The following is a 115,343-nucleotide window of genomic DNA, read 5'->3' as shown; positions in this document are numbered from 1 at the left end:
AACCCAATGTTTTTAATTGTTCTCTGAAAATATCTATATTTTTTAAAGTAAATTCAGTTGGATCATTTCCAGTTTTAAGAGCATATTGTTCAGCGGGCAAACCAAAAGCATCATAACCAATTGGGTGCAATACATCGTAACCTTGTAGCCTTCTCATTCTTGAAAACACATCAGTTGCTGTATAGCCCTTTGGATGACCAACGTGAAGTCCTGCTCCACTAGGATATGGGAACATATCTAATATGTAAGCCTTTTTGTCACTTTTATCAGTAGTTTTAAAAGTATGATTTTCCTCTCAATACTTTTGTCATTTTTTTTCAACTTTTTTATGTGAGTATTCCATAATAATTACCTTCCTTAAATTTAGTCTTACTTGATTATAAACACTTAAATAAATCTAAACAATAATTTTAAATAATTTTATTAAGAAAAAATAAAAAAATCTCTATGAGATTTTTTTATAATCATTCTTTAAATCTTCTAATATATGCCATTTTCACACATTGTGCTAATGTTATGTAGCAAAGTACAAATCCTATAGCCACAGGCATAAATACTAGTGGTGGTTGCTCCATTTGTACTAATTGATTTATTGGAGTATATGGAACAATTATTGCCATTGCACAAACAAACACTGTAGCTATGTTAACTTGAATAGAAGCGTTTGAATGAATAAATGGTAATTTTTCAGTTCTATACATTTGCATAACTGCAGTTTGTGTCATTAACCCAACCACAAACCATGAAGCGTTAAATGTTGCTACTGAATGTTCTGGAAGAGTATCTTTATTTACACCCATACCAAATGGAACACCAACTTGTGACTTGAATGCAAATAATAAAACTAAGAATGTTGATATGTCAAATATTGAACTGACTGGTCCATTAATAATTGTAAACCATATGATATTCTTGGTTCGCAACGGTCTAGGACTCTCTGTGAACTTAGCATCTACTTTGTCAAAAATAAATGCAAACATAACTATGTCGTAAAGTAAATTTTGTAACAACAAGTGAATTGGTTGCATTGGTTCCACTGTTGTTAAGAACAATGCTACCAAAACACTTAAAACATTACCAAAGTTTGATGCTATTGTAACTTTAATATATTTCAAAATATTTGCTAAACTAGCTCTACCTTCGTGAACAGCTGTTTCGATTACCATCAATGAGTCGTTAACTAATATAATGTCTGCTGCATCCTGAGCTATGTTTGATGCATCTATGAATGAAATAGCGACATCAGACTCTCTCAAAACGGGTGCATCATTAATACCATCCCCCATAAATCCAACTATATGTTCTTGGTCTTTTAAAGCTTTTATAATAATTGATTTATGTATTGGACTTAACTTAACAAAAACATTTGCATCAATTACAGCTCTTGCTAATTGAGTTTCACTCATTTCCTCAATTTCTTTTCCTGTATAAAGTTTTGTTATTTTAAAGTCAACTTTTTTACAAATAGCTCTTGTTATAACTTCATTGTCACCTGTAAGAACTTTTGTTTCAATACCTCTGCTTTTTAATGATTTAATTATTTGTTTTGATGTGACTTTTGGTTCATCAAAGAAAGTTGCAAACCCTAAGAATACTAAATCTTCTTCAATATCTTCATCTTCTAGGTGGTTATGAGCTATTCCAACAACTCTGTAACCTTCAGTATTCATTTCTTTGGTTTTACTTTTAATTTTTTCAATATAATCTTTTGTTAAATTTTCAATTTTACCGTTGATAAGAACTCTATTACAAATTGCAAGTACTTCTTCAACTGCACCTTTTGTAAAAATCTCTTTTTCATCATTTTTAGTAAGAATTACTGATAGGATTTTTCTTTTGAAGTCAAAAGGCACTTCTCATTCTTTTGTATATTCTTCTACATTTGGTTTTGCTAATTTATCAGTTATTAAAACTGCTTGATCGATTGGATTTTGAAATCCTGATTGGAAATAACTATTTAAGTATAAAGCGTGATTAACAAATTCGCTTTTACTTCCTGTCAAATCTAATACTTTATCTAAAACTATTTCACCACTTGTTATTGTTCCAGTTTTATCTGTACAAAGAATATCAATGGCACCCATATTTTGAACAGCATTAAGATTTTTAACTAGAACTTCTTGTTTTTTAATTTTTGCATAACCTCTTGATAAATTAGCAGTAATTATAATTGGTAACATTTCGGGAGTTAATCCTACGGCAACTGAGATTGAGAATAATGCCGCATTTAATCATTTTTCGTTATCTTCTAATGGTCTTAATCCAAAAACCAAAAATACTATTGGAGTAACTGATAACATAAATGCTATTAAAAGAAATGTAACTTTTTTAATCCCTTTATCAAATGATGACTTCGGTCTTTTTTGGGTAACTTTGTCATTAATAGTTGAAAAATAAGTGTATTTTGCAGTAGATAAAACAACTCCTAAAGCTGATCCAGAAACTACATTAGTACCTGTAAAACAAATATTTTCAAATTCCAAGTATTCTTTATTACTATTTGTTTCTTTTTTTTGAACAGGAAAAGATTCTCCTGTAAGAGATGATTGATTTAAATATAAATTGTTAGATCATACGATTCTTATGTCGGCAGGTATTAAATCGCCATTTGATAGGTAGACTAAATCACCAGGAACTAAATCTTCTGAATCTATTGATTTTGCTTCTTTAATTAATTTTATTGAGTTAGCATTATCAATATTTTTTATATCATAATCTGTATCTCTGATTGCATGAGTTGTTTTTTTATTATCAAATGTCATTTTTCTAATAACAAAAAACGACCTCAACTCTTGTAAAAATGTTATTGAACCACTTAATAAAATCATTATTAAAACGATTAATGCACCAGCTAAGTCAAAAGTATCTTTTTCCTCAGCAATAGCCCCAATATAGTTATAAAAACTATAAACATCTATTATTATAAGAATCAAATTAAAAGGACTGAAAAAACATTTAAAAAAAACTAATGGAAAATTAAATCTTTTGGGATCTAGTTTGTTTGCTCCACATTTTTCTAATTGTCTTTCAACTTCAGCTTCTTTCAAACCAAATTGTTGAATTTCAAAGTCTTTAAGAATTTCTTCTTGATCTAGCTTTGAGTATTTTTGTAAATTATTTTTTATTGTATTATTTTTTGCATCTTTCGATACTCTTTTAGCCATTTTCATAATATCCCTTTCTACAAGAGAACTATTAAATAACGCATAAAGAAGCGTTAATAAGAGCACTCGTTTCATTTTTTATATATTTCATTCCATAAAAACTGTAACTGGAAGGAAGACTCATATTACCACCTCTTTCTAAACCTATCTAATTATACACTATGTACTATAAAAAAAAGTAGTTTATTTAACTACTTTTTCCTCAGTTGATTTTTCTTCTTGTTTTTTCTTTTTCTCTTTTAATTTTAACTTTTCATTTGGTATGTCTTTATGTTTGAACTCTGACTCGTCAATAATACTTCTAAGTCATTTTTTTCTAAAGTAAAATGTTAAAGCTGGTATCAATTTAACAACCTCAAACATACATACAATTAAATGTACATAGATTATTTCCAAATTTACAAATCCATTGGGATTTATAAATGTATTTTCATAAATTAAGACTGCTAAAGTTGGTAGTTGGAATGTCCAGTTGAATGCTGAATCCATCAAGAATGCTCCAGTAACATTTCCCCCTGCCCTTAGTATAGAGTAAACACAAGAGTTCATTAGTATAACTGGATATGTCATTGTATAAATAAACACCATTCATTCCCCAATTTTTTTACCTTCTGGGGTTGTATTTGGAAAAATTGCTTTTGGCACAACAAAGGATAATCCAGAAAAAATTATCACAAAACAACAAGCTATCATAAAACTAAGTCTCATCAAATGCTTACCATTGTATTCTGCCTTTTCAAAATTTTTAGCTCCAAGCTCATTGCCAACTAAGGTGGATATTCCGGCATTTAGTCCATGATACATTGGAGAGAAGAATGCCATAAGCATCGTCTCGAACATAGCGTTCGCGGACAAAGAGTCAACTGAATACATAGCTCTCATTTTAACTTGAAGAACTTGACCGAAAGCAAATAAAGTTTCATTTAAAAGTATTGGTAAACTTTTTTTCAATGCCATTTTTAAAAGTTTTTTCTTTATTCTAAAGTGTTTGAATGAAGGTATGAATTCAAATTTTTTAATGCAAAGTAACCCAACAATAAAAACTGTTTGTAAACAACGAGAGAACATTGTTCCATAACCTACTCCTTGTATACCAAAACCTGTAAATCCAGGTATAAAAGTTGGTGCTGTTAAGAAAAGATTAGTTGTACAGTTTGCAACCAATGCTATAGAAGCCATGAAAAATGAGTAAAATGGTCTTCTTGTTTCTCTAAGGGCTGTTACTGATACTTGATTGATTGTTAGTAAAGGATAAGTTATAGAAACAATTCTATAATATTTTTCCCCTTGCTCTGTTGCTAAAACTGCAACTTTATTTTGAATGTAGTTGTAAACTTCTTGAACTTGTTCTTTTGAAGATGCGCTGTCCAGTTTATAGTTTGGTGTTTGAGATGCCAGTTGATAATTTGGATGAGTTGTAAATTCAATAAAATTATGGCAAATTCCTTTTATTCCAAAAATTGCAAAAACTGCTGTTATAGCAAATGTCAAATACATTTTTAAGGCTGTGATTTGTTTCAGCTTTTGATATTCTCCTGCTCCAAAATATTGAGCTGAAAAAATTCCTGAACCATAACAAAATCCAGATGCCATAGCGAACATAATCACATACATTTGGTTACTTGAACTAACAGCATTTACACCTATTTGTCCGGGAGAATATATAATACCAGAGCCTGCATAACCAAATAGTTCATGAAGTCCTAGTCCTTCTAACTTGTCAGAAGTGATTGATTCAACTCAACCACTACCTAAAATGTAATCATTAAGTTCTTTATATCCATCAATTTGGTGTGGGTATAAATTATTAACAAAAATATTATCAACTAAATCAGTTGAAGCCATAATGACTTCTTGTAATACTGATCACAAAATTAAAGTAAGAGCAATCTTATATCATTGACCTGTTGCAAAAAAACGCTTTTTAACTTTATTACCTTTTTTGATATTTGTTGTTTCAAACTCTTGGCTATCAGGTTTTTTAACTTCAGTCATTTTGATTACTCCTTTCAAAAAATTATAATAAAAAGGCACTTAAATAAAAGTGCCTTGCTTTTCAAAAAAATGGTCGGAACAAGTGGACTTGAACCACCGACCTCACCCTTATCAGGGGTGCGCTCTAACCAGCTGAGCTATGCTCCGAAAACAATAAGATTATAAGGCATCGGTCTTTATTTTGCAACTATATTTTTGGAATTTTTGAATATAGTTACTTACATTTTGTTTAAATAAAAAATGTGTACTTAGTTATTTTATATGAAAAAAAATTTTTATTACAATAATTATTTTATTTTTTAAATAAAATAATTAATTGGTTGATAAGAATCGGTATATATAATAAAATTTATCTAGAAATGAGGCATAGTATGGATGTTAAACTAAAAAAAACGCGACGAGAGAAAAAAGAAATTAAGAGAGATCTTAATTATCATCTAAGCAATGCTATAAAAAATAGACCAATAATGAGCTTTTTATTGTTTTTTGGTACATTTCTAATGGCATTATGCTTAATTTTAAATATAAAAGTTATTGAGTTCATTACTCAATTATTAATAACAAAAGGAACTGTTGACACTCTTGCAAATACTGATGATTTGCAAGATTTCTTAAACCAATATTCAGCAGCTCACCCAAATGATATATTTTGGAAACAGTTTAGTGAGCAATGACAGTATGTTGGTGCAGAATTAAATAAACCTGAGTTTATGCAAGAGTTTATACACAGATTTATGTATAGCAATGTAGAATATCAAATGCATAATGGAGTATATAGTTTAACAGTAAATGTATGAGGACATAGTTTTGGACTTTTTGATTTAGTATACATAATAGTTTTAAATATTGTACTTGTAATAATTTTATCCTATGCAGTTTTTATAATAGGAGGTTATATTTCTCAAAGTTATGAGACATTAATCAAAAAAAATCTTATTAACAAACTAATAGATCAAGATTTACATTATTTTAGAGAAAATAAAACTGGTGAAATAGTTGGTACTTTAGTAAAAGAATCAAATATACTTGCTAAACACATTAAAGAAGCGCCAATAGTTTATAGTTTATCTATGTCAACATTTGTGCTTTCATCGGTAATGATGTTCTTTGTGGATTGAAAATTATCAATGTGAGTTTTTGGTCTTCTAGTTGGCTGTTTAGCTGTTATAGGAGTTTTTATAATAATAACTACTAAGGCTACAAAAAAAATAGATATATTAAATCAAAAATTTGACAACCAAGTAAATGAAAAAATATACAGCGTTAGACTTATAAAAGCTACAGGTAACTTTGATGAAGAGAAAGAAAGTTTTGAAAAAGGAGCAAAAGTTGTAGATTTAAAAAACAAAATTAAGTTCTTTTTCTCAGAACTTCCAGCAGCCCTTCTTGTGGGTGGTGTTGGTACATTCTCAATAGCATCAATTATATTTGGTGTAATACTTTACCATGACAATACAAATAAACTTGTAAGTATTATGACATCATTTACAAGCGGAGTTATTGTAATGGCTGTTCCTATTCTACAATTAAGACAAGTAATTGCTGAAGGACCAGAATCAATTGCAGCAGCGATAAATATCTCAAAAATTTTGAAATCAGAAATTTATATAAATAAACATGAATTAAATAAATTTGAAGGTAATGTCAATAATATTAAATTTAATAAAGTTACATTCTCTTATCCAGGTGATGACAAAATTATTTTGAACAACTTAGAGATAAATCTTGAAAAAGGTAAAAAGTATGCTTTTGTTGGTCCTACAGGATGTGGTAAATCAACAATTGCTAAATTATTATTGAGATTTTATGACCCAAGTGTAGGAGAAATTCTTATAAATGATAAAACAGATTTAAAATCTTTAAATTTAAAATCATGATTAGATAAAGTGGGTTATGTAGATCAAGAACCACAAATTTTAAGTGGTACTATCTATGAAAACATTTGTTATAGTCTTGGTGAAAGAAGTATTGAAGAAGTACAAGAAGCTGCAAAAAAAGCTAAGTTACATGATTTGATAATGAGTTGACCTAATCAATACGATACTATGTTATTTGAAAGAGGAGCGCAATTGTCAGGTGGTCAAAAACAACGTTTGGTTATTGCTAGACTTATTTTAAAAAATCCTGAAGTATTAGTTTTGGATGAAGCAACAAGTGCTTTGGATAATATAGTTGAAAAAGAAATTCAAGAGGAACTTGAAAAATTAATGTTTGGAAGGACAACTGTTTCAATTGCTCATAGATTAAGAACAATAAAAAACTTTGATAAAATATTCGTTTTTGAACAAGGTGAAGGGATTGTTCAATCAGGAACATATGAAGAGTTGATAAAAGTTGATGGCTTATTTAAAGAATTATATAAATCTAATCTTAGTGAAAAATAAAAAATCTGCAAAGCAGATTTTTTTTAATAAAATTTTATATAAAAAAAATACCCTTGGGTATTTGCAGTTTTCATGGAATGGTGGTTTTGGACGGAATTGAACCGCCGACACGTTGAGCTTCAGTCAACTGCTCTACCAACTGAGCTACAAAACCGTAAATAATGGCGACCCCAACGGGACTCGAACCCGTGATCTCCTCCGTGACAGGGAGGCGCGATAACCAACTTCGCTATGGGGCCATAATGGTTGCGGGGGCAGGACTTGAACCTACGACCTTCGGGTTATGAGCCCGACGAGCTACCAACTGCTCCACCCCGCGATAAATGGCGGAAGATGAGGGATTCGAACCCCCGCTCGGGTTTCCCCGACTCTCGGTTTTCAAGACCGATCCCTTCAGCCGGACTTGGGTAATCTTCCGTAATTTTTCGTAATTATGTCCCTCATAATTCGCGCATTAATTGGAGTCAAATTATGGTGGACCTTATTGGACTCGAACCAATGACCATCCGGTTATGAGCCGGATGCTCTAACCAACTGAGCTAAAGGTCCAGTAAAATTAATATATGGTAGCGGGGAAGAGACTTGAACTCTTGACCTCCCGGGTATGAGCCGAGCGCTCTAACCAGCTGAGCTACCCCGCCATATATGGTGGACCCGAACGGGATCGAACCGTCGACCCCCTGCGTGCAAGGCAGGTGCTCTCCCAGCTGAGCTACGGGCCCATATATGATAAAATATAAAATTTTATAAATGGTCGGGAAGACAGGATTCGAACCTGCGACCCTTCGGTCCCAAACCGAATGCTCTACCAAGCTGAGCCACTTCCCGATATACATAATGAATATTACAAATCTATGTATATTATAATATTCAATTTTCTATAATGGCGCGCCTTAAGGGACTCGAACCCCTAACCTTTTGATCCGTAGTCAAACGATCTATCCAATTGATCTAAAGGCGCATATTAAGCAAACAAAATAATTATAATATACTTTTGTGTTTTTGTGTCAATTAATTTAAATTTGACATTTATTATTATAACAATAAATTTAAAAAATGTTAGTTTTTTTATAAACTTTTAATTTTTTTTGCAGGAACTCCTGCATATATTGAATTAGAATCAGCATCTTTTGTTAAAACTGCACCTGCAGCAATTATTGTATTTTCACCAACAGTAACTCCAGGTACAATTGTTACTCCCGAACCAATTCAAGCATTGTTTTCAATAATAACTTTTTTGGGATAAATGAAGTTTCTTTTGTCTTTTTCCAAACCGTGGTTCAAAGTAGCTATATTAACATTCATTCCAATAAGTACATTATCTCCTATACATATGCCACCTCGATCTTGAAAATTGCAGTTTTTATTAATGAAAACATTTTTACCTATCTTTATATTTTTTCCAAAATCTGTGTAAAACGGAAGAAAGCATCTAAATGAGTTATCAATCTTTGAACTTGTAAGCTCAGAAAATAATTCAACTACTTTATTAGTATCTAAAACTTTTAAATTGTTTATTTTATTAAGTATCTCATGAGCCTCACAAGCCAATTTATTCATCCAATAAGCTACTTCTTCATTTTTCATGTCAATAATATCATAATTGCTTCTTGTATATTCTATAAACTCTTCTCTAGTCATTAAACCACCCAAAATACATTTTAACATAAAAAAAAGGCTATATGCCTTATATGAGTCTAATTTGGAGGTACCAGTCGGAGTCGAACCGACGATCAGGGAGTTGCAGTCCCATGCCTTAGCCTCTTGGCTATGGTACCATTACAAATAGTATTATATCAAAAAAAAGCAATAATAGAAAAAATAAAAAAACTAGGTTAACTAGTTTTTGGTTGCTATTATGTTATTAAATTTATCCACAAGGTAATTATCTCATGTTGTATCTAAATCAAATGGATCTCCATCATCAGTTGGTTTATATCAGTCGGCTAAAACACCTTCATATGGTGCATTTTCTACAATATAATTCAATGGAACAGTTGCTCCAGTTTCTTCAGCTATTTTTTCTTGAGAATCTCTTGTGTAAATGAAGTTGATAAACTTGTATGTTAAATCTAAGTTTCTATTGTCAGCACTTATTACTAAATTATCACTTCAAATATTTGTTTTTTGATTAATTGATTCAAAACCTTCATATTCTGCTGGTGCTCCTGGAACCATTGTAATTGATTCTAGATCTGGGTCCCCACCTTCAATTTTGTTTGTTACTCTCATTTCATTTGCTGATTCTTCAGCTTCAGAGTTTTCATCATTTCCTGAAGGATTATCTGAGTTTTCGCCTTCTCCTTCTTCTCCTTCGCTTTCATAATCTCCTGAATGAGCATAAATAGCATCACCATTATACATTACTGCAATATCAAAATCACCGCTATGTACTTTATCAGTTAATTGATCACCATATAAACCAACGTTTCTGTGTGCCAATAAACTTTTTACTTCTTGCTCTGCTATATCAATTTGCTGTTGTTTTGAAAGGTTATGGTTTGATTCTGATGGTTTAATAGCTTGAACTTGTCCAAATAGTTTTTCAAAAGCAAACATAAACTCATTTTTAGGATCTTCATTTAGAGTTAATCTAAATCCTTTATCTGCAGCTTCTCATAAAATGTTTCATGATAATTTACTTGAATCTGTTTCTTTAGTTTCTTTGTTATATATTCCTTTTGATTCTAACAAATCAACCATATCTGGATTATTCATGTTAAACACCATTCTAACATCCCCTCATAATCAAGGAATTCCATAATTTAAAATAACTTCACTAGTTTGATCTAACTGTGTTTTATTTAAAATATTTACAAGAGTGTCATTAATTTTGTCATAAGTTTCAGTTGGTTCAAAATCAGGGTTATTATCTTTATTTTCACAAGCTTGTCCATGTCCTGGATAGTTAGGTGTTTGTAAAGATGTGACTTTACATCAATCTATTTTTGCTAATTTATTTTCTTGTGCTAATTTTTTTACCATGTAATCACTTGGAACCATAATATCATAGCTAAAGGTATAACTTTTGTTGTATAAACTTTCATTTGAATCATATTGTTGATAGTTTATTTTAACGCCATTTTCTTTTTCAAAATCAGTTATTAAAGTTGGGTCAATGTAGCTACCTCAGTTACCGATAACTAAATCATAAATGTTATTTTTTATATATGCTGTAGTTAGTGCTCCAAAAGAACCTACTAATAAAATACCCATTGTAAGTCTTTTTCAACTTTTTTGAATTCATGGTTTTCTTTTTGCAACATATCCTTCAGCTGTAATGTCTGGAAAGTATTTTGCTTTTTTAGTGCTTATCTCTCCATTTAGTTTGTTTAATTTATCTTCTGCTTTTGATATTTTTGCATAGTATGATTGTTCAATCATACTATTTTTTTCGCTTCTTAATGCATTTAATCTATCTAATTCTGATTGATAATTTGCAGCGTTTTTATCTAATGCTGCAATTTGTTTATCAATGTTTGCTGCAAAAGCGATTTTTCTAAACACTTTATGTTTTTGATTTAATCATTGTTCGTGTTTTTTATCAATGTTTGAAATAATTGAACTATTCATATTTGCAAGTTTTGCAATAGCCTCACGAAGTTTTGCTTTATTAACCCCTTCGTTTAACTCTTTTTGTTTTTTAGTAAGATTTGCAATTTTGTTATTATATCATTCTACATCTTTATTGTCTTTTGAAAGTTTTGCAAGATCTGATTTTAACTCAGCAATTTCTTCTCCGATTTCAAGAGCTTTTTGTTTGTCCAACTCATCTCTTTCTTTAATTCAATCGATTTCTTTTTGATATTTTGTAATTTTGTGTTCTAATTTGATGCTAATTGCCTCTAATTTATAAACTTTTTTGTTATTACCTAATTTAGCAATTTTTTGCTCAATTTGTTTTTTCTTTTCTTTCAACTTGGTAACAATTGTTTTGTATCTAGTCTCAGATTTTATTTCGTCATTTAAACGTGCAATTTTTCATTCTAGTTTACTAATTTTTGCATTTAAGTTTTTACTATTTAATGCTTTTAATTGTAAACCATAAATTTTAAGTTTGAATCATTCCACAAAATTTCAACTAAATCTTAGTACATTTTGTTTTTCGATACATTTATTTCAATATGCAATTCTATTTTTTAGGTGATTAATTTGTTTGATTTTGTAATCACCTTTTTTAATTAACTCCTTAGTTTGTTTAGTTTTTTGGTCAATTATTTGAATTGTATTTCAAATTAATACAATTATTACGATTGCTACAACAACTAAAACCCCAAAAACATTAATGTAAGGTTGCATTCTTTTTGCTGTATAAATGAATGATGAAACGTTAGTTTGTTCTCCTCCAGTAAAGTAAGAAATAATAAAGTCATCAAAACTCATAGCAAAACAAATTGCAGCAGCTGTAATAATTGCTGGAGTCAAAATGGGTAGAACTATTTTTCATATTGTTTTTGTATTTGTTGCACCCAAGTCTCTTGAAGCGTCTAAATAGTTTTTATCTATTCTTGCCATAAATGGTAAAACAGTGATTATTACATATGGTACGTTAAATGAAACGTGTGCTGCTATAAGTGAGAAAATTCCAAACTTAATTCCAGCAAATACAAAGAACAACATTAATCCAACCGCTGTAATAACATCAGCATTTACAAGTGGGATATTTGCTATTCTAACTCAGCTCTTTGCAGGTTTTGTTTTGATTCTTGTTAAACCAATAACTGCAAGAACTCCAATCACAATAGATATCAATGTTGATACTATCGCGACAAACAATGATACAACTATTGATTTTATAAATGGTGAGTTTTCTAGAAATGTTTTATATCAATCTAGACTAAATGATTCTCATTTACTTACTGTATTGCCTGAGTTAAACGAAAACATTATCATTACAGCAATTGGAATGTAAATGAATAAAAGTATTAATGCAAAGTAACTAGATTTTAGGAACTTTTTCATTTTCTAGACCCCCTTACTTCAAATTTGTTTGATATTAATTTCATTATTCCCATAATAAAGAATAATAATATAGCCAGTACCACAGCAATAGTTGCACCAAAACCAAAATCTGTTCCTTTAAAGAAATAGTTTTCAATAATTGATGTTATTAAGCTTATTTTTCCATCACCCATATATCTAACGATTAGAAGTGATGTTGCAGCTTGAATTATCACCAAAGTAAAGCCGGCAAAAACTCCTGGAAGTGATTGTCTAAAAATTGTGTGTCAAAATGCTTTTGACTTACTTGCTTTTAAATCAAGGGCTGCTATGTAATAGCTTGGATCTTGATTTTCAATTGCATTATAAATTGGTGAAATTGCAAATGGTAAAAACATATATACCATTCCTAGAACTATTGCACCTGGTGTTCCTAAAAATGATGAGGCCACCACTGACAATAAACTATTTAAACCAATAATTTTTAGAATCATGCTTATTCAAATTGGTAGTGTAATCAATACTCAAATATTTTTTGCAAGCATTTTATTTTTTAGCTGAGCCATTATAAAAGCTATTGGGTATGCAAATACAACACATATTAAACTTGCAACAAATGCATACAATAACGAAAGACCCAATACAGCCATAATATTTTGTGAGTTAAAAAACTTTACAAAATTTTCAAAGTTAGCTTTAAATTTCATACTATTACCAGATGGATCAATTATTGAAAAAATAATTATACCCAATAACGGAAGCACAACTAAAAATATCATCACTATAAAAAATGGTAATAATATAGGTCATATTTTTCCCTTCAAAGCTTTAACAACTTTGAAGTTTGCTATTCTTTCTTTTAAAGGTGGTTTTTGATAAACAAATTCTGACTCACCTATAGCTTCAATATTTTCAATCTCTTCAAGTTCTGTCTCTACATCCACGTTGTCTTTGTTTTCAATGATATCTTCAACTAGATTTTCATCTTGAATTATTAAATCTTTGTTTTCTGAATTATTCATCAATTTCTTTTCACATTACATGGATGTCGTTAGGTCCTCATTTGATTGAAACTTTTTTATCAAAATCATGATACTCTGTAGTATGAACTTTGTAAATTCTATTATTATCACATTTTACTGTTATTTCATAGTGAACACCTTTAAAGATTATGTCATCAACTATTCCATCAAAATAGCCTTTTCCAGGTTCTAAAATTTTGATATCCTCAGGTCTTATGACAACATCAATGTTAGATTCATTTTCTCCATAACCTTTATCAACACAGTCAAATTCTAAACCATCAAATTTTACTTTTTGATCTTTAATCATTACTGCATCCTCAATTATATTTGATGTTCCAACAAAGTTGGCAACTCATCTATTTTCAGGCTCATTATAAATTGCTTCTGGTGTCCCAATTTGTTGTATATTTCCATCGTTCATAACAACAATTCTGTCACTCAATGTTAAAGCTTCTTCTTGATCATGAGTTACTAAAATAAAAGTAATTCCAATCTCTTCTTGTAAAGCTTTCAATTCATCTTGCATGTTTTTTCTTAGTTTTACATCAAGAGCTGACATTGGTTCATCTAAAAGTAGAATTTTGGGTTTCAAAATAAGTGCTCTAGCTATAGCAACACGCTGTTTTTGTCCACCACTTAACTCATGGATTCTTTTAGTTTCATGTCCTTCTAATGAAAACTTTTTGATGTATTTCATAACTTCTTGTTCAATTAAGTCTTCTTTCATTTTTTTGATACGAAGACCATATGCAATATTATCATAAACATCATAATGCGGAAATAATGCATAGTTTTGAAAAATTGTATTAATCGGTCTCTTGTTACTTGGAACAGGAGTTAAGTCTCTATCTTCAAATAATAAAGTACCTAAGTCTTGTTTTTCACGTCCTCCAATTATGTTTAAAGTTGTTGTTTTACCACAACCTGAAGGTCCTAATAAAGTAATAAATTCTCCTTCGTGCACGTTAAAACTAACACCTTTTAAAACAACTTTTCCATCATAACTTTTAGTTAAGTTACGAATCTCAAGTATATTTTTATCAATTTTCATTGGTGTATTTCTCCTCTAATAGACATATATTAAATTGTTATCGCGTAATCTTAATCATTACGCATTCAGGAGGAGTTGTTCAGTCTCTAAAATCTTTTCAAATCATTCAATTCTAGTAATAACAACATCAAGTCATTCTTCAATGATATATTGTGAAATATTTATAACTTCTGTTAATCTCATTGTTGTATTACCTCCGAATAATTTGTTCTTAATCTATTATAGAGTATTTTTTAAATTTAATAAATAAAAAATAAAAAAATGCTTATTCAGCATTTTCAAGTTCTTCTAAATATTCATAAATTTTTTTTGCTACACCAGATTTTTTATGATGTCCTGTAATATGATCTGCAATGTCTTTAATGTCTTTTGAAGCATTCTTCATAGCAACGCCATGACCAGCTCAAGAAATTACTTTTTTATCATTATCACCATCACCAAAATACATTATTTCCTCTTGTTGAATATTTTCTAGTTTTGCCAAGTCTTGTAAAGCATATAATTTGTCAACACCATTAGGATTAACTTCTAAATTAGCTGTATTTCCTGAAACATAACTTCAAGAAAATATTTCATAATTTCTTTTTTCTAGTTGTTTTTTTATTTTATCAACTTGTTTTTTCTTACCATAAATTATTATCTTATAAGCTTTTTGATCCATCTTATCTTTTTCATAAATTCTAATAGTTCTATGACTTATTTTTTTCATAAATCAAATAAACAGACCTTTATCTCTTATAATATATGCAATATCGGGGTCATAAGAATAAGAAAAGCAGTTTGCACCATTTTCTAAAACAGCATTATAAATATAAATTACATCCTCAATCGGAAATAAAGTTTCTTGTATTAATTGTGGTTTTTTGTTTTCATCATACTTATAGATAGCTGCCCCATTCATTGTTATTACATATTCTTGAGAATCTGCAACTCCAATTTCATGTGCTATTTCATCAACTCTATTCAAAGCTCTACCTGAAGCTATACAAATTTTTATACCTTTTTTTCTAGCTTCATTAATTGCTTTAATATTTTCAGATGAAACCTTTTTTTTCTTACCTAATAAAGTACCATCGATATCTAGTGTTATTAATTTAATCATATTGTTTTATTTTGCAAATTTTACTAAATCATCTTTACCTAGAGACCCAACGTGTCTATTAACTTCTTCTCCAGATTTAAATTTTAGTACAGTAGGAATTGATTGAATTCCATACTCATCTGCTGCCTCTCTCAATTGGTCAATATCAACTTTAATAAAGTTAGCATCTTTTTCGCTTTCTGCTACTTGATCAAATAGTGGTGCAAACATTTTACAAGGACCACATCATTCTGCAAAGAAATCCACAACTGTGTTTTCTTTTCCGATTTCTGCTTTAAATTCTTCGATTGTTGTAACTACTTTTGCCATAATTTTATCTCCTCTTATAGTATATTTTCATTTATAAATTTAGACACTCCATCTTCATCATTTGATAAAGTGTTATATTTTGCAAGTTCTTTTAGTTTATCAATAGCATTTCCCATAGCAACAGGGTATTGAGCAACCTTAAACATGGGAACGTCATTAAAACTATCACCAAAACAAAATGTTGAAGTATTAGTTTCATTTCATCCAAAGTGTTTTAAAATAAACTGAATTGCTTCTCCTTTATCAATTCCTTTAGGAGAAAGATCAAATACTCTACTTGTATATTGTGCAATACTTAATTCATTATCTACAAACTCAAATTCTTTATAAAATTCAAGTTTTTCTTTTTCTGAAGCATTGTTGTCTAATATTATTGTTAAGTGACTTATTTTGTTTCTTATATCTTCAAAAGAAGTTATAACTACATATTCCACTTGCATAACATCACTTCAATGACGAGAGTTTTCTCCATCACCATATACATATGTTGCTTCATTTGAGAAGTAATGTACTTTATACTTTCCTATTTTACCATAAGTTTTATCAAAAACTTTTTTCAACATTTCATTACCAATATATTCTTCTCTTAAATATTTATTTGTTGAAAAATTATAAATATGTGTTCCATTATTCGCAACCGCTATTCCTCCGGTTGTATCTAAACCAAGTTTTTTTGCTTGTCTAAAAATACCATCATAAGTACTTCTGGCTGTAATGGTAATAAGCTGATGACCATTTTCATGTAGTGCTTTTGCAGTGTTTATTAAGTTATCGCTAAATTCATTATTTGATTTAAGTGCTGTTCCATCTAAATCACTAAATACAATTACTTTTTCTTTTAAATCTTTTTTCATTTTTTCACCTGGCCTTATTATACTAAAATAGATATTTATAATTTTAACTAAATATATTTTTTATTGTAAAAAAAATCTTAGAAAATTTCTAAGATTCAATCTTCATAAATGGTCCGGGATAAGGGACTTGAACCCCCACGTGTTACCACGCCAGATCCTAAGTCTGGTGCGTCTGCCAATTCCGCCAATCCCGGATAATGGTGTCCCGTATAAGACTCGAACTTATGACCCACTGGTTAAAAGCCAGTTGCTCTACCGACTGAGCTAACGAGACAATGTAAACAAAATTATAATAACATAAAATTTTTAAACTTTATAAATCTTTTAAATAAATTGCTATAAAAAAACAATCCCAAATGTGAGATCGTTTATATTCACAACTGGTGCTGATGATAGGACTTGAACCTACAACCTACTGATTACAAGTCAGTTGCTCTGCCAATTGAGCCACATCAGCAAAATAAATGGTGGAGTGCGACGGGCTCGAACCGCCGACCGCCTGCTTGTAAGGCAGGAGCTCTCCCAACTGAGCTAGCACTCCACAATAAATAATATGGTAGCCTGTACGGGGATCGAACCCGTGTATGCACGGATGAAAACCGTGTGTGTTCACCGCTTCACCAACAGGCCATAAAAATGGCGGCTTTTGCAGGACTCGAACCTGCGACCAACCGGTTAACAGCCGGTTGCTCTACCAACTGAGCTAAAAAGCCATATAAAAACTACTTAATCATAATAGCATACATTATTAATTAAAATCAATATATTTTTCAAAAATCTTGAAACGAATAATATAGCCAAAATTAATAATACTATATTTTTTATATATTTTGCATTTTTTTTTATTTTTTTCAATAAAAAAAACTAGCTAAACTAGTTTTTTCAAAAAATTATTGTGTAATGTTTATTTTAACTGTTTTTTGAACACTACCGTATGTTAATGTTATGTCTGTTGAACCAACAGCTTTAGCTTTGAAAGTAACTGTTCATCTTTTAGAGTAATCTGCATCGTAATCTGCAATTAAACTAGTTTTATCTATATATTTTTCTCCATCTGTAGTTATAGATGGTACAAGTTTGGTATTTGCAGAAGGATAATAAATTTGTATATCCGCTATATCTGTACCATCCTCATCTTGTTTGCTTAATTTAACATCTACACTTTCAGGTACTTCTCTAATTTCTGGTGTTAAAGTTGGTTTACTACCTTGAACTGTCAAAGATATTGCATCATTTGCTGCAAATGCTTTTCCATCTCCAGCAGCTTTTGCAAGTTGAGGGGCAAATGTATTTAGTCACATTGAATCGTGTGCATATAAGTTTTCTGACCCTGGTATAGAAACAATTTGGTAATTTTGATCTCCGTCTACAGTCAATTTAGTGAATTTTATAAAATCTTCTTCTGAAACTTTAGATTTAAAATCATCTTCAAATGATGAATATAATTCTTTTTTTGCTATTTCAAAGTTATTTGTTGAATCAGATAATGATTCTCCTTTGACCTTAAAATCTTCTTTACTTTTATGAGCAGACTGTAAAGTTACTCTATCATCCAATCCAACTGTATAATTAAAAGTAAGTTTTTTTCCTAAAAATACACCGCCTAATTGAGGCATTTCATTAATAGTATAAGTTGTATTTGTCAGCTGTGACTCAACCATCATTGCTTGCAATCCTGAAATTGCAATTACTTGTGCTAATGGTTCGATTACTGGATTTGCCCCACCAATTTGCTCAAATATAACTGAAGCCAGTCCCATTTTATTACTTGAATCAGCAAGTAAATCATTATATTTTTCATAAACAACTTTTGGTAATTTTAATACACCCACATTTTTATTTTTAAAAATTTGATCTGGATCTAATTTTGAATTTAGTGTGAAAGTTTTGGTTCCCAATGCCTTTTTTGAATCATCTTTTGCAGTAATTGTTGCAACCCCAGCTGCGCCCTTTTCTCCTTGTGAGTCAATTTTAATTGTCACGTCATTTGTGGTTAAATTTTGTCCATTTAATTGATCAAATGCATATAAAACAGATTCTTCAGTTATTACAAAGCCGTCTTCTCCGGGCGCTTTATCACGGTTATAAACTCCGTTAACTCTATTTCCTACAATTAAGTGATCAACTTGTGTTTTTGATAAGTCAAAAATTGTTTCGGTATTAGTATCGTTTGTTTTATCTTCGGCTTTTTTGTTACATGCAACAGCAACTGATCCAGCACTTGCAACCAATCCAGTAGCTGCTAATAAACTTAATAATTTTTTCATATAATTTTCTCCTCTTTTTCTTTATTTATTTTTATTATTAATAATACAAATAAGTTAGAGGTGGAGTTGTCGCCTTCTTATTATTATTCAATAAAATTGAAAAATAAACATTTATTTTTAAAGAAAACAACATTCTTTCTTTTCTTATGAAATTCTTTGTTGAGTTTTCAAATTTTATATTTATATGCTTAAATTTTGTTTCTAGTTCACTTACAGTTAAAAATCGTTTACAATTTTCTAATTCATGAAAGATTAAAGATTCCCCTATTTTTTCAAGTTCTTTTCTATAAAGAGATGTAAATACTATATAAGAAATAAATAATATTAAAAAACTTACTAAAACTAAAATACTTACTAAAAATAAAGTTATCATAAAGTTTAAATTGAAGTCTATAGTCTTAATATTTAAATAAACAAATAATTTATATGCAAGTATTGGTAAACAACTAACAAATAAAATACTTAGCTGTTTGATTGACTCTCATTTAAATAACCATTTTACAGAACTAAGAGTGTTTCTATTGGTTCCAATTTTATCTATTACTCTAAAAAATTCAGTCAAAATTGAAATCGAAAGAATCATTAGGAAAAACACTAATAAAATTGTGTTTGCCTTATCAAACATAGAATCAAAAAAACTATTTTCGAAGAAAAAACTCTGTATATTAATTATCAAATATAATACAGATAATGATATATAAAGTTTTTTAACTTTTATCAAATAGTTCATTTTATCTTACCAAAATTACTCTTGAGTTCCTTTCAAATAACGATACTTGAATGTTACTGGGTCTTTTTGGTCCATAATGTAGGAAACTTTATCCATAACATCTGGATCATTACTTGGTGCTGACTTATCAAAGGGTTTAAAAGAAATATCGATTTTAAAGTCTTTACCCTTTACACTCCCTTTGTCTTCGTCTTGTTTTGGTTCAAAATTCGATGAATTAATGTCATTTACAAGTATTCATCAACAATCCACTGCTGATGCAAAATTTTGTATTATAAAAACCATCAAAATTGAATAAATATTTTGGGAATTTACAACTCCTAAATTTAGCGACATACTAGAGCTGCTTGATTTATTGTCTTTGTAAAGCTCATCTAAACTAATTCCTCTTTTTTTAAGTGAATCATAATTAAATGGCACAACGATATATGTAACATTTATTTGTCCATAAAAGTTTTTAGGCTTGGCTTGTTCGCTAAAGTTAGGGGTTTGATCATTTATTTTGATTATTGAGTGATTATCATCATTTTCAACGTATTTGTTAATGTCAATTAGCTGATCTGCTATTTGATCTAGCATATTTATCATTCCCAAGTTTGCTTGCATTAAACCAATCAAAATAGTTCTTGGTCTTCTATCATGAATAGTACCAATCGATAGTGAAGTAAACAAATCAGCTAAGTGTAGTGAGTTTCTAATTGTAATTGTTGCAGTTATTTCATCTTCAGAGTTATTTTTGTTTGTTATTGTTCAATAATAAACTCCATTTCTGAATAAATCATCATTTAAACTAATAGGTAATTTATTTTTATTAACTTGATAATCAATTTGACTTAAATCAAAACCACTTTTAGTTAATAAATCATTTATTTGATTATAAAAATCAATATTATATGTGATTTTTTGAATATTTATAGAATCTACCTTAACTTTTTCAAAACCTTTTTTTTGAATAGGTAGTATTGGAGCTGGTCTTTCAATTTCATCGATGCTATTTTCTTGTTTATTGCATGATATTGATGATAACGGAGATATCAACAGTGAAATACTAGCCATGATTGTCATTAATTTTTTCATAACTAACCTCCTTGCACCGCAATTAGCATACTTACTTTTTTAAGTGCATTTCAACTAATAATAACACTTAAAAAATAAAGTAGTAGAGTACCTAGTACTCCAACAGCTAAATACCAAATATAGAAATTAAAAGGCAATAAAATGTTTGCAATACTTACACCCATTACGCCTGATAGTGTAAATCATCCAACAGCAAATCCTAATAAGGCTCCAAATATTGCAACAGGAATATACATACCAACAAATACACCAAAAATGTATTTTTCGCTATATCCCAATATTTTCATAACAGCAATAATTTTTTGATTTTTAAATATTATTGAGTTAATTGTTAGAAGTATGGCAACGCCAGAAATTAATAGAACTATTCCCAATAATATGTATATTATAGCATTTAATGTTTTATTAATTCTGTCCAATATATCGATGGCGCTATCATATTGTCAAGCATTTTCAATTCCTGACTGTGCTAAAGCAGCATATGATACAGATCTATTTCCTGATATTGTTCCACCTTTTAAGCCAAATACAGAGTAGTCACCATATCTTTGAATTGTTGTAATTCCCTTAGTTAAGTCTGTAAATGATTTGTCTGTTGATATTTTATAATTGAAAACTGGGTATTCATTTTCAAACAATTTTAAGTATTCGTTATTTTCTTCTTTTTCTTTTGTTCATTCAACAAAATCTTTATAGTTGCTTTCATAATTATCTGATTTGTTATCGTATGATTGTAGTTTCTGAATAAACTCACTAACAGACTCATTTCTCTGTCCAACTGGATTTAATCATTCTTTTATAAATACACTAAATAAAATTGGCTTAATTTTGTCATAATTACTAATTATGTTAGCTTGATCATTATTTATCCATGCTTTTGACTCACCGTATTGTTCTGCTATGCCAACAATATGATATGTATTTTTAATACTTTTATTAGCTATTTTAACATTTCCTTGTTGAACCAACTTAGACATATTTGTTGGTGAAACTGAGTTATCACTATTTAAATCTATTTTTGAATAGTATGGTAAATTAGCTTCTTTATCATTAGCGCTTTCATCCTCACCGACATATTTAAGTTCTTTATTAGTCCATCCTTTTAGATCGGAATTTAATAGCGAATTTTTATATATATTTTTTGAACTTGTGTTTTTTGTTTCTTTATCTTCGGCACTTATGGTTGTTGTATCTCAACTATTAACATCTAATTCTTTGTCATTTATAGATAAATAATCAATTATATTCTCTATATCTATGTTTTGTCCTATACCTAAACCAAGCTTTTTAGCTAACGTTTGATTGATTACTATTGAATTATCATCATTTAATTCACTTATTAAATCATTATTTTTTTTGTCATATAATTTTTGATAACTTCCATTTTCCACTCCATATATATTAAAACTTTCACCATTAAATATTGATTTTATATATGTTCCTATAAAATCAGTGTTTTTATTAAATGGAGTCAAACCAAATAAAACATTAAATTGACCATTATCTTTGTTGAATTCTTTATTTATATTTTCTCTAACTGTTGTTGGGGCACTTGTATACACTCCTTGCAGAAATGCTTGTTGTAAGTTATCTCCAAAAAATGCAACTATTCAGTTGTATATTTGTCCACAAAGTTGAACTTCATCACTTAATCAACGATAATCTTTTTCAATATATTGATATAGACTTTTTTCTAAGTCTTCATCATCGGATATTCTTCCATCATCATCTAGTCTAATCAACATAGATGTGTTTGCAAAATTCATAAACTCTGCATTGCTTATTAAGTTATTATTCTTCCCACCATTTCGATCGATTATATTGTAGGTTGCAATTTTTTCAAAATAGCCATCTCTTCTAATATTCAATCCAATTGTGTTTCTGTATTTTAAATAAAATAATCTTAAATTTTCTAAATCGTTGACATTTTCTTTTGATTTAACATTATCAAATAAAACATCCATAAATGATTGCTTACTTAATAATCAATCTTTACGTACATATTTAAATAAATCTGGCCACAAACTATTTGTTAAAGATGCAAGTAAATTTTTGTTGTTACTTCCAGATAATTCTAATTCTTTTCTTTTTAAATAATCTAAGTTGATATTTTTATAAGTTGTGTCATTTAATTCACCCAAATCATTTGAAGGTGTAAATAGACTTCCGCTTATTTGATTTTTAGCATACATATCTACTAGCTGATCAACTGACATTTCATCAACGTTTGTATTTCCAACTGATGGATTATATGTCTTATAGAAAGAAGTTGGAGAATTGTATAGCGGTGAATAATATTCTAATTTATTATCATATTCATCACCGTTAAACATATATGTTTTATTATCTTTCATAACCTTTGGTATTATAGTTCCCACTGTTATCATTGTTGAACCTGCAAATAAAGCAGCAGCAACCGCAATTATTTTCATTATTGAACCAGAAAAAATTGCACCAGAAAATCTTTGATTAAATTTCTTTTTGTTTCTAACAACGGCTTTTTTAACAATTAAATTAAATTTATTAGTTGAGTTTCTACTTTCAAAATTAATCATTTCTAATGGCTTGAATTTATTAAACATTGTTCAGTAAGTTATTAAAGTTATTAATTCTAATATTAAAAATATACCAAAAATAGCAAAAACAAATGTTTCTCAGTTAATAATAAAGGCTGTTATTTGAACAGAGAAAAACTTCAAAAATATATTTACTATAATTTGCTGAATTGGTATACCTGCTGCGTAACCTAAAACCCCACCAGTTAAAGCAATTATAAGCGGGTATAAACTGCTTGAAATAATTAATTGTGATTTTTTATACCCAAGTGAAATAAGAACACCCATTTGAGAAAACGATTTTTCAATTTGTGATTTTAATTGTGCAACCAAAATAATTACTCCAATAAGTAAAATTACTGCCATTAATGAGTATAAAACTACATTGAATAAAGTTATCACTGTATGATACATTGTTTCTCTAGAACTCATCAAATAATTTTTGTCATTAATTTGTGTAACTAATTTTTTATCTGGATTTATGTTGTTTTGATAAAATGATTTTAAACCTACTTTTTGTCCTTCATCAAAATTAGAAATATAATTATTTAAAATGTTAACACTTGATGAGATATCATTAGATTTCGCAAATTTACCAACAAAGTATACTTCTTTGTCGTTGCTTGACATAACTCTTAATTTTTCTTCGTTTGAAGTTCAATTGTCTCTATACCATATTTTTAAATCACTATAATCTGTTAAACCAAAGTTATTTTTGGGAAAAAGAGTTTCATAATATCCAGTGTTTATACCAAAATTTAAAGGATTTACATATACTAAACTTTCATTTTTAATATTTGGCAATACTTTTGTACCATCAACAATTGGTGCAACATAGTCCGCTGATGATCCAAATCCAACAACTTGGAATCAATTTTGAGTGTTGTAATCAGAATTTTCAAATCAAGTATTAATATCTTGTTTGGCATAAGGTGTTAAATCCACTTTTTCTATTTCACTATCTTTTACCAAAACACTAGTACCGTAGTTATCATCTTCTAACCTAATAATGTCATTTATTTTAATGTTATTTTCATTAGCAAATCTTTTATCAATATATGCTCATCTAGTTGATAAATTGTTTGTTGCTAAAGTATATTGTTTTCATGTATCAATACTCATACCTTCCTCAACAACTAATCTATCAACTTGTTGGTCTGGATTTAAAGTTATTGTTTTAAAAGTTTTGCCTGATGATAAGGAAAAAGTTCTAGCCTCTACTCTATCGAAATAAAATTCATTTTCAGTGTTTTTAAGCTTATTTTCTAGATAAGAAAAATATAAATTGTCTCTAATTTCAGAAACACTAACATCCTTGAATGGATCATCATTACTTTCAGAATTAAAATTTGAGTTAGATAAATCACCAACAAAGTCATGAAGATTACTATTTTTTTCAGATATAAAGTCTTTGTAAGATCCATTAATTCTTGTTGTTGCTGTATAACACATTGTAAAAATTAATGACGTTACAAATATCAATATAATCACAGTCACAAACTGAATCTTGTTTTTAAAAATATTTGCTATAGAATTTTTAAAAAATGGTTTTTGTTTTCTCATACTTTTAAGGTTTTATAAAATTATAAAACTTTCCTCCCATATAATCTAAATTTAATATACAAAAAAATATAATAATTAAAATTTATATTTGTTAATTATTAAAAATGTATTATATAGAGTTTGGTGGTGTTGTGGCCTTTTTGTTATTATTCAACAATATAGAAAAATAAGATTTAATTTTTAAAATATATTGATTATTTTTACCAAAAATATTTATTGAGTAAGATTTTGTTTGTTCAAAGTCAAGACCATCTTTAATTTGAATTAAACTTTTTCTATTGATAAACCTTTTTTCTATATCAAAATTACTTAAAAAGATAGCTAAATTATGTTCTCTAAATTCCTTAACATTTGCTTTTAAAAATGAAATATAAACTATAATCATAACCAATGAAGTTAGAGTTAATATAAGAGCAAGTGAAGTAAATCCAATAAAGACAAATAGAATACTAAAGTCACCTTGAAATAGAGCAATATTTAACACAAATGTCACTGATTTAAAAATAACAAATGGTATTAAAAGTGAGGTAAAATTATATATGTCTTTTATATTTTCTCTTTTTACCAGTCATTTGAATGAAATAATTTCATTTATATTTAAGTTTATTTTTTCAATGAACTTAGAAAATTCCACAATTAAAAATATTAAGATTGAAATTATTAAAAAGATTAAAATAAATATTTGTATTTTATCAATAAATTGACCTATCTCTGTAAAAAAAGCACCAAAAAATTGAACATTTACCAAAAAGTAAAGTGCTGTAATTAAATAAAAACTTTTTTTAAGCTTATTGAATATCATAATTACGCCCCTTTAATATATGTATCATTATAAAGATAACAGAGACAAAATCAAGTTAATTAATAATATGAATATAAAAAAACAGCCTTAGCTGTTTAATTAATTTTTTTAGAGTTATTTTGACTTTTACACATGATATAGGTAATCAATCTATATGAAGATCAAATGCAAATAGGTACAAGTGCAACAAACAAAATATAAATCAACAACAAACAAATATCTAGATCAACTGTTTTAAAATCAAAAAACTCATTCAATGCATCAAAAGGTAACATTGTTAAAATTGTTAATAATATGGCGACAAACATAAGAATCAATAGTCATTTATTTGGTTTGTATTTATCAACAATTGTAACTTTATGTGCATTAATTATTGGTAAAAAACGATTATTAAACAAAATTGCGTAAAAAATTGGTGAAAACATTATGACAATATAAACACCACCCTTAGCATAGTCGTGAATTAGTTTTGTATCTTGTCCATTTAAATAAATATGAGTTATTCAATAGCTTAAAACAGCAAACAATGTATTAAAAAAAGTTGTTAAACATATTTGAATTATTATACCTTTAAGCAAACTCTCTTTTTTATGAGTGGGAGGAGGGTTTAACATAACCCCACTTCTCTCTCTTTGCATACCAATTGGAATTGCAACAATTGTTTCCACAACAAATATGTGAAACAATACGTTAACTGAGTTTAAGGCTGTTGTTTGGTAAATCCCTAATATCAATAAAATTGTTAACACTTGACTTATATTTGCTGCAACCAAGAAAGAAATTGAGTATTTTATTTTTTCATAAACGTTTCTTCCTGAATTTATCCCAGAAATGATTGATTTAAAGTTATCATCACTTAAAATAACATCACTCACTTCTTTTGAAACTTCAGTTCCAGTTATACCCATAGCAATTCCAACATCTGCCTTTACTAGACTTGGAGAATCATTTACACCATCTCCTGTCATTGCAACAATATTACTGTCTGCTTGCAATATATCAACTATCATTGCTTTATGCTCTGGATTTACTCTGGCAAAAACGTTTGTGGTTTTAAGTTTTATTCTTAGTTCTTCTTCACTTAAAGTAGATATATCTTGTCCAGTTATCACATCTTGGTGTTCTTCATCTGCAATACCTAATCTTGAAGCGATTTCAAAAGCAGTTACTTTGTGATCACCTGTAATCATAATTACTCTAACACCTGCATCATGTGCTTCTTTTACAGAGTGAGCAACCTCTTCACGAGGAGGATCAATAATTGCGACCAAACCAATAAAAACGAGTTTATTTTCAAATTCATCATCTAGGTCTTTTAAGTCTTTTTTGGCAAGACCAAGAGTTCTCATACCTTTTTTTGCAAAAATCATAAGTTGAGATTTGATATTTTCAATATCTTTGTCTTCGATTGGTCTAACCTTGTCTCCTTCTAAAATATGTTTACAATTTGGAAGTAAATAATCCATCGCCCCTTTTGTATAAGCAACTATGTTACCATCAACTTCACATACTGTTGACATTATTTTTCTTTTAGAATCGAATGGAATTTCATCAAGTCTTTTGTTTGTTTTTCTCAAGTTTAAATAATTTATTTTATTCGCAATCAAATACTCTATAAGAGCTAGTTCTGTAGCACTTCCGACTTTTTCTTTTTTTCTACCTATAAAAGCGTCATTACAAAGGGCCATACAATTAATCAAGTCATTTTGATTTGTAATATCATACTCTTTCAAATCTTGCTCTTGACCATGAACATAAAGACCATCAACAAACATTTTGTTTTGCGTAAGTGTGCCTGTTTTATCTGAACAAATAACATTAACATTACCTAGTGATTCAATTGATTTTGGTTTTTTTATCAAGACATGTTTTTTAGCCATTTTTTTAGTAGCTACCATTAAACAAATTTTTACAATTATTGTAAGTGATTCTGGAATAACACTAATTGCAGAAGATACTGCAAGTAACATTTGTTTGTAAATACTTTTCATATCCTCTGGAAAATCAGCCCTATTTTTTAATGAAAATGCAACTCCAAAAATTAAAATACCTAATATAACTGAAACAATACCAATAAAAAATGTTAACTTTGTTACTTTTTTTTCTAAGGGTGTTTTAACTCTTTTTGATTCACTTATATTTGAAGCTATTTTCCCTATTTCAGATTCTTTACCTGTATTAAAGACAACCCCAACCATTTTGCCCTCAACAACAAGTGTTGACATAAATGCAATATTTTTTTGATCTCCCAAGACAATCTCTGCTTCTTTTATAATATCGTCTACTTTTTCAACAGCCTCATTTTCCCCTGTCAAAGCAGACTCATCTACTTTTAAAAGTTGGTTATCAATAATTCTAGAGTCAGCTGGCACTGAATCTCCTGATTTTGAAAAAATGATATCTCCCGGAACTAATTCCTCAATATCGATAGTTGTTTTTTTACCATCTCTTAAAACTAAGGCCTTTTGCTGCTTTTCACTTAAAGAAATCTTTTGATTTTCAGACTTTCATTCTTGAACAGTTGCAATAAATGAGTTAGTTAATATTATTACAACAACAATAACAAGCCCTGCTTTATCTGCTGGTTGAAAATCATTTGATACTAAACCAATAATTAATGATGTAATACCAGCTATTGCCATCATTATTGATAAAGGGTCTAAAAAACTTTTTAAGAATATCAAAAAAATATTTGGTTTTTTAGGCTTTGGAAGTATGTTCTTACCAAACTCTTCCAACCTTTTTTGAGCTTCTTTGGTTGATAAACCAGTATTTTGATTGGTTTTTAATATTTTTAAAATACGTTCATTTGACAATGTGTGTCATTTTTTTTCGTATTTCAAAAGAACTTCGGAGAGTGGTATCTCCTTATTGTTTAAATTTTCTTCCATACCTTCACCTTTTCTAATACTGTGTATACTCAATAGATATTACAACTTTAAAAAAGTGTGTCAACTCTTATGTAAATAAAAGATATAAAAAAACCTTTTATTTAAAAGGTTTTTTTATATATATTTATATTGAAAATTTTTTTACAAAATAAAATAATTTTATCCAATAGTAACTTCTTCTTCCAGATATGTGTAATTCTGTCTATTTTTAGGTTTAACAAATGCTAATAAAGTATTTGAAATACCCAATTGCCCAATAAACATTGTTAATACAAGCATTATTTTACTTATAACTCCCATTGCTAAAATCTCAGAGTTATTAAAAGGCTGGAATCCAACAGTACCAAATGCACTACATACATAGACAATTAACTGAATTATCGTGTATTCAGTATTATCAACTTGCGCTTCTCTATCATATAACATCTTGTTTGAGTCTAAATAGACAACAAATATACTTGTTATAACTATAAAAAATGATAAAAATACAACAGCAAAGCTTCTTTTGACATTTTCGTCTGGAATTTTCTTTTTGAATGCTTCTACTGAATGTTTATTTAAAATAATTGAATATATCTCTAAGAAACAAATTGCAAATGTTGTTGTTCTAATTCCTCCTGCAGTAGAAGATGGAGCTGCTCCAATAAACATTCATATAGCCATAATAAATTTAGAACCTGCCGTGAAATTATTGACATCAACAGTGGAATAACCTGCATTCCTACAGGAAGTTACGTTAAAAATGATGTCAAAGACTCACGCTTCTGTTGGCTGTTTTATTCCGTTTGGATACATTATGTCGCTATTTTCAACTGTTAACATTTCTGAAAGAACAACTAAAATTGGTCCTAAAATTAATAAAATTAAATATACAACAAAGTTTAGTTTTGTAAATAATGAGAATCTAACTTTTTTCCCTAACTTTCTTGCTTGAATTTTTCTTTTAATATCATGATAAGTGGGATATCCAAGACCACCAATAATTCATTGAAGCATAAAAATTACTTGTAAAAAATATCCTCTATTTTGTACTTGATTATATGGTTGAAGTGATGAGTTTGAAAGTATATCAAATCCAGCATTATTAACAGCACTCACTGAGTGAAAGATAGATGCTCACAATGATTTTGAAAAATCTTGATATGGATTTGTTATATCAAAACTTTTACCAGCATAATTGTATTCAGCCATTGGTGTAAAATAGAAACCAAAAAATAATATAACACTACCAAAAATTTCAATTCCAATTAAAAAAACAAAACCATCCCTAATCATTTCAACAGCATTATTGACTGTTCCTGTTCCTCTTTCGGTTTTGGCTACATATTGATCATTTATTGATATTTTTCTATTCAATAAACCCAATATTACGATTTTAATAGTAAGTAAACCAATTCCACCAATTTTAATCATTATTAAAATTAAAATTTGTCCAATAAAACTATACTGAGAATTGGTTTGTAAAATTGTAATTCCTGTATCAGATATTGCACTTGATGCCGTAAACATACCAGTAATGAAGTTTCATTCTGATTCTTTATCAATTACAACCCCTGGAATAGAAAGTAAAAATCCCCCAATTACAATTGCAGTTAAATATCCTATAATGATCTTTCCACTAATTTTTGACAGAGGTCATCAAGATTTTAATTTTTGAAAAGTTGTTTTTTTAGAAACTTCCCTTTCAATTTTTTTTGTTTTTCTTATCAGTCTTCTATCTTTTTTTAGCTTTTTTTTATCCTGTTGTTCATTTAGAGGTTTCATTCTTTACTCTCCCATATAAAACTATTAATTATTATACAATATTTAAGAATTATGAAATAACTATCTTTTAAAGTTAGAATTTATTTACATTATTTTCTGAGTAATACCCTTGTTAAATATGCATTTTTTTGGTACTATTAGTATTGATATAATAATAAATATTTCACATGTGGATTTAGTAAATGGGTGGTGATTTGTGTGGAAGAAGGTATTATCGAATTTAATAATTATATCAAAAAGTTTAGAACGACTGTAGTAGGTCCGCTAAATTTTTCATTTGAAAAAGGTAAAACAGTAGCTCTTTTAGGTGCAAGTGGAAGTGGTAAATCTGTTGTTATTAAATCTATTATCGGGGCTATAACTAGATATAAAGGACAAATTAAAGTTTGTGGATTTTCTAAAAAAAAATGAAATTCATATAAAGCAAATAAATTCATAAGTTTTTATACACAAATGGAGTTTTCTTTATGTGATATGACTCTTATGACATACTTAAAAAATATGTGTATAGTTCTTGGTGTTAGAAAAAAAGATATTAAAGAAAAGATAAATTATTGATTAGATTTTTTCGATCTTAAAAAAGATGCAAACAAAAAAGTAAAAAACTTTTCTTGGGGTATGCAAAATAGATTGAGTTTGATCATTTGTGGTATAAAAGATGCAGAAGTTGTTATTTTAGATGAGCCTGGAGCAAACTTAGATTCAGGTTGAAGAAATAAAATGAGAAATTTACTTATAAAATATAAAGAGATGGGGAAAACTATTTTAATTACATCTCACAACATTGATGAAATTAATGATTTAATTGATTATTATGTTATTTTAGAAGATGGCACACAAGTATTTGCCGGATCAAAATTAGATTTAAATATGTACACAAAATATAAGATTTATTTTTATGAGGATTTTGACTATGAACCATTTCAAGAGTTTTTAAGAAGTAAAAATATTAAAGTTTTTGAATATGATAAACTTGAAAAGTCAATTGTGTTTGCTACAAACACAACAAAAGAAATTAACTGAATTTTTCTATATCTTATTAAAGTTTCTACACCTATTCAGAACTTAGTGAAATTACCTGTTAATATGGACTCTATTTACAAAGCTTTGAAAGATAAAGAAAAAAAAGAAAATTCTAAAATAGTAGAAAACGCTTCTACTGAAGAAGCTCAAAAATAAAAGTTATTTAAAAATTTAAAATAAAAATCTCCATAGGAATTTTGTATGGAGATTTTTTTATGTTTTCTATGAGCTTGAAATTAATTAGAAAAATTTATGTGACAAAAACTATTGAATTAGTGTTTACATGTTTATTTTTTTTAATTTATATTTGTTTAAATACCCTTATTCTTAATAGTCCCAAAAGAGGTTCATATGACCTATCTTGGTAATTATTTTTTCTTTATATATAAATACTTATTACATTATTACTGAACAAGTTTTTTAAACTTATTTTGTATACACAATTTACATTTAGGACTATTATATTTTTTCAGCAGTTAGCAACTTCATTAAATTTATAGATCTTTTGTAATTTGTAAATTTGCTTTTCCTAGAGCATTTTTTATAACTTGCGTCTATATTTATATTAAATTTAAACTATTTGCAATGCAGTTACCATATGATATATTAAAGTTTTTTATGAACCAACTATATTACTTTGAAATTTTTGTTTTATAATTACTTTTAAGTTATTTTATCCATATATTTATAAATATTTTGTATTATTAAACTATGATTAAAGAGTTTTTTAAAATAAAATTTATCATTTAAGAACTCACTCTTGTTTAATCTAGCTATTTGCTTTTTATGTTTTGGGTGTAATGGTCATTAAGTTATTCTATAATACAGTATTCATAGTTTATGACTTTTCAAAATCAGCATTTATTAAAAATTTGTTATCTTTTAATTTAGTTTCTATATAAAAAAACACCTCTTAATAAAATTTTAACAATAAAAGTTTTTTTACTATCCATTTTATTTTAGGTGTTAAATTGATAACTATTTTTTGTCTTCGACTTCTTTGCCACTTGCCAATTTTTTTATAAATTTAGATATTTCAGCCTCTGACAAGAACATTTCGCCTGTATTACCTGTTGAATCAGATTTTCGAGATGTTTTGTTTGTTAAAAACTCAACATCTTGCTCAATTGATTTGTCCATACTTTTTTCAATATATTCATCGTCATCGTATGTTGACTTACCACTTGAATAACGTGCTGTTTCTTTACTTCTAGATCTTTTGCCAGAATCATCATCTTCATAATAGTTAAATAGTGCGCTTTTTGGTTCTGAGTTTTTATTATTTTTTTCATTATTAAATCTTTTTACACTATCTCTATCATTTGTTCTTGATTCTTCTTTATTTTCAAATCTTTTTTCATTATATTCCAAACGTTGAGTTCTTTCAATTCTATCCCGATCATTTCTGTCACGATCATTTCTGTCATATCTAGAGTTGCGATCTTCGTGGTCGTTTCATTCGTTTCATTCGTTTCGACTATATCTTTCGTTTCTATCATCACGATAACGTTGTTGATCATAACCATAACCAGAATTATCATAGTAGTCATTTTTATCTTTACCATAATAATTTTGATTTCTATCCATTGGTTGGTAAGGTCCTTGATTATATCGTGGATTGTCAAAATCATCTCTATAATTATTGTTGTATCTTTGACCTCTATTGTTTTCTCTTGAGTAATAATTACCATTGGATTCATTTCTAGACATGTAGTCAACATCATTAGAATCATCAAAGCCACCGAACTGATTGAACCCTCTGTTCATATCTGTTCTTCTAAATGGTTGGTTAAAGTTGTCCATTCCTCATTCGTTACCATATCCCAATAGTTTTGTGCTATTGTCATATAAACCACCATATCTCGAAGACATTCGTGGACCTGGACCAGAGGGATTTATCATATTAACTCCTCCAAAAGAAGCTATCAATCTATCTACATATGCATCAAATGCTGCTTGAGGTTTTCCACTATTTTCAAACAGAGCTCTTTGTGCATTTAGCATATCACTTAATTTTATAGCCTGTGCAAAAGTATTAAAAAGTGCAATCATACGCATATTTGGATCTACAACATAAAAATCCCTTTTTATTACTAACACATAATACATAAATAGTCCCCCTTAAATAATTGATAATATTCAAAAAGTGTATAAAAAACTTATTAATACACACTTTTAATTCTACTTTTTAATTCATAATTTTTATTGATAATTTTCTGTTTAATTTTAATTTAACCAAACCTTTTTTTAACAGAAAAAATAGTTATATATACAACATATACTAACACTATGATTATACCATATTTTAGTCACTAGTGCTTAGATTAATGTACCCTATATATTTTCAAATATATTATACTCTTAAATTTTTTCTTATAAAGGTAAATCTTTTTTTGTAAACACAAAGTAAGCACCTACAAATAAACCAATACCAGCAAGAGCCATAAATAAATACTGACCTAAAAAAGTTGAAAGTTTGCTTGCATCTAAAGAACTATAATCAAATAATGTGTTGATTGATAAGTATTTCATTCAATCTAATGATGCGTCTGCTTTAGCAGCAATTGTCAATACTCATGAAATTATAACAATTGCTCCAACCAAAACAAGTGCATATGACATTCTGTTAAAATAACAACTAGAAATAAATCCGATTGCACTTATCACAAATAATAATAAGAATAAACCAATAAATTTAGTTGTAAGATTTGATATGTCCACAAATTGTTGAATGTTCAAACCATATATTAAAGCTAATGTAATAATTAAGTCTAAAAACACTGCTAATCCAATGTAACTAATAAAAGTGAACATTTTTGTAAGTATGACACTTTTTCTTGTTAGGTTCGTTGTTAAAAAGTTCACCATAGTTCCCTTTTCCACCTCACCAGCAACAATACTTCCTGAATTTATTATTATAAATATAACTGGTAGTAAGAAACCTAGATTTCCAAAAAACATCATATCTAGAATACTTGAAAATTGTTTTTTAATTGCTGCTTCTGATTTCATTATGTTATTTGGCAGAACTTCAAAGGTTCCTTTTGAATACATTGTAAATATCAATATGCTTAACATTGCTATTGGTAATATTGTTAAACAAGTTCATAAAATTGCCATTTTTTTGTAACTTCTATTTATGAATTCAACACTCGCCTTAACATGTGAAGTTTTTTCTGGCTCTTCATTGTACTTTTCAATATTATCTTTAACAACAGTTGATATCTCATTTTCATAATACTTCATAAAGTATTGTTCCAAATCTAAAGGGTGTTCTTTTAAAAATTCAGCTTGATTCTTTGAAACATACTCTAAAAATTGGTTAATATTTTCGTTTTTAATAAAAACTAATGCTGACCTATGGCTTAATTGTTCTGCTTTTCATAAATTTGATTTTAATAAATCTTCTTTTATTTTTTCTTTAAACTTAACTTCATAAGTTTTTTCTTCATTGTATCTAATTTTAGAAATGTCAATGGTGGAAACTATTTGTCCTTTTTTTATTATTGATACTATATCACATGTTTTTTCTATTTCTGAAAATATGTGACTAGACATTATAATCGCTTTACCTTCTTCTTTTGATTGTTTCACTAAAGCCACAAACTTTTGTTGCATCAATGGATCTAATCCAGTGGTTGGTTCGTCTAAAATTATTATGTCTGGATTGTGCATTCAAGCAATGACAAGCGCTAACTTTTGTTTCATCCCTTTAGACATTTTTTTAATTCTTAAATTAGGATCAAATTCTCAGTAATAAATATATTTTTTTACATCTTCTCAATTTGACATTCCTCTTAACTTAAAAACCATTTTCAATAAATTTATACCTGTCATATTTTCAGGAAATGCTATCTCTCCTGGTACATAACCTATTATTTTTTGTGTTTGATTTTTATCTTTTCAAGAATCATAAGAAACTATGTCTTCAATTGATTTTTCTTTTAAGTTCTTAATTGTAGAATTACCTTTATCTGGTTTAATAAAACCCATCAATGATCTAATTGTTGTTGATTTTCCCGCACCATTTGGACCTAAATAACCAAATACTGTACCTGGTTTTACTATAAAATTAATATCTTCAATACCATATCCTGATTTAAATTTTTTCACTAATCCTTTTACTTCAATACTGTTTTGTAATACATCCTTTTTTAATACTTCTATATTGTTTGTTTTATTAATTTCTTGTTTGTTTTCCATTTCTTTTCTTCCTCTCTTTTATATAAATTAAAAAATTACATAAAAGAGTAGCTTAAATAATCTCCAAATATAAATTTGTCTTTTTTTATTATTTGAGTTTTTTTGAAATTAGAAATAGTAAAATTAAATTCAGTTCTTTTTTTTATAAGAATCAAAAATATTTTGATATTTTGAACTAATTTTAAAAAATAAGATATAAACTTAAAGTTTAAAATAGAAATTATAAATTTTATTATTTTTTTAGAATATTCTGTAACAGAGTTTTGCAATACGTTAAATTCATAACTTACTACATAAGCAAATATTGAAAGAACTAAACCTAGTATCAATCCGGCATTTCAAACTAAATACTTACTTCATGACTCTAATGATGTGTCGCAAAGCATATTTATTGTCTCAATATCCAATGTTTTAATTGAGTAGAATGTATTTATAAACGTAGCAAATAATATAACCAACTTTTCTTTAATATTAATTTTAGTTTCACTGGTTCTCATAAACTGTTGATTAATTGCTTTTTTAGACAATCAATAAATACCCAACAATAAAACATATCTAATTAAAAACAAGAAAAAATGAGTATCTAAAAATATGTTGTGAATAATGACTGATACATCAAAGATTATTTGTAAAGCTAAATGAGAAAAAAACACAAGAAAAAACACCAATATTAAACTAGCGATATTTTTTATCGATCTTTTTTTAACCTCTTTTTTTAATAACATATTTATCCTTCTTAAACTTACTTTACTTTATCACATTTATTTAAAAAATCAACATTCATCAAAATACAATATTTTCTGATAAAAAATCTTATTGATGTATAATATTTTAGACTAGAAAAGAGAGAAAAACAAGTATGGCAAAAAAGAAAAGTTTTGCAATAATAGGTTCCAATTTTTTTGGTTTGTCTGTTGCTCAAACTTTAGATGAAAAAAAGCAACATATTAAAATGTTTGATATCAATGAAGAAAAATTGAACCTTTATGTATCAGAATTTGACTCTGTTGAGGTTGTGGTATTAGATTCAACCAATAAAAGTGCTTTAGAAAGAAATGGGATATCACAGTTTGATTGTGTAATTGTTAGTTTAGGTTCTAATATGGAATCTTCAATATTAACTGTTTTAAACTTAATTGACTTAGGTGTTGAAAACATCATTGTTAACGCGAGGGATAGAAGGCACAAAAGAATATTATTAGCACTTGGAATATCTGAGGATAAAGTTATTATACCCGATGTATTGGCTGGTAAATTAATAGCTACTAAAACTTTGTTTGACATTGATGGGGATGTACAATCAACCGATGGTGAGTACAGCTTTACTAATATTGTTGTTAAAGAGGAACAAGTTATTGATAAAACTATAAGTGAGTCAGGACTTACAACCAACAAAGATTTCAACATTGTTCAAATTAAAAGAAATGGAAAAATTGTTATCCCAGATGAATATACAGCTTTAAAAGAAGATGATGTTTTGGTTGTGTTTGCAAAAAACAACATGATAAATGATCTAATATTAAAAATTAGAGGAGAATTAGAAGAAGAGTAGTTTAATCACTCTTCTTTTTTATTGGAACAAAAAAAATAGATGCAAGCATCTATTTTAATTACTTATTATTTATGTGTCGGGAATAAAATAATTAGTTTAAAATTATTAGGTAAAACCTTTTTACAAGTGTGATATCTCTATCACAAAAAAATTATAACACATATATGCTAATATGCATTTTTTTTTACAAAAAATGCATATTTTTATTTAATTATTTCTTTGATTATTTTATTTAATAATTCTATTGCTTTATCTGGGTTTACATTTCCACCAGTTTCTTTCATCAATTGGCCCATAAGAGTTTTTTCTACTCTTTCAGGTCGATTTGCATATTGCTCACGAATTAACAAAACATTGCTTTCAACAATAGGTTTTAAATATGACAAGATTTCATCTTCATTATTTATTAATTTTAAACCATGTTCTTCTACAATAATTTCAACATCAAGTCCTTTTTCGTAAATTATTGGAATTATGCTTTTAACGTGTTTTGATGAAATTACACCATCATCCATCAAAGATATTATTTTAAATATGTGATCAGGTTTAATATTTGATTTTTCTATAGTTATATTATCTTTATTTAATAAAGCCTTAATATCAGACATTAAATAGTTAGTTACTTTTCTTGGGTTAGAACCTAATTTTATGGTTTGTTCAAAAAAATTGGTTTGTTCAAGGCTTGCCAGAATATAATTAACTTCTTCTATATTTAAATTGTATTCTTCTAAATATCTCTTTCTTTTTAAAGCTGGTAATTCTGGTGAATTATCAATAACTTCTTGAATTCATTTTTTTTCCAACTGTATTGGATGTAGGTTTGGTTCTGGAAAATACTTATAATCAATAGCATCTGTTTTTACTCTCATCAATATTGTTTCTTGTGAATTTTCATCAAATCTTCTAGTTTCTTGTCTTACAACTTCACCAGCAAGTATCAAATCAGATTGTCTTTTTATCTCATATTCAATGGCTTTTTTGACATTATTTAATGAATTTAAATTTTTTATCTCAACTTTATTACCAAATCCTTCATAACCATACGGTCTTAATGAAATATTTACATCACATCTCAGTGAACCCTCATTCATCTTTACATCACTAATACCTAAAAAAAGTAATATTTCTCTAAGAGTATTAACATATTCAACCGCTTCGTAGGCACTTCTTATAACTGGTTTTGAAACAATTTCAATAAGTCCAATTCCACTTCTGTTGTAATCAAGATATGTAAATTCGCCTTTATGTATTTGTTTTGCAGTGTCTTCTTCTATGTGAAGTCTTTCGATCTCAATAACTTTTTTTTCTCCGTTATCAAGATTTATTTCAATTTTACCCTCTTTACCAATTGGGTAAAATTGTTGGGTTATTTGAAAACCTTTTACTAAATCAGGATAAAAATAGTTTTTTCTATCAAACCTTAGAATGTTATCTATTTGCATATTCAATCCATTACAAGCTAAAAGAGCAAGTCTAACCCCCTCTTTATTTACTGAAGGCATAGTACCTGGATAACCCAAATCAATTTCACAAATTTGAGTATTGGGTTCTGCACCAAATGTTACTGGTCCGGGAGAAAACATTTTTGTATTTGTTTTAAGTTCAACGTGATTTTCTATTCCTATTATTACTTCAAAATTACTCATTAAACTTACCCTCCTTGTTTATAACTTTGCTTAGTAATTGTTCTAAATAATTTGATGCTTGTAATAATTCCAAATCTGCTTTTGGTTTTGCATTTAAATTAATTCCAATTGGTAAGTTATTTTCTTTTATAAAAGGTAATGTGATTGATGGCATACCACTCATATTCCCTAAAATTAGAATATCTTCAATTCAAACACCTTGATTATCATCTCTATCTTCAATATCTGTTCCTAAAACATCTTTTATTAAAGGTGCAACACTAAAACTTGGGGGTAAAATTAAGATATCTATTTTTTCATAAAGTTTTTTAATTTCTTGAATAATAAGTGTTCTTACTTTTTTTGACCTATTTAATAATTCTTCTTGATTTTCTTTTTTCAATTGTAAACTACCTATAGTAAATCTTTTTTTAACATTTGGTCCAAAATATTTAGTTCTTGATTTTTTCATAATTTCAATATAATCAGAACCTTCAGCTCTTAGGCCAAAATTAATACCATCTAAATCTGCATGTGTAGATACCGCTTCAGAGAAAGATATCATCATGTAAACAGCAGGGATGCTTTCTAAAAGTTGCTCATTAAAATCAATATACTCAATTGTATGTCCATCTTTTTTTATTTTTTCAAATAGCTTTTCGTAAGAATCTTTCAAGTCTGTTTTCATATATTTTTCTACTTGTTTAATAAAACCAAACTTTATTTGTTTAGGAGATTTACTAAAGTTTTTGTAATACTCATTAGTATTATCAATTGATGTGAAATCTTTTTCATCATAACCGTATGTTGCATCACAAAGTATTGCAACATCTTCGACAGATCTTGTAAAATATCCTAAGTGGTCAAGACTGGGAGCATAAGGAATAACACCATATCTAGATATGCTTCCGTAAGTTGGTTTGAAACCAACTATTCCATTAAAACTTGCGGGTTTTCTAATTGAGTCACCTGTGTCAGAACCAGTTGCAAAAGGAACTAAACCAGCAGCAACAGCATACGCACTACCACTTGAACTTCCTCCAGCTATTCTATCTTTGTCAAATGGGTGATGTACTTCACCATTAAAACCAAATAATCCAGTACCACCCATTCCCAGTTCATCTAAGCTTGATTTCCCTAACAAAATTGTGTTTTTATCTTTCAATTTTTTAGTAATAGTTGCATCAATTGGTGGATAATAGTTTTCCAATATTTTTGTCCCGGCGGTTGTAAGTATTCCTTTTGTAGAAAAATTATCTTTAGTAACAAAGGGAATAGCAGACAATAGATTTTGTTCATCAAACATTTTTTGTAATTCATCACCATCAAAGTCATTCTCTAATAAAGTCACTAAAAAATTACTACTCAAATGGCTTTCTAAGTTTTTGTGCACATCATTTATAAGTTCTTTAACACTTAGTTCTTTATTTTTTAATTTGTTATGAATTTCAGAAATTGATAAATACTTTGTCTCCATATTTACTTTACCACCTTTTCTATAATTACATAGCCATCTTTTGACTTAGGTGCATTATTAAGTAACTCTTGTTTAGATATTACTTCTTTTTTATTATCATCTCTCAGAAAATTATTCAAATGATCAAAACAATAAAAACTAGGTTCAACATTGTCCACATTAATAACTAACACTTTTTCAAATTTAGCTAATAACTCTTTTTCTGTTTTTAAAAAGGCATCCGCTTCTTCATCTGATATTTCTAGCATTATGTCATCAGCTAGTTCTTTAATTAATTTTTTATCTATTTTCATTATTTATTCTCCCAACATACTTAGAAGGTCTTCTTCGTTTATAACTTTAACTCCTAATTTAATTGCTTTTTCTAATTTACTTCCAGCTTCTATTCCTGCTAATACATAATCTGTTTTTTTACTTACACTTTCAATAACCTTAGCACCATAATCTTCTAATATCTTTTTAAAGTGATTTCTTGGTTGTGATAAAGTACCTGTTATGACAAAACTTTTGTTTGATATGTTTTCGTTAAAATTAGTTTCTGATAAACCATTGTAATTGAAATTTACTTCACATTTTTCTAACTGCATTAATAGTTTATCATTATCTTTATTATCAAATCAATCAATTATAGACTTTGCAATTGTTGGTCCAATGTCATATATATTTTCTAAAACTTCATATTCAATTTTTCTTAATTCATATATAGATTTAAAATTTTTCAATAAAACTTGGGCTGTTTTTTTACCAACATGTCTTATTCCAAGTCCAAAAAATAGTTTTTCAGCCGAGTTTGATTTAGATTTTTCAATTGCATCCAATAAATTTTCTACAGACTTTGTACCCATTTTGTCAAGTTCTATAATTTTCTCTTTGTGTTTTTTTAAAAAATAAATATCTGAAATATTTTTCAAATAACCATTATTAAATAGTTTTTCTAAAATTTTAATGCTCAACCCCTCAATATTCATTGCATCTCTAGATACAAAGTGTTCCATTGATCTTAAAATTTTTCTAGGACAAGAAGTGTTGATGCAATATTGATCTACTTCTGATTCCACCCTTTCTAAAACAGAATTACATTCCGGGCATTGATTAGATTCTTGCCACACATCTAATGATTCAAAATCTTCGTTTTTTATTGGTTCTAAAATTTCTGGGATTATGTCTCCTGCTTTTTTAACTTTAACTATTGATCCGATTCTAATATCTCTTTGCTTTATGAAATCGGCATTATGTAATGTTGCTGCTTGCACTTTTGTACCAGCTAACTCAACAGGCTCAAGAACTGCATTATATGTTATTCTTCCCGTTCTCCCAACACTAGCAAATATATCTAATAATCTTGTAGTTTTTATTTCTGCTGGAAACTTATATGCTATAGCTCATTTAGGAAATTTTGATGTGTATCCTAAAGCTTCATATAAATTAAAGTCATTTACTTTAATAACAACTCCATCAATTTCATAATTTAGATTCATTCTTTGTTCGCTAATAAATTGAATGTGTTTTATTACTTCATCAATATTTTGACAAAGTTTACCAAGCTCATTTACTTTAAACTTCATTTTAGAAATATAGTCTAATGACTCGCTGTGAGTCGAAACTATTTCATGATTTAAAAAATAGTATAAATATGCATCAAGATTTCTAGATGCTGCAACATTTGAGTCTAACTGCCTTAGTGTTCCTGCTGCTGCATTTCTTGGGTTTGCAAATAGTGGTTCCCCAATTTCAAGTCTTTTTTGATTTATTTTTTCAAACTCTTTTTTTGATAAAAAAACTTCACCACGTATTTCAACATAATCATTTTTATCTGAAATTACCAAAGGAATGCTCTTAATTGTTTTTACGTTGGTTGTCACATCTTCACCAAAAAAACCGTCACCCCTAGTAACAGCTTTTACAAAAGTTCCATTATTATATATTAAAGAAATTGATAAACCATCAATTTTAGGTTCTACAAAAAAGTTATAAATTTTATTTTTAATTTCTTTATAAATTTGATTATCAAAATCTCTCAAATCTTTTTCATTAAATGCATTTGCTAAACTCAACATTGGTGTTTTATGTTGGTATTTTTCAAACTTATCTAAAATTATACCCCCAACTCTTTGTGTTGGTGAATCACTAGTTATTAAATCAGGATACTCTTGTTCTAATGATTGAAGCTCTCGGTAGTACTTATCATACTCAGCATCATCAACCATCGGACTATCAAGAACATAATATGCATACCCTCACTCATTAAGCTTTTCTTTTAATTCTTCAATTTTATTCTTTATTGTATCCATAGTTCTCCTTAAATTTTTAGTCAATTATAATTTCTAATTATTTTTATTTCACTTATATTTTTTTTGTCTTCACTTCTATTAAACAATCAATAAATTATTACATTTAATAAAACAGCTCCTTGAATAATTATTATAATACCATTTGACTGTAACATCATTGGATATATTAAGTTTATAAATTTAACAACAATTGGGTTATAGAAAGTTAAGTAGTTAATTAAAAGTAAGTCAACCATTCCTGTCAAAATAGATGTGTTAAATTTTTTTCTGATAAATATTCATAAAAAAGATATTGCCAAAATAAACATTGCCAAACTTGATGTTATTCAAAATCTAAGATTTACATTAGAGAATACCGCTGTTCAGTCATATAAAAAATTTAGATAAGTATCTTCAGCACTAATTAATGATTGGTTGGAACCAAGTGTTATAGCAATGGATACACCCATAAATACAACAGGAAGTATTAATGTAACTCAATTTATCTTATCATCCACAAATGTTTCGAACTTAATAATGTTGGAGTAATTTTTAGACATTATATAAATAACAATGAACAACAATAAAAGAATTGCCAAGAATAAAGTTGTTTGAATATAGTAACCTAAAATTATATTAAAAAAGACTAGATCTATAATCGGGAATAAAGAAAGTTTCAAAATATCTTTCGTAAAGTTTTGTCTATATCTTCTTTGAACTAAAAATAATAAGCAATAAATAATAAATAAAACTTGATAAGAGTTATCTCAAGAAAAAGAGATGTATCCTCCCAACACTGTCCCAATAAATATTGGGTTACTTCTTTCTCGATACTTAATACCTGTATATCTTAAACCTAAAATCATTACATAAAATATCAAGTAAATAAAAATTGTGTCACCTAATCAAAAAGAGTTACCAAAAAGTAAAAATGCTGTTTTAGTTCCTGTAAAAATAAATAATGATACACCCATTAAGGAATACTTTTTATAAGCTCTAGCAGATTGCAATTTGTGAAATGAATCAAACATAAATATAAAAATTGAGCTAGTTAAAAATATATCTAAAATAAAAGTAAATGGTACAATTATATCTTTGAATTGATAGCTCTGCGTATTAAACAATAATGTGACAGCCAATTGAAATGTATATCAACCTTGAAATGGTTTAAATCCTAAAAACTTAAATAAAGTAGCATTGTTAAAAAACGATACTTGGTTATCTTTAAGTCACGACAATATCGATAGCATATTTTTGTGTCTAGCAAAATTGTCATCTGCTAAATTTATAAACTGAAAATAAGTTGATCCCCCAACCACTGCAACAACTATTGCAAAAATTAAAAAATGTTTTCAAAACCAATCTAGTGATAGCCAGTACTTGGTAAATATGAAACAAAAAATAATGTAAACAATTGTTAAACCTCACAAATAGTATACAAAAAATACATAAGGTAAAACGGATATAAGTTGAAGTGGGAATGTAAGAATTGAAATGTAGGTAAAAAATGCAAAAAATCCTGCCGCAATAGAAGCAAAAGGATTTTTTATATTAAATTTTAAAAGTTCTAATATTGTAACACCTGATGTATAAAACATAAATATACATATTGCAGCTATCAATATTGGAATTCAAAGAGAAATACCTGACATATCTAATCCACCATATTGATTATAACATTATAAAAATGAAATATGATTTATTTAGATTTTGAGTCTTATTCATTCCCTTTTAATACATAAATTTTATCATTTTTTGATTCCACGTTTATTTTAACAGTATCAAGTGACAAAGTAGAAGCTGTTGACTCGTCAATAATTCCATACATTGCTGTTGATAATTCACTAGCTTTATCGACTATTTCAGAAACATCAATTCCATTTTCTTCAAATCTTTTTTTTCTTGCGTCTTCATCTTTTTTCTTGATTATTTTATTTATAATTGGCATATTTTTTATAATTCCATTCATTGTTTTTGGTGAAAATGCATAAGCAACAATAATCAATAATAGACTTGTTACTAATATTATTCCAAAAAATAATGATATTAATGGTAACACAGATGAGTTTTGTGCATTGGTATGTGATTTAATATCAAAATTCTTATTTATAACAAAAACGTTGATAAGTGACATTAATAATGACGGAAGAACCAGTATCATAACATTATTTCAAACATGCTTTAATGTTGAGTTATAAGTTGCATATCTTCAAACATAGACTCACAAGTATAAATATCTAATGATTAAAAAAACTATTTTTATTGAATATAACATTATTATTCCAGATGTTAGTTCATTTTCTTCTCCACCAACTTTTAATAATTTACATAAATAAGTTAGAAATGGTGTTACAAATAAATAAACTACCCCTAAAATATTTTGAAACTTTGACACTTCTCCATAACGTCCTTTGGCATGAATTAATGTAATTTGACCTTGACACAAAATTATAAATGCTGTTGACAAAGCATATATTATAGAAAAGGTTGGGTTGTAAAACATATAAGACAATGCGTTAAAATTAGCATTATTAGTTTCTGTTGTTAAAGTATTCAAAGCATTTTCGGCATATAAACTACTTACAAAGTAAGGTGACAGTATCGACATATTAATGAAAGTGAATGAAGCAACTAAAAATGTATATAATTCATATTTAACATAGCTTTCCCAGTGGATTCTTCCCCTTTTGGCAACCAATGTAACAAAAAATTCTCTAAAAGATGTTATAAAGTTGGTCATTATCAATCTTGTATTTACAGCAATTACTAGATACAAAGAAAGTGTAGACGATACACCTAGACCTAAAACAAGGGCTGCGATAATCACATCTAAATTTATTAGAAGAGAAGTACCTATTGATGATCTTGAAATCTTTGCGGCGGTTGTTGTTAATTTAAAACTATTAAAATCTCGATAATATTTTAGTCATACATATTTTCTTTTTACATAAACAGCTATCAACGAACCCTTTATAGGACTATATGCAAGAATTACCAAAAATGGTGCATATGCAGGCAAGCTTTCAAAACTCAACAACAAGAACATTAACATATAAATCACAACATCAGTAAATAGTATAATGACTTTTCTAACTGTGTTTTTATTATCGGCTGCTACGACACATTCATAGGAATTAAATCAATAATTTCCAATAAAGTTTTTTAAACTATATGAAAATGCAATAACGATCAATGTTCAATATGATACAAATTGTGTGTCTGCTAGTTCTATTCCAATTCTACTTCAACTGTTGCTATCAAATACACTACCACCATCACCAGTTACACCAGCATATACAGGATATAATAAACATAAAGAAAAAACCAATATTAATTCAGTAATACTTGCTTTTCTATACAATTTTTTAGATGTAGAATAAATTTCATTAGCTGTAATTCAATCATTTTGCACTATTGGTCTTACCATTAATATTGTTGCTGCAACACCTAAAGAACTTTCGGCTGTTGAAATTAACATAGAGAATGAAGAAACTAACCTAACATACCCGTTAAAGTGTGTTCCAAATTTTTGCAAAACAAAATACATAGTTAGTAACTGTATAATCGAGTTTATAAGGGAGATTAATGTCCCTATTATAGTACTAAAAATACTTTGTCTAGTAGATAACATTACTGCTCCCCCTAACTAAAAATAATTTTATCATTTTTTTAAAATGTTTTTTTGGACATAAATTCTTTATCATTTAAGTAACTTAAATGATCTGTAAAATTGTTAAACTTCAATTTATATGCTATTAATGCGATACTTTTTTTGGTTGTTCTTTTTGCTCCATATCTAAAATCACTCAAAATTGGACATTTGTAGAATTCACAAATAGCTCTTATTTGATGTTTTCTTCCAGTAAGTAGTCTTATTTCTAAAATATTACTTTTTTCGTCAAATCACTTGTGAATCTGTGAGCAGTTTTTATATCTTTTTACTTCTTTTACACTAAATTTTGCCTTTTTGTCTTCTGAATCATAATTAATAAATCCATCTATTTGTCCTAACTTAATTGTATTTTCTTCCAATTTAGCTAAATAATATTTTTCTATCAAATCTTTATCTTGAATTGCTGTTAATAGTGTATCAAGAGTCTTTTTATTTTTGGCATATATAACTAAACCTTGGGTTAATTTGTCTAATCTATGGATATGACTTACAACAAAAGATGTTTCACTATCAATGTCATATTGTTTGGTTGATATCAAATAGCTTCTAACCATTGAGTCTAAGCAATCATTAAAATTTGAATGCATTTCTACATTAGAGTCTTTATCAACTATTAATATATTTTCGTCTTCATAAATGATTACTAGTTTTGAAAAATCACTATTGGTGTCAACAACTCTTTTAACCGGTGTGCTAGTATCAAAAACTCTTACCAAATCTCCATTATTTAAAATTGTTTTAAGATCTTTAACTTTTTTATCGTTTAATTTTACTTTTCCAGTTCTAAACCATTTATATATTATTGATAAGCTTGTATTTTTAAAATTTTTTTTAATATAATTAAATATTGTTTGATTTTCGTCATTTTTGTTAATTTCAAATAATGTCATGTTTCTCCTATCAGCTTGCAAAAGCAAAAATTGTTATAGCACTATATAAATTATTTAAAAAGTGCATTAACCAGGTGTGTGTTGTATTTCCTTTTGTAAAAACAAATACTCCACCTAAAACCGCCCCACCTCATGTATATGATAGTAAATGCTCATAATCACCCGTTATTCCGTAGTGGATAAAACCAAATACAATAGCACTAGTTATAAGTCCAAATCATTTATTTGAAGAATTTAAAAATCAGCAATATCTAAAAACAACTTCTTCTACAAAAGGAGCGACAATAACAGCATAAGCCATTAAAAGTATAGCATAACCTATTTTTGTAGATTTAGCAGCATTTGGATCATTTAATACTCCAATTAATGCATTTTGATTATTAGAATCACCAAGTTTGAATAATCTAGTTTCCACAATCTCGGTCAAAAATAGACTTACACCAACCATAACAATAGTTCCAATTATAACAGTAACAACTAGTGAACCTAGATGATTTTTGAATGTTTCTTTAATTTTTTTAACTAGTCTTTTGTCATAAACTATTATAAATATTGCCAAAATTAATTTAGGAATTAGTTCTAGCATCATTACTTTGATATTATTTTCAAGAGCAGATAACAAAGAGGCTATCAAAATGAAAACAATTGGTAATACAAAATAAAAAAATTCTCAGGCATAACCTTGTTTCAAATAAATAGATCTATGTTTTTGGAATAAGACAATAAATCCAAGCATAACCGAAATAATCTGAACAAACTGTATTACAACTTGAGCGGATGGGTTAGTTTTTAGACCAAAAAGAGTTACTGCTATAATTGAGAAAAATAAAGGTACAAATAAGCCGGCAGTAACAAATATGATTCCATCTACTTTTCAGTTCAAACCATTAAAATTAAATGATTCAGATGTTTCATAATATTTATTTTGAAAATCTAAAAAACTCTTTTGAGATGAGTTATCTGTCAAACCTTTTAAAATAGAAATTGCCTCGTTAAATGATAATGTTTTATAATTCTCAAAACCTTCTCCGTACAAACCTTTTAATCCATATGAATCATAAATATGTCTTTTTTCTTTATCTATTAAAATTTCATATGCCTCAGCTATTTCAACAAAACTTAATTCTAGTTTTTTTTCTTTATTATTTTGAGGATAATGTTTTTTAGCTAATTTTATAAAAGAAGTCTTAATTTGTTTTGAATTACAAGATTTTTTTAATTTTAAAATCTCATAGTAATCTTTTGTTTCCAATGTATTCACAACTCCAAAATGTCTATAAAATGATTGTACTATTTTAAATAAAAAAATGTTCTACTATGAACATTTTTGTGATGATATTATTTAATAATAACTATTAAGTCACCTTTTTTAACTTTTCCTTTAGCAACAATTTCCAATGACTTACCATTCATTGATTCAGGTACAAAAATTAATGGTGTTTGAGTTGATGGAACTTTTTTAGCAATCGATTCTAAATCAGCTATAACAAGTAAGTCTCCTACAGAAACTTCTTGATCTTGTTTAACTTTTACATCGAACCCTTCACCTTCTAGTGAAACAGTATCTAAACCAATATGTAATAAAATTTCTACGCCGTTTTTATTTTTGATCCCGTATGCGTGACCTGTTGGAAAAACAGTAACAAGTTTTCCATCAACTGGTGCAACAAATTCACCGTTATCTGGAACAAAAGCTAAACCTTCTCCTAGCATACCTTCTGCAAACACTTCATCTTGAACAGTGTGAATATCTATTATTTCACCATCTACAGGTGCAAATATTTCTAAATTTTTTTTCTTTGTGAATAATCTCATTTTAATGTTCCTTTCAAAAATATTTTATAACAAATAATTAATAAATGTATTTAAATTAACTAACATATTAATAAAATATTATCTACTTGTTACTTTAACTTTTATTTTAACATCTTTTGCTCCAGAATATTGAAATGTAACTTCTTGTTCTTCAGAAGGTTTGCTTCCTGAAATCAAGAATATGTTGTAGTGATCACTACCTTTGTGACCTGTTATTTCAACATCTAAATTATCATTATTTTCAAATGTAGTTGTTAAAATTCCTTCTGATATAGGGTTATTTATATAAGACAAAACAGCTAATCCTTGTGATGTTTTAAGTTCGTAAACACTATCTTCACTAAGACCAAAAATTGATGGTGCAGGTTTTTCAACTTTATTAACAATTACTTTTATTTTTATTGAAGTGTCACCATAAGAAACATTTACTATACATCCCTCAGATGATGTTGGTTCCAAGCCATAAACAACAAGGATAAAAGTTCCAGTATTTTCCATATCATAATCTGACATTGAAAATGCGTCAATGTATTTTTTGTCATTATCACTAACTTCTACTTTAATTGGAGCATATTGATAATGATTTTCTACTTTAAACTCATTGTTATTTGAATGCATTCCTTCATTTATTGTTATTGGTGATTTAGGTGATGTTGTAAATTTTGGTGCATCTAAAACATTTACTTTAAATTTGCCAACACTTTCACCATATATAACAGTTATCTCACAGTCATCTATAACTTTATCAGGAGATGTTACATCAAATAAAATAACTCCATCACCTGAATCATCCATTGTATTTTTTAAAGTAACTTTTACATCGTTTTTGCTTGAAACCATTGAGATTTTTGAACCCTTTACAGCATTTTCTACCAAAAAGTCCCTATCTATAGTTTGATTTTTTTGCATGTCAACATCATATGTATGTATCAATGGTACTTTTGATTCGGATTGTTTTACAACCTTTAAAATTAAAACACCTTGAGCATTACCATAGTTAACAAGAACTCTTGTTTCACCTTCTCTAAGACCTTTTATATTAAATTCAATTAGTCCCTTACCTTCGCTGTCAACTCCGGTTGTATTGATTACTTGAGCAACTGATCTGTCAATAGAATCGATGCTAAATTTTGCATCTTTTACCGGATTCAAAATAACTGCTTTTATTGGTGCTGTTTGGTTTACAGCTATTTTTTGTTCTTTTTCAAGTTCTACTTTGGGATCATCGTGTTTTGAATCTACTACATTAACCTTAAAGGTTGTTTCTGATTCACCATACTTAACTTTTAAAGTGCTTTCACTAACTTTTTTGGCTAAAATACGTATCTCAAAATAACCTAACTGTTCACTATCTTTGTCAATTGATGTGTGAACATATAAGTTATTTTTATCATAATCAGTTACTTTGATTTCAGCATCTTTTATAGCTTCTGGAATTCTGGCAACTATTATTTTTCCAGAATTTTCATAAATATATTGATCGTCAATTTTGAAAGTATCTAAATTAGGGTTTTTATTTGCATCTTCTTCGCTTGTTGTCTTAGTTTGACAACCACAAGATGCTACAATTGCACTTGATTGAGCTGTAATTAATAATGATGATAAAAATCCAATTAGCTTTTTCATTAATCCTCCTTATATACTATTTATCTTTCATTAAATCATGTACTAATTTTAAAACTTGTTCTGATGTTTCACATTCAAGTGCTTTTGCAACAAGTTCTTGAGTTTCTTTTAAAGTTAATTTTGACATTATACTTCTTGCTTTTAAAATACTTGTTGCAGACATTGAATATGCATCAAGACCAAGACCCATTAATAAAGGTACTGCATCTGGTTCTCCAGCCATTTCACCACACATACCTGCTCATCTTCCATGTTTATGAGCCCCATCTATTGTTAGTTTCAATAATCGTAGTATTGATGGATTGAATGGTTGATATAGATAAGTAACATTTTCAGACATTCTATCGGCTGCCATACTGTATTGAATTAAGTCATTTGTACCAACACTAAAGAAGTCTGCATGTTTTGCAAAGTTGTCAGCATTAACTGCGGCTGCTGGTATTTCAACCATCATTCCAATTTCTAAGTCTTTACCTACTTTTACACCTTCTTTTTCAAGTTCTGCTTTGCAATCCAAAGTAAAGTTTTTAGCAGCTAAAAATTCATCCACTGTTGCAATCATAGGGAACATTATTCCTACTGGTCCAAATGCACTAGCTCTTAATAAAGCTCTTATTTGTTCTTTAAAAATATCTTTTCTATCTAATGTAAATCTAATTGCTCTATATCCTAAAAATGGGTTCATTTCTTCAGGAAACTTAAAGTAAGATAATTTTTTATCTCCCCCAATATCTAATGTTCTAATAACAGTTAATTTACCGTTCATATCTGTAACAACTTTTTTATATGCTTCAAATTGTTCTTCTTCTGTTGGGAAATGATCATTATCCATGTATAAGAATTCTGATCTAAATAGACCAACACCTTCTCCACCATTTTCTAAGACAGCAGCCACATCTTTTGGACTACCTATATTTCCTTCTAAAATAAATTTATCATAACCATCTTTTGTAACGGTTTTTTTAGTTCTAAATTGTTCTAATTCGGCTTTTTCTTCTAAGAATTTTTTTGCTTTATCATTTCATTCATCTTTATTAGAAGGATTAATTTCAACTTCACCAGTAACTCCGTCAATAGCTATAGTGTCTCCCTCTTTAACATCTTTTAAAACTGTTTTCAAACCTAAAACAGCTGGTATTTCTAAACTTCTTGCCATAATAGCGGCATGACTAGTTCTTCCCCCAACATTACATGCAAAACCTTTTACAAAAGTTGGATTTAATTGTGCTGTTTGAGATGGGGTTAAATCTTCAGCTATAATTATAACTTCTTCACTGATTGCAGCTAAATCTAAAACTGGCAATTTTAAAACATATCTTATCAATCTTTCAGTTACATCTTTGATATCTGCGGCTCTTTCTTTAAAATAGTCATCATCCATTGAACCAAACATTTCAATATACTTGTTTGCAACTTCATGAATTGCACTAGCAGCATTATAGTTTTTATCATTTACCAATGCAGTAAATTCCTCTGCCATTGCTGGATCTTCTAAAATTGAAGCGTGAGCTTCAAAAATAGCTGCCTTTTCTTCTCCAAGTTTTTCTTTTGCTATCATTTGTAAATTTTCTAAATCTTTTTTGGCTTTTGCAATAGATTCTGTAATATTTGTTAACTCTTCTTTTACATCCTTTGCTTTTGAAGTAGGTATAACAATTGGGTGTTCGTCTAAAATATAAACCTTAGCCAAAGCAATCCCACTACTTGCTCCAATACCTTTAATTTTTTTTGCCATTTATATATTTCCTCCTAATTTACTAATCATTAATTATTATACACAAAAACAATAGTAGTTATTTTCTTTTATTTTTATAAAAGATTTTTTTAAATAAAAAAACGGGATAAACCCATTTTTTAGAATCTTGATTTACTTCTATACAACAAGAATAGTAGTGCTGTAATTGCTAATGAAAGTGCTAAATATGTGAAAGCTGCTCCAATTACTGAGAAACCAAGACCTTGTTCTAAAGGCGTTTTTTTGAATATTGGTTCTACTACTTTATCATTATTACCTTTATTTGTGAAAGAAAGGTAAGCCTTGAATGTACTTGACTGTTCTTCTGAACTTGAAGCCCTACTTGATGAAGAACTATCACTATTTGGTGAATACTTTCAATAATTAATTTTATCAATTGGTTGTAAATAGTATTCTTGACCTTCTTTTTTCAATTCTAATCCAAGAGAAGTTATGTTACCTTTTGAAAAACTGAATGGGAACAATGATTGTATATCAGACATTACCATAGGTAAAGTTAATTCTTGTCCTGAAGTACTTGGATCTAAACTATCTGATAGATCTAGATAAACTTTGTTATCATGTATACTATAATTTTTCATATCTGCTATATTGTATTTTTCAGTATTACTTGATGTGCCAGCACCATTACCGTATCTAGAATTTAACAATTCAGATGAACTGTTTACTACAGAATAAGCTCCTAATTGTTTAATGTTTGAAACATTTGTTGTCATACCCCTGCTAAACAATAAATCTCTATCTTGGTACCATAGATCTTTGGCAGCATCACTTCCAACTAATCCTGTGAACATTAAACCAAAATGATTTAATAGGTTAATAATAGTTGATTGAACTCCTTGTTTTTCCAAAGTGTCATATGATTTTAAAGCTTCTGTATATCTTAAATTATTTGAACCAATATAACTAAACAATTCATCTGCTGAATAACTCATAACACTCATTCAGTTTTGTGTTATTAATGAATTTATCATCATAAGTTCTGGATATCTTTTATAAGTTGCCATTACTGAAGATATTTTTTCATTAGTGTCAACACTCGAACTACCCAAAGTATAAATATTTGTTTTATCAGGCAAACTTCTAAAAACTGATTTTAGGTTATTAGTTGAATTAAATGCAGAGCTTCTTGTTTTATCTCTTGAGAATAAAATTTCATTGTAATTTTCGTACTGTCATTGAATGTAATCTAATAGATTTTTATATTCAGGAAACTCTTTTTTAAGTCATTTAACCATTCCAGATATTTCTAAATTAGTAATAGTTGATGAATCACCACTACTAATACTTTGACCAACCAATACTCCCCCATCAAAATTAGGATAAGAGATTGGTGCCTCATTATCTGTGAAATAAGATTCTCTAACTTTATCAAACATTTTTTGTAAAATGTTATTTATTTCTAAACCACTAAAAATATTTTTGGTTTCAATTTTTGGTAATTCTATATTACTGTTTAAAATTAATTTTTGTTGATCTTTTTTATTGATTTGATAATCTTCGTATGGTGGATAACCTCCATTGTAAGGAGGTTTTTGATTTCCTTCACTTGAGTTGCTAGAATCAATAACTTCTTGATTTAATTTATCTATTGTAGATACATAATCGCTATACAAAGTATCTAAATCTAAGTTAAATTGTCCCCCAACAAAACCCCGAAATATCGCTGACATAATTGGTTGATAATTACTGCTTGATGAGCTTGAACCGTTATCATAACTAGGTTTTCCGCTGTTTCCACTATTGTTTCTTGAGTTAGTTTTTCCTTCTGCAACAAGATTTGTATCAAAAAGATCAAGTGAAAGATTTTTAAAGTGCATTACTTTTGCGTTGTTATTGATTGTTTGTAAAATATTAGTGTCTTCAAAAATCTTTTTAATACTTTCATCGTTGGCAAATTTTTTATAAAAATCATTGGCAAAAATAAGTTTAGCGTTTTTATTAATAACAATTTTTTGTTGTCTTAATTTTTCTGGTGATTCAGAAGAAACAGAATTCATTACCACACTAATTAATGGTGATAAAGCCACAACAAATCCTAAAAATATATTAGCAAATGTCCCCATAGCCACTGATGAAATTAGAGCAATTAATGACATTACTGGGAATCAAATCAAACTAAACATCATTAAGAAAAGAGGTGGACTTATAACAATACTTTCGAATGTCATTGATTGATTTTGATAAGATGATCCAATAATCAAACTTATTATCAAAAATACTAAAATATATGAGTATGTAACAATCACATATGTAAAGATTCTTACCAAATATGACTTTATTAAAGCCACTCCTGCTCTTGCCTCAATTTGTTGTATTCCTTCAAGAATAGGCACTTTAAACAAACTTATAATTAAAATAGATGCAAAAACTATGAAGAAAAATAGTACAAATATATATCCCATACTTGTTGGGATTGTTGAAGTAGAATAGTCAAAACTAAATCCTGTAGACATTGAGACTCCAATACCTGTAATTATTAATGCAATAATCAAAAATGTTAATCCTGTACCAATACCTGATTTTAAGGCAAATGTTTTTCTAATATTTAAGAAAAACAATAATCAAACTCCATTAACTTCTGGCAACTTGAATGAAATTTTTTTCTTTGGCTTTTTATTTTTAGTAACGACACTATCAATAGTATTGTTTATCTCGTTAAAACTTTGATTATTTTCCATTGCGTCGTCCCCCAAATTCATTTTTTTCATAAATATTTTTTAGAAGTTTAATGTTATCTGTTTTTTCAGCCATTGTTTTTTTGTAAATTTCAGCTATACTTTCAGTTTTATTGTCAAAATCTTTTTCGTAAACTATTTCTCCATTTTTAATAAGTATCAAGTAGTTTGCAACTTCTTGAAGTTCTTCTAAAATATGACTTGTAATTAAAATTGTTACACCAATATTAGAAAGCTCGTGCAAAATATTCATAAATGAGATTTTTGCTTCTACGTCTACGTTGGCGGTTGGTTCATCAAATACAATGAATTCTGGAGATCTCACAAGAACACTAGACATGATTGCTCTTTTTTTTCAACCAGCTGACAAGTTACCCATTTTTTTGTGAACATATTGTTCTAAACCAAGCATTTTGTAGACAGCATGAGATCTCTCTTTTGTTTGTTTCTTTGTCATACCATTTACAGCACAAATATAATTCACATAATCTTTCAAAGTCATATCCATTGGGACGTTATTTGAGTCTGGGAAAAATGCTACTCTTTGTAAGTTTTCGTTTTTAAATAGACTTTCACCATCCATTAATATTTCACCTTTATCAATTCTTAACTCTCCAAACATAGCCTTAATTGTTGTGGTTTTACCAGCACCGTTATCTCCAACAAAAGCTACGACAGCACCTTTTTTAATTGTGAAACTCACTTGATTTAAAGAAAAACCACCTAAGTCTCTTGAAACTTTTTTTAATTCTATCATTTTGTAATTCTCCTTAAACTTTTATTTTTTTGTTATAGGCTAGATAACCTAGATATGATAGTGGTGCCGCTATCAACAAGTAAATTGCAAATGCCAATGGAATAATAAAGGCTTGTTTGTATTTTATAGAACCAGCCTCTAAAATAGGTCTTAGAGGTGTATAACTTTTGTTATATGTTGGTAAGTATTTTTCATAGTCTAGAATATTTGATACTGATACTGTTTGTCCTTGATATATTCCTGAAGTCATTGAACTATTATACGAATCATTAATAGAAGGATTTGTGAATATACCCGAAGACATAACACCGAAGTGTCTTGAAATATCTGTTGTTAAACCTGAACCAGCTTTTGCTTGATTATAGTAATTATATAAATCATCTGGAGAACTCAAGTTTAATGTAAATACTTCATATCAGCAATTTATAATAAATCAATTTAAAATTGTTAACTCTGGATGTTTATAATACATGTCAGCAACTTCTATGTTTTTGTCATATATAGCTTGTTGCTCTTCTGTTAAATCTGCAAGACCTGTTTTTCCTCAATCTGGGTTATCAGTTTCGAATGCTCCACCACTTACAAGATCTTTATAGTCGATTGTTAATCCAATAGAAGATGAATAACCACCTTCCATATAACCAGTTGTTTTTAACTGACTTGTGTAAAAATGATTTTTTGATTTAAATTTTGAGGCTGTTCTATTATCTAATAAGTATGGACTTTGATTACCTAAAATTTTTGCCTCACTTGCAATGAATATCGGATAATATTTTGAATAAATATCTCTTATGTTAGAAATAAGTGATGAATACTCAGGAAGTAAATCGATAAGTTTATTAGTAAAGTTTTCTATCATTACATTTGATGTTGGTTCACTTTGGTAGTTATATTGTGTGTACTGTGTATAAAACAATGGTGAAAGTTTAGAACTATTATCTGCCGAAAATTGATTTTTGTGTGTGTCTACTGCATTATATATTGCATCTAAAACTTTTTGTATTGTTGTATTTTCAAAAATACTTTTTGGTTTTCCAACTATATAAGATCAATCATAATTTGATTGTCCTATATTCAATGAGTTGTAAAGCATCGTACTTGATATTATATTATTAAAGTTAGTGCTAAATTGTCTAGTTTCACTGTTATAAAAGTTTCATTTTGTTTTTCCTGAAGCAAAGTCAGACTCAGTTAAAGGCAATTGTTGTGAACCATAATTTCCAAATAGTCTATTATTTGAAAAATCTAATCTTAGATTTTCCATTGTGTCACTGCTATTTTGTGACATTTTTTGTATATTACTTTCTAGTTGTTTTAATGTTGTAGATTCACCATTAGAATTTGCTTCATCACCAAAAATTTCTTTTCCATTATTTGTGTCTTTCAAGTTATTGTAAAATTCATTCAATAAACTTAGTTTTAAAGAGTAATCATCAGGAGCTTTCATACTACCAGTAAATTTAAATTTTAATGATGAAAAAACTGGTGTTAGTGTAAACACAAACATTACTACAGTTGCGAATAAAGTTCCAACCATTGTTGATGAAAAAATTAGAATTGGTAGCATTATAAGTAAAATGATGATTGATAAAAATCCTAAGAAAAAGATTTGTGAGTAAACAAATGATGCATACAAAGCAGCTGGTGGATTAGTCATTTGTTGATAAATAGCCCCAAAAATAAATAATATTATTGTGGCTACCATACTTATTGTGAAAGATACAGAACATCTAATAGCATATGATTTTCATGAAACCAATCCTGCTCTTAATTCAATAGCATGAATTCCTGATTTTTTTTGTTTTTTAAACAAAAAAAGCAAATGTAATAAAACAGCAAAAACTGTTGATATAGTACCCATTGCATAGATCAAAGTTTTATATAAACCTAGTTTATTTATATCTTGAGTCAAAATACCGTTATTTACTTCAACCACAATAAGTGACATAGTTAGTATTAAATGTATAAAAAAACCAACTAAAACTCCTGGGTTTCTAAAAGCCATTTTAAGATTTATTCCATATATTACAGAAGTATTAACTTTGTGGCTCCTAACTTGTTCTAAGTTTTCAGCTAAAACAAAGTCTTTTTGTAATTTTCTAGCCTTTTTACTAAGCTTAACATCTAATTCTTTATTATTAGTTTCCATTATTATTCTCCTTACCATATAACATATGTAATATTCTTAAGTCTTTAATTGGGTGCTTCATATGCTGTTTATACACATCCATAATATGTTCTTTTTTGTTATCAAAGTTATCTGCATAAACTATTTTTCCTTTTTTAATAAGAACTAAATAATTTGCAACCTCTTGTAATTCCTCAATAATATGACTGGTGATCAAAACAGTTATTCCTTGATTGATTAGTAAGTGTAAAATACCCATGAAATATAATTTAGATTCAACATCCACGTTAGCTGTTGGCTCATCAAATATTATGTATTCAGGTTTTCTAATTAAAACACTTGCCATGATGGCTTTTTTCTTTCAACCAGCTGATAACTCTTTAATATATTTATTTTTGTATGGTCTTAATTCTAGCAGTCTATACACATCATCTATAATTTTTACAGCGTCTTTTGTTTGTATTCCGTGTGCAGCACAAATGTATAGCATATAATCGTGCACTCTAATATTCAGAGGTATACTGTTTGAATCAGGAAAAAATGCTATTTTGGTTAAATTATTATTACTAAAAAGATTTTGACCATCCATCAAAATTTCTCCACTATCAATTTTTAATTCCCCAAAAATAGCTTTAATGGTAGTTGTTTTACCAGCACCATTATCTCCAACGAAAGCTACTACAGCTCCTCTTTTTATCTGAAAACTAACATTATCTAACTTGAAGTTACCAATTTTTCTGGACACATTTTTAAGTTCAATCATATACATTCTCCTTTTTAATTTATAGTTATGATTATAATTATTTTAATTAAACATAAACTAAAATTTTTTTTATATTTAAAAATATAAATTATATTTATATTATATAGAATTTTTAAAAAAATATTCCATTGAATATTAAATATATAGAGTAATTTTTTAAAAAAAGATAATAAAAAAGCAACATAGTTGCTTTTTTATTATCTTTATAACCCAATTAAATTATTGAGTTGTCTTTCATGGCTTGTTCGATAGCTACAATAGCTTGTTTTTCGTCATCCCCTGATGCTTCAATTGTGATTTCTGCACCTGATTTAACAGCTAATGCCATAACGTTCATAATTGATTTTAGATTACCTTCTTTTTCTCCGCACTTGATTTTAATATCAGAAGCAAATTTTGAAGCTTCTTTTGTTAAAACAGATGCAGGTCTTGCGTGCAATCCAACTGGATCAATCACTTTTGCTGTAAATGAAGTCATATTTAATTCCTCCTAACATTATATATTATATATATAAAATCTTACTTTTTTATAGTTATTTTTTCTTTCAAGAGTTTGAATTTATTGGTATAGCTTTTACACCAAATGCTGGATTAATAAAAGCGATTTGGATATATTTGTCCATAACCTTGTCCACGATTCCTTCTCCAAACATCATATGCTCAATGACGTCACCCTTCGAAACTGCTACATCGTGATTTAACTTTATATTTTCTTTTTTTTCAAAATATACTTTTTGGCTTGTCATATCTGTTGGATTATGGAAAAATATGTTTTTTTCAAGTTCATATAGTTCTGGATCAAGTTCAGTTATAAACCTACTTGCTCCCAATTCACCGCTAGATATGTATGAATATTCACCAACTACATAAGATATGTATAACAACTCTTGTGCTCTAGTTATCGCAACATAAAGCGCTCTTCTTTCTTCTTCTAATGCTTCGATAGAAGATAAACTCATTCTTGATGGAAAAACATCTTTGTTTACACCAACAATAAAGACAACTTTATTTTCTAGCCCTTTAGCTGAGTGTATTGTCAAAAGGGTAACTTTATTGGGAACTTCAATATTACCATCAGAATTAATGCTTAAAGTTTCTTCTTGTAAGAACTTTGTTAGTCTATTTACCCTACTAGCCTCTTGCTCATAATCTTTATCAAATTGAGCCATTTGATCATAATAAGCCTCTAAATTTTGTAATGCCTCTTGGTCTTCTTTGCTTTTTAGATCTAAAATTTCTTTATATCCTGACAAATTAACAAGTTTTTTACAAATGTCTAATACCCTCTCGTTATTCATAAATAGTTTGTACCCCTCATTAAGAGCGTTGGCTAAACTATTTAAATTTTTAGAAATAGTAATTAATAAATCTTGTCGTTGTGTTATTAAATCAAATAAGCTCAAATCATTTCTGCGTGCACAATCAATCAATTTTTGCGCTGTTACTGGTCCAACTTTTTGAACGAAAGAAAATACTCTTTCAAAAGACAATTCATCTTGAAAGCACACAACCTTTAATAAGGCTGTAATATCTTTAATAATTTTTCTCTCTCTAAATTCAAAACCCCCAACTAATTGGAAAGGTATTTTGGAGTTAGAAAATTCTTTTTCAAACTCAAAAGACCAAGCATTAGTTCTATAAAGCACATAAAAATCAGAATATTTATATTTTTTTTCTTCAACTAGCTCTTTGATTTTTTTAGCAACATATTTAGCTTCAAAATTTCTTGATGCACATTCCTTAACAGCAACAATAGTACCCTCTTTTTTATTTGTAAAAATATCTTTTTTTTCTCTATTTTTATTATTGTCTATAAAGCTATTTGCTAAATCTAAAATCGGTTTTGTTGATCTATAATTCTGATTTAATTGTACAGTTCTTGCATTTTTAAATTCCTTTTCAAAGTTCAAAATTATATTAACCTTTGCTCCTCTTCATGAATAAATTGTTTGGTCCGGATCACCAACAACTGTTAGGCAACCTCTTCCGTTTGTAATTCACTTAACCAAGTCAAATTGAATATAATTTGTATCTTGAAACTCATCAACCAATATATAACTAAATCTATTTGCTCATTTTTGTCTAACTTCTAAATTATTTTTAAATAGTGTATGAGCTTTTAAAAGTAGGTCATCAAAATCAAGCAAATGATTTTCTAAAAGATATTGTTGGTAATCCCTATAAACTTTTGCAAATTGTTTATCTTGATTATTAAAAGAAGACTCATAGGCTTCCTCTCAATCTGTTAAAGAATTTTTTCATCTACTAATCTTAGAGATTATTTTTTTTTCAGGTTTTGATTTTTGATCGACAATATCTAAACTTTTTAAAATTCTTCTTATAATCCTGGTTTGTTCCGATGTATCAATAATGGTAAAATTTTGTTTAAGATTTAGAAGTTCAAATTCTTCTCTCAATATTCTTACACAAAAAGAGTGGAACGTCATAATGTGATTAACTTTATATAAGTTATTTGAAAGTTTCAAGATTCTTTCTTTCATTTCGTTGGCTGCTTTATTTGTAAAAGTAACAGCCAAAATCTTGTTGGGTAATATATTTTCTTTTTCTATTAAGTAGGCAATTTTAGTTGTGATTACTCTTGTTTTACCACTACCAGCTCCTGCAATTATTCTTAACGGTACGTCCGTTGTAATGACACTATCTAATTGTTGTTCATTTAAATTTTTTAAAAATTCTGCCATGATTACCTCTTAACTATTTTCAAATTTTCCAAATCACTATAAAATGCATCAAAAAACTCAGACTCTACCAACTTGTTATTACCGGGTTTTGAACTAAGCATAACATTCATTGTTATTTGATTTTGTGGGTCAACCAATCCTGTTGAACCCAATAAACCATCTCAACCAAACTCACCAATATTTGTTTTTGGAAAATGATCATTTGATAATCGAACTCTAACTCCATAACCATATCCATAATCTTCATTTAGAGTTCACTTAAATGATTCTTGAATATCAGAAATTTGATTAGTGCGCATTTCTTTTATTAAATCAAAATCTAAGATCTGATTACCATTTTCATCCTTACCATCTAATAAAAAATTTAAAAACTTATTGTAATCCTTAGCTGTAGTTACTAGCCCAGCTCCGCCCATTGCTATTGGTGTTTCTTCATAAACTTTTTGAAACAAAAAGCTAAATCCATTAATTTTTTGTAAGTTATATCCATCATCTTCATATATTGCATTATAAACACAAGCTTCTCTTTCTTTATCTCATACATAAAATTTACTGTCAAACATATTTAAAGGTTTAAAAATTTCTTCTGTTACAAATTCATAAAATTTTTTTTGTGAAACTTTTTCTATAACTGCAGATAAAACATCTAGACCTATGCTATAAAATCATTGTTCACCCGGTTGAAATGCTAATGGTATCTCAGATAAGTTTGCACAAAAATCATCATAATTTCAAAATTTACCCTCATGTAATGAGACATACTCTCTCAAAAAACTTGTTAGTTTTTTTTGTGTTAAATTTTTATTACCATGATAAGTGAAACCAGCACTCATAGTTAGTAGATGTTTCATTGTTATTTTACTTTTTTGATTTTCTAAGTCATTACTATTTTCATCAACTAAAACTTTTGTCATTTTAAATTCTGGATATATATCTTCTAAAAAAGAATCTACTGAAATTAATTTTTTCTGTACCAAAATTAAAAACGCAGCTACAGTAATTGGTTTTGTCATAGAATATGCTCTAAATAATAAATTCTCACTCATTTCTGATTTTGTTTCTAGGTCATTGTATCCTAATGCTTTAGAAAAAATAACTTTTTTTTCATGAGAAACAACCATAACAGCACCAGCAAAATATTTTTTAGAAAAAAAATCTTCTAATTTGCTAATAGAATTTTTAAAATTAGTCATCGTCTTCATCCTCCAGAACTAAATCATTTAAATCGACAATACCGGGTCTATTTTTGTCCAAGTGAATATGAGATTCGTTTGGTTCTTCTATTTTTTTATTTATTTTAATTGTTTTTAATTTATGTAATATGATTGTATTTCTTTTTATATCGATTGATGATAAATGATTTTTTTGTAATACTATTGTAATACAAATATATAAATATCAACAAAAATAAAATAAATAACTTAAATTTTGCAAAAGTATTATTAAGTTTTCAGCATCCTCGTCCCTTTTGCCTTCATTTGTAACTTTTTGAAAAACTAAAATAATTATTATTTGAAAAAATATTTGAATAAAAGTTGGTATGAAAACATAGTATATTTCTCTATAAAAAACATCCCTAAATAATAATTTTTTTTCATCTGATTTTTTTATTCTTAAATTAAATATTAATTTACCAAAAGAATTTCCTTTTAATATAAAAGACAAAACCACCAAGTAAAAAAATAATACAAGTAAGTTGACAGCAACTGAAACAAATGCTGACGATCAATCTCTACTAGGATAAAAAAAGAATAAAAAAATTGTTGGTATTGAGCAGAATAATAAATCAAAAAGTCTAGCAAAAAAAACTCTACCTAAATGGGGAGTTTTTAATTCCAATATTTCTTCAACAACCTTATCATTGTTGTTGTTTATTTTTAAATTAGACATTTAAGCTCCTTTATTATTTTGCTTGCTTTAAAATATCTTTAATATATTTACTAAAATCTAAACATACTTCTGTAAATTCTGAATCTCTTTTTTCTATAAAAACTTTGTTGTTTTGAATAAAGTCTTCTCTTTTGTCGGAAAATTTTTTTAATACAAAGTTTGCAGCTTTTTTAATTAGTAACTTATTATCGTATTTGATAATTAGTCATAATCATATATGACACATAGCTTTATAGTATGCATAATTTAAATAATCTTTCAATTCTTTATACTTAGCAATTCTTCTATAATAATTTGTGATATGTGTTCATTGGTTAACTTGATCAAATGCAGAGTGTTGTACTGGTTGAATACTTTTTTCTTCTAAAAAGTTATCTCCTATGTAAATATAATTTTCTGTTTGTCCTAAAACTTTGTAAACAAAAAGCAAATCAAACCTAACGAATCTTCTAAACCTAAACCCGAAATCTTTGAGAAGTTTTAATCTATATATTTTATTAAATAGAGATACATTAGTTAAAGCAAAAGGATGAAACTCTGATTTTAAATTATAAATTTTGTTAGATTCTAAAAAAACTTTTGTTTCTTCACCTTCACCTAAATCTGTAAACTTAACTTTATACTCCAAGACATCAATTTTATTTGTTGCATTTCTATCAATTACATTTTTAATTTCTTCTACATAATTTTTATGTACATAATCACCTTGACCCAAAAACTTTATGTATTGTCCTTCAGCCAAATCTATTGCGTTGTTTCATGAAACTGAGGCTCCTTGAAATGAACTATTCAAAATCAACTTTATATTTTTACTTTTTCAAAATAAATTTTTTACATAATCATTTTTTGCGTTTTCAAACATTGTGTTGTCACAAATTAATATAACTTCATAATCTTCATTAGTTTGTGTAAAAATACTATCTATTGATTTTTCTAATGTATTATGTTTTCCGTCTGTAACTAAAACAAATGAAACTAGCATAAAATAACCCCCTTTTATTCTTTCTTTATCGTTAAATAAATTTTAACATTTATTGTTGTAAAAATTTATTTAATAATTTGCTAGAATAAAAGGTTTTTTGGTGTTCTCGGGAATGGCAACACATCCCTTATGTTTGAAGCACCAGTTATATACATAACCAATCTTTCAAAACCTAAACCAAATCCAGCTGATTTAAAGTACCCAAATTTTCTAAGATCTAAATATCATTTTAACTCTTCAGTATTAATATTCATTTCTTTACATCTTTTCATTAATAAATCATAGTTATCTTCTCTTTGACTTCCACCAACAAGTTCACCTATACCAGGAACAAGTAAATCAACCGCAGCTACAGTTTTACCATCATCATTTTGTTTCATATAAAATGCCTTAATTTCTTTAGGATAATTTATTAAGAATGTTGGACATTTATTAACAACTTCACATATATATTTTTCATGTTCAGATCCTAAATCCATTCCGAATTTGATATCGTTTTCTTCAAACTTATGTCCATTTTTCACTGCTTGTGATAAAACCTCTATAGCTTCTGAATAAGTATTTTTAACAAAATTTGAATTTTTTATATTTTCTAATTTTTTTATTAATCCATTTTCTAAGTTTTCATCACAAAAATTTAATTCATCCATATTATTTTCAAATATGTAATTTATTACATATTTCAACATATCTTCTATTACTTTTATATTTCCTGTTAAATCAATAAATGCAATTTCTGGTTCAATCATTCAGAATTCTGCTGCATGTCTTGAAGTGTTTGAGTTTTCTGCTCTAAATGTTGGACCAAATGTATATGTTGACTGAAATGCTTGAGCAAAAGACTCAGCGTGAAGTTGACCAGAAACAGATAAGTTTGCTTTTTTACCAAAAAAATCTTCTTCATAATTATTGTCAGCTCTTGTTGTAACTATAAAAGATTCACCAGCACCCTCAGCATCATTTTCGGTAATAATAGGTGATGTTAAATAAACATAATTATTTTTTTGAAAAAACTCATGAATAGCAAAGGCCGCTGCACTTCTCAATCTAAAAATTGATTGAAAGGTTTTTGTTCTTGCTCTTAAATGTGAAATCTCTCTCAAGAACTCTGGTGAATGCTCTTTTTTTTGTAAAGGATAATCTTCAATTGATTGATCCAAAAGAACAAGTTCAGTTGCTTGCACTTCAAATGGTTGTAGTTTATCAGGAGTTAAAACAACCATACCAGTAACTTCAATAATACTGCTAACTCTTGCAGATTGTATTTTATCAAAACCTTTAACATCGGCTTTGTAAACAATTTGTAAGTCTTTTAAAGTTGTACCATCATTTAAAACAATAAAACTAACAACCTTTCCTTGTCTGTGGCTTCTTACTCTTCCTAAAAGTTTTATTTCTTTTTTCTCGTATTCTTTATATACTTCGAATATTTTTTTTACGTCCATAATGAACCCCCTTATTTTAATTCTATTGATAATCTGTCTAATTTGTCATAATCGAGTAAGCTTCATTCATCTACTAGCTTATTAAAATCTTCTCAATTATTATCTTGCTGTGCTATGAACTCAGCCAATTTATAATTATAAGTTTTGAAATGCATTCTTATTGATTGTGTATGCATTGCATAATAATAAACTTGTCATTGATCTTCATTGAAGTTTTTGGATCTGTGCAGTAACAACTCATACGTATCTGTTGGCGGTGTTACTTTATCATCTTTACTGTGAAAAAATAAGGTTGGGTATTGTGCTTTATATCCATCTCTTAAAAGTTGAAAAACACTTGCCTCATTCAAATCAACATCCGTTTCTTTTTTGTTGTGTTTTTCAATAAATCTTTTTACAAATTGTTTGGTTTTTCTTTTTCTAATAAATCATAAGTAGATATTTTTAACATGCATCAATAATCTAAATACACTTCCGTATGTACAATCTGATACAACAAATTTAAAATTAACATTTTTCAACTCTTTGGCATATTTTAATGAACAATAGTTAACACAAAATGCACCCATACTTGTTCCCATAAAAGATAAACTGTCAATTACTTCATTTTGTTTTAATCAATCAACGGCTCCCATTAAGTCATTGATCTCTCTTGCTCCCATTGTAGTTGTAGTTTCTGTTGATTCACCATGTCCTCTAAAATCAAAAACTAAAACATTATAACCCATTTTTATAAAAGTTTTAGCATGATGTAATGCTCAATTTTTATAACTTGCAAATCAATGTGCTGCTATTAGTCACTTATTGCTATTTTTATGTGGCTTATAAGTATAACCAGCTAGCTTAATTCCATCTCTAGCTTCAAATGAAAATTTCTGAATGTTTTCTAAATCTTCAATACATAGTTCTGGTCTTTTATAATATCTTCTACATATATTATTGGTTCTTACAAAACTTCTAACTTCTGGTCTTAACTTTTTTACCTGATGTTTTGGAGGTTCAAATGGTTTTTCCAAATTACGATAAAAAGATCTAAATCCTTTTTTAATTTTATTTAGTAATGTATCTTTTTTCTTGTATTTTTTATCCACAAAAACCTCCTATGTTAGTAAGTTGCATATTAATTATACTACTTTAATAATTATAGAAACATTAAATAAAGTGTAAACTTAATAAAACTTTAGTTATAATAAAAAACTTTTAACTGCTTAGCAATTAAAAGTTTTAACTTCTTTACTATTAATCTTGTGAATTTAAATAGTGATAAATTAATAAATCATTAAAATAGTTAAATGGTACAGAATTTGATATATGACCTTTGTAAATAGTCTTATCTGGATTATCAACAATTAGTGTGTGAATCGCAGACAAATATTGTGTAATATCATTTGATGCTATTTTACCTGATACATAAATAATTTTACGCCCAAACTTCCCTATACTCTCTATAAAATTATTTAATCTAGTAGAATTTCCATATCTTGTGTAAAAAACAAATACATCATTTTCAATTGAAGAGTTGATACGGTCTCTTAAAATTTCTTGATCACTATCTAGTAAAACTGAGTTGTATCCTTCTTTATAAAAAAAGTTAAATAGTTCTTGTGCTGGACCAGAAAGCAAGTTCTCTCAGTAACAAAAGAATATTCTTGCTCCATGTGCATTTTTAATTATATTCAAAGTTTCAAATATTGATCTTTTTTCAGTTAACGCATAATTTTGCTTAATTAAATTTATATAACCAGCAACAACATTTTCATCATTTTTCGCAATATTAATGTCTTGATTCTCAGCATCGTTTGCCAATGAAATAGCAAAGTCACGAAAACCTTTAATATTAAGCTTTTTTAGAAGTCCATATATAGCGCTATATCCTGTACCCGCTTCTTGTGCCATCCTTTCAATTTTCATATTCGTTTCAACAATCTCTTTTAAATGATTTTTAATATAATCCACTATTTTTTTTTCTTTGGTTGTTAAATCTTTCTCATCAATAGTAGTGAGTTTACTAAGAAACGATCTCATTAATTTTGTTCTCCTTTGTAGTTATTAATTAATAAATTATTTTTTGTTAATTAAGTATTCATTACATAATTTGGCCATCATGGCTGCGTTATCATTACAATATTCAATTTTTGGTATAATTGTTCTACCTATATTATACATTGAAGATATCTCAAAAATTTTTTTTCTTAACATTTTATTTGCAGAAACTCCTCCAGCTATTGTTAATGTTTTGGGTTTGTATATCTTGATCGCTTTTTCTAGTTTAGTTACCAGAGTATCAATAGCGGTTTTTTGAAAGCTTGCACAAAAATCTAAAATGTTTAATTCTTTATTGTTTTGTTTTATTTTATTTATAAGATTAAGGCTTGCAGTTTTTAATCCAGAAAATGAAAAATCTAGTGTTTCATCGTTTTTGCTTATTGGTAGTTTATATTTTAATTCATTGCCTTCTTGAGCAAGTTTATCAATTTTAGGTCCACCTGGATATCCCAAACCAACTGCTCTTGCAACCTTGTCATAACATTCACCAACAGCATCGTCTTGTGTAGTACCAACAATTTCAAATGATAAAGATTTTTTTATGTATACAAGTTGTGTATGACCACCACTTACAACTAGAGCAAGTACTGGATAATCAAAATCTTCTTCAATGCTTGCTGCATAAATATGACCTTCTAAATGATTTAACTCCATGATTGGTACATCCAAATATAGAGCAATTGTTTGAGCTACTAATTTTCCAACAATTAAACTTCCAACTAAACCCGGCTTAGCTGTGTATGCAACTTGGTTTATTTGTTCAATTTTAACACCAGCTTCTTTTAATGATGTTTGCAAAACATATGCAAAATTTTTTACATGAAGTCTAGAAGCTAGTTCTGGAATTACTCCACCAAATTCTTCATGATCTTTTATCTGTGATGATATAATATTGGATTTGATTTTACCATCAACCATTATTGATACACCAAACTCATCACAACTAGATTCAATTGCTAGTATATTCATATAAATCCTTTCTTGTAATTATAATTTTATTGCTGCCTCTAACGCTAACTCGATCATTGTTAAAAAATTATTTTGTCTTTCTTCAGGTGTTGTTTCTTCTTTAGTTATAAAACTATCAGACACTGTTAGTAAGCATGCTGCTTTTTTGTTAATTGCAATTGCATTTGAGAACAAAGCGTATGATTCCATTTCAACAACATCTAAATTATTTTTTTTTGCAAATTCTAGTGAACTTTCAAATCTGTAAAATACATCGGATGAATGAGCCAAACCTTTGTGAGTTTTAATACTTTTGTCTTGTGCAACTTGTTCAATTACATCAAAAACTTCTTGACTTGCAGGAATAATATTGCTGTCAATATTAGCAGCTATTTTTGCATAGTTACTTTCTCCAAAAGCTTCTTTAACATTGTAAATGTCATAAACATTTATGCCTTCTTTATAACTTCCACATGAACCGACTCTAATTATGCAGTCTACATCATAAAATTTATAAAGTTCATATGAATAAATTCCAATACTTGGACATCCCATTCCACTTCCTGCTATAGTTACTAATTTATCTTTATACTTACCTGTGTACATGTACATATTTCTAACTTCATTGACTAATTTAACATCTGTTAAAAAAGTCTCAGCTATTTTTTTAGCTCTTAATGGATCTCCTGGCATTAAAACTAATTTTGCTATATCTTCTTTTTTTGCTTGTATATGTGGTGTCATAAATTACCTCTACTTTACTTCTTAATTGATTTTACTAGTTTTTTCATAAAAGTAAAACAATGTTTATTATTTATATATAATAGTTTTAGGTGATATATTTTGGATTTTAAACTAATTAAACCAATTTTAAAAAAACCTATCTTATGATTAGGTTCTGGAATTTTTGCAATCATAATCGCAATTTTAGTTACAGTATTTTCTATATCAATATCTAAAAGTGAAAAAATAGTTTGAGCATCACAACTTATATTAAACTTTTTATTATTATTTTTAATTACTTTATTATTAAATTTGTCAAAAACATCGGTTAGTATTTTCTTAGATGTTTACACTGAGAAAAATTTAGAAACAAACGAAATAAAAGTAGAGGTTAAAAAAAGTAGATATTGTCATATATTTATTTGTTTATTTACAATAATATTTTTTTTCATAGAATTAACAAGTGGATCACAAATAAAAAACGTATCTTGAGCAGAGTATGCTAAATCAAATTGATGAGTTTTTTTTATTGTTTATATTTTTAATATTGCTCACTTTTATTTTTTATTTTCATTTAATCAGTATTTATTAAATAATAGCGATGTTTTTAAAAACAGCTATATTGAATGATATGAAAACACTAAAAAAGAAATTAGTGATAAAAAAAATAAAACTATTGACTAAATTCTATTTTATAGCAATAATTTTATTTATATTTTTATTTTGACTATGAAATTTTTCTTCGTATTCTGTTGCAATATTATTTTCTAATTGATTTAAATCACTATATAAATCATTTGTTTGATAAACAATTTTAAACTTTGATGTTTGAAGTTGTTCTAATGAAAAACTATATAGATTATCATTATCAGTTTTTATTTCAAGCTTACCATCTTTTTTTAAAATTTTATAATACACTTCAAGAAACTTGCTATAGGTAAGTCTTTTTTTATAATGTCTTGTCTTAGGTCAAGGATCAGAAAAGTTTAAATATATTCCGTCAAATGTTTCTTCTTCAAATAATTCATCTAAGTTTTCGGCAAAAGTATTTAAAAATTTTATATTTTTAAAATTGTCTCCTAATGTACTAATGGCATTTTTAAGTGCTACGCCTACTACAGTAGTTTCTTTTTCCATAGCAATAAAGTTTTTATCTAAATTTTTGATTGCATTGTTTATTATAAATTTTCCTTTACCACAACCAATTTCTAGAAATACTTTAGCCTCATTTTTAAAATAATTATTTATATTTATTTTTTGATTATCCTGAATTAAATGTTGCTTATTAATTTCTAAAAAATCTTTTGTTCAATTTTTATTTCTTAATCTCATAATTATGCCACCAAAAGATATGCATAAAATACATAACCTATTGAAAAAAATAATGCTGTTGATATTCCATCCACCACAGTTGATATTATTGGTGACGCCATTGTCGCAGGGTCCATTTTTATTTTTTTAGCTATAACTGGCAAAGTACTTCCAATCAATTTTGAAAATATAACTGTTAGAAAAATTGTTATAGAGACTGTTGCTAAAGCATATCATAATTCTTTATGATTTATGTCACCCTTATATTGAACTGAATAAATAATTATTAATCTTAAAAAGTTTACACCAACTAAAATAATTCCTGTTATTAATGCAACTCTTAATTCTTTTCAAATTATTTTTAATATATCTTTACTATAAACTTCACTTAAAGATAAAGCTCTTACAACCATAGTTGCTGATTGGCTTCTTGCAAAACCACTTGTTCCATATATAACCGTTAACAATGGTATTAACAATATTGTAACAATGTAATTTATTGATCAACCATTCTGGTATACATTTTTTTCTTCGCTATTTAATTCATATAAACTCATAAATAATAAAATTATCACTTGAGAAATTGTAGCGAACAACATCAAAAATAGTAAACCGATTCCTCTAGACTTAACCATTTTTCACACACTTGTTTTAAAGTACTCTTCTTCTGTTGGAGCAATACCTGCCATTTTGTGAATGTCTTCTGTTGTTTCTTCTTCTAAAACATCTAGAACATCATCAACAGTTATGATACCAACTAATTTATTTTGACTATTTATTATTGGTAAAGTTGTAATGTCATATTTTTTAAAAATATTCACAACCTCTTCTTGGTCTGTTGTTGTATTGGCTAAAATAATTCTATCTTCCATGATATCTTTTATTAAAGCATCACGGCTAGAAAAAATTAATTTTTTCAACTCAACTACACCTTTTAAATTATTTAAATCGTCAACTACATAAAAAAAGTAAACTTCTTCAGACTCATCTCTTTCTTTTTTTATTAATTCAATTGCTTCTTTAACTGTTGAAGTTAATAAAAGTTTAGTGTAGTCAACAGACATTATACTACCAGCGGTGTAGTCTGCATATTTCAAAATTGAATTTATTTGTAGTCTTGATTCAGGTGTTGTTGATCTCAAAACCTTTTTTACTAAGTTGGATGGTAACTCTTCTAATATATCCACTATGTCATCGGTGAAAATATTATCAAAAAGTTCTTTGATCTCTTTTGAAGAATAGGATTTAATAATCTCTTCTTGAATGTCATTGGTGAAAAAAGTAAATATCTCAGCCATTTGATCTGTTGATAAAATTCTCAATGCTATAATTAATCTTTCTAGAGGAAATTCACTTAAAGCTTCTGCTAAATCTGCGGGGTAGTAATCATTAACCATTTTTCTAAATAAATCTACATCACTGTTTTTGAGAATTTTTTCTAATTTTTCTGCTAACTCCTGCGGGGATAACAATTTCTTTTTCATTTTTGACTCCTCCTATTTTGACAATAAATATTTTAATTCTGGATCAATCGTTTGTTGTGGTTCTAATGAGTGACCAATTAGACTACCCTCAAAGTATTTTACACCAGTTTGTTTTAAAGTTTTAAACATCATATATGTGTCTACATTTGTTGCAACCAGTTTTCCTTCTATTTTTTTAGCTATATTAACCAAGTTTTTAACAAGCGTTTCAACCTCTTTGACAAAATTTATTTTTTTAGCAATAGTTCTATCCATAAATAAATAGTCTGGTTTATAAATACTTATTAAATTATAGTCTGTAAATTCTGAACCAAATTCTGATATTGATATTTTTATACCGGATTTTTTTAAACTATTTATATTTGATTCTAACATTTTTTTATTTTCTACTTCCTCAGTTATGTTAAAATTTAAAACTAAAGTGTTCAAATTTATTTTTAATGATCGCAATTTTAATATAAATACTTCGTAATCAAATCCATCACTAGAAACAAATATTGAATCATAGTTAATTACATTAATATAATTTTGATTTTTATATTTTGCAATCGACTTAGCTGAATTTAATGCAAGGTATCGTAAAAACAAACTTACCAAACCATATTTTTTTATGACCTCTCATCGAGGTTCAAATAAGGATGAATTTACTTCAATCCCATCAATCGAGTTGTTCAAATAAAAGAAATCAAAATTTTTTGTTGAGCCATTATAAATTGGTTGGAACACTGATACACAGTTGTTTAAAGATACTATTTCGTTCAATGTTAATATTTTTTTATTTTTGTTCTTTTCATTCATTACTTTCATTGGATCAACTATTGTTACATTTTTAAATTCGTTTGACGAGAATAGTCTTTGCATAACAACATTGTAATCAAATAAAGTTTCTAAACTACTTGATTGTATACCATAAAGAGAAACAATTCCTTTAATTTTAATACTTACCTTGAACTTTTCAAATTTATATACACTCTGTACCTCACCTATACATGAACTTAATTTTGCTAAAAAAGTTTTTTGCTCATCTTCCCCAACCAAATCTAAAATATTTTCAAATGGTATAAATACTCCAAAAGTTTTGTAATTCGGTTTAAAAAATATGGCTTCACTAAAACTTTTTAGAAATTCATCATGTGCTTGTTTGGCTATTTCTGAAACAACAGCTTCTCTGATAGAGTTGCTTACTTTTTTTTCAAACATGTCATAATTTGAAATATAAAAAGTAAAGTAAGCTCCATATCTAGTTTTTTCTTCATGAATATATCTTAGTATTTCGTCATGTGCTGATGCTTGATTCAAATAAAACTTATGATCATATGAAACTACATTCTGAAGTTGTATAGCGTGTTTATGAATTTGGTTAATCATAGAAATATATGCATATGTTAAGTATCCGATACCCAATCATAATAGTATTGTTACTAAAAAATCTATTACTCCTGATTGTTGTATGTTTGGTAGTACACAAGCCAACGCTGTTGCTAGTGATGCAATGGTTGTTATTGATCAAGCACTTCACGGAGTACCTTTTTTTGTAAAATAATTTATTAAATACATAGCAAAAGCAACTGAGTAACTTATACCAACTATTATTTTTATTTCTAAATTGTTTAATGATCCATAGTATTGTGGAAATAAGTTGGGAAATACTGTCAAACCCAAAATATTACAAACAAAAACTCCTAATGAAGCATAAATTGAAATAAATAATAAACAAGTTCAAAATAAAAAAATTGGTAGCAGTATGGTTAACAAACTATTTTGGTTACCATTTGCAGAAATAGTTAGTATTATTACTCCAAACATTGAGATAACTCCAAAAATGACACCAAGAGTTAACTCATAATATATTTTTACCCTTTCAAAGATATGTCTCGATAAACCTCAAGTTATTGTATAAACAATTGCTGTTATTGCAGTATAAGAAAGACATGCAATTATTGAAGATAATATATTCATAAATATAGTTACATTCCTTTCTTATATTACAATTTAAATAAAAAAAATGGTGGAGATGGCGGGAATCGAACCCGCGTCCAAAATACTCCGAACCACAACTTCTACAGTTTAGTTTCTTCTAACTTACACTGTAAACCAACAGAAGAAACGAGATTTCATCTACAGCGTTAGTAATATTAATTCAAATATGCTTATTACTAAAATCACATATTCTATGGTACTTGGTAATACGTTAACTTGGTAAGCACCAAAAATCCTTGCTAACGTTGAATGCTATAAAGACTAAATCTTTATTAGGCAGCTAAAGCTACCCCAGCTGATGCATTATTGATCATGAATGCTGGCATTTCAAATTCATTTTGTTTTTTGTTTGCATTTTATCAAACCTAGAAGTCATTAGGTGACCAATCCACTGCCGTTATGGACGAGACATATCCTGTCGAAACCGGGACACCCCCATACATTAATTATAATTTATTCTAGAAGAAAAAATAAACTTTTTTGTTAAATTCAATATTTTTTTAGATAACAGCAATGTGGTATTATGTATTTATTGTTGTTAAGGAGAAGAAAATGAATATAAGTTATAAAACATATTTAGGTCAAAATAATGGTGTTTATAAAGATGCTGTAAAACTTAGATGAGCCACATTTGTTGTTGAACAGAAATGCTATGATGTTCCAGACGAAGATGAAAAAGATCTGATTTCACAACACGTTGTTGGATACTATAATAAAATACCTATATGTTGTGCAAGAATTTTTGTAAAAGATGGTTTTTTAGTGTGGGGTAGAATTGCAGTGGATATTAATTTTAGAAAAAATAACATTGGTATAAAGTTATTAAATTTTTTAAAAGATTTTTCAAAGAGTAATTTCGACTTTGACGAGGTGCATATACATGCCCAGTATTATGCAAAACATTTTTATGAAAGAGCTGGCTTTGAAAGTTATGGCGATAAATTTATAGAAGATGGAATAGAACATATAAGTATGAAACTTAAGTTATAAAAATCCTACACAAACTTGTGTAGGATTTTTTATTATTAGTGATTATTTTATAGCTGCTTGAGCTGTTTTGAATACCTCTGATAATTGAGTACATGATTTTCTTAAACCTTGTAATTCTTCTTCAGATAATCTTCATTCAATAATTTCTTCTATACCATGTGCACCAACAATACATGGAACACTAATATATACATTTTCAACACCATATTGACCTTTTAATAAAGCCCCAACCATTAAAGAAGATTTTTCATCATTAAGAATTGATTTAACGATTCTTGCTAAACACGCTCCGATTCCATAAAATGTTGCTCTTTTTTTCTCAATGATTTTGTAAGCCATGTTTGTAGCATCATCTTTAACTTGTTGTAGTTCATCAATTGTTATAGCCCCTTCTTCAACATACTCTAAAATTGATTTACCCATAACAATAGATCTACTTCATACAGCAACTGATGAATCACCGTGTTCACCAATTAGGTAAGCTTTAACTGATCTAGGAGCAACATTTAATCTTTCTCCTAAAAGTTTTCTCAATCTTGATGAGTCAAGAGTGGTTCCAGAAGAAATAACTCTATTTGATTCATATCCTGTTACTTCTTGATAAACATGAGTTAGAATATCAACTGGGTTTGATGCAATAACAGTAATTCCATTAAATCCAGATTTTTTAATTTCTAATGCTATTGATTTCATAATTTTTGCATTATCTGCAACCATTTCTAATCTAGTTTCCCCAGGTTTTTGTGGTCTACCTGCAGTAATAACAATTACATCAGCATCTGCACAGTCACTGTAAGTTCCTGCTTTGATACTACTAAATGGACTGGGTAACACAGCATGACTATCTGATAAGTCCATTGCATTTCCTTCTGCTATATCATTTACAACATCAATTAATACATAATGTGATGCAATTCCTTGATTAATTGCTGAATATACGAAGCTAGTACCTACAGCTCCACATCCAACTAAAACAACTTTTCTACCGTTTGACATATTTTTTCTCCTTTATTGTTTTTTAAACAATTTCATATTACCACAAACTAAACAACTATTTGTTATCTTAAAATAATTGAAAATTTTTTTTAATTATTTTTACTGAAACATCAAAATAACTGATCCAACACCCATTATCAAACAAAGTCCTATCAAGAAGGAAAATAAATGTTTTTTAATAAAAATTCAAACTCCTGCTCAGCCTGTATAATTTACTTCTTTTAAAGTTATAATTTCAGCAGCTGCCGCTCTTTTTTTATCTAAAAGTAGTTTTATAATAATTAAAATAATCATCAATATTAAAAAAACTATAGAAATGGTTAAAAATATTCATTTATAAGAATCCATGTCTAAACCCCCGGACTTACTTAATTTTATTTAAACGTCTTTCTATATCTCTTTTTTTGATAGTCTCTCTTTTATCTATAAGTTTTTTACCCTTACCGATTCCGATTTCCAGTTTTGCATAATTGCCCTTTAAATACAACTTTAATGGAATTATGGTTAGATTTTCTAATTGTACTCTTTTTAAAATTTTTTTAATTTCATCTTTATTTAGCAATAGTTTTCTAGTTCTTGTTGGGTCTTGTTTAACATAATTAGCATACTCATACTTTTTTATATTCATATTAAGTATTTCAACTTGTCCTTTTCTTATTAAAATAAATGATTCATCGATAGAAACTTCTTTTGCTCTAATAGATTTTATTTCTGGTCCCGTTAAAACAATTCCAGCTTCTCAAGTATCTAAAATTTCATAATTAAAATAAGCCTTTTTATTCTTTAAAAGTATGTGCTCTCCCATAATTATGACTCCTTACAAAAATGATTATACTAGCACAAAGTCAATAATTCTTTTTTTTACATCAGCATTTTTAACTTTTATTTTAACTTTTTGACCAAGTCTAAACACTTTATTTTGTTTGTTTACCAAGATATTGGTTTTGGGATCAAAAGTAAATTCTGGAAGTTCAGATATGTGAATTAGTCCTTCAACGCAATTTGATAACTGAACAAATAACCCAAACTTCAAGACAGCAGCAACTACCCCTTCATACTCTTTCTCAATATGTTTAGTCATAAACTCTGCCATACAAACTTTATTTACTTCTCTTTCGGCATTAACTGAGTTTTTTTCTGTTTCATTAATTATTTTACAAGCTTTATTTATAAATTTTTCATTTAAATCAAGTTTGAAATCTCGTAAATCTTTATCAATCAAATATTGTTTTAAATATCTATGGACCATTAAATCACTATATCTTCTTATCGGACTTGTAAAGTGGGTGTAGCATTCACTAGCTAAACCAAAGTGACCTATATTTTCAAGTTCATATGCAGCTTTTTCCATAAACTTAAGCAATGTAACATTGATAACATCTCTTTCTGTTTGATCCTCAATCTGTTTGGAAATTTGGTCTAATGCCATTCTTATAGTTTTGGGATTTACTTTTTCTAAATCTGTAAGTTTCACATTAATACCCAAAGCTCTAATCAAAGTATGTCATTCAATCAAGTTTTCTTCTTTAGGAGCACCGTGGTTTCTATAAACATATGGTAGATTTTTTTCAAAAATTATTTGTGCAACCGATTCATTAGCACTAACCATAAAATTTTCGATTAGTCTTTCACTAACTCCTCTATCTCTTGGAACTATATCTACTACATTGCTTTCTTTATCCAGAACAATTTTTGGTTCAGGAACATCAAAATCGATTGAACCTCTTGATACTCTTTCTTTATCAATTAATTCATGTAGCTCTTTTGAAACCAAAAGCATATCAACAATTTCTTTATCTCTATTTGAAACATTTTTTTCAAATAAATCATTTACTTCTTTATATGTTAGTCTTGCTTTTGAATTCATGATTGATTCATAAACTTTTTTGTTTTTCATAACTCCATTATTATCAAAATCCATTTCAGAAACCATACAAAGTTTATCTTCATTTGGATTCAAACTACAAACTCCATTTGAAAGTTTTTCTGGAAGCATTGGAATTACTTTATTTGCAAGATAAGTCGAATTACCTCTATATAAAGCTGTGTTATCTAAAGGTGAAAAAGGTAAAACATAATAACTTACATCAGCAATTGCTACAAATAATTTATATCCGTCCTTAGTTTTTTCCACGTAAATTGCATCATCTAAATCTTTTGAGTCAGAACCATCTATAGTTACTAAATTTTTATCTACTAGTGAGTTTTTTAATCTTCTTTTTACTTGTTCATCTTCATAGTTAATTGGTATTGCAACTTGGTCTGCATTCTCTAATGTTTGTCTATTAAAATCTGGGTTTATATTAAACTCATATGCAATTGAAATAATTCTGTCAACAGCTTTATTTGAGTCACCAATTATTTTTTGAATTTTGGTGAATAGTTTTTTTTCTTTTACATTCAAAATTTTGACTTTAACTAGTAAATCTTTTTTTAATTTAAAATCCTTTGAATTAATCATTACAATTCTGTAATTTTTAAAACCGGGTTCACTAGGGATAAAATCTAAAAAACGACCATCTCTTGATGGCTGAATTTCTCCTATTAAAAAAGATTTAACCCTTAAAGAAATATCTTCAACATTTGCACGATATCTTTCTTCGCTTTCTTTGTAAACTGTAAAAACAACTTCATCAGTTGTAATTGATTTATTAAGACTATCTGGTGGTACAAAATAATCTTGTTCCACATCATTTAAATCTTTTACAAAACCAAAGCCTTTTTCATTAATTTTAATTGAACCTACTTTATATTTTTCCCCAATAAAATAAACTACATTTTCTTTTGACCAACTAATTTTATATTGATCTTGTAGCTCTTTTAAACAACTCATTAAAAGTTCTTCATCTTTAAAAGTTTTAAGTAATTCATTTAAATGTAGTTTTTGTTTTTGTTTTATTAGAGATAATATATTTTCTTCCATAACGTTCTATTTTACTTTCTTTTAAAAAAACATCTTTCTAAGATGTTCCAATTATTAATAAATTTGTTACAACTCCAATAGTAATAGTGACTGCAAACATTATAAATCCTAAACTAAACATTCAAATAGACATTGTTCTGTCCATTCCTCTTTCCTTAGAGTTTGAGAATAATTCATCATTACCCCCATTTAATGCACTCAGTCCAGTTTGTGAAGTTTTATTTTGAATCATACCAACTGTTATCATTAAAATTGAGACTACTAATGCAATTATTTCAAATGCAAAAACTATTCTATTTCCAGTCAATTTTTCTGATGTACTTGCAAGTAAATCAACAAACATAATCTTCCTCCTATCTTAGCTGTTATTAATAAATTATTAACATATTTCTATATGATTTTAAACCATTATTATTAGTAATACAATGCAATTAAATAAAATTATTAAGTTTAAAGATTAATAATTTTATCAAAATGCGATAAATATTTATCATCTATTTTATGTGTTACAAGAATAACGGTTTTTTTGTTATCTAATAAAAACAAATCTAAAACCTTATTAGAACTACTTTCGTCTAATGCAGATATGATTTCATCTAAAAAATATCAACTTTTATTTTCCAACAATCCTCTTATAATCGAAAATCTTTGTTTTTCACCACCAGAGAAATTTGAGCTATTATCATCAATTTTTGTATTTAACCCTTCGGGTAATTTTTCTAACAGTTGATTTAGACCAAGTAACTCAAATAAACTTAATACTTGTTTTTCTTCTGCAGATTCATTTGCTATTTTAAGCATATCTATCAATTTACCTTTGCTAAAAACAATATCTTGACTTATGTATGAACATAAAGATCTTATATCATAAGCTTCAACTTCTTGTTCATTAACATACACTTGACCATTGCTTCTAAAAGAAGGATTAAACAATGTTTTTAATAAAGTGGTTTTTCCTATACCACTTTTACCTTTAATAAGAACCTTGTCTCCCTTGTTAATTTTTAAATTGAACTTTTCTATAATTAAATTAGAACTATTTTTGTATTTAAAATCAACATTTTTAAACTCTATAGTTTTTAAATCTTCTCCAATAACAGTATTATTATTGATTTTATTATCCTGTTTATAATTTGAAAGATAAACTTTTCTGTGATTTATTATATTCATTAGTGCTTTTGCACTTGAACTACTAAAAAAACAATAAACACTTGATAAAATGTTTAGTGTAAATATTAAACCAATATTCATAATATATCCAGCTCAATACATTCAACAAAAAAATATTATTAAAATAACCTGTCCAAGAAAAACAACAATTTCATCTAAAAACCTAGTTGTGGATATTACGTTTTTCATTTTCTGGTTCTTAACTTCCAACTTTTTTGATCCTTCAACAATTTGGTTAATAAGCTTATTTGTTTGGTTCATGCTTCAATATACTCAATATGAGTTGTAAGTATCTTTTGTCGTTTGCAAAAATTTATCATTTTCCTCATTAGCTACATTTATTCTTTTTTGTCCAATTTTAGACATTAGCATCGGAATAACTAAAACTAGTAATGAAAGAATCATCACAGCCAACATTGCTATTCAACTTATATATAACAAAAAACCATAACTTATTATTATTGCTATGATGCATCTAGAAATATCAAAAATTGATGTAAAATAATTGTCTGCCAATTGGTTAATTTTAGTTGAATTAATATTTATAAACTCTCCTGTATCTAAACTAACTTTGTAATTCTCTGTAAAAAAGTTTTTTGCTGTTATGACTCTAAGTTTTGTGTTAATTAACTTAATAGATTGATTTAAAATCAATTGACTAAAATATTCAAATAATAAATGTGCAATTATAAATGCACAACTAGCTATAGATGAGATTAAAAATTTACTGGTATCGTATTCTTGAACTCCCTCAATTATAAACGAAAAAGAATAAGTCATTGCAATATAGCATGAATTACTTAAAAGTTGAATTATTGAGTAAGAAATATAATTGAATCAAATTCTTCCATTAAATAGTTTCATAGAACCTTTCCTAAAAATAATATGTGATATATTATTTTTATATTTTAAATATATAAATAAGTTATATATAATTAAAATAATTATATATCAATTAGATGCGTTTAAGGAAGTGATTATATGCAATGACTAGATTATGTTTTTAAATTTATGGCTAAAATTTTCAAAACAAATTCATTTAAGAAAAAATATAGAACAAAACCAGCTAAAAATTTTTTAAAAATACTTAAAAGTGAAAAATGACAAGTTGCTGATCTTAGAAATGTTGTAGCTTATGCTGACAATCACATAGAAAATACAATTAATCTGCCTATCCTTACATTTAATTACAAGTATTACAAAGTATTAGATAGAAGTAAAAAGATTTTATTAATAAATCATGACTACAGAAGTAATTTAAATCTGTATAGAACTCTTAAGAAAAAACATTTTAAAGTTTATCTTCTTTATTCAAATTACAATGATTTAATTTTAGAACCAGAAGTTGATAGACATACAATAATAACTATTTATGAATAAAAAAAACAAATCTTAATGATTTGTTTTTTTTAAATAGTTTGTGCGAAAAGTTCTTGAATTGTTACTTCAAGACCTGAAGCTATTTTTTGTACTGCTTTTAATGACACATTTCTTCTACCACGTTCAGTATCAGAAATGTAATTTCTGTGTAAGCCAGCTTTGAAACTCAATTCTTCTTGAGTTAAGCCTTTTTTAACACGCAATTCTTTCATATTTTGGCTAAAAATGCTTATAACATCGCTCTTAATCATATTATCCACCTATGCTTTCTGCTAGTTTTGCAATTATTTTAAACAAGTTGCTAATACCAGATTTGGTAATTTCAATGCCTTTTTCATTCATCATTTTTTCTAATTCTGAAAAAGACGCATCCTGGTGTTCCAAACGTATGTTTGCTAAATTTTGAGCCTTTTCTGACAACTCGCTAAAAAGTTTGTTATTTTTAATCAACTCTATTTGCTGAGTTTGTTTAGCCCCAGCGTTTTCAGATTTATGTTGATTATAAATATCAATGTTCGTCATCCTGTTAATATTATTTCTGACGTCTCTTGTGATCCTTGTGTTTTCGAACTCAAGCACCGATTTTGGTGCATCAATAAATCTCAAAAAATCTGAGACATACAAGGATCTTTTAATATAACAAATATATTTGTTTTTTTTTGCGATTACTTTAAAACCGAATTCAAATTGATTTAATAAATCTCTTATATATTCAGCAGACTCCAAATCTTTAGTTTGGAATTCTAAGTGATAGTTACTAGTTGCCGGGCTATTGACGCTGCCAACGGCAATAAAAACTCCGGAAATATATGCTCTTAATCAACTATGGTCAAAATCACCTTTTAAATTAATCCTTATTATTTTATCATTTTTATCAATATCATATATATAGTATTTTGATAAAAAATCATGTACATTTTCGGCGATTAGTAATTCATAAACTTTATCTTTTCTAAGTTTATTAGTTTGCTTAATTGATATTTCGATATTCCCGTCATATATAGTCTTCAATAGTGTTAGTATTTGTCTAGTAATTTTATTGGATTGTGAAGACAATCTTAAAATTGTTCCTTTATTAGTATAAAGGAACTCTCCGTTATATTTTATAAAACCCGACAAAAGCATAATCGTTTGTTCGGGGGTAAAGATGTGATCTAAAACTTCTTCTTTCACGTTTCTGGCAAATGACATTTGATCACCTACTTGTCTTCAAAATATTTTTATTTTTGTTGGTCTTTTGATGAGTTATTTTGTTTAGAAAGTTTCTCAAGTTTTTCTAAAGCTTTTTTTCTTTTTTCTTCAATTTTTGACTGTTCAACTTTTTTAGATTTTTTGAAAATTGAATTGGATGATTTATTAATAACTTCTTCTACAATTTGTTCTGTATAGAAATAAGGTTTTTCATATATGCAACCAGGTCTTCTTGTAAGGTATGGAGAAATAAATTGTGCAAGAATTATTAGTATTAAACCAAACAATCCTGTCAAAACAATTAGCGCTATAGAAAGCCCGAAATTGTACATTACAAAAAATCCTTCTTGTGATCTATCAATTTCAATAAAGAATCTTACTAAATTTCAGCATAAGAAATAAGCTCCACACTGAACACCCACTCTAGTAGGGCTGTATCCATCAGGATTATTAGCTTCTAATAAAGCCTTTCCTTGTAACCATCGTTTTTTAATCTTATTTGTAGCTGATATTTCTAAAAGTTTCTGCTCATACCAAGCATTTCTGTTTGTTTCTACTTTTGTAAAGTAGGCATCTCTTCAAATTTGAAAATAAGTATCATCTTTTAAACTTTTATTTCAAGTAAAAGCATATTTTCAAGATTTTTTTCAATCAAGATTGTATGTTTCTGGATGTACTTTTCAAGGTTTTTTACCTACCCATTTTCCAATTCCTGGAATAAATAAAACTATAAATAGATATAAGAATAAAAAACTAACTGATTCGTATAAAAATAATGGTTGCATTACATATGTTACATTATCTTCTAAGGTAAATCCATTTAGAGTTTTACCAATTCCTTCTGCTGTAGCTTTGAAAGCTAAGTTATCTTGCAATCATTTAGGCATATTACTTAAAGCATCAGAACCATAAATACCAATTGGTTTTCCTGTTAATTCATGATTAAAAAAGTTACCTCATCTACCAATTGATTGACTAATCAATATTCCAGGAGCAACACAGTCTGCATAAGTAAAAACAGAAATTCTGGTTCTTCTACCTAAGAAATAAAGAGATATAAGGGCGGCAATACCACCACCAAGAATTGCCCCGTGAATTGACATTCCTTCTTTTCAAAATGCAAATAAGCCGAAGAAACCGTAATTTCCAAGCATTGATTTACCATCTGAATTTAGTTTTCCAAAAAAACTTGCTACAAATAGTCCACTAGGAACTATAAAAATTGCTGCAATCAATATATCTTGTAAAGGAAGTTTTTTTCTTCACATTTGATAACAAGCTAAAGCAATTGCTGCTAAAACACCTAGTGTCATAGTTAAAGCATATACATGCAAAAATCCATAATCACTTTTAATGGTTCACTTTGAAGAGTCTGATTGAAACCATTCATCTAGTCAGTATTCCATTAATTTCACCTCTAACTTATAAAATTCTACCACAAATAAAAAACCTTAACTCAACTAATTAAGGTTTTCAATGTATTTAACTGCATTTTGACCAGCGATTGCACCATCCGAAACAGCTGTAGCTATTTGTCTAAGTGGTGTATCTCTAACATCACCCGCTGTAAATAGCCCTTCAATTTTTGTTGACATATTTATGTCTGATTTAATGTGATTGGTTTCGTTTAAAATTTCTTTGTTTTGAATAAATTCGGTTATTGGGTATTGACCAATAAATGGAAATACTGCACCAACTTGAATAGTTGAAACAGATTTATCGTTAACATTTTGTATTGTTACACTTTGTACATTGTTGTCACCATTAATAGTTTTCACAACACTATCAAGCACAAGTTCAATTTTGTCATTTTTATTAAGTTTATCTAATAATTTTGAGTCTACTCTAAACCCTTGTCTTCTGTGAATTAAAAATACTTTTTCTGCAAATCTTGTTAAGTAAATAGCCTCTTCAACGGCAGCATATCCACCACCGACAACAGCCATTTTTTGACCTTTAAAATTTGCTCCATCACAGACTGCACAATACGATACACCTTTACCATAAAACTCTTCTTCACCAGGCACACCTAAAGTATTTTCTTTTGAACCTGTGGAAATTATTAGTGCTCCACCAGTAATAATGTTTCCATTTGTTAATTCTACATAAAAGAATTTATCTTTTTTAAAACTTTTTAATCCAGAATATTCGATTTTTGCTCCCAGTTCAGTTGCTTGCTCTACAAATTTTAATGCAAGATCAACTCCTTGTATATTTGTATAACCTGGATAATTTTCAATATCTCCAGTTTTAACAATTTTACCCCCAGGTACATCTTTTTCTAAAACAATAACATTTAGTCCAGCTCTGCAAGCGTAAATTGCAGCTGTTAATCCTGCCGGACCTGCTCCAGCAATAATTAAATCATAATCAGCATTAGTAAGACTTTTCATATAATCAACCCTCTTCTCGCCATTTTTTTGGTGCTATAAATTGTGCAATAATTAAAACTATAATTCCTAATACAAAGATTCCACCAATTGATAAGTAGTTCATAACTGGGTTTCATTTAAAAGCAAGTTCATATCTATTTCTAAATGAGTCCAATATTAACCTTATCATTGAATAAATTATAATATAAGAACTTGCAAGAACACCACTATTTATAACAAAATATTTATCAGGATTATTAATTGCATATAACTCACTTGAGTCTCTTGTTATAAAATTTTTAAATCTTGATGAATTTGGTATCAAATCTTTAATGTTTTCCTTATAAGTATTTTTAAGTAAAATTATGTTTGCTTTCAACTTTTCTTGTTCTATTTTTTTATTTTTAAAATTCTCTTTTTCTTTTTTTATTTGTTCATTTAATTTGTATTTATAATTATTAATTTTTTCTACACTTTTTAAATATATATTGACATGATTATCAATAATCTTTTGAGCTCTATTGACATCACTTATGTTTGCTTGGTATAAAAAATAAGCCTTCATCCAAGCTTGACGTTTAGACAACCTATATAATTCTCCTTCGCTGTTGAGCTCAATTTTATATTTTATATCCTCATAAGTGTCTCTATAAACTAGTTCTTCTTTTTTAATTCCTTTTTTAACAGGAAATGCTAATGGATCAACTTTTCAAGGTTTTTTACTAAAAATTATTCCTAAATTTTTAATAAAAAATACTATAATAAATCAGCTTAGAAAAGTTCCAATCATTTCATACAAAAATAATGGTTCTCTATATATTAGTTCTTTTGATAATTCAGATGTTGAAGGGTCTGCATAGTAAAATAATCTTTGTCATACTCACGATGGTAATCATTGAAAGTTTTTTATATCAATTGGTCTACCTAAAATTTCATGGTTAAATAAATTACCCCATCTACCAATTGCTTGACCTAATAAAACGTGTGGCACTATACAGTCAGCATAAGTTCATATAGATATTTTAGTTTTATCTCTTTTTAAATAAAGAAAAACAAAACCACCTACAAATCCACATAAAAATGCTCCAAAAAAACTCATACCAGCTTCTCAAAAGAAAACTATTTTATATATTGGTATACCAGTACCCAGTTTACCAAATATAGATCCACCAATTACACCAGCACCCACAACGATATAAATTGCGTTCATAAAATCTTTCATTGGCATTTTTCTAGTTCATAGGTTTATGGCACAAGCCATAACAGTAACCATAACTCCTATTGTTAAAAAAACACTATATAAAAATGAAAACTTATCACCATCTCCATTTCCATTTTTTCAAGCATCTCAAAACGGATTATCTGAAGCTAAAGAATTAATCATCATCACTAAACTCCTTAACTCTTTCTGTTAATAAAGTCGCATCATCTTCATACAATCCACTTAGTGTAATTTTTAATTTTGATACTGCGGTTTCTATTATGTTTTGAATATTTCTACCAGATGATACTGGTATTTTTAAGTATGGTACATCTGTTCCTAATATTGAATATGTATTATAAACATGACCTAATCTATCTGAATCATCAACACCATCTTTTTTGAAAATTGATAGCTCTACCACAAGGTCCACGGGTGATTCGTCCATTATGACTTTATAACCATTGGTTTTAGCAACATCAATTATTCCAATACCTCTAACCTCTACTAGATTTTTTAAGATTGGGTGGCTTCTACCATATAAATTACCTGCTTTTTTGGTAACAACGATTCTGTCATCTCCTACAAATAAGTGGTTTGATTTTATCAAATCCATTGCCAATTCTGATTTACCAATACCTGATTCCCCAATTAATAATGTACCTTTACCAAAAATATTTATAAAAGATGCATGCATCTCTTCTGAAGGTGCAAAGTAATCATCCATTAGATCCAAAATATCTTTTGTAAAATCGCTTGTCGAATCTGATTTAGTTCTTAAAATGGGTACATTCATCTCTTCTGCTATTTTTATTAGTAACTCATCTTCAAATTTTTTTGTTATAACTATTCCAGGAATATTTTTTTTCATTAATAGCACATATCTACCCCTTCTGTCATTTTCACCAAAATTTTTAATATAATTAAATTCTTTTGTTGACATTAAGATTAATCTATGTGATTTTTCCCCTTGTTCAAAATATCCTGTTAATTCTAAACCTGCTCTATTTATTCCATAAACTTTTATAATATTATCTATATTTTGTTCTCCTGATAAAACTTCTAAATCCAACTTTTCAGCAATTTTTTTTAAAGTTAGTTTTTTCATATGAACACCCCACTATTTGTATTATATATTAATGATAGACTATTTAAAAAATCTTTATAAATAAAAAAGTCTTGATAGACTTTTAATTTATTAACGCAAGTTCTTGATTTTGCTGATTTCTGAAACACCAAATATATTCATTTTGTCATCTATCAAGAAGTTTTTTCACAACTCTAAATGAAAAATATGTTACACTTATGTAAATCGGTAGAGCTATTGGAAGCTTAATTAACTTAGCTATCATATCCAATCAAACTAAATCTCCTTTTCATGAATACATTCAAATTTGATTTAATACCAAGCTTTGTAAAACATAAGGAATAGAATATAGAAGAGCTACTTTCAAAAATAATCTTTTTTCTGATTTTATCAAAAATACTAAGGCTCCAAAAAAACCTAGAACTGCTTTATTTAACATATAACCCGCATGATATCCAAAAGAGTTTGGTATTACATTACCAATTGAATCAATTGAAATACCAGATATTACTCCGCATAAAGGACCAAAACACATTCCCAATAAAAATATAATTCAATCACCAAAAGCTAACCTAACATTACCAAATATAGGTATACTATAACCAACAAAATTTGTAAGTGCTACACTCACAGCTCCAAAAGTTGCCATGATTGTTATGTGTTTAATTGAAATTTTTTTAAATGTAAACCCTTCTAGGGCAAAGGCTAAAATTAGCATGCCAAGTACCAATACCAAACCAATAACATTTGTACTAATATATCAAATCATTTTTTTCCTCCTTATATCAATCATATACTAAAGGTATAAAGTATAAACTTCCACACACTAAAATGTTACAATCGCTATTTTTTAAAAATTCTTTTCAGTCGTAAACTTTATTTTTTGCATTGACTAAATTTAAATCTCAGGCTTTCATATGGTCAAACTTTGTTACATAAAAATTTTTAAACCTACTATCCAAAAATTTAACCATATCATTATTTTCTCTACCTACACTAGAGCCAAATAATATTGTAAACTCTTCTATATTTTTAATTGATTTCACAAGTTCTTGAGCACCATCTAAATTGTGACAACCATCTATTATGAAAAGTGGATCTTTATTTAATATAGTTTGTCTTCCTAGAGGCGGCTCTGTATTTATATCATAAGTTATACCCAAACTTTCTAAAACTTTTTTGGCTATTCCTTTGTTATATTTTTGATATGTCTTGTCATCAAAGTCTTCACAAAAAATTATTTCATTACTTGTATACTTCTTAAAATGTTCCAAATAATTATAATTTTTTTTGGTTGTATATATTTTTGAGTTATGTTTAGCAATTTTTATTTTATTTTCAATTATGTTTTCAATTTTGTTTCCTAAAACTTCTATATGGTCTAATCCAATAGACGTTACACAAACACAAATTTGATTATTAAATACTGATGTAGCATCTTTTACACCACCAATACCAGCTTCAATAACTGCTATTTCAATTTTTTTAAAATTAAAATATTCAATTGCAATAAAAGTTCAAATTTCAAAAAAAGTTAATTCATATTTTTTAAAAAGATCAAAATTATTACCAATGCTTTTCTTCAAAAAATCATCTGGTATAAATTCATTGTTTACTTGTATTCTTTCGTTGTGATAAAGAAAAGCCGGTGATGTAAATAGACCTACATTTCTATATTTTTGAAATAAATTTTTGTAAATAAATGTTGATGTAGATCCTTTACCATTTGTACCAACAACATTGATAACTTTAAAATTATCTTGCGGGTTATTTAGGTCTTCCAACAATTTTTTTAAGTTATACTGCTTTCTAAATAAAATACTTGATGGTATTATTTCTTGACTAACACTAATCATTCAAATATTCTCTCAAGTATTTTGCTGTATAACTCTCTTTGCTTGTTGCAACTTGCTCTGGAGTTCCAGTGGCAAGTATTCTTCCACCACCACTTCCTCCTTCTGGACCCAAATCAATTACATAATCTGAAACTTTTATAAAGTCAAGATTGTGTTCGATTGTTAAGATTGTATTACCCTGATCAACTAAAATATTTAAAACTTGAATTAATCTTTTTACATCATCAATATGTAAACCGGTTGTTGGTTCATCAAGTAAGAATAAAGTTTTTCCAGTAGATTTTTTAAGTAAAAAAGTTGATAACTTAACACGTTGTGCTTCACCACCAGAAAGAGTGGTTGCATTTTGACCTAATTTAATATAGCCAAGTCCAACAGCTAAAATAGTATCAAGTTTATCTTTTATCTTAGGAATATTTTCAAAAAAGTCCGCTGCTTCTTGAACTGTCATATTAAGTACATCTCAAATATTTTTAGATTTAAATTTAACTTGTAAAGTCTCATCGTTATATCTTTTACCTTCGCAAACTTCACACATAACTTCTACAAATCCTAAAAATTGCATGTCAACTCTTACAACACCATCTCCTCAACATGCATCACATCGTCCACCAGGTACATTAAAACTAAATCTTCCTTTTTTGTACCCTCTCATTTTTGCTTCTGGAGTTGCTGCAAACAAATCTCTTATGTCATCAAAAACTGATGTATATGTTGCTGGGTTAGATCTTGGAGTTTTTCCAATTGGATCTTGTGAAATGTAAATTATTTTATCTATATTCTCTGCACCTTTTATTTTTTTATACTTACCTGGTCTAATAAATTCTTTTGCTATTTCTTTTTTTAAACCTTTATAAATTACTTCTTCTAGTAAGGTTGATTTTCCACTACCACTAACTCCAGTTATAGTAACAAATTTTCCCAATGGAATAGTTACATCGATGTTTTTTAAATTATTTTCTGATGCACCTAGTATTTCTAGTTTTTTTCCATTACCTCCTCTTCTATTTTTTGGAACTGGTATAGAAAGTTTTTTAGACAAGTATTTTCCCGTTAATGAGTTTTCATTATTACAAATATCATCATAAGTTCCTTCTGCAACTACTTCTCCACCGTTTACTCCTGCCCCCGGTCCGATGTCAACAATTCAATCTGACTCTTTCATTGTATCTTCATCATGTTCAACAACAATTAATGTATTACCTAAGTCTCTTAGTTTTTTTAATGTTGTGATTAGTTTGTCATTATCTCTTTGGTGAAGTCCAATTGAAGGTTCATCTAAAACATAAAGCACTCCAGATAACTTTGAACCTAATTGCTTTGCTAGTCTAATTCTTTGAGATTCTCCTCCTGATAAAGTTGTAGCACTTCTAGAAAGTGTCAAGTAGTTTAAACCAACTTCGTTTAAAAAACTTATTCTTGATAGTAATTGATTTAAAACTAAGCTAGCAATTTTTTGTTGATGTTCAGTTAACTCCAAGTGTAGTAAAAAATTTAACTCATCTTCAATTGTCATATCAACAAAGTCTGCTATGCTTAAACCATTTAATTTTACACTTAAAGCAATTTCATTTAGTCTTTTACCATCACAAGTTTTGCAAACTTTGGATGACATAAATTTTCCATAGAATTTTCTATTTTCCTCAGACTTGGTACTTAAATATTTTCTTTCAATTAAAGTTGCTACACCTTCTACATAATTAAATCTATTTAAAACATTCCCACTTGAAGAGCTTATAGATCTTTCAATGGGCTCATCGCTACCATAAAAAATTGCTTGTAATTGATTTTCTCTTAGTTGATTTAATGGAGTGTCTATGTCTACTAAATAATAATCACATAAAAACTTAAAGTCTTGTCACTCTAAATTTTGTGTATCAACTATATTTTTAAAATAAATTATTGCACCTTGTCTAATAGAAAGATTTGTATCTGGTGCAATTAATCCTAAATCAGCTTCTAAATTAACTCCTAATCCTGAACAAGTTTCACATGCTCCATTTTTTTTGTTAAAAGAAAATAAATTTGGTTCTAAATTGGGTATCATAAAACCACATTCTCTACAAGAATATTTTGTTGAGTATAAAGTTGTTAAATTATCTTTTTTAGGATAATTTATTTTTATTAATCCATTTGAATAAGTTAGTCCAACTTCAATTGCAGAATAAAGTCTTGATTGCATATCTTCATCTTCTAAATTGTAAACTAATCTATCAACTACAATATCAATGTCGTGTCTTTTATTTCCTTCTAACTCAATTTCTTCATCCAAGTTTCTTACTTCACCATTTACTAAAACTCTAATGAAACCTTCTCTTTGTAATCTTGAGAATAAATCTTTGTGAGTTCCTTTTTTATCCCTAACCACAGGAGATAAAACATAAACTTGTTCACCATTTGTTGTTTTACTTTGCATTGATTTGACAATTTCTTTTAATGATTGACTTTCAATTTTACCGTGCCCATTTATACAATAAGGTGTTCCAACGTTTGCATAAAGTAATCTTAGATGATCATGAATTTCAGTTGTTGTTCCAACCGTTGATCTTGGATTATGACTTGTTGTTTTTTGATCGATTGATATAGCTGGACTAAGTCCTTCAATATCATCTACATCAGGTTTTTCAGTTGACTTTAAAAATTGTCTAGAAAAAGATGAAAGTGATTCTACATATCTTCTTTCCCCTTCAGCATAAATTGTGTTGAAAGCTAAAGATGATTTTCCACTTCCAGATAATCCAGTGAAAACAATTAATTTATTTTTTGGTACTTCAATATCAATATTTTTTAAGTTGTGCTCTCTTGCACCTTTAACAATTATTTTGTCTAGACTCATAACTTACTCCTATTCTGCTTGAATTTCCAAAATTAAATCTCTAAGCTCTGCAGCTTTCTCATAGTTTTGTTCTTTTGCAGCTTCCAACATTTCTTTTCTAATTTTTTCAATCAAGTTCTCTTTTTGTTTTTGCTTATCTTTTTTAGATTTATTTATTTGATCTATGGCACTTCTTATTTTTGAATCTGTAATACCAAAGTCACTAATTTTTTTGATAATTGTTTTTGGAATAATATTATTTATTTTATTATATTCAATTTGCTTTGTTCTTCTTCTATCTGTTTCTTCCATAGCTTCTTTCATCGCTTGTGAAATAGAGTTTGCAAAAAATATTACTCTACCTTCAGCATTTCTCGCTGCTCTACCAACCGTTTGAATTAAACTTCTTGTATTTCTCAAAAATCCTTGTTTGTCTGCTTCGAGTATACACACCAAACTTACTTCAGGTATGTCCAATCCCTCACGCAACAAGTTAACACCAACAATTACATCATAAACTCCTTTACGAAGATCAACCAAAATTTCATTACGTTCTAGAGTTTTCAATTCTGAATGAAGATAAGCAACTTTGATATTTCTTCCCTGTAAAAATGTTGTTATATCTTCAGATTGTTTAATGGTAAGTGCTGTTATAAAAACTTTTTGTTTTTTTTCGACAACTTTATGAATGTTTTCAATTATAACTTCCATTTGATTTGTTGTTGGAAGAATTGTAATTGTTGGATCAATTAGTCCTGTAGGTCTAATTATTTGTTCAACATACTCATTGTTTGTTAATTGTAATTCATAATCGCCTGGTGTTGCAGATGTATAAATAACATCATTTAATTTAGATGTGAATTCTTCAAAGTTAAGAGGTCTATTATCTAAAGCACTAGGCAATCTAAATCCATACTCAACTAATGTTTCTTTTCTACTTCTATCTGTATTGTACATTCCTCTAGTTTGGGGAATCATCATATGAGACTCATCGATTATAGTTAAAAAATCTTTTTCGAAATAATCTAAAATAGTAAATGGCGTTGCACCTTTAGGTCTGAAGTCCAAGTGTGCTGAATAGTTTTCAATTCCACTACACATTCCAAACTCAGCCAATGTTTCCATATCGTATTTAGTTCTTTTAGCTAAACGATCAGCCTCTAATAATTTTCCGTTATCTAAAAATCATTGCACTCTTTCTTCTAATTCCTTATTTATATTTTCTATAGCATGATTTAATTTATCTCATTGAGTTACATAATCTGCTGCAGGAAATATTGTGAACATTCTGTACTTTTCTTTAACTGTGTTGTTTAAAACATCCATTATGTCCAAAGCTTCTATTTCATCTCCAAACATTGATATTCTTAAATAAAATGAGTCTGTTCAACTTGGTGATATTTGTATAATATCTCCCTTTGCGCTAAATTCTCCCATGCTAAGATTATTGTCATTTCTTGTGTATCCTGTTTTTACCAAAAATGATAATAAGTCTCTCTTAGAAATGGATTGTCCAACTTTCAATTCAAAAAAAACTTCACCGTACTCCACTGGGTTTTGGCTTGCATAAATTGCAGCTACGGAAGCTACTACAATAACATCTGTTCTTGTGATTAATGCATTTTTAGCACTAAGTCTCATCATTTCTAATTCATTGTTTCTTTTCGCATCTTTATCAATGTACAAATCTCTTGCTGGTAAATATGCTTCTGGTTGATAAAAGTCAAAGTTAGAAACATAATACTCAACTCTATTATTAGGAAATAGTTCTTTTAATTCTATATACAATTGCATTGCCAAAGTTTTATTGTGAGCCAAAACAAGAGTTTGTCTATTGACGTTTTTTATAATGTTGGCCATTGTAAAAGTTTTACCTGTACCAGTTGCCCCCATTAGAACTTGATGCTTTTTATTTTTAGCCAAACCTTCTAGCAATTGTGATATTGCTTGTGGTTGATCACCACTCGGTTTGTATTCTGTAACTAATTCAAAATTTCTTCTTTCTTTCTTCATTTTTTCACCTACATAAAAATACTAGGAATTGCTCCTAGCTCATCTGTGTTGCTATTAAATAATAACACATAAAGTAATAAAAAAATTACAAAAAAATTTTAAGAAATTTTTTTGTAATTAATTAACCTATTTTTACTTTTGTTTGTACTTGTTCTGTATCTTCAATTTCGTCTTCTTTTATCGTACCGTCTGGATTTGTTTTTATTCTTTTGACAATGTTACCTTCAGAGTCTTTCATCACATACTCACCAGATTGATCTTTTACAAATTTGCTATCTAACTCAGATGCTATTGCTAACAATACTTGAACTTCAACTTCAAGTTGAGGTACATCTTCTGGTTTTGCCTCTGCTAAAAGTTTCTCATAAGCTTGTTTTACATCAGAAACTGAAAATAATTTTCCCATTAAGCCGAATTTCTGAACCATTGCGTCCATGTTTTCTTGAGTAAGTTCTTGCGCTTTTTGTCTTCTTTGAGCAACCACTTCATCAAGTTTATCCATCAATCCTGAAATTATGTGTTCTTGAATTTCTAGTTTTCTTTGTCTTTCTGGATCATCAATGAATTTTTCTTTAAGTTCTTGGAAACGTTTTTCAACATTGTTTCTTGCAAATTCTTCTGGTGCAATTCCGATTTCTTTTAGAATTTCATCAATATCTTTTTCAGTAACATTAATTACTGGTCTTTCATCTTTCTTCTCTAAATCACCAAGATTTATTTTTATTTCTGGACCAGATTGTTGTTCTTGACCACTTGCTGAGAATGAATTATTTAGTTTTTCAATAGCTTCAAATGCAATATTTATTTTCATTCTATTAAATAATTTTGCAGACTCTTCTACATATTCACTTAGTGGATTATTTTGTGCATATTGTTGTAAATAAATACCACTTCTTAGTTTTTGAGATAAGTTAATGTGGTGTGTTCAAAATTTATCAAACGCTTGTAGGATAGTTCTTCTTTCCATTTCATGAATAACATTGTCTGGAACACCATCAATTTTTCTTTTATAAAGTTCCATCATTTGGTCTTGAATTATTTTAGCCATTTGGTGTTTTTCAAGACCAACTAAATCAGATTCTTTAACAGAGTTTTCTGGAACATAAATATTATTAATTCTACCAATCAACATATTTACATTAACTGTTCTTTCACCTCTCACAAGTTCTGAACATTCATCTACAAGTTCAAAAGCAACTGTGTATTGAAACCTAGACAAAACAAACTTTAAGTCTTCTTGCAATAAGATGTCATCTCTTTGAGAGTACATAGCTTCACGCTGTTGTGAAAGAATATTATCATAATCAAGAACATTTTTTCTTTGGTCAAAGTTTAAACCCTCTAATTTTTTTTGGGCATTTGTAATTGCTCTTGTAAACATTCTTGACTTGATATGATCCTCACCTAATTTTTTTAAGAAATATTCTCTCAATTTTGGAGCTGTAAATCTAATCATTAGTTCATCTTCCATTGAGATATAAAATCTTGATGTTCCAGGATCACCTTGACGACCAGCACGTCCTCTTAACTGGTTGTCAATACGTCTTGCTTCGTTACGTTCTATTCCCATAACAAATAATCCACCAAGTTTTTTAGTTTCTTCTGACAATTTAATATCTGTACCACGACCAGCCATATTGGTTGCTAGCGTAATAGATTTAAATTGACCTGCTTTTTCAACAATTTCTGCTTCTCTTAAGTGGTTCTTAGCATTAATCATCTCAAATTTTAGATTTGCTTTTTCTAAATTTCTCGCAACTTGTTCAGATGATTCAACACTAGTTGTTCCTATAAGAACCGGTCTACCTTGGTCATTTAATTCTTTTAAATCTTTTATCAAGTGTTTAAACATTGCTTGTTTAGTTGCAAATGTTAAATCAGGTTCATCTTTTCTAATTACTGGAACATTAGTTGGACAAACAATAACTCTTGTGTTATAAATTTTTAAAAATTCTTCTTCTTCTGTTTTTGCTGTTCCTGTCATACCAGAAAGTTTGTTATATAATCTATAAAAGTTTTGGTATGTAATTGTTGCTAATGTATATGTTTCTTCTTCGATTTCAACATTTTCTTTTGCTTGTAAAGCTTGTTGCAATCCGTCACTATATGCTCTACCAGGCATAACCCTTCCTGTAAATTGATCAATCAAAAGTATTTCATTTTCTTGTACAGTATATTCAATTTCTTTTTTAAATGTAAAGTTAGCTTTTAAAGCATTCATAATCAAGTGAAAAACTTCAGTATTTCTAAAATCAAATAGATTTTCAATACTAAAATATTTTTGTGCTTTTTTAATTCCTTCATCTGTCAAATAAACTTGTTTAGATTCCAAATCAATTTCTACATCTTCTGGTTCTTTCAGTGATTTAGCACAGGCATCAGCTGCTTTATATAAATTAATTCTATTTTGACTTCCTCCAGAAATAATTAGTGGAGTTCTTGCCTCATCGATAAGTACTGAGTCGGCCTCATCGATGATTGCATAATTTAATTTTCTTTGTACTTTTTGTTCAAAAGTATAAACCATGTTATCTCTTAAATAATCAAAACCTAGTTCAGCATTGGTTGTGTAAGTAATATCTGCAGCATACGCTTCTCTTTTTTGATCTTTAGATGATTCTCTACTATTTAACCCGACTGTTAATCCTAATGCATTAAAAACTTGACCATTTATTTCACTATCTCTTTTTGAAAGGTATTCGTTAACTGTTACAACATGTACACCTTGTCCAGATAGTGCATTTAAATATGCTGGAAATAATCCTGTTAGGGTTTTCCCTTCCCCAGTTCTCATCTCAGCAATATCTCCTTCATGTAAGATAATTGCTCCGATTAACTGAACTTTATAAGCTTTCATTTTTAAAACTCTTCAAGCTGCTTCTCTAACAACCGAAAAAGCCTCTATTAAAAGACTATCTACAGATTCACCTTCTGCAATACGATCTTTAAATTCTTGTGTTTTAGCTTTTAACTGTTCATCACTTAATTGTGAATAAACACTTTCATTATTAATTATTAAATTAGCTTTCTTTGCATGTTTATTAATAATACTTTTATCTCTTGCCATTAAGCATTGACTTCCCTTCTGTATTAAATAAAAAGTTTTTAAGCATCAAATTTATTATATAATTTTTTAAATATAAAATCACTCTTATTTTAAGTTTTTAATATAAGAGGTATCTTTTAAAATCCTATAAATACTAATTATTTTTTTTACATTGAGTTTTTTAGTAAAAATGGGTACAATATTAATGATTATAATAAGGATTAAATAATGAAGGTTCTTTCAGAAAATACAGTTTATACATTTGAAGAAACAATAAAAAAATCCAAGTTTATAACCTACATTGCTACGATAAAAGATAAAGAGCAATTAGAATATTTTATTTCTAAATATAGAAGAAAAGATGCTAGACATAATTGTTGGGCTTATAGAATAGGAAATAACATTATTACCGCAAAGTATGGATATAACAATGATGGTGAACCTACAGGAACTGCTGGTGAGCCTTTATTAAAATTAATAGAAACAAACGATTTAACTAATATAGTAATTTTTTGTGTGAGATATTTTGGCGGTATAAAATTGGGTACTGGTGGTTTACAAAAAGCTTATAGCAATGGTGCTATTACCTTACTTAAAGAAGCTAATACCAAACAATTAGAGCTTTTATATAGTGTAAAAATAAAATTTTCAATAACAAATATCAAAATGATTAATAATTTTTTAAATACTATTAAAGTTTTTGATTATAATCAATCTTTTAAAGAAAAAGAAGTTTTTTTTGAGTTTAAAATTGACAATATTGAAAAATTAAACACGATTTTAAATATAGTAGAGGTTGTTGAAAAAAATAGAGATTTTTATTAGAGAGGAATTTTTATGCAAACAGAAAAGAAAAAAATAGTTATTGTTGACGGATATCACTTATTACATAAGGGATATTATGGATCATTAAAAAGAAAAAAAGTTGCTGTTAATAGAGATGGTGTTCTAATTAACGCTGTTTATGTTTTTGTTGCAAAAATCAATGAAATGGTGGCAAGTAAAGAATATCACACAGTGATTGTTACATTTGATGTAGGAAAGGATTGTTGAAGGAGAGAATTGTATCCAGCATATAAAGCAACAAGAAAAGAAACTCCTAATGATTTGATACCACAAATGCAACTTGTTCGTGATTTTTTATCGGCAGCCAATATTCCTTGGTATGAAAAAAATTATTTTGAAGGTGATGACATAATAGGAACTATAACAAGAATAGCTGTTCAACTAGGTTATAAAGTTGATATCATTTCAAATGACAAAGATACCTATCAACTTGTTTCTGATGATGTAAACATAATTTCTCAACAATCTAAAAAAACTAAAAAAGAGGTAATAACAGAAAAAGAAGTTATTGAAAAGTTTGGATGTAAACCAAGTCAAATTCCAGATATAAAAAGTCTGCTGGGTGATCATTCCGATAACATCAAAGGGGTTAAAGGAATGTATTACAATACAGCAATTAGTTTAATTCAAAAATTTGGGTGTGTAGAAAACATATTTGAAAACTTAGATCAACTTTCTGCTAAAAATCGCGTAAAAATGGAACAATGTAAAGAACAGGTGCTACTTAATAAAAAAATAGCAAGAATATTAAAAGATGTTAATATCGGTAGAATTAATTTTAAACCTTTACAAATTAATTATGTTAGATTTATGGGGTTTTTAAAGAGAGAAAGAATGTGGGCATTTACAAAAGTTATAGAGCAAAAAAGAAATGAACAGATTTTGGAAAGACAAAAAAGAATGAATAAGGATAATAATGATTTAGAAAAAGTTAATGGCAATAATAATGTATCTAAGAGTTTTAATATTAACAAAACTAAAACTCCAAATCACTTAAAAAAACCATTGTCTGATAAAAGTTCAACAAAAGTAAATAACCTTAATTTCAATGATAAAACTAAAAAATAAAAAAGCATTTGCTAAAATGCTTTTTTATTTTTTAATTATCTAAGAAAGTAAGAGCTCCCTTATAGTAGATGCTTTTTTTCGCATACTCGTTAGCTTCTAAAATAATTTCGTCAACTTTATTTTGTCAACTGTCCCTGTTTTCAAGTTCAGAAATTTTATAAATTATGTAGCCAATAAAAGCATCACCAGCTCCTGTTGTGTCAACCGGGTTAACTGCTCTTTCGACATCATATCTTTTCGCTCATTCACTGTTTCCAACAAAACATCCATCCGGACCTAAGGTGATAAAGAATGTAGCATTATGATAAAGTTTAATTAACTTTTCAAATCCTCTATCACAATCTTTTTCCCCAGTTATTACTTCTAATTCTGCATCACTAATTTTTATAAAATCAGCACTTTCTAAATATTCAGAAATTTTTTTATTAAAAGTTTTTGTGTCTTCATTTCACAATAAGTTTCTTCAGTTCGGATCAAACACTATAAATTTTTTCAATTTTTTAGATTCAGTCAAAAGTTTTTTATAAGTTTCTTCAGATTTATTTCCAAGAAGAGCAGTGGCGCTACCGAAATGTAGTATTGAAAAATCTTTTAATTTATCTTTCACTACTTCAAATTCCATGTTTTGATCTGCATCTAATTCAAATGTAAAGTTTCTTTCTCCATCTTCAAATATTGAAACATATGCTACTGTTGTTTTGTGATTTTTTAAAACTTGTATTGTATCAGTATCTACATTGTATTTTTTTAAGGTATTTAAAATATTTTTTCCGTTATCATCATCGCCTATAGAACTCAAAAGAGATGATTGGCCACCTAGATGGTTTATAGTACAAGCAACGTTTAGTGGTGCCCCACCCACGTTAGCTTCCAAAACTTTATTGTCTTGAACAATTATATCAAGTAATGATTCCCCTATGCACAATACTTTTTTCATAATTTTTCTCCTAGTTGCTTACTTTCATTGGTTTAATATCTGCAACTTCTAAATCTAGCTCTTTTCCAAAAACAATTTTATCAAAATCTTTAACAAAAAATCTTGAAGTGAAAATGGTTTTATAATCATCTGCAAATAACTCTATAGTTGAAGAATCTATGAAAACTTCAACTCATTGTTCTTTATCTTTTACTTTTCTAATAGCATGTCTTGGAGCTTCAAAAGCATAGTCCACTTGTTCAGATTGATGAGATCTATCTAAAATAATTTCATCTTTTGTAAATTCAACTTCCACAAACTCATTATTTTTATTCATAATTTTAAACCCATTATTTCCGTCAAGTTTAAATTTTAAATGTTTTGCTTTATGAACATCAACTGAGTTTGTTTTTAAACTTTTTTGGTTATGTAAAACATTTTTACTAAAGTCGCTATAAGGTTTTTGAACTAATCATTCACCTTCAACACTTAGTTCTCTTGGTATTGTAATTAATGAATGTCAAGAATATTTGTCTGTTGGGTATTGTATATCACATCCACCAAATCAACCGAATCACAATAATTTATCCTGAGCTCAGTAGGTTTGAGGAGCATAGAAATCATGACCGAAGTCTACGGTTCTCATTGCAAAATCTTCGTGTAGTTCTTTACTGTTAACGTCAAATTTACTTAATAGTGTGTAAACAACATTTCTAGAGTTGTTTAATTCATATTTGTCATTTTTGTCAAAATAACCTTCTGCTGATATAAAAAATAAATACTTATCTCCAACTTTATCAAGGTTTGGACATTCTCACATATATCCATATGTATTATTTTTAATTGATGGTCTTAAAACGGTTTTAAATTCAAATTTATCGTAGTCAATCATTTCATAAACTGCAAGTCCTCCAAGATCATCGTCTTTCATTCTAACACCAAAAACCATATAATCTTTATTTTCATGTCTAAATATTTTTGGGTCTCTAGCGTGTGGAGTGAATTTTGAACCATCTCAAGGAACTGCAATTCTTTTATTGATAACTTTTCCATTTTCAAAATCTGCTACAAGTTGAACCTCTTCTGTCATTTCTCCTTTACCATCTTCCATATTACCTGTGTAATAAATTTTAACAGTATCACCAAAGTCATGTGCACTTCCTGAAAAAGCTCCGTACTGTTCTTTTTCGTGATCCGGAACAACAGAAACTCCTTGATCTTCATAGTTAACAAAATCTTTTGTTGTTAAATATCTTCAATGTTTAAATCCATGGTATGGTTCAACTGGAGTTCATTGATAATGAATATGGTGAACGCCATCTTTAAATAACAAACCATTTGGATCATTTACTAAACCATTTGGTGAAGCTATATGGTAAGTTGGTCTATAATATTTATCACTTGCCACTAGCTTATTTGATTCGTCATAATATTTTTGATCTATTTCTGTGCATTTTTTTCATTCAATTTCTTTTATTTTATTCATTTTCTTTACCTACTTTTTTAACTTTTTCTTTTTTATTTTTTATTTTATTTGTAATAATCTCTGCTCCTGGGATTGGTGCAAAATCTCTATCTAAAATTGATTTAGTCATTTTTTTAAAGTAATTTACTCTTGAAAGTAATATTGTTGCTAAAACTGTTGTCCCAATTGTTGCAACTAATGCTATTGCCATTCAGAAGAATCCACCCGGTGCTCACGTAGTCATATTGAAAGCAGCATATTGTGGATCTTGGGCATAAGGAATTATACATAAGAATACCAAGAATGATGCAGGACCCATTGTTGTTAATACGTCTGACATTGTTGTAATTACAATTCCTACAGTTGTTCCTATACTTGCTGCTATTACCGGGAATAAGAATCTTAGTGTAACTCCGAACAATGCGGGTTCAGTTGAACCTCCAATAAATGCAATTAAGTATGATGGTACAGCTGTTTTTTGTAGCTCTTTATTTTGTCTATTCATAACCGCAAAAACTAAACAGCTCGTTGCCACAGCGATGTTCAATTGAGTGAACATCGCATTAATTGATATTGCTCCATATGTCATAAATTGTTGTAAACTAACAACAACAAATATTTGTATAAATCCAGTAACTACCAGTCAAGGAAGTAGTATACCAAATAGTGGGTTAAAGATGTATTTAGCAATTCGGTGAGTTGATGCTCATAAAACACCAACGTTCATTCCGTAAGTTATAAGCATTCCTATTGGCGCTAATATTAATAAACCAACAAAGAATGATACCAATGTTACTAATGGAATTCCAAGTAATTCTTTTACAACTCCATATTTAATTTTTCTAACAAGTCTTTCTAGATAAACTGCCATGAAAGCAATTAATACCAATGGTAAAATTTGACCTTGATAAGATATTTTTCAAGGATATCCACTTTCAAAACTTGAAAATGATCAACTAGTCTCAACACCATTTGAATCGACATAACTTTGTCCTCAATCAAATAACCCTTTGTTTCCGCTCATAAAGTCATTTGTTTGTGCAAAGTCTTTGGCACAAAGAACTACCCCAATGGAAATACCAATTGCTTGACTACCTCTCATCATTTTAAATACTGATCATGGAATTAAAATACTAAATGCTAATGTCATAGCGTTCTGTAATGAAGCAAACATTTTACCCATAGTGGCTGCAACTTCTCCGGTATCTTTAATTGTTGAGCCTTTAACTTCAATATTGTTAATAATATTTGCAAACGTAGATATTATTGATAATGTTATCAAGTAAGGGATAATTGGTTTTACTAGTACCCCAATCCCATCTGTCACTGTTTTAAAAAAGTTCTTTTTAACAGTTAATTTTACATCAAATAAGTTTGGAACTCTTTTTAAAGAAACTCCCAATGTAATTAAAAAGTCTTTATTGAATTCTTCAAGATTTGTTTTAACTACAAACTGAACTAGATTTTCTTTTGCAATTGTACCGCTAACTAGCTCTAATTTTTCAATTTCGTCTAGTTTAACAAGTTCAATATTTTTAACTCTAATCCTCATTCTAGTGGCACAATGACTAACGTTTTCAATGTTTTCTGAGCCACCAAAATAATCAGCAATCAAAGAAACATCTTTATCTATGTTTCTTTTAGAACTAAATATTTTCATACCTTCCTCCATCAAATAGAAATGGTGTTAAAAATACAAACATCTAATTTCTATTTGGTATTATTAAAACACAAATTTTTGGTTTTTTTTGGTTTTTTTTGGTTTTTTTTATTTTTTTTGGAAATTTTGGAAAATTTTGTAAAAAGTGTACAAAAAAACTTCTAAAAAAGAAGTTTTTTTAATTATATTTTTGGTCCTATTTGTTTACCTTTATCATCAATTTCATATAACCATGGAGTTAATAATTTAACCTCTTCTCTGGTTACTTGCAAAATCCCCCTGTGAACATGAACATATTTCACACCCTCAGAGTTTGTATATTTAACAGTTCCAATTTGTAATGTAGAAACAATTGGTGTATGTCTTGCATAAATTGTTAAGTCACCAGCTGTTGTTTGAACACCAACGTGATTAACCTCAATAGAATTTAGAAAAATTCCATTTGGAGTAATTATTTTAAGTTTTAAAGAACTCATAGATTACCCTTCTTTTTTGTATTTTGCAAGAACTTCTTCAATAGATCCAACATACATAAACATTGTTTCAGGAATGTCATCTAGTTCACCATTTAATATAGCTTTAAATGATGCTATTGTATCTGAAACACTAACATATTTTCCACTACGACCAGTAAATTTTTCTCCAACAGTAAATGGTTGAGACATGAAGTTTCTTATTTTTCTTGCTCTATTAACTGTTACTCTATCTTCTTCAGAAAGTTCATCCATACCAAGAATTGCTATGATTGATTGTAATTCTTTGTACTTTTGTAAAGTTTCTTGAACTCTTAAAGCAGTTGTATAATGCTCTTCTCCAACTATTTCTGGATCAAGCATTCTTGAACTTGAAGATAGTGGGTCAATAGCTGGATAAATTCCAAGTGCTGCAATTGATCTATCTAAAACAACTCTGGCATCCAAGTGTGCAAAAGTTGTTGCTGGAGCAGGGTCGGTCAAGTCATCGGCAGGAACATAAACAGCTTGAACAGATGTAATTGATCCTTTTTTAGTTGATGTAATTCTTTCTTGTAATGCACCCATTTCAGTTGCAAGTGTTGGTTGGTAACCAACAGCTGAAGGCATTCTACCCAATAAGGCAGAAACTTCTGATCCAGCTTGTGTAAATCTAAAGATGTTATCAATAAATAATAGAACATCTTGATGTTTTTCATCTCTAAAATATTCTGCAATAGTTAGTCCTGTTAAGGCAACACGCATTCTTGCTCCTGGAGGTTCATTCATTTGTCCAAAAACTAAACTAGTTTTATCAATAACTCCAGCTTCAATCATTTCATAGTAAAGGTCATTACCTTCTCTAGTACGTTCACCAACTCCAGCAAAAACTGAAATACCCCCGTGGGCTTTGGCCACGTTGTTAATCAATTCTTGAACTAGAACCGTTTTTCCAACCCCAGCTCCTCCGAACAATCCAATTTTTCCACCTTTTGAGAATGGCATCATTAAGTCAACAACTTTAATACCTGTTTCTAAAATTTCAGCAGAAGTTGAAAGTTCGTCGTAACTTGGAGCAGTTCTATGAATTGGCATTCTTTTTGAGTCAACAGGAGGTTTTTCATCAATTGGATCTCCAAGAACATTAAACATTCTTCCAAGAACCCCATCTCCTACTGGAACACTAATTGGTGCTCCTGAGTTTTTAGCCTCCATACCTCTAACAAGACCTTCAGTTGGTCCCATAGCAATAGTTCTTACTAAATCATCTCCGATGTGTTGAACAACTTCTAGAACTAGTTTACTTCCAGCATTATCTAACTCAACTGTGTTATATAATTCTGGCATTTCGTTTTCACTAAATCTTACGTCAACAACCGGACCCATAACTTGAACCACTTTACCTAAACTTGTTTTCATAAAATAATTTCCTCCATATTAATCATCACTTTGAGCATTGGCCCCACCAACAATTTCACTAATCTCTTGAGTAATGTTTTCTTGTCTTTTACGGTTGTAAGCAATACTTAAAGTTTCTGATAATTCTTTACCATTTTTTGTAGCAGCTTCCATAGCAGTTCTTCTACTTGCTTGTTCTGAAAGTTGTGATTCTAAAATGGTTCCAAAAATAATTGTATTTAAATATAAAGATACTCCTGTTGCAAGAACTGTTTCAGCATCTGGTTCTAGTAAAATATCTTCTCCAGTATTTTTGCTTTCATTAGTTTTTACTATTGGAAATAAATTTATAATAGTTGGTTCATAAGTTACATTGTTAATAAATTTTGTATAAACAATATTTAATGCATCTATTTCTTGTTGAGAATATCAACCCAATAAATCTGATGCTAAGTAGTTTGCTTCTTGACTTGTGTAATTTACATCCACATTGGTAATAGCTCTACGAATTGTTAATTTATTTGAGTTGCAATAACTAACAGCTTTATTACCTATTGCCACCACTTCGTCATCAGGACCAATAAGTCCTTTAATTTTTTTAAAAATATTGGCATTATATCCACCACATAAACCAAGGTTAGAAGAAATAATAACTCATAAAGTTTTTTTAATTTCTTTGTTTGGTTTTTTTAAAAAAATTGAGTCTTCTGAGTGTGAAATTATGTAATTAAAAACATTATAGATTTCATCCAAATAAGCATGAATATCTCCAACTCTTTTTGAAATACGTTTAAGTTTGGCTGTCGCAACAAGTTCCATTGCTCCTGTAATTTTCCCAATATCTTTCACAGAAGCTATTTGTGTTTTTAATTCACTTAGGTTAGGCATATTATTTTAATTTATTCCATTCTTCTTGTGAACCGTAGTTTGTTGCTTTTCAATCTTTTAAGTGATTTGTATATTCTTTAATTACTTTAATAATTTCAGTTCTAACTTTTGTTGTTAAATCATCATCAAATGCTTTTTCAGCTTCTAGTTGTTTTACTAAAGCTTTTGCTTTTTCATTTGATTTAAAGTGTTTTAAAAGTTCAACCTTAAATCCAACCATTTCTGAAACTGGTAATCATTTAATCAATCTTTCTTTAATTGCTAAAAGAATGATTGCTTGTTTAACTTGACTAATTGGACTATATTGTCTTTGTTTTAATAATTCAACAATTTTTGCTCCGTGATCTAGAGTTGCTTTTGTAGATTCATCCAAATCACTACCAAATTTTGCAAATGCTTGCAATTCATAGTATTGAGCTAACTCAAGTTTTAATGTACCACCCATTTGTTTAACGGCTTTAATTTGTGCTGAACTACCAACCCTAGAAACTGAAAGTCCTGTATCAACAGCAGGTCTAATTCCTGAGTTAAATAATTGTTCTGACAAGAATATTTGTCCATCAGTAATTGAAATAACATTAGTTGGAATATATGCTGAGATATCTCCAGCTTGTGTTTCAATAATTGGAAGAGCAGTAATACTTCCTCCTCCAAATTTTTCGTTAACTCTTGCAGCTCTTTCTAATAATCTTGAGTGTAAGTAGAAAACGTCCCCTGGGTAAGCTTCTCTACCTGGTGGTCTTCTTAGCAATAGTGCTAGTGTACGATAAGCTATAGCGTGTTTTGATAGGTCATCATAAATAATTAAAACATCATCTCCACCAGCCATTCATTCTTCTGCAATTGAAACTCCAGTATAAGGAGCTATATATTGCATAGGTGCTGATTCACTAGCAGAAGCAGAAATAACAGTTGTAAATTCCATTGCTCCAGCTTGTTTTAATTTTTCTACAACTTGTGCAACTGTTGATTCTTTTTGTCCAATAGCAACATATACACATTTAACATTTTTACCTTTTTGATTAATAATTGAGTCAATTGCAATTGATGTTTTTCCTGTTTGTCTATCACCAATAATTAACTCCCTTTGACCTTTTCCAATTGGAATAATTGAGTCGATTGAAAGAATACCAGTTTCTAAAGGTTGGTCAACTGATTTTCTTGACATAACTCCTGAAGCAATTTTTTCAACAGGAGCTCATTTTTTATTTTTTAATGGTCCATTACCATCAATTGGATTACCAATTCCATCTAAAACTCTTCCAAGTAGTTCATCTCCAACTGGAGTTTCAACAACTCTGTTTGATCTTTTTACTTTATCACCTTGTTTAATTTCACTATCATCACCCATAATAACAGCACCAACTGCACCGTCCTCTAGGTTCAAGGCCATTCCATAAATGTTGTCATTAAAAATTAATAGTTCACCCATCATAGCTTTGTCTAGTCCAAATAATAAGGCAACACCATCACCAATACTGGCAACAGTACCAACTTCTTGAACGACAAGATCTTTTCCATAATCTTGAATTTGTTTTTTAATTACTTCAGATATCTCATTTATTTTTAGTGGCATAATATCACCTTACCTTTATTTTCTATTTATAATGACTTTTCTTCTCATATCAAGCATTTTACCTTGAACTGATGAGTCAAATCTTTTGCCATCAATTTCAACCAAAATTCCTGCTATAAGTTCTTCACGTATAACATTTTCTAAAATAACTTTTTTGTTTGTTTTGTTTGATAGTTTAGATTCAATTTTTTTGATTGTTGCTGAATCTAAAGGTGAAATTGAGTAAACTGTACCGTATAAAGAGTCAGATACTTTTAGTAAATCTGTTATAACTTGTCTAAATATATCAATTGTTGCTTGAAATAAATTACGACAAATCAAAAGTTTTAAAGTATTTAATAAATTAACATCAATTTTTGATGCAAATGCTTTATCTAACATTTTTATTCTATCTTGTAAATCAATACTTCTGTTTGAGAAAAAATCAATTATTTCATGATCTTTTAAAAATAAAGCATTTAAATCTCTAGCAGTACTTAAGAATTCTTCCACTTTTTTATTTTCAGTTGCAATTGTTGTAATTGCACTTGATCAATTTTTAATTAAACTCTGTTTTGCAAACATTTAAAGTTAATCAATATTGTTTAAGAATTCTTCAATAAGTTTTTTGTTTGTGTCGCTAGAAACATTTTTTGCCAAAATTTTTTGAGCAGCCTCAAAAGCTAAATCAATGATTTCTTTTCTTATGTCTTCTTGAGCTTCGCTTCTTTCAGACTCAATAGCTTGTTTAGCATGTTCTTGAATATTTTGTGCTTCTTGTTTTGCACTATCAATGATTTCAAACTTCATTTCGTCAGCTTCAGTTTTAGCTTTAACCAAAATTTGTTTTGATTCATCTTTTGCACTTATAAGTAATTTTTCAACGTCTTTTTTTTGTCTATTAGCTTGAGCTTGTTTTGAAGCAGCATCATCTAGTAGTTCATTAATTTTACGTCTACGTTCTTCTACCATTTTTTTAAATGGTTTATAAACAAATTTTACTAACAAAATAATAATTATTATTGTTGATAAAATATGTGCTATAAAGTTTGGTAAATTCGGAAATAATGCTTTTGTTACTTCTGGAACTCCAGCCTGATCTTCACTATATAAAGTGATACTACTTATTCATTCAAACATATTTTGAGTCTCTTATTAAAGAACGAATAAGATCAACATAGCAATAACTAAAGCATATATAGCACCAGACTCTGAAATCCCTGCAGTAATAATTAGTGTTGAAGTAATTTTACCTGCAACTTCGGGGTTACGTCCAATTGCAAGACAAGCACCGTGACCAACTACTCCTTGTCCAACACTAGCACCGATCATACCTATACCAGTTAGACCTGCACCTACCCCGTATAAACCTTTTTGTAAATCACCAGTAATTGTACTTTCGAACATTATTGCTGGTAAAATTGAAATTCAAGCTTCACTAAATTGTGAAGCTACTGTAAATAATTGTGCGAACATAATTTTTCTCCTTTATTGCACAGCTTGTGCCATTTCTTTTCCTTTTGATTTAATTTCTTTTGCTTCTAATTTAATTTCTTTTGCTTTTATTTTTTTAGCTTTTCTAGTATGATCGTGTTCATTAGATGATTCTTTTTCACTATGTTCACCATCTTTTGCGTTTGATCAGTAAGAAAGAGTTAACATTGTAAATACTATTGATTGGATAAATCCATCAAATAAATCAAAGTATAAATGCAACCATGGTAGCATTATGACTGAAATAAAGTTGAATCCACCTCATCAATATTTGTATTGTGCATAGAAATCTGAACCTCAAATTTCATTAGCCATTCCTCTATGTCCAAAAATTGCTCCTTCAGCATTAATAAGTGCTCCATATAGCAATCCCAAAATAATTGATCCAGCAATCATATTACCAAATAACCTAAATGACAATGATAGAATAGGAACAAATTGTGTAAATATTTCTATTGGGTTGTGTAAAAATTTTATAAAGAATAAAAATTTTTGATATCTCAATCCATAGTAATAAATTCCTATAAATGAAACTATTGCCATTGATAATGTTACTGTATATGAGCTAGTTAACGGTTCAAAACCAAGCAGCGAAATGACTGATGAAACAAGTATGTACATAAAAATATACATAGCATATGGGGTAAGATGTCTAAATTTTTTACCCATAGTTGTAACAACCATATTTTCTATTGAAGTTATGAAGGATTCAGTAAGAACTAAAAAACCACTTAACTGTTCACCTTCTTTAATATTTCTGATTTTTACATTATATGTAATGCAAAAAGAGCAAATAATAATTAAAGTTGCTACTATAGAAAATAACTGCGGGGTTATGATATTCCAGTTTTCAGTAAGTTGACTCATATTCTCCCCCTATTTAAAAAATACCTGACAAACATTTATTTAACTAATTTTTTAATATCATTGGAAAAATTAAAGATATTAAAAAACCAATCAATACACCAAAACTACTTACGTAATTAGGTAAATAAATGCTTATAAGGAGTGGAACCATATATAATCCTAATCTCAGTATTGAAAAAAATACATAGAGATGAGGATTTTGATTTTGTGCTAGTTTCTTTGATGATACGTATAATAGTAAAAATGATGCAAACCCAAAAGCTGCTGCTGCTATAAAACCAACTATTCAAGAATAATCGATTACACTAAATAAATTTAAAACTACCAATATTACGGTTAACGCGATGTAAATTGGTAGTAATATCATGTAAATATATTTAATGTTTTTTTTGAAAAGAGTTTTAAGCATTGTTCACCCTCAAAAGGTTCCATCTCAAATATAATACTCCTATTTTTAAAATAGTAAATATGTTTTAAGTGAATTTATAAATTAAGAAATTTTTTTTGCATAGCAAGCAAAAGGTTTTTAAATTAAAAAATTGGTTTTTACACCAATTTTTTAATCTAATTAAAGATATAAAACGCTATGCACTTGCTTTACTTATAAAATTAAAAACTTGTTCAACGTATTGTTGTTCATTTTTGTGATAGCAAGATGAGTGATCTGCATTATCAAACAACACAATATCACTTATTGGTTTTTCCTCAACCTCTTTTTTGAGGTTAAACATAACAACACTGCAGTTGTATGTAATAAATCTGTCTTTATATCCGTGTAGATATAAAATTGGAAGTTCTTTAAAATTTTCATAACCATTAAAAAGATTCATTTTTGAAATGTCTGATTTTGCATATTTCTTGAAGTTTCTATTTATAGCCAATGACATAAAAATTCAAGGTAACTTCACATACTTTTTCAAAAAAAATCTAATTTGAATAACCGCTTCAATAAATGGGCAGTCTGCAATAAGTCAATTAACTTTATTTTGTTGATAGTAGTCTTTTGCAAATAATAAACCTGTTGAAGCACCCATACTAACTCCGACTATTCCGATTTCCTCAGGGTTGTATGTACTTTTTATTCAAGTTACTATGTTATTTAAAATTTTTGCATTGGTTACACCAAAGTCACTTTTTTTCCCAAAAGTCTTACCATGAGCATATGCATCAAATGTTAATATGTTATAACCTTTTTTATAAAAGAAGTTACAATTTCTTAATCCAATATATTTATTTCGTTTAAAACCATGTAGTCCTATTACTCACTTATTAGATTTGTTTTCTGGATTTATAACTTGCAGTGCACTGACTTTTCCTATTTCGCTACCGATTATTATTTCTTCAACATTTTCTTTTCTAATGGCAAAGTCTTTAATTCCACGAGTTTTAACATCATATTCAACTTGTTCTCAAGTATTTAATTCATGCCCTTGCTTTGTTACCCCTTCTCTTTTATATTTGAAAAGATAAGGTATAAACAATCTTGAACATAAAAAACTTAGTATAAATACTATTGGAAAAAATATAATAATGAATGTCACTTTAAATGTATCATACATATATTTTTTTATCACTTTCATACTTTTTTTGTAACTTAATTTACTTTTTCTTAATTCTCTACTCCTCATATTCTCACCACATTTTTTATTTTACAAGTTTATTTTATAACAAAGTCATAAAAAAAGTGTATATTTGTAATTATTTTGTACCAAAAATTCTATCACCAGCATCACCTAAACCCGGAACAATATACCCATCTTCATTTAAAATTGGGTCTAAAGCTGCTGTATATATATCAACATCAGGATGATCCTTTTGTATTCTATCGACACCCTCTTGAACGGATACCAAGCAAACAAATTTAATGTTTTTAGCTCCTCATTCTTTTGCTATAGAAATTGCTTTTGAACAACTGCCGCCAGTTGCTAACATTGGATCCACTACTAAAACATAGCTTTTATCAATATCTTTTGTTGCTTTGGCATAGTATTGATGAGGCTCTAGAGTTTCTTCGTCTCTATATAAACCAATGTGTGCAATTCTTGAAGTAGGAACAAGTCTTTGAATTCCTTCAGTCATCCCTAAACCAGCTCTAATAATTGGTATTAATACAACCGGAACATCAATTGTGTAACCTTGTGTTTTTGAAACAGGTGTTTCAATTTCAATTTCTTTTAATGGAACATCTCTAAAAACCTCGTAAGCCATTAGTTGTCCAATTTCATTCAAATTTTCTCTAAAATCTTTTGATGACGTATCGCTTTTTCTCATTCTAGTTAATTTATCCTTTATTAAAGGATGGTCTATAACTGTTAGTGCCATTTTTGTACTCCCTTTTTCTATTTTATAGTTTATCGATTCTGTGTTGGTGTCTCCCACCTTCAAACTGCGTTTCTAAAAATGTTTTTACAAGTGTTATGGCTTTTTCATTAGCTATAAATCTTGCCCCTAACGCTAATATGTTTGCATCGTTGTGTTGCCTTGCTAACATTGTTGATTCAAGTTCATAACATAATGCAGCTCTTGCGCCATTAACTTTATTAGCTGCAATCGAAATGCCAATTCCACTTCCACATATTACTATTCCTTTTGAACCTTTGTCTTCAACTACTTTTTGCGCTACTTTTTTACCAAAGTCGGGATAATCAACAGAATCACTTGTGTCTGTTCCTAAATTAATTACGTTGTTACCGACACTTTTTAAAAACTCTATTATTTTATTTTTCATTTCGACCGCTGTATGATCGTTTCCTATATATATGTTCACTCTTTACCTCCTTTATTAAACTATACACCTTTTAATTTTTTTATATAAATAAAATTAATTAACTTTCTCTTCTTTTTTGGGTTCTTCTTCTAATAATTTATTTTTTCTTCGCTTGTGTTTTATATTTTTGAAAACAAATCCTTCAGTTTTAAGTTCTTTGGCAATAATTGCATACATTATTATTGTTGTAAAATAACCTAAAATAGGCAAAAACGCAATAAATAAAAAGACTACTATTTTTTTGTGAGTGTTAGTTTTTGATACATGCTTATACAAATTTTTTAAAGAAATTGCGAAAAAGCAAGTTTTTATATACAAAAAAGCTAAAAAAACTACATCTATTATAATAATTGTATCAGCAATTAAAGTCTTCATTATTCATATAGAATCGCTATCACTTTGACTTGATTTATTGAATAATCCTAAAATCCCCATAACGAGCAATGAAATGCCTATAAATGAAGTTTCTATTGTTCCTATTATTAAGAACTTTCTAATTCTTGATTTATCAATTTCTTTTTTAGAATAATCTCTTTCATAAAAACCGTATTCCAAAAAATAAATAAAAATTGGAGCGAGTAAAATACAATTTCAAGAATTTCCATAATATATCTCCTTTAATTAATAATAACATTTTAATTTATCTTAAAAAAAAACATTAAAAAAACAGCGAGCGCTGTATTTTTTAATATTCTAATTTTAAAACTTCTTTTCCTTTTTTAATTATGTCTTCAGATCCAGTTAATCCTGTTCCTGCAGGAATTAAGTTTCCTAACATGATGTTTTCTTTTAAACCTTCTAGTTTGTCAACTTTTCCTTTTATAACAGCTTTAACTAGGACACGAGCTGTATCTTGGAATGAAGCACTTGATAATCATGAATCTGATTCCAAAGGTGCTTTTTTAATACCAAAGATTACGTATTTTGCTAAAGGTGGTTTTCTATTTTCTAAAATAGCTTGTAAAACTTCTTCTTTGAATGTTTTTTCTGAAATAATTTCTCCCGGTAATAAACTTGTTTCTCCTGAATCAATTATTTTTACTTTGTTTAACATTTGTTTAATGATGATTTCAATATATTTGTCTGAAATTTCAATACCTTGTAAACGATAAACTTTTTGCACTTCTTTTAAAATGTAGTTTTGTACATCTTCAACTCTTGCAACTTCCAGTAGCTCTTTAATATTAATAGCTCCTTCAGTAAGTTTTTTCCCACGTTTTACTTTATCTCCAACTTGAACCCTTGATATAGCTCCATATTGTGATTTGTATTTTCTTTCATCATTTTCAGATTTAACAACAATTGTAATTATTCCATCTTCTTTAACTTCTGTAACAACACCATCAATTTGTGAAATAATTGCTATTGATCCTTTTGGTGTTGTAACGTCAAGAAGTTCTTTAATACGAGGAAGTCCTTGAGTAATATCTGCTCCCCCAGCAACCCCACCGGTATGGAATGTACGCATGGTTAGCTGTGTACCGGGTTCACCAATTGACTGAGCAGCAACTACCCCAACTGGTTCTCCAAGCGAAACTTCGTTACCTGTAGCAAGATTAATTCCATAACATTTTCTACATACCCCACGGTTTGTTTCACAAGTCAACACTGTTCTAATTTTTACATCAGTAACTCCGGCTGTAATAACATCATCTGCTAATGCAGCTGTGAATAATGTATTTTTAGGAACAATAATGTTTCCTTTTAAATCTTCAACATCTTCAAAAGAATATCTTCCAACCAATCTGTCTCTTAATGGCACAATTGTGTTGTTGTGTTTTGTGTCAATAATTTCATAAACATTAAATCCTTTAGACGCGTTACAATCCTCTTGAGTAACAATGATTTCTTGTGAAATATCAACAAGTCTTCTTGTTAAATACCCTGAGTCAGCGGTTTTTAAGGCAACGTCGGCCATCCCTTTTCTTGCCCCGTGGGTAGAAATAAAGTATTCTGACACTGTAAGTCCTTCTCTAAATGATGATTTAATCGGAATTTCTTTAATGTCCCCTTTAGGGTCATTCATAAGTCCTCTCATACCAACAAGTTGAGTAAAGTTTGACACATTCCCACGAGCTCCAGAATCAGCCATAACAAACACTGGGTTTTTTAAATCTCTTTTTAGAACTGATTCCAGTTTTGACTGAATTTTATCTTTTACTTGTGATCAAATTGCAATAACTCTACGTTTTTTCTCAGATTTTGTAAGCATACCTTGTTCATAGTATTCGTTGATTTGAGAAACTTTTTCGTCTGCGATTTTAAATTCTTCATTTTTTTCTTCAAAGGCAACAACGTCAGCGGCACTGATTGTAGTTCCTGATTTTGAAGAAAATTTAAATCCTAGGTTTTTCATGTTATCCAACATTTGTGCAGTTTTTTGTGCTCCATAAGTTTTAAAGTATCTTTCAATTATTAATGAAAGTTCTTTTTTCTTAATTGGTTGTTGGATTTCATAATCCTTCTCAATATATTCTCTAACATTTGTATTTGAGTCAACTAAGAACTTTTCAACTTCTGATTCAGCATTTAAAATATTGCTGTTAATAATTCAAGGGAACTCTTCGTTAAACATTTCATTGAATAATATTTTACCTACTGTAGTAATTAAATATTTATCTTGATGTTCTGGTTTAAACATTTTATTATGTAAAACATTTACAGGAATTGCAACTATTGCATTCAATGAAACAACGTCATTTTCAT

At 28.3% G+C, this 115,343-nt stretch carries 90 protein-coding genes, 17 tRNA genes, 1 other RNA gene and 1 pseudogene (2 of these 109 cut by a window edge); 8 read left to right on the top strand and 101 right to left on the bottom strand.

Annotated features, from left to right (window positions below):
- The 4 genes from leuS to SHELI_RS00800 form a co-directional block, all read right to left on the bottom strand.
- On the bottom strand, nt 1-343 hold the 5' portion of the coding sequence (leuS, locus tag SHELI_RS00815; protein ID WP_069115878.1) for a leucine--tRNA ligase. It extends 2,075 nt beyond the left edge of the window; 343 of the gene's 2,418 nt are visible here — the first part of the coding sequence; it begins with the start codon at nt 341-343; its stop codon lies off the left edge, out of view.
- A gap of 115 nt (nt 344-458) precedes the next feature.
- Nucleotides 459-3,170 carry a magnesium-translocating P-type ATPase gene (gene mgtA / locus SHELI_RS00810; RefSeq protein WP_069115877.1) on the bottom strand — a complete coding sequence of 904 codons (2,712 nt, stop codon included), beginning with the start codon at nt 3,168-3,170 and terminating at the stop codon, nt 459-461.
- 177 nt (nt 3,171-3,347) lie between these two features.
- Nucleotides 3,348-5,159: an MATE family efflux transporter gene (locus SHELI_RS00805; protein WP_084449219.1), complete on the bottom strand. Its 1,812-nt coding sequence runs from the start codon at nt 5,157-5,159 to the stop codon at nt 3,348-3,350.
- A 70-nt stretch (nt 5,160-5,229) separates the two neighbouring features.
- Nucleotides 5,230-5,306 (bottom strand) — tRNA-Ile (locus tag SHELI_RS00800).
- Between the two features lie 224 nt (nt 5,307-5,530).
- On the opposite strand from SHELI_RS00800, the gene SHELI_RS05975 reads away from it, so the two are divergent.
- Nucleotides 5,531-7,543 carry an ABC transporter ATP-binding protein gene (locus tag SHELI_RS05975; protein ID WP_069115876.1) on the top strand — a complete coding sequence of 671 codons (2,013 nt, stop codon included), beginning with the start codon at nt 5,531-5,533 and terminating at the stop codon, nt 7,541-7,543.
- A gap of 78 nt (nt 7,544-7,621) precedes the next feature.
- On the opposite strand, the gene SHELI_RS00790 is transcribed toward SHELI_RS05975, so the two are convergent.
- The 31 genes from SHELI_RS00790 to SHELI_RS00645 form a co-directional block, all read right to left on the bottom strand.
- Nucleotides 7,622-7,697 (bottom strand) — tRNA-Phe (locus SHELI_RS00790).
- Between the two features lie 8 nt (nt 7,698-7,705).
- Nucleotides 7,706-7,782: transfer RNA gene (locus SHELI_RS00785), tRNA-Asp, on the bottom strand.
- Between the two features lie 4 nt (nt 7,783-7,786).
- Nucleotides 7,787-7,862, bottom strand: a tRNA-Met gene (locus SHELI_RS00780).
- Between the two features lie 5 nt (nt 7,863-7,867).
- Nucleotides 7,868-7,960 (bottom strand) — tRNA-Ser (locus tag SHELI_RS00775).
- 55 nt (nt 7,961-8,015) lie between these two features.
- Nucleotides 8,016-8,092: transfer RNA gene (locus SHELI_RS00770), tRNA-Ile, on the bottom strand.
- 15 nt (nt 8,093-8,107) lie between these two features.
- Nucleotides 8,108-8,184 (bottom strand) — tRNA-Met (locus SHELI_RS00765).
- Nucleotides 8,185-8,189: 5 nt separating this feature from the next.
- Nucleotides 8,190-8,265 (bottom strand) — tRNA-Ala (locus SHELI_RS00760).
- Nucleotides 8,266-8,294: 29 nt separating this feature from the next.
- Nucleotides 8,295-8,371, bottom strand: a tRNA-Pro gene (locus SHELI_RS00755).
- A 56-nt stretch (nt 8,372-8,427) separates the two neighbouring features.
- Nucleotides 8,428-8,504: transfer RNA gene (locus tag SHELI_RS00750), tRNA-Arg, on the bottom strand.
- A gap of 107 nt (nt 8,505-8,611) precedes the next feature.
- Nucleotides 8,612-9,184: a DapH/DapD/GlmU-related protein gene (locus tag SHELI_RS06145; RefSeq protein WP_069115875.1), complete on the bottom strand. Its 573-nt coding sequence runs from the start codon at nt 9,182-9,184 to the stop codon at nt 8,612-8,614.
- Between the two features lie 62 nt (nt 9,185-9,246).
- Nucleotides 9,247-9,321 (bottom strand) — tRNA-Cys (locus SHELI_RS00740).
- A 61-nt stretch (nt 9,322-9,382) separates the two neighbouring features.
- Nucleotides 9,383-12,505, bottom strand: coding sequence for a spermidine/putrescine ABC transporter permease/substrate-binding protein (potCD, locus tag SHELI_RS00735; RefSeq protein ID WP_069115874.1), 3,123 nt, complete (start codon nt 12,503-12,505; stop codon nt 9,383-9,385).
- A complete protein-coding gene (gene potB / locus SHELI_RS00730; RefSeq protein ID WP_069115873.1) occupies nt 12,490-13,506 on the bottom strand; it encodes a spermidine/putrescine ABC transporter permease in 1,017 nt (338 codons plus the stop codon). The genes potCD and potB overlap by 16 nt, the downstream gene beginning before the upstream one ends.
- Complete coding sequence (potA, locus tag SHELI_RS00725) at nt 13,499-14,554, bottom strand: spermidine/putrescine ABC transporter ATP-binding protein (RefSeq protein ID WP_069117587.1); 1,056 nt, start codon at nt 14,552-14,554, stop codon at nt 13,499-13,501. The genes potB and potA overlap by 8 nt, the downstream gene beginning before the upstream one ends.
- Nucleotides 14,555-14,617: 63 nt before the next feature.
- Entirely contained in the window at nt 14,618-14,743 is a 126-nt protein-coding gene (locus SHELI_RS06230; RefSeq protein ID WP_269745955.1) for a hypothetical protein, read from the bottom strand.
- 82 nt (nt 14,744-14,825) lie between these two features.
- Nucleotides 14,826-15,662: a Cof-type HAD-IIB family hydrolase gene (locus tag SHELI_RS00720; protein WP_069115872.1), complete on the bottom strand. Its 837-nt coding sequence runs from the start codon at nt 15,660-15,662 to the stop codon at nt 14,826-14,828.
- A 6-nt stretch (nt 15,663-15,668) separates the two neighbouring features.
- Nucleotides 15,669-15,971, bottom strand: a complete 303-nt coding sequence (gene trxA, locus SHELI_RS00715) for a thioredoxin (RefSeq protein WP_069115871.1) — start codon at nt 15,969-15,971, stop codon at nt 15,669-15,671.
- A gap of 14 nt (nt 15,972-15,985) precedes the next feature.
- Nucleotides 15,986-16,825 carry a Cof-type HAD-IIB family hydrolase gene (locus SHELI_RS00710; RefSeq protein WP_069115870.1) on the bottom strand — a complete coding sequence of 280 codons (840 nt, stop codon included), beginning with the start codon at nt 16,823-16,825 and terminating at the stop codon, nt 15,986-15,988.
- 109 nt (nt 16,826-16,934) lie between these two features.
- A tRNA-Leu gene (locus SHELI_RS00705) sits at nt 16,935-17,019 on the bottom strand.
- A gap of 4 nt (nt 17,020-17,023) precedes the next feature.
- Nucleotides 17,024-17,099 (bottom strand) — tRNA-Lys (locus tag SHELI_RS00700).
- Nucleotides 17,100-17,206: 107 nt separating this feature from the next.
- Nucleotides 17,207-17,282: transfer RNA gene (locus SHELI_RS00695), tRNA-Thr, on the bottom strand.
- Between the two features lie 8 nt (nt 17,283-17,290).
- Nucleotides 17,291-17,366, bottom strand: a tRNA-Val gene (locus SHELI_RS00690).
- A 13-nt stretch (nt 17,367-17,379) separates the two neighbouring features.
- Nucleotides 17,380-17,455 (bottom strand) — tRNA-Glu (locus SHELI_RS00685).
- Between the two features lie 7 nt (nt 17,456-17,462).
- Nucleotides 17,463-17,538: transfer RNA gene (locus SHELI_RS00680), tRNA-Asn, on the bottom strand.
- A 177-nt stretch (nt 17,539-17,715) separates the two neighbouring features.
- Nucleotides 17,716-19,092 (bottom strand): lipoprotein, encoded by a 1,377-nt coding sequence (locus SHELI_RS00675; RefSeq protein ID WP_069115869.1) that lies wholly within the window; start codon nt 19,090-19,092, stop codon nt 17,716-17,718.
- Between the two features lie 37 nt (nt 19,093-19,129).
- The gene (locus SHELI_RS00670; RefSeq protein ID WP_069115868.1) at nt 19,130-19,822 is read right to left on the bottom strand and encodes a hypothetical protein; all 693 of its coding nucleotides are present in this window, start codon (nt 19,820-19,822) and stop codon (nt 19,130-19,132) included.
- A 15-nt stretch (nt 19,823-19,837) separates the two neighbouring features.
- Nucleotides 19,838-20,899 (bottom strand): hypothetical protein, encoded by a 1,062-nt coding sequence (locus SHELI_RS00665; RefSeq protein ID WP_069115867.1) that lies wholly within the window; start codon nt 20,897-20,899, stop codon nt 19,838-19,840.
- Nucleotides 20,900-20,901: 2 nt separating this feature from the next.
- Nucleotides 20,902-25,017 carry an ABC transporter permease gene (locus SHELI_RS00660; protein WP_069115866.1) on the bottom strand — a complete coding sequence of 1,372 codons (4,116 nt, stop codon included), beginning with the start codon at nt 25,015-25,017 and terminating at the stop codon, nt 20,902-20,904.
- 109 nt (nt 25,018-25,126) lie between these two features.
- A complete protein-coding gene (locus tag SHELI_RS00655; protein WP_069115865.1) occupies nt 25,127-25,819 on the bottom strand; it encodes a hypothetical protein in 693 nt (230 codons plus the stop codon).
- 95 nt (nt 25,820-25,914) lie between these two features.
- Complete coding sequence (locus SHELI_RS00650) at nt 25,915-28,710, bottom strand: cation-translocating P-type ATPase (RefSeq protein ID WP_069115864.1); 2,796 nt, start codon at nt 28,708-28,710, stop codon at nt 25,915-25,917.
- A 159-nt stretch (nt 28,711-28,869) separates the two neighbouring features.
- A complete protein-coding gene (locus SHELI_RS00645) occupies nt 28,870-30,474 on the bottom strand; it encodes a TrkH family potassium uptake protein (protein ID WP_069115863.1) in 1,605 nt (534 codons plus the stop codon).
- A 198-nt stretch (nt 30,475-30,672) separates the two neighbouring features.
- On the opposite strand from SHELI_RS00645, the gene SHELI_RS00640 reads away from it, so the two are divergent.
- Nucleotides 30,673-31,653, top strand: coding sequence for an ATP-binding cassette domain-containing protein (locus tag SHELI_RS00640; protein ID WP_069115862.1), 981 nt, complete (start codon nt 30,673-30,675; stop codon nt 31,651-31,653).
- 822 nt (nt 31,654-32,475) lie between these two features.
- On the opposite strand, the gene SHELI_RS00635 is transcribed toward SHELI_RS00640, so the two are convergent.
- The 3 genes from SHELI_RS00635 to SHELI_RS00625 form a co-directional block, all read right to left on the bottom strand.
- The gene (locus SHELI_RS00635; protein ID WP_069115861.1) at nt 32,476-33,606 is read right to left on the bottom strand and encodes a hypothetical protein; all 1,131 of its coding nucleotides are present in this window, start codon (nt 33,604-33,606) and stop codon (nt 32,476-32,478) included.
- 264 nt (nt 33,607-33,870) lie between these two features.
- Nucleotides 33,871-35,700 carry an ATP-binding cassette domain-containing protein gene (locus SHELI_RS00630; RefSeq protein WP_069115860.1) on the bottom strand — a complete coding sequence of 610 codons (1,830 nt, stop codon included), beginning with the start codon at nt 35,698-35,700 and terminating at the stop codon, nt 33,871-33,873.
- 35 nt (nt 35,701-35,735) lie between these two features.
- Nucleotides 35,736-36,425: a hypothetical protein gene (locus tag SHELI_RS00625; RefSeq protein WP_069115859.1), complete on the bottom strand. Its 690-nt coding sequence runs from the start codon at nt 36,423-36,425 to the stop codon at nt 35,736-35,738.
- Nucleotides 36,426-36,559: 134 nt separating this feature from the next.
- Between SHELI_RS00625 and SHELI_RS00620 the strand changes: the two genes are divergently transcribed.
- On the top strand, nt 36,560-37,252 hold the full coding sequence (locus SHELI_RS00620) for a potassium channel family protein (protein ID WP_069115858.1): 693 nt from the start codon (nt 36,560-36,562) through the stop codon (nt 37,250-37,252).
- A gap of 203 nt (nt 37,253-37,455) precedes the next feature.
- Here SHELI_RS00620 and gatB read toward each other — a convergent pair whose 3' ends face one another.
- The 25 genes from gatB to deoD form a co-directional block, all read right to left on the bottom strand.
- Nucleotides 37,456-38,898 carry an Asp-tRNA(Asn)/Glu-tRNA(Gln) amidotransferase subunit GatB gene (gene gatB / locus SHELI_RS00615; protein WP_069115857.1) on the bottom strand — a complete coding sequence of 481 codons (1,443 nt, stop codon included), beginning with the start codon at nt 38,896-38,898 and terminating at the stop codon, nt 37,456-37,458.
- Complete coding sequence (locus tag SHELI_RS00610) at nt 38,891-40,354, bottom strand: amidase family protein (protein ID WP_069115856.1); 1,464 nt, start codon at nt 40,352-40,354, stop codon at nt 38,891-38,893. Before SHELI_RS00610 ends, gatB begins: the two co-directional genes overlap by 8 nt.
- A gap of 2 nt (nt 40,355-40,356) precedes the next feature.
- On the bottom strand, nt 40,357-40,647 hold the full coding sequence (gatC, locus tag SHELI_RS00605) for an Asp-tRNA(Asn)/Glu-tRNA(Gln) amidotransferase subunit GatC (protein WP_069115855.1): 291 nt from the start codon (nt 40,645-40,647) through the stop codon (nt 40,357-40,359).
- A gap of 3 nt (nt 40,648-40,650) precedes the next feature.
- The gene (gene ligA, locus SHELI_RS00600; protein ID WP_069115854.1) at nt 40,651-42,645 is read right to left on the bottom strand and encodes an NAD-dependent DNA ligase LigA; all 1,995 of its coding nucleotides are present in this window, start codon (nt 42,643-42,645) and stop codon (nt 40,651-40,653) included.
- A gap of 8 nt (nt 42,646-42,653) precedes the next feature.
- Nucleotides 42,654-44,276 carry a hypothetical protein gene (locus SHELI_RS00595; RefSeq protein ID WP_069115853.1) on the bottom strand — a complete coding sequence of 541 codons (1,623 nt, stop codon included), beginning with the start codon at nt 44,274-44,276 and terminating at the stop codon, nt 42,654-42,656.
- Nucleotides 44,277-44,341: 65 nt separating this feature from the next.
- A complete protein-coding gene (locus SHELI_RS00590; protein ID WP_069115852.1) occupies nt 44,342-46,255 on the bottom strand; it encodes a hypothetical protein in 1,914 nt (637 codons plus the stop codon).
- A gap of 38 nt (nt 46,256-46,293) precedes the next feature.
- A complete protein-coding gene (locus SHELI_RS00585; RefSeq protein ID WP_069115851.1) occupies nt 46,294-47,187 on the bottom strand; it encodes a pseudouridine synthase in 894 nt (297 codons plus the stop codon).
- 7 nt (nt 47,188-47,194) lie between these two features.
- Nucleotides 47,195-48,439 carry a DnaJ domain-containing protein gene (locus SHELI_RS00580; protein ID WP_069115850.1) on the bottom strand — a complete coding sequence of 415 codons (1,245 nt, stop codon included), beginning with the start codon at nt 48,437-48,439 and terminating at the stop codon, nt 47,195-47,197.
- Between the two features lie 86 nt (nt 48,440-48,525).
- The gene (locus SHELI_RS00575) at nt 48,526-48,996 is read right to left on the bottom strand and encodes a PTS sugar transporter subunit IIA (protein ID WP_408640712.1); all 471 of its coding nucleotides are present in this window, start codon (nt 48,994-48,996) and stop codon (nt 48,526-48,528) included.
- A gap of 84 nt (nt 48,997-49,080) precedes the next feature.
- On the bottom strand, nt 49,081-50,628 hold the full coding sequence (locus SHELI_RS00570) for a hypothetical protein (protein ID WP_069115848.1): 1,548 nt from the start codon (nt 50,626-50,628) through the stop codon (nt 49,081-49,083).
- Between the two features lie 16 nt (nt 50,629-50,644).
- Nucleotides 50,645-52,363 (bottom strand): phosphoenolpyruvate--protein phosphotransferase, encoded by a 1,719-nt coding sequence (gene ptsP / locus SHELI_RS00565; protein WP_069115847.1) that lies wholly within the window; start codon nt 52,361-52,363, stop codon nt 50,645-50,647.
- Nucleotides 52,364-52,482: 119 nt separating this feature from the next.
- Entirely contained in the window at nt 52,483-55,065 is a 2,583-nt protein-coding gene (locus SHELI_RS00560; protein ID WP_069115846.1) for a hypothetical protein, read from the bottom strand.
- Nucleotides 55,055-55,819 carry an ABC transporter ATP-binding protein gene (locus tag SHELI_RS00555; RefSeq protein ID WP_069115845.1) on the bottom strand — a complete coding sequence of 255 codons (765 nt, stop codon included), beginning with the start codon at nt 55,817-55,819 and terminating at the stop codon, nt 55,055-55,057. Before SHELI_RS00555 ends, SHELI_RS00560 begins: the two co-directional genes overlap by 11 nt.
- A 13-nt stretch (nt 55,820-55,832) precedes the next feature.
- Nucleotides 55,833-57,968: a hypothetical protein gene (locus SHELI_RS00550; RefSeq protein ID WP_069115844.1), complete on the bottom strand. Its 2,136-nt coding sequence runs from the start codon at nt 57,966-57,968 to the stop codon at nt 55,833-55,835.
- A complete protein-coding gene (locus SHELI_RS00545; protein WP_069115843.1) occupies nt 57,958-58,710 on the bottom strand; it encodes an ABC transporter ATP-binding protein in 753 nt (250 codons plus the stop codon). The genes SHELI_RS00550 and SHELI_RS00545 overlap by 11 nt, the downstream gene beginning before the upstream one ends.
- 214 nt (nt 58,711-58,924) lie before the next feature.
- Nucleotides 58,925-59,188: an HPr family phosphocarrier protein gene (locus SHELI_RS00540; RefSeq protein ID WP_069115842.1), complete on the bottom strand. Its 264-nt coding sequence runs from the start codon at nt 59,186-59,188 to the stop codon at nt 58,925-58,927.
- Between the two features lie 55 nt (nt 59,189-59,243).
- Entirely contained in the window at nt 59,244-61,412 is a 2,169-nt protein-coding gene (locus tag SHELI_RS00535) for an ATP-dependent helicase (protein WP_084449214.1), read from the bottom strand.
- 2 nt (nt 61,413-61,414) lie between these two features.
- Nucleotides 61,415-62,605: a serine hydrolase domain-containing protein gene (locus SHELI_RS00530; RefSeq protein WP_069115840.1), complete on the bottom strand. Its 1,191-nt coding sequence runs from the start codon at nt 62,603-62,605 to the stop codon at nt 61,415-61,417.
- Nucleotides 62,598-63,302, bottom strand: coding sequence for an RDD family protein (locus SHELI_RS00525; RefSeq protein ID WP_069115839.1), 705 nt, complete (start codon nt 63,300-63,302; stop codon nt 62,598-62,600). Before SHELI_RS00525 ends, SHELI_RS00530 begins: the two co-directional genes overlap by 8 nt.
- A 13-nt stretch (nt 63,303-63,315) precedes the next feature.
- Nucleotides 63,316-64,284, bottom strand: a complete 969-nt coding sequence (locus SHELI_RS00520; protein WP_069115838.1) for a glycosyltransferase family 2 protein — start codon at nt 64,282-64,284, stop codon at nt 63,316-63,318.
- Nucleotides 64,285-64,364: 80 nt separating this feature from the next.
- Nucleotides 64,365-65,729 (bottom strand): asparagine--tRNA ligase, encoded by a 1,365-nt coding sequence (gene asnS, locus SHELI_RS00515; RefSeq protein ID WP_069115837.1) that lies wholly within the window; start codon nt 65,727-65,729, stop codon nt 64,365-64,367.
- Nucleotides 65,730-65,740: 11 nt separating this feature from the next.
- Nucleotides 65,741-66,820 carry an alpha/beta hydrolase gene (locus SHELI_RS00510; protein WP_069115836.1) on the bottom strand — a complete coding sequence of 360 codons (1,080 nt, stop codon included), beginning with the start codon at nt 66,818-66,820 and terminating at the stop codon, nt 65,741-65,743.
- A 148-nt stretch (nt 66,821-66,968) separates the two neighbouring features.
- A complete protein-coding gene (locus SHELI_RS00505) occupies nt 66,969-67,754 on the bottom strand; it encodes a MurR/RpiR family transcriptional regulator (RefSeq protein ID WP_069115835.1) in 786 nt (261 codons plus the stop codon).
- Nucleotides 67,755-67,790: 36 nt separating this feature from the next.
- On the bottom strand, nt 67,791-68,744 hold the full coding sequence (gene tsaD, locus SHELI_RS00500) for a tRNA (adenosine(37)-N6)-threonylcarbamoyltransferase complex transferase subunit TsaD (RefSeq protein WP_069115834.1): 954 nt from the start codon (nt 68,742-68,744) through the stop codon (nt 67,791-67,793).
- Nucleotides 68,745-68,762: 18 nt separating this feature from the next.
- A complete protein-coding gene (deoD, locus tag SHELI_RS00495) occupies nt 68,763-69,467 on the bottom strand; it encodes a purine-nucleoside phosphorylase (RefSeq protein WP_069115833.1) in 705 nt (234 codons plus the stop codon).
- 99 nt (nt 69,468-69,566) lie between these two features.
- Here deoD and SHELI_RS00490 point away from each other — a divergent pair, with 99 nt between their 5' ends.
- Entirely contained in the window at nt 69,567-70,130 is a 564-nt protein-coding gene (locus tag SHELI_RS00490) for a hypothetical protein (RefSeq protein ID WP_069115832.1), read from the top strand.
- Between the two features lie 3 nt (nt 70,131-70,133).
- Here SHELI_RS00490 and trmB read toward each other — a convergent pair whose 3' ends face one another.
- The 4 genes from trmB to ssrA all read right to left on the bottom strand — a co-directional run bounded on the left by trmB (nt 70,134) and on the right by ssrA (nt 74,658).
- Nucleotides 70,134-70,778: a tRNA (guanosine(46)-N7)-methyltransferase TrmB gene (trmB, locus tag SHELI_RS00485; RefSeq protein WP_069115831.1), complete on the bottom strand. Its 645-nt coding sequence runs from the start codon at nt 70,776-70,778 to the stop codon at nt 70,134-70,136.
- A gap of 2 nt (nt 70,779-70,780) precedes the next feature.
- A complete protein-coding gene (gene mgtE, locus SHELI_RS00480) occupies nt 70,781-72,241 on the bottom strand; it encodes a magnesium transporter (RefSeq protein ID WP_069115830.1) in 1,461 nt (486 codons plus the stop codon).
- 12 nt (nt 72,242-72,253) lie between these two features.
- Entirely contained in the window at nt 72,254-74,200 is a 1,947-nt protein-coding gene (locus SHELI_RS00475) for an EAL domain-containing protein (protein ID WP_069115829.1), read from the bottom strand.
- A gap of 47 nt (nt 74,201-74,247) precedes the next feature.
- Nucleotides 74,248-74,658, bottom strand: a transfer-messenger RNA (tmRNA) gene (gene ssrA / locus SHELI_RS00470).
- 115 nt (nt 74,659-74,773) lie between these two features.
- Between ssrA and SHELI_RS00465 the strand changes: the two genes are divergently transcribed.
- A complete protein-coding gene (locus SHELI_RS00465; RefSeq protein WP_069115828.1) occupies nt 74,774-75,211 on the top strand; it encodes a GNAT family N-acetyltransferase in 438 nt (145 codons plus the stop codon).
- Between the two features lie 42 nt (nt 75,212-75,253).
- On the opposite strand, the gene SHELI_RS00460 is transcribed toward SHELI_RS00465, so the two are convergent.
- The 6 genes from SHELI_RS00460 to SHELI_RS00435 all read right to left on the bottom strand — a co-directional run bounded on the left by SHELI_RS00460 (nt 75,254) and on the right by SHELI_RS00435 (nt 81,164).
- A complete protein-coding gene (locus tag SHELI_RS00460; protein WP_069115827.1) occupies nt 75,254-76,207 on the bottom strand; it encodes an L-lactate dehydrogenase in 954 nt (317 codons plus the stop codon).
- A 99-nt stretch (nt 76,208-76,306) separates the two neighbouring features.
- Nucleotides 76,307-76,555, bottom strand: a complete 249-nt coding sequence (locus SHELI_RS00455) for a hypothetical protein (protein WP_069115826.1) — start codon at nt 76,553-76,555, stop codon at nt 76,307-76,309.
- Between the two features lie 16 nt (nt 76,556-76,571).
- On the bottom strand, nt 76,572-77,012 hold the full coding sequence (gene smpB / locus SHELI_RS00450; protein ID WP_069115825.1) for an SsrA-binding protein SmpB: 441 nt from the start codon (nt 77,010-77,012) through the stop codon (nt 76,572-76,574).
- Nucleotides 77,013-77,036: 24 nt separating this feature from the next.
- Nucleotides 77,037-79,130, bottom strand: coding sequence for a ribonuclease R (gene rnr / locus SHELI_RS00445; protein ID WP_069115824.1), 2,094 nt, complete (start codon nt 79,128-79,130; stop codon nt 77,037-77,039).
- A 37-nt stretch (nt 79,131-79,167) separates the two neighbouring features.
- Nucleotides 79,168-79,473: a preprotein translocase subunit SecG gene (gene secG, locus SHELI_RS00440; RefSeq protein ID WP_069115823.1), complete on the bottom strand. Its 306-nt coding sequence runs from the start codon at nt 79,471-79,473 to the stop codon at nt 79,168-79,170.
- 107 nt (nt 79,474-79,580) lie between these two features.
- Nucleotides 79,581-81,164: an ATP-binding cassette domain-containing protein gene (locus SHELI_RS00435; RefSeq protein WP_069115822.1), complete on the bottom strand. Its 1,584-nt coding sequence runs from the start codon at nt 81,162-81,164 to the stop codon at nt 79,581-79,583.
- A gap of 117 nt (nt 81,165-81,281) precedes the next feature.
- Here SHELI_RS00435 and SHELI_RS00430 point away from each other — a divergent pair, with 117 nt between their 5' ends.
- Nucleotides 81,282-81,680 (top strand): rhodanese-like domain-containing protein, encoded by a 399-nt coding sequence (locus SHELI_RS00430; RefSeq protein ID WP_069115821.1) that lies wholly within the window; start codon nt 81,282-81,284, stop codon nt 81,678-81,680.
- Between the two features lie 29 nt (nt 81,681-81,709).
- Here the strand turns inward: SHELI_RS00430 and SHELI_RS00425 are convergent, their stop codons facing one another.
- The 11 genes and pseudogenes from SHELI_RS00425 to secA all read right to left on the bottom strand — a co-directional run.
- Nucleotides 81,710-81,931, bottom strand: a complete 222-nt coding sequence (locus SHELI_RS00425; RefSeq protein WP_069115820.1) for a helix-turn-helix domain-containing protein — start codon at nt 81,929-81,931, stop codon at nt 81,710-81,712.
- 1 nt (nt 81,932) lies between these two features.
- On the bottom strand, nt 81,933-82,871 hold the full coding sequence (gene whiA, locus SHELI_RS00420; protein WP_069115819.1) for a DNA-binding protein WhiA: 939 nt from the start codon (nt 82,869-82,871) through the stop codon (nt 81,933-81,935).
- 29 nt (nt 82,872-82,900) lie between these two features.
- Nucleotides 82,901-84,277: a prolipoprotein diacylglyceryl transferase gene (locus SHELI_RS00415; protein ID WP_069115818.1), complete on the bottom strand. Its 1,377-nt coding sequence runs from the start codon at nt 84,275-84,277 to the stop codon at nt 82,901-82,903.
- A gap of 54 nt (nt 84,278-84,331) precedes the next feature.
- Nucleotides 84,332-85,264, bottom strand: coding sequence for a thioredoxin-disulfide reductase (gene trxB, locus SHELI_RS00410; protein ID WP_069115817.1), 933 nt, complete (start codon nt 85,262-85,264; stop codon nt 84,332-84,334).
- A complete protein-coding gene (locus SHELI_RS06065; protein ID WP_198146098.1) occupies nt 85,248-86,627 on the bottom strand; it encodes a prolipoprotein diacylglyceryl transferase in 1,380 nt (459 codons plus the stop codon). The genes trxB and SHELI_RS06065 overlap by 17 nt, the downstream gene beginning before the upstream one ends.
- Nucleotides 86,620-87,552: an HPr(Ser) kinase/phosphatase gene (gene hprK, locus SHELI_RS00400; protein WP_069115815.1), complete on the bottom strand. Its 933-nt coding sequence runs from the start codon at nt 87,550-87,552 to the stop codon at nt 86,620-86,622. The genes SHELI_RS06065 and hprK overlap by 8 nt, the downstream gene beginning before the upstream one ends.
- An 82-nt stretch (nt 87,553-87,634) precedes the next feature.
- On the bottom strand, nt 87,635-88,300 hold the full coding sequence (locus tag SHELI_RS00395) for a folate family ECF transporter S component (RefSeq protein WP_069115814.1): 666 nt from the start codon (nt 88,298-88,300) through the stop codon (nt 87,635-87,637).
- Nucleotides 88,284-89,387: a Mur ligase family protein gene (locus SHELI_RS00390; protein WP_069115813.1), complete on the bottom strand. Its 1,104-nt coding sequence runs from the start codon at nt 89,385-89,387 to the stop codon at nt 88,284-88,286. The genes SHELI_RS00395 and SHELI_RS00390 overlap by 17 nt, the downstream gene beginning before the upstream one ends.
- On the bottom strand, nt 89,380-92,223 hold the full coding sequence (gene uvrA, locus SHELI_RS00385; protein ID WP_069115812.1) for an excinuclease ABC subunit UvrA: 2,844 nt from the start codon (nt 92,221-92,223) through the stop codon (nt 89,380-89,382). The genes SHELI_RS00390 and uvrA overlap by 8 nt, the downstream gene beginning before the upstream one ends.
- 9 nt (nt 92,224-92,232) lie before the next feature.
- Nucleotides 92,233-94,215: an excinuclease ABC subunit UvrB gene (gene uvrB / locus SHELI_RS00380; RefSeq protein WP_069115811.1), complete on the bottom strand. Its 1,983-nt coding sequence runs from the start codon at nt 94,213-94,215 to the stop codon at nt 92,233-92,235.
- 442 nt (nt 94,216-94,657) lie between these two features.
- Nucleotides 94,658-97,282 (bottom strand): annotated as a pseudogene (gene secA, locus SHELI_RS00375) (preprotein translocase subunit SecA); the annotation flags it as partial.
- A 207-nt stretch (nt 97,283-97,489) separates the two neighbouring features.
- Between secA and SHELI_RS00370 the strand changes: the two are divergent.
- Both SHELI_RS00370 and SHELI_RS00365 read left to right on the top strand, forming a co-directional pair.
- On the top strand, nt 97,490-98,086 hold the full coding sequence (locus SHELI_RS00370; protein ID WP_069115809.1) for an IMPACT family protein: 597 nt from the start codon (nt 97,490-97,492) through the stop codon (nt 98,084-98,086).
- 12 nt (nt 98,087-98,098) lie between these two features.
- Complete coding sequence (locus SHELI_RS00365; protein WP_069115808.1) at nt 98,099-99,175, top strand: 5'-3' exonuclease; 1,077 nt, start codon at nt 98,099-98,101, stop codon at nt 99,173-99,175.
- A gap of 31 nt (nt 99,176-99,206) precedes the next feature.
- On the opposite strand, the gene SHELI_RS00360 is transcribed toward SHELI_RS00365, so the two are convergent.
- The 17 genes from SHELI_RS00360 to rpoC form a co-directional block, all read right to left on the bottom strand.
- The gene (locus SHELI_RS00360; protein ID WP_069115807.1) at nt 99,207-100,112 is read right to left on the bottom strand and encodes a carbohydrate kinase family protein; all 906 of its coding nucleotides are present in this window, start codon (nt 100,110-100,112) and stop codon (nt 99,207-99,209) included.
- A 10-nt stretch (nt 100,113-100,122) separates the two neighbouring features.
- On the bottom strand, nt 100,123-101,577 hold the full coding sequence (locus SHELI_RS00355) for a glycoside hydrolase family 32 protein (RefSeq protein WP_069115806.1): 1,455 nt from the start codon (nt 101,575-101,577) through the stop codon (nt 100,123-100,125).
- Nucleotides 101,570-103,216 (bottom strand): PTS transporter subunit EIIC, encoded by a 1,647-nt coding sequence (locus tag SHELI_RS00350; RefSeq protein WP_069115805.1) that lies wholly within the window; start codon nt 103,214-103,216, stop codon nt 101,570-101,572. The genes SHELI_RS00355 and SHELI_RS00350 overlap by 8 nt, the downstream gene beginning before the upstream one ends.
- A 182-nt stretch (nt 103,217-103,398) precedes the next feature.
- Complete coding sequence (locus SHELI_RS00345; protein WP_069115804.1) at nt 103,399-103,692, bottom strand: F0F1 ATP synthase subunit epsilon; 294 nt, start codon at nt 103,690-103,692, stop codon at nt 103,399-103,401.
- Nucleotides 103,693-103,695: 3 nt separating this feature from the next.
- The gene (gene atpD / locus SHELI_RS00340; RefSeq protein WP_069115803.1) at nt 103,696-105,087 is read right to left on the bottom strand and encodes a F0F1 ATP synthase subunit beta; all 1,392 of its coding nucleotides are present in this window, start codon (nt 105,085-105,087) and stop codon (nt 103,696-103,698) included.
- 18 nt (nt 105,088-105,105) lie between these two features.
- Nucleotides 105,106-105,954, bottom strand: a complete 849-nt coding sequence (gene atpG / locus SHELI_RS00335; RefSeq protein ID WP_069115802.1) for an ATP synthase F1 subunit gamma — start codon at nt 105,952-105,954, stop codon at nt 105,106-105,108.
- Between the two features lies 1 nt (nt 105,955).
- Nucleotides 105,956-107,530: a F0F1 ATP synthase subunit alpha gene (atpA, locus tag SHELI_RS00330; RefSeq protein ID WP_069115801.1), complete on the bottom strand. Its 1,575-nt coding sequence runs from the start codon at nt 107,528-107,530 to the stop codon at nt 105,956-105,958.
- 15 nt (nt 107,531-107,545) lie between these two features.
- Complete coding sequence (locus tag SHELI_RS00325) at nt 107,546-108,094, bottom strand: F0F1 ATP synthase subunit delta (RefSeq protein WP_069115800.1); 549 nt, start codon at nt 108,092-108,094, stop codon at nt 107,546-107,548.
- A 6-nt stretch (nt 108,095-108,100) separates the two neighbouring features.
- A complete protein-coding gene (atpF, locus tag SHELI_RS00320) occupies nt 108,101-108,649 on the bottom strand; it encodes a F0F1 ATP synthase subunit B (RefSeq protein WP_069115799.1) in 549 nt (182 codons plus the stop codon).
- A 15-nt stretch (nt 108,650-108,664) separates the two neighbouring features.
- Nucleotides 108,665-108,985, bottom strand: coding sequence for an ATP synthase subunit c family protein (locus SHELI_RS00315; protein WP_069115798.1), 321 nt, complete (start codon nt 108,983-108,985; stop codon nt 108,665-108,667).
- A gap of 12 nt (nt 108,986-108,997) precedes the next feature.
- A complete protein-coding gene (locus SHELI_RS00310) occupies nt 108,998-109,870 on the bottom strand; it encodes a F0F1 ATP synthase subunit A (protein ID WP_069115797.1) in 873 nt (290 codons plus the stop codon).
- 43 nt (nt 109,871-109,913) lie between these two features.
- Entirely contained in the window at nt 109,914-110,279 is a 366-nt protein-coding gene (locus tag SHELI_RS00305) for an MG406 family protein (protein ID WP_069115796.1), read from the bottom strand.
- A 175-nt stretch (nt 110,280-110,454) separates the two neighbouring features.
- A complete protein-coding gene (locus SHELI_RS00300; RefSeq protein ID WP_069115795.1) occupies nt 110,455-111,498 on the bottom strand; it encodes an alpha/beta hydrolase in 1,044 nt (347 codons plus the stop codon).
- 70 nt (nt 111,499-111,568) lie between these two features.
- Entirely contained in the window at nt 111,569-112,192 is a 624-nt protein-coding gene (upp, locus tag SHELI_RS00295) for a uracil phosphoribosyltransferase (protein WP_069115794.1), read from the bottom strand.
- 22 nt (nt 112,193-112,214) lie between these two features.
- Entirely contained in the window at nt 112,215-112,637 is a 423-nt protein-coding gene (gene rpiB / locus SHELI_RS00290; RefSeq protein WP_069115793.1) for a ribose 5-phosphate isomerase B, read from the bottom strand.
- Between the two features lie 54 nt (nt 112,638-112,691).
- Nucleotides 112,692-113,192, bottom strand: a complete 501-nt coding sequence (locus tag SHELI_RS00285; protein WP_157087557.1) for a hypothetical protein — start codon at nt 113,190-113,192, stop codon at nt 112,692-112,694.
- A gap of 130 nt (nt 113,193-113,322) precedes the next feature.
- On the bottom strand, nt 113,323-115,343 hold the 3' portion of the coding sequence (gene rpoC, locus SHELI_RS00280) for a DNA-directed RNA polymerase subunit beta' (protein WP_069115791.1). 1,735 nt of this gene lie beyond the right edge of the window; the window shows 2,021 of its 3,756 coding nt (coding positions 1,736-3,756); the start codon falls outside the window, past its right edge — the gene reads right to left on this strand; it ends in the stop codon at nt 113,323-113,325.

It is taken from the genome of Spiroplasma helicoides (genome assembly GCF_001715535.1).
Classification (GTDB): Bacteria; Bacillota_I; Bacilli_A; order Mycoplasmatales; family Mycoplasmataceae; genus Spiroplasma_A; species Spiroplasma_A helicoides.
The sequence above is the reverse complement of the archived record's forward strand: the minus strand, read 5'-3'. Positions and strand labels throughout refer to the sequence as shown.